The organism is Aestuariivirga sp. (assembly GCF_047600585.1).
Lineage (GTDB): Bacteria > Pseudomonadota > Alphaproteobacteria > Rhizobiales > Aestuariivirgaceae > Aestuariivirga.
The window spans coordinates 515,865-628,884 of the sequence record NZ_JASGKP010000001.1 but is presented as its reverse complement, the minus strand read 5'-3'; the positions used below and the strand labels follow the sequence as shown (position 1 = coordinate 628,884).

Annotated in this window: 110 protein-coding genes, 1 tRNA gene, 1 other RNA gene, 1 pseudogene and 1 riboswitch (2 of these 114 only partly in view); of the genes and pseudogenes, 49 read left to right on the top strand and 64 right to left on the bottom strand. The window is 63.4% G+C overall.

Annotated features, from left to right (window positions below; genetic code table 11):
• The 4 genes from gcvP to QM801_RS02855 all read right to left on the bottom strand — a co-directional run.
• Window positions 1-82, bottom strand: partial view of an aminomethyl-transferring glycine dehydrogenase gene (gene gcvP, locus QM801_RS02870; protein ID WP_415017703.1) — the 5' end (the start) only. It extends 2,822 nt beyond the left edge of the window; only the first 82 of its 2,904 coding nucleotides appear in the window; the start codon lies at window positions 80-82; its stop codon lies beyond the left edge, outside the window.
• Between the two features lie 10 nt (window positions 83-92).
• Window positions 93-461 carry a glycine cleavage system protein GcvH gene (gene gcvH, locus QM801_RS02865; protein WP_415017702.1) on the bottom strand — a complete coding sequence of 123 codons (369 nt, stop codon included), beginning with the start codon at window positions 459-461 and terminating at the stop codon, window positions 93-95.
• 11 nt (window positions 462-472) lie between these two features.
• Window positions 473-1,531, bottom strand: coding sequence for a glycine cleavage system aminomethyltransferase GcvT (gene gcvT / locus QM801_RS02860; RefSeq protein ID WP_415020883.1), 1,059 nt, complete (start codon window positions 1,529-1,531; stop codon window positions 473-475).
• A 222-nt stretch (window positions 1,532-1,753) separates the two neighbouring features.
• Window positions 1,754-1,847: riboswitch (glycine riboswitch) on the bottom strand.
• A gap of 133 nt (window positions 1,848-1,980) precedes the next feature.
• A complete protein-coding gene (locus QM801_RS02855; protein ID WP_415017701.1) occupies window positions 1,981-2,541 on the bottom strand; it encodes an outer membrane protein in 561 nt (186 codons plus the stop codon).
• A gap of 184 nt (window positions 2,542-2,725) precedes the next feature.
• On the opposite strand from QM801_RS02855, the gene QM801_RS02850 reads away from it, so the two are divergent.
• Both QM801_RS02850 and QM801_RS02845 read left to right on the top strand, forming a co-directional pair.
• Window positions 2,726-3,628 carry a DMT family transporter gene (locus tag QM801_RS02850; RefSeq protein WP_415017700.1) on the top strand — a complete coding sequence of 301 codons (903 nt, stop codon included), beginning with the start codon at window positions 2,726-2,728 and terminating at the stop codon, window positions 3,626-3,628.
• Window positions 3,625-4,146: a hypothetical protein gene (locus QM801_RS02845; RefSeq protein WP_415017699.1), complete on the top strand. Its 522-nt coding sequence runs from the start codon at window positions 3,625-3,627 to the stop codon at window positions 4,144-4,146. The genes QM801_RS02850 and QM801_RS02845 overlap by 4 nt, the downstream gene beginning before the upstream one ends.
• Here QM801_RS02845 and glmM read toward each other — a convergent pair.
• The 20 genes from glmM to QM801_RS02745 form a co-directional block, all read right to left on the bottom strand.
• The gene (glmM, locus tag QM801_RS02840; RefSeq protein WP_415017698.1) at window positions 4,124-5,470 is read right to left on the bottom strand and encodes a phosphoglucosamine mutase; all 1,347 of its coding nucleotides are present in this window, start codon (window positions 5,468-5,470) and stop codon (window positions 4,124-4,126) included. The genes QM801_RS02845 and glmM overlap by 23 nt on opposite strands.
• Before the next feature lie 152 nt (window positions 5,471-5,622).
• A complete protein-coding gene (folP, locus tag QM801_RS02835; protein ID WP_415017697.1) occupies window positions 5,623-6,669 on the bottom strand; it encodes a dihydropteroate synthase in 1,047 nt (348 codons plus the stop codon).
• Window positions 6,670-6,778: 109 nt separating this feature from the next.
• Window positions 6,779-8,695 carry an ATP-dependent zinc metalloprotease FtsH gene (gene ftsH / locus QM801_RS02830; protein WP_415017696.1) on the bottom strand — a complete coding sequence of 639 codons (1,917 nt, stop codon included), beginning with the start codon at window positions 8,693-8,695 and terminating at the stop codon, window positions 6,779-6,781.
• 120 nt (window positions 8,696-8,815) lie between these two features.
• Window positions 8,816-10,030, bottom strand: a complete 1,215-nt coding sequence (gene tilS / locus QM801_RS02825; RefSeq protein WP_415017695.1) for a tRNA lysidine(34) synthetase TilS — start codon at window positions 10,028-10,030, stop codon at window positions 8,816-8,818.
• Complete coding sequence (ybgF, locus tag QM801_RS02820) at window positions 10,017-10,988, bottom strand: tol-pal system protein YbgF (RefSeq protein WP_415017694.1); 972 nt, start codon at window positions 10,986-10,988, stop codon at window positions 10,017-10,019. The genes tilS and ybgF overlap by 14 nt, the downstream gene beginning before the upstream one ends.
• Window positions 10,989-11,077: 89 nt before the next feature.
• A complete protein-coding gene (pal, locus tag QM801_RS02815; RefSeq protein WP_415017693.1) occupies window positions 11,078-11,581 on the bottom strand; it encodes a peptidoglycan-associated lipoprotein Pal in 504 nt (167 codons plus the stop codon).
• 200 nt (window positions 11,582-11,781) lie between these two features.
• Window positions 11,782-12,309, bottom strand: a complete 528-nt coding sequence (pal, locus tag QM801_RS02810) for a peptidoglycan-associated lipoprotein Pal (RefSeq protein ID WP_415017692.1) — start codon at window positions 12,307-12,309, stop codon at window positions 11,782-11,784.
• A 115-nt stretch (window positions 12,310-12,424) separates the two neighbouring features.
• Window positions 12,425-13,756 carry a Tol-Pal system beta propeller repeat protein TolB gene (tolB, locus tag QM801_RS02805; protein WP_415017691.1) on the bottom strand — a complete coding sequence of 444 codons (1,332 nt, stop codon included), beginning with the start codon at window positions 13,754-13,756 and terminating at the stop codon, window positions 12,425-12,427.
• 19 nt (window positions 13,757-13,775) lie between these two features.
• Window positions 13,776-14,765 (bottom strand): cell envelope integrity protein TolA, encoded by a 990-nt coding sequence (gene tolA, locus QM801_RS02800; protein ID WP_415017690.1) that lies wholly within the window; start codon window positions 14,763-14,765, stop codon window positions 13,776-13,778.
• Window positions 14,762-15,223, bottom strand: coding sequence for a protein TolR (gene tolR / locus QM801_RS02795; protein WP_415017689.1), 462 nt, complete (start codon window positions 15,221-15,223; stop codon window positions 14,762-14,764). The genes tolA and tolR overlap by 4 nt, the downstream gene beginning before the upstream one ends.
• 3 nt (window positions 15,224-15,226) lie before the next feature.
• Window positions 15,227-15,934, bottom strand: coding sequence for a protein TolQ (gene tolQ / locus QM801_RS02790; protein ID WP_415017688.1), 708 nt, complete (start codon window positions 15,932-15,934; stop codon window positions 15,227-15,229).
• 226 nt (window positions 15,935-16,160) lie between these two features.
• Window positions 16,161-16,589: a tol-pal system-associated acyl-CoA thioesterase gene (gene ybgC, locus QM801_RS02785; protein WP_415017687.1), complete on the bottom strand. Its 429-nt coding sequence runs from the start codon at window positions 16,587-16,589 to the stop codon at window positions 16,161-16,163.
• Complete coding sequence (ruvB, locus tag QM801_RS02780; protein ID WP_415017686.1) at window positions 16,586-17,626, bottom strand: Holliday junction branch migration DNA helicase RuvB; 1,041 nt, start codon at window positions 17,624-17,626, stop codon at window positions 16,586-16,588. Before ruvB ends, ybgC begins: the two co-directional genes overlap by 4 nt.
• Window position 17,627: 1 nt before the next feature.
• Complete coding sequence (locus tag QM801_RS02775; protein WP_415017685.1) at window positions 17,628-18,089, bottom strand: hypothetical protein; 462 nt, start codon at window positions 18,087-18,089, stop codon at window positions 17,628-17,630.
• Window positions 18,086-18,703: a Holliday junction branch migration protein RuvA gene (gene ruvA, locus QM801_RS02770; RefSeq protein WP_415017684.1), complete on the bottom strand. Its 618-nt coding sequence runs from the start codon at window positions 18,701-18,703 to the stop codon at window positions 18,086-18,088. Before ruvA ends, QM801_RS02775 begins: the two co-directional genes overlap by 4 nt.
• A gap of 81 nt (window positions 18,704-18,784) precedes the next feature.
• Window positions 18,785-19,126, bottom strand: a complete 342-nt coding sequence (locus QM801_RS02765; protein ID WP_415017683.1) for a type II toxin-antitoxin system VapC family toxin — start codon at window positions 19,124-19,126, stop codon at window positions 18,785-18,787.
• Complete coding sequence (locus tag QM801_RS02760; protein WP_415017682.1) at window positions 19,092-19,394, bottom strand: AbrB/MazE/SpoVT family DNA-binding domain-containing protein; 303 nt, start codon at window positions 19,392-19,394, stop codon at window positions 19,092-19,094. Before QM801_RS02760 ends, QM801_RS02765 begins: the two co-directional genes overlap by 35 nt.
• A 50-nt stretch (window positions 19,395-19,444) precedes the next feature.
• Window positions 19,445-19,948 carry a crossover junction endodeoxyribonuclease RuvC gene (ruvC, locus tag QM801_RS02755; RefSeq protein WP_415017681.1) on the bottom strand — a complete coding sequence of 168 codons (504 nt, stop codon included), beginning with the start codon at window positions 19,946-19,948 and terminating at the stop codon, window positions 19,445-19,447.
• Between the two features lie 10 nt (window positions 19,949-19,958).
• On the bottom strand, window positions 19,959-20,882 hold the full coding sequence (locus tag QM801_RS02750; RefSeq protein WP_415017680.1) for an acetamidase/formamidase family protein: 924 nt from the start codon (window positions 20,880-20,882) through the stop codon (window positions 19,959-19,961).
• Window positions 20,882-21,625, bottom strand: coding sequence for a YebC/PmpR family DNA-binding transcriptional regulator (locus QM801_RS02745; protein WP_415017679.1), 744 nt, complete (start codon window positions 21,623-21,625; stop codon window positions 20,882-20,884). The genes QM801_RS02750 and QM801_RS02745 overlap by 1 nt, the downstream gene beginning before the upstream one ends.
• Window positions 21,626-21,878: 253 nt before the next feature.
• Between QM801_RS02745 and QM801_RS02740 the strand changes: the two genes are divergently transcribed.
• Together QM801_RS02740 and QM801_RS02735 are read left to right on the top strand one after the other, a co-directional pair.
• Window positions 21,879-22,100 (top strand): hypothetical protein, encoded by a 222-nt coding sequence (locus QM801_RS02740; RefSeq protein ID WP_415017678.1) that lies wholly within the window; start codon window positions 21,879-21,881, stop codon window positions 22,098-22,100.
• 74 nt (window positions 22,101-22,174) lie between these two features.
• The gene (locus tag QM801_RS02735; RefSeq protein ID WP_415017677.1) at window positions 22,175-22,858 is read left to right on the top strand and encodes a DUF1194 domain-containing protein; all 684 of its coding nucleotides are present in this window, start codon (window positions 22,175-22,177) and stop codon (window positions 22,856-22,858) included.
• Here the strand turns inward: QM801_RS02735 and QM801_RS02730 are convergent.
• The 8 genes from QM801_RS02730 to QM801_RS02695 form a co-directional block, all read right to left on the bottom strand.
• Entirely contained in the window at window positions 22,855-23,682 is an 828-nt protein-coding gene (locus QM801_RS02730; protein WP_415017676.1) for an ABC transporter permease, read from the bottom strand. The genes QM801_RS02735 and QM801_RS02730 overlap by 4 nt on opposite strands.
• 4 nt (window positions 23,683-23,686) lie before the next feature.
• Window positions 23,687-24,973 (bottom strand): ABC transporter permease, encoded by a 1,287-nt coding sequence (locus QM801_RS02725; RefSeq protein ID WP_415017675.1) that lies wholly within the window; start codon window positions 24,971-24,973, stop codon window positions 23,687-23,689.
• 109 nt (window positions 24,974-25,082) lie between these two features.
• Window positions 25,083-26,129, bottom strand: coding sequence for an ABC transporter substrate-binding protein (locus QM801_RS02720; protein ID WP_415017674.1), 1,047 nt, complete (start codon window positions 26,127-26,129; stop codon window positions 25,083-25,085).
• A gap of 303 nt (window positions 26,130-26,432) precedes the next feature.
• On the bottom strand, window positions 26,433-27,254 hold the full coding sequence (locus QM801_RS02715) for a TIGR00282 family metallophosphoesterase (RefSeq protein WP_415017673.1): 822 nt from the start codon (window positions 27,252-27,254) through the stop codon (window positions 26,433-26,435).
• Complete coding sequence (locus QM801_RS02710; protein WP_415017672.1) at window positions 27,245-27,823, bottom strand: 5-formyltetrahydrofolate cyclo-ligase; 579 nt, start codon at window positions 27,821-27,823, stop codon at window positions 27,245-27,247. Before QM801_RS02710 ends, QM801_RS02715 begins: the two co-directional genes overlap by 10 nt.
• A 58-nt stretch (window positions 27,824-27,881) precedes the next feature.
• Window positions 27,882-28,044, bottom strand: a non-coding RNA gene (gene ssrS / locus QM801_RS02705) — 6S RNA.
• Between the two features lie 50 nt (window positions 28,045-28,094).
• A complete protein-coding gene (locus tag QM801_RS02700; RefSeq protein ID WP_415017671.1) occupies window positions 28,095-30,506 on the bottom strand; it encodes a beta strand repeat-containing protein in 2,412 nt (803 codons plus the stop codon).
• A 156-nt stretch (window positions 30,507-30,662) separates the two neighbouring features.
• A complete protein-coding gene (locus QM801_RS02695; RefSeq protein WP_415017670.1) occupies window positions 30,663-31,310 on the bottom strand; it encodes a pyridoxamine 5'-phosphate oxidase family protein in 648 nt (215 codons plus the stop codon).
• 58 nt (window positions 31,311-31,368) lie between these two features.
• On the opposite strand from QM801_RS02695, the gene QM801_RS02690 reads away from it, so the two are divergent.
• The gene (locus QM801_RS02690; RefSeq protein ID WP_415017669.1) at window positions 31,369-32,832 is read left to right on the top strand and encodes a PLP-dependent aminotransferase family protein; all 1,464 of its coding nucleotides are present in this window, start codon (window positions 31,369-31,371) and stop codon (window positions 32,830-32,832) included.
• Here QM801_RS02690 and QM801_RS02685 read toward each other — a convergent pair.
• A complete protein-coding gene (locus QM801_RS02685) occupies window positions 32,801-33,475 on the bottom strand; it encodes a DUF1194 domain-containing protein (RefSeq protein WP_415017668.1) in 675 nt (224 codons plus the stop codon). The two genes, QM801_RS02690 and QM801_RS02685, sit on opposite strands and share 32 nt — an antisense overlap.
• Window positions 33,476-33,518: 43 nt before the next feature.
• Here QM801_RS02685 and QM801_RS02680 point away from each other — a divergent pair, with 43 nt between their 5' ends.
• Window positions 33,519-33,989: a copper chaperone PCu(A)C gene (locus QM801_RS02680; RefSeq protein WP_415017667.1), complete on the top strand. Its 471-nt coding sequence runs from the start codon at window positions 33,519-33,521 to the stop codon at window positions 33,987-33,989.
• Here QM801_RS02680 and QM801_RS02675 read toward each other — a convergent pair whose 3' ends face one another.
• The 3 genes and pseudogenes from QM801_RS02675 to QM801_RS02665 form a co-directional block, all read right to left on the bottom strand.
• Window positions 33,990-34,349 carry a nuclear transport factor 2 family protein gene (locus QM801_RS02675; RefSeq protein ID WP_415017666.1) on the bottom strand — a complete coding sequence of 120 codons (360 nt, stop codon included), beginning with the start codon at window positions 34,347-34,349 and terminating at the stop codon, window positions 33,990-33,992.
• Window positions 34,346-35,744: pseudogene (locus QM801_RS02670) on the bottom strand (dipeptidase). The gene QM801_RS02675 and the pseudogene QM801_RS02670 overlap by 4 nt, the downstream one beginning before the upstream one ends.
• A complete protein-coding gene (locus QM801_RS02665) occupies window positions 35,741-37,165 on the bottom strand; it encodes a M20/M25/M40 family metallo-hydrolase (RefSeq protein WP_415017665.1) in 1,425 nt (474 codons plus the stop codon). The pseudogene QM801_RS02670 and the gene QM801_RS02665 overlap by 4 nt, the downstream one beginning before the upstream one ends.
• Window positions 37,166-37,212: 47 nt before the next feature.
• Between QM801_RS02665 and QM801_RS02660 the strand changes: the two genes are divergently transcribed.
• Genes QM801_RS02660 through QM801_RS02650 form a run of 3 tightly spaced genes read left to right on the top strand, consistent with a single transcriptional unit; the run spans window position 37,213 to window position 40,534 of the window.
• Window positions 37,213-38,817, top strand: a complete 1,605-nt coding sequence (locus QM801_RS02660) for an SLC13 family permease (RefSeq protein WP_415017664.1) — start codon at window positions 37,213-37,215, stop codon at window positions 38,815-38,817.
• Window positions 38,818-38,819: 2 nt separating this feature from the next.
• Window positions 38,820-39,839 carry a universal stress protein gene (locus QM801_RS02655; protein ID WP_415017663.1) on the top strand — a complete coding sequence of 340 codons (1,020 nt, stop codon included), beginning with the start codon at window positions 38,820-38,822 and terminating at the stop codon, window positions 39,837-39,839.
• A 53-nt stretch (window positions 39,840-39,892) separates the two neighbouring features.
• Complete coding sequence (locus QM801_RS02650; RefSeq protein WP_415017662.1) at window positions 39,893-40,534, top strand: CDGSH iron-sulfur domain-containing protein; 642 nt, start codon at window positions 39,893-39,895, stop codon at window positions 40,532-40,534.
• A gap of 43 nt (window positions 40,535-40,577) precedes the next feature.
• Here QM801_RS02650 and QM801_RS02645 read toward each other — a convergent pair whose 3' ends face one another.
• The 6 genes from QM801_RS02645 to tkt form a co-directional block, all read right to left on the bottom strand.
• On the bottom strand, window positions 40,578-41,510 hold the full coding sequence (locus tag QM801_RS02645) for a tetratricopeptide repeat protein (RefSeq protein ID WP_415017661.1): 933 nt from the start codon (window positions 41,508-41,510) through the stop codon (window positions 40,578-40,580).
• Window positions 41,507-42,073, bottom strand: a complete 567-nt coding sequence (locus QM801_RS02640; protein WP_415017660.1) for a thiamine phosphate synthase — start codon at window positions 42,071-42,073, stop codon at window positions 41,507-41,509. The genes QM801_RS02645 and QM801_RS02640 overlap by 4 nt, the downstream gene beginning before the upstream one ends.
• 33 nt (window positions 42,074-42,106) lie before the next feature.
• Window positions 42,107-43,297: an MFS transporter gene (locus QM801_RS02635; protein ID WP_415017659.1), complete on the bottom strand. Its 1,191-nt coding sequence runs from the start codon at window positions 43,295-43,297 to the stop codon at window positions 42,107-42,109.
• Window positions 43,298-43,377: 80 nt separating this feature from the next.
• Complete coding sequence (locus QM801_RS02630) at window positions 43,378-44,562, bottom strand: phosphoglycerate kinase (RefSeq protein ID WP_415017658.1); 1,185 nt, start codon at window positions 44,560-44,562, stop codon at window positions 43,378-43,380.
• An 86-nt stretch (window positions 44,563-44,648) separates the two neighbouring features.
• Window positions 44,649-45,743, bottom strand: coding sequence for a calcium:proton antiporter (locus QM801_RS02625; protein ID WP_415017657.1), 1,095 nt, complete (start codon window positions 45,741-45,743; stop codon window positions 44,649-44,651).
• Between the two features lie 297 nt (window positions 45,744-46,040).
• A complete protein-coding gene (gene tkt, locus QM801_RS02620; protein ID WP_415017656.1) occupies window positions 46,041-48,011 on the bottom strand; it encodes a transketolase in 1,971 nt (656 codons plus the stop codon).
• 191 nt (window positions 48,012-48,202) lie between these two features.
• Between tkt and QM801_RS02615 the strand changes: the two genes are divergently transcribed.
• The 5 genes from QM801_RS02615 to QM801_RS02595 all read left to right on the top strand — a co-directional run bounded on the left by QM801_RS02615 (window position 48,203) and on the right by QM801_RS02595 (window position 50,760).
• On the top strand, window positions 48,203-48,490 hold the full coding sequence (locus QM801_RS02615; RefSeq protein ID WP_415017655.1) for a DUF4164 family protein: 288 nt from the start codon (window positions 48,203-48,205) through the stop codon (window positions 48,488-48,490).
• A gap of 8 nt (window positions 48,491-48,498) precedes the next feature.
• Window positions 48,499-48,843 (top strand): cell division protein ZapA, encoded by a 345-nt coding sequence (locus QM801_RS02610; RefSeq protein ID WP_415017654.1) that lies wholly within the window; start codon window positions 48,499-48,501, stop codon window positions 48,841-48,843.
• A gap of 108 nt (window positions 48,844-48,951) precedes the next feature.
• Window positions 48,952-49,269, top strand: a complete 318-nt coding sequence (locus tag QM801_RS02605; protein WP_415017653.1) for an SH3 domain-containing protein — start codon at window positions 48,952-48,954, stop codon at window positions 49,267-49,269.
• Between the two features lie 137 nt (window positions 49,270-49,406).
• Window positions 49,407-49,763, top strand: coding sequence for a cupin domain-containing protein (locus tag QM801_RS02600; protein ID WP_415017652.1), 357 nt, complete (start codon window positions 49,407-49,409; stop codon window positions 49,761-49,763).
• Window positions 49,764-49,869: 106 nt separating this feature from the next.
• Entirely contained in the window at window positions 49,870-50,760 is an 891-nt protein-coding gene (locus QM801_RS02595; RefSeq protein WP_415017651.1) for a hypothetical protein, read from the top strand.
• 48 nt (window positions 50,761-50,808) lie between these two features.
• Here QM801_RS02595 and uvrB read toward each other — a convergent pair whose 3' ends face one another.
• The 3 genes from uvrB to QM801_RS02580 form a co-directional block, all read right to left on the bottom strand.
• Complete coding sequence (gene uvrB, locus QM801_RS02590; RefSeq protein ID WP_415017650.1) at window positions 50,809-53,097, bottom strand: excinuclease ABC subunit UvrB; 2,289 nt, start codon at window positions 53,095-53,097, stop codon at window positions 50,809-50,811.
• Between the two features lie 117 nt (window positions 53,098-53,214).
• Entirely contained in the window at window positions 53,215-54,120 is a 906-nt protein-coding gene (locus QM801_RS02585; RefSeq protein WP_415017649.1) for an HNH endonuclease, read from the bottom strand.
• 59 nt (window positions 54,121-54,179) lie between these two features.
• The gene (locus QM801_RS02580; RefSeq protein WP_415017648.1) at window positions 54,180-54,674 is read right to left on the bottom strand and encodes a MarR family winged helix-turn-helix transcriptional regulator; all 495 of its coding nucleotides are present in this window, start codon (window positions 54,672-54,674) and stop codon (window positions 54,180-54,182) included.
• Window positions 54,675-54,799: 125 nt separating this feature from the next.
• Between QM801_RS02580 and QM801_RS02575 the strand changes: the two genes are divergently transcribed.
• Window positions 54,800-55,231 carry an organic hydroperoxide resistance protein gene (locus QM801_RS02575; RefSeq protein WP_415017647.1) on the top strand — a complete coding sequence of 144 codons (432 nt, stop codon included), beginning with the start codon at window positions 54,800-54,802 and terminating at the stop codon, window positions 55,229-55,231.
• Window positions 55,232-55,297: 66 nt separating this feature from the next.
• On the opposite strand, the gene QM801_RS02570 is transcribed toward QM801_RS02575, so the two are convergent.
• Window positions 55,298-56,098 carry an inositol monophosphatase family protein gene (locus tag QM801_RS02570; RefSeq protein WP_415017646.1) on the bottom strand — a complete coding sequence of 267 codons (801 nt, stop codon included), beginning with the start codon at window positions 56,096-56,098 and terminating at the stop codon, window positions 55,298-55,300.
• 108 nt (window positions 56,099-56,206) lie between these two features.
• On the opposite strand from QM801_RS02570, the gene QM801_RS02565 reads away from it, so the two are divergent.
• Window positions 56,207-56,749 (top strand): SRPBCC family protein, encoded by a 543-nt coding sequence (locus QM801_RS02565; protein ID WP_415017645.1) that lies wholly within the window; start codon window positions 56,207-56,209, stop codon window positions 56,747-56,749.
• 85 nt (window positions 56,750-56,834) lie between these two features.
• Window positions 56,835-57,755 (top strand): lysophospholipid acyltransferase family protein, encoded by a 921-nt coding sequence (locus tag QM801_RS02560; protein WP_415017644.1) that lies wholly within the window; start codon window positions 56,835-56,837, stop codon window positions 57,753-57,755.
• 1 nt (window position 57,756) lies between these two features.
• On the opposite strand, the gene QM801_RS02555 is transcribed toward QM801_RS02560, so the two are convergent.
• Window positions 57,757-58,026: a DUF2934 domain-containing protein gene (locus QM801_RS02555; protein WP_415017643.1), complete on the bottom strand. Its 270-nt coding sequence runs from the start codon at window positions 58,024-58,026 to the stop codon at window positions 57,757-57,759.
• A gap of 226 nt (window positions 58,027-58,252) precedes the next feature.
• Here QM801_RS02555 and infA point away from each other — a divergent pair, with 226 nt between their 5' ends.
• Genes infA through yacG form a run of 3 tightly spaced genes read left to right on the top strand, consistent with a single transcriptional unit; the run spans window position 58,253 to window position 59,331 of the window.
• Window positions 58,253-58,474, top strand: a complete 222-nt coding sequence (gene infA / locus QM801_RS02550; RefSeq protein WP_415017642.1) for a translation initiation factor IF-1 — start codon at window positions 58,253-58,255, stop codon at window positions 58,472-58,474.
• An 18-nt stretch (window positions 58,475-58,492) separates the two neighbouring features.
• Window positions 58,493-59,137, top strand: coding sequence for a Maf family nucleotide pyrophosphatase (locus tag QM801_RS02545; RefSeq protein ID WP_415017641.1), 645 nt, complete (start codon window positions 58,493-58,495; stop codon window positions 59,135-59,137).
• Window positions 59,137-59,331 (top strand): DNA gyrase inhibitor YacG, encoded by a 195-nt coding sequence (gene yacG, locus QM801_RS02540; protein ID WP_415017640.1) that lies wholly within the window; start codon window positions 59,137-59,139, stop codon window positions 59,329-59,331. The genes QM801_RS02545 and yacG overlap by 1 nt, the downstream gene beginning before the upstream one ends.
• On the opposite strand, the gene QM801_RS02535 is transcribed toward yacG, so the two are convergent.
• The 3 genes from QM801_RS02535 to QM801_RS02525 form a co-directional block, all read right to left on the bottom strand.
• On the bottom strand, window positions 59,310-60,725 hold the full coding sequence (locus tag QM801_RS02535) for a protein kinase domain-containing protein (protein WP_415017639.1): 1,416 nt from the start codon (window positions 60,723-60,725) through the stop codon (window positions 59,310-59,312). The two genes, yacG and QM801_RS02535, sit on opposite strands and share 22 nt — an antisense overlap.
• Before the next feature lie 3 nt (window positions 60,726-60,728).
• Window positions 60,729-61,472, bottom strand: a complete 744-nt coding sequence (locus QM801_RS02530) for a metallophosphoesterase family protein (protein WP_415017638.1) — start codon at window positions 61,470-61,472, stop codon at window positions 60,729-60,731.
• Between the two features lie 116 nt (window positions 61,473-61,588).
• Entirely contained in the window at window positions 61,589-63,535 is a 1,947-nt protein-coding gene (locus tag QM801_RS02525) for an MFS transporter (protein ID WP_415017637.1), read from the bottom strand.
• A 491-nt stretch (window positions 63,536-64,026) separates the two neighbouring features.
• Here QM801_RS02525 and QM801_RS02520 point away from each other — a divergent pair.
• The 5 genes from QM801_RS02520 (at window position 64,027) to QM801_RS02500 (ending at window position 68,544) form a co-directional block, all read left to right on the top strand.
• Window positions 64,027-64,102: transfer RNA gene (locus QM801_RS02520), tRNA-Phe, on the top strand.
• 431 nt (window positions 64,103-64,533) lie between these two features.
• On the top strand, window positions 64,534-65,298 hold the full coding sequence (locus tag QM801_RS02515; protein WP_415017636.1) for a hypothetical protein: 765 nt from the start codon (window positions 64,534-64,536) through the stop codon (window positions 65,296-65,298).
• Between the two features lie 189 nt (window positions 65,299-65,487).
• Window positions 65,488-66,414 carry a sulfotransferase gene (locus QM801_RS02510; RefSeq protein WP_415017635.1) on the top strand — a complete coding sequence of 309 codons (927 nt, stop codon included), beginning with the start codon at window positions 65,488-65,490 and terminating at the stop codon, window positions 66,412-66,414.
• A gap of 57 nt (window positions 66,415-66,471) precedes the next feature.
• A complete protein-coding gene (locus QM801_RS02505; RefSeq protein ID WP_415017634.1) occupies window positions 66,472-67,464 on the top strand; it encodes a glycosyltransferase family 2 protein in 993 nt (330 codons plus the stop codon).
• A gap of 36 nt (window positions 67,465-67,500) precedes the next feature.
• On the top strand, window positions 67,501-68,544 hold the full coding sequence (locus tag QM801_RS02500; RefSeq protein ID WP_415017633.1) for a glycosyltransferase: 1,044 nt from the start codon (window positions 67,501-67,503) through the stop codon (window positions 68,542-68,544).
• Here QM801_RS02500 and QM801_RS02495 read toward each other — a convergent pair.
• From QM801_RS02495 to QM801_RS02485, 3 genes are all read right to left on the bottom strand, one after another.
• A complete protein-coding gene (locus tag QM801_RS02495) occupies window positions 68,528-69,193 on the bottom strand; it encodes a sulfotransferase (RefSeq protein ID WP_415017632.1) in 666 nt (221 codons plus the stop codon). The genes QM801_RS02500 and QM801_RS02495 overlap by 17 nt on opposite strands.
• Window positions 69,194-69,420: 227 nt before the next feature.
• Entirely contained in the window at window positions 69,421-70,392 is a 972-nt protein-coding gene (locus QM801_RS02490; protein ID WP_415017631.1) for an NAD-dependent epimerase/dehydratase family protein, read from the bottom strand.
• Window positions 70,392-71,702, bottom strand: a complete 1,311-nt coding sequence (locus QM801_RS02485; protein WP_415017630.1) for a UDP-glucose dehydrogenase family protein — start codon at window positions 71,700-71,702, stop codon at window positions 70,392-70,394. Before QM801_RS02485 ends, QM801_RS02490 begins: the two co-directional genes overlap by 1 nt.
• Window positions 71,703-71,815: 113 nt before the next feature.
• On the opposite strand from QM801_RS02485, the gene QM801_RS02480 reads away from it, so the two are divergent.
• Window positions 71,816-73,039: a glycosyltransferase gene (locus QM801_RS02480; RefSeq protein WP_415017629.1), complete on the top strand. Its 1,224-nt coding sequence runs from the start codon at window positions 71,816-71,818 to the stop codon at window positions 73,037-73,039.
• On the opposite strand, the gene QM801_RS02475 is transcribed toward QM801_RS02480, so the two are convergent.
• Entirely contained in the window at window positions 72,951-73,685 is a 735-nt protein-coding gene (locus QM801_RS02475; protein WP_415017628.1) for a hypothetical protein, read from the bottom strand. The two genes, QM801_RS02480 and QM801_RS02475, sit on opposite strands and share 89 nt — an antisense overlap.
• Before the next feature lie 233 nt (window positions 73,686-73,918).
• Between QM801_RS02475 and QM801_RS02470 the strand changes: the two genes are divergently transcribed.
• The 5 genes from QM801_RS02470 (at window position 73,919) to QM801_RS02450 (ending at window position 79,203) form a co-directional block, all read left to right on the top strand.
• Window positions 73,919-75,316: a hypothetical protein gene (locus QM801_RS02470; RefSeq protein ID WP_415017627.1), complete on the top strand. Its 1,398-nt coding sequence runs from the start codon at window positions 73,919-73,921 to the stop codon at window positions 75,314-75,316.
• A complete protein-coding gene (locus tag QM801_RS02465; protein ID WP_415017626.1) occupies window positions 75,313-75,924 on the top strand; it encodes a hypothetical protein in 612 nt (203 codons plus the stop codon). Before QM801_RS02470 ends, QM801_RS02465 begins: the two co-directional genes overlap by 4 nt.
• A 97-nt stretch (window positions 75,925-76,021) precedes the next feature.
• Complete coding sequence (locus QM801_RS02460; RefSeq protein WP_415017625.1) at window positions 76,022-76,516, top strand: MarR family winged helix-turn-helix transcriptional regulator; 495 nt, start codon at window positions 76,022-76,024, stop codon at window positions 76,514-76,516.
• Window positions 76,513-77,670 (top strand): HlyD family secretion protein, encoded by a 1,158-nt coding sequence (locus tag QM801_RS02455; protein WP_415017624.1) that lies wholly within the window; start codon window positions 76,513-76,515, stop codon window positions 77,668-77,670. Before QM801_RS02460 ends, QM801_RS02455 begins: the two co-directional genes overlap by 4 nt.
• 12 nt (window positions 77,671-77,682) lie before the next feature.
• Window positions 77,683-79,203, top strand: a complete 1,521-nt coding sequence (locus tag QM801_RS02450; RefSeq protein ID WP_415017623.1) for a DHA2 family efflux MFS transporter permease subunit — start codon at window positions 77,683-77,685, stop codon at window positions 79,201-79,203.
• Here the strand turns inward: QM801_RS02450 and QM801_RS02445 are convergent, their stop codons facing one another.
• Window positions 79,204-81,666, bottom strand: a complete 2,463-nt coding sequence (locus QM801_RS02445; protein WP_415017622.1) for a heavy metal translocating P-type ATPase — start codon at window positions 81,664-81,666, stop codon at window positions 79,204-79,206.
• A gap of 120 nt (window positions 81,667-81,786) precedes the next feature.
• Here QM801_RS02445 and QM801_RS02440 point away from each other — a divergent pair, with 120 nt between their 5' ends.
• Window positions 81,787-81,987, top strand: coding sequence for a heavy-metal-associated domain-containing protein (locus tag QM801_RS02440; protein WP_415017621.1), 201 nt, complete (start codon window positions 81,787-81,789; stop codon window positions 81,985-81,987).
• A gap of 167 nt (window positions 81,988-82,154) precedes the next feature.
• Here the strand turns inward: QM801_RS02440 and QM801_RS02435 are convergent, their stop codons facing one another.
• Window positions 82,155-82,586 (bottom strand): RpiB/LacA/LacB family sugar-phosphate isomerase, encoded by a 432-nt coding sequence (locus QM801_RS02435; protein ID WP_415017620.1) that lies wholly within the window; start codon window positions 82,584-82,586, stop codon window positions 82,155-82,157.
• A gap of 3 nt (window positions 82,587-82,589) precedes the next feature.
• A complete protein-coding gene (locus QM801_RS02430) occupies window positions 82,590-83,360 on the bottom strand; it encodes a triose-phosphate isomerase (RefSeq protein ID WP_415017619.1) in 771 nt (256 codons plus the stop codon).
• Between the two features lie 189 nt (window positions 83,361-83,549).
• On the opposite strand from QM801_RS02430, the gene QM801_RS02425 reads away from it, so the two are divergent.
• The 9 genes from QM801_RS02425 (at window position 83,550) to QM801_RS02385 (ending at window position 94,222) form a co-directional block, all read left to right on the top strand.
• A complete protein-coding gene (locus tag QM801_RS02425; protein ID WP_415017618.1) occupies window positions 83,550-84,560 on the top strand; it encodes a sugar-binding transcriptional regulator in 1,011 nt (336 codons plus the stop codon).
• Between the two features lie 36 nt (window positions 84,561-84,596).
• Window positions 84,597-86,036 (top strand): extracellular solute-binding protein, encoded by a 1,440-nt coding sequence (locus QM801_RS02420; RefSeq protein WP_415017617.1) that lies wholly within the window; start codon window positions 84,597-84,599, stop codon window positions 86,034-86,036.
• A 100-nt stretch (window positions 86,037-86,136) separates the two neighbouring features.
• A complete protein-coding gene (locus QM801_RS02415) occupies window positions 86,137-87,060 on the top strand; it encodes a carbohydrate ABC transporter permease (protein ID WP_415017616.1) in 924 nt (307 codons plus the stop codon).
• A gap of 3 nt (window positions 87,061-87,063) precedes the next feature.
• Window positions 87,064-87,921, top strand: a complete 858-nt coding sequence (locus tag QM801_RS02410) for a carbohydrate ABC transporter permease (protein ID WP_415017615.1) — start codon at window positions 87,064-87,066, stop codon at window positions 87,919-87,921.
• On the top strand, window positions 87,918-88,988 hold the full coding sequence (locus QM801_RS02405; protein WP_415017614.1) for an ABC transporter ATP-binding protein: 1,071 nt from the start codon (window positions 87,918-87,920) through the stop codon (window positions 88,986-88,988). Before QM801_RS02410 ends, QM801_RS02405 begins: the two co-directional genes overlap by 4 nt.
• Complete coding sequence (locus tag QM801_RS02400; protein WP_415017613.1) at window positions 88,981-90,099, top strand: ABC transporter ATP-binding protein; 1,119 nt, start codon at window positions 88,981-88,983, stop codon at window positions 90,097-90,099. The genes QM801_RS02405 and QM801_RS02400 overlap by 8 nt, the downstream gene beginning before the upstream one ends.
• Complete coding sequence (locus QM801_RS02395; protein ID WP_415017612.1) at window positions 90,096-91,664, top strand: FGGY family carbohydrate kinase; 1,569 nt, start codon at window positions 90,096-90,098, stop codon at window positions 91,662-91,664. Before QM801_RS02400 ends, QM801_RS02395 begins: the two co-directional genes overlap by 4 nt.
• A 2-nt stretch (window positions 91,665-91,666) precedes the next feature.
• The gene (locus tag QM801_RS02390) at window positions 91,667-92,722 is read left to right on the top strand and encodes a 2-hydroxyacid dehydrogenase (protein ID WP_415017611.1); all 1,056 of its coding nucleotides are present in this window, start codon (window positions 91,667-91,669) and stop codon (window positions 92,720-92,722) included.
• A gap of 24 nt (window positions 92,723-92,746) precedes the next feature.
• Complete coding sequence (locus QM801_RS02385) at window positions 92,747-94,222, top strand: glycerol-3-phosphate dehydrogenase (RefSeq protein ID WP_415017610.1); 1,476 nt, start codon at window positions 92,747-92,749, stop codon at window positions 94,220-94,222.
• Here the strand turns inward: QM801_RS02385 and QM801_RS02380 are convergent, their stop codons facing one another.
• Together QM801_RS02380 and puuE are read right to left on the bottom strand one after the other, a co-directional pair.
• The gene (locus QM801_RS02380) at window positions 94,223-96,514 is read right to left on the bottom strand and encodes an NADP-dependent malic enzyme (RefSeq protein WP_415017609.1); all 2,292 of its coding nucleotides are present in this window, start codon (window positions 96,512-96,514) and stop codon (window positions 94,223-94,225) included.
• Window positions 96,515-96,555: 41 nt separating this feature from the next.
• Window positions 96,556-97,461 carry an allantoinase PuuE gene (gene puuE, locus QM801_RS02375; protein WP_415017608.1) on the bottom strand — a complete coding sequence of 302 codons (906 nt, stop codon included), beginning with the start codon at window positions 97,459-97,461 and terminating at the stop codon, window positions 96,556-96,558.
• Window positions 97,462-97,650: 189 nt separating this feature from the next.
• On the opposite strand from puuE, the gene QM801_RS02370 reads away from it, so the two are divergent.
• From QM801_RS02370 to QM801_RS02350, 5 genes are all read left to right on the top strand, one after another.
• Window positions 97,651-98,088, top strand: coding sequence for a hypothetical protein (locus QM801_RS02370; protein ID WP_415017607.1), 438 nt, complete (start codon window positions 97,651-97,653; stop codon window positions 98,086-98,088).
• Between the two features lie 192 nt (window positions 98,089-98,280).
• Complete coding sequence (locus QM801_RS02365; protein ID WP_415017606.1) at window positions 98,281-99,024, top strand: PRC-barrel domain-containing protein; 744 nt, start codon at window positions 98,281-98,283, stop codon at window positions 99,022-99,024.
• 77 nt (window positions 99,025-99,101) lie between these two features.
• Entirely contained in the window at window positions 99,102-99,470 is a 369-nt protein-coding gene (locus tag QM801_RS02360; protein WP_415017605.1) for a hypothetical protein, read from the top strand.
• Between the two features lie 131 nt (window positions 99,471-99,601).
• Window positions 99,602-101,377, top strand: coding sequence for a PAS domain S-box protein (locus QM801_RS02355; RefSeq protein ID WP_415017604.1), 1,776 nt, complete (start codon window positions 99,602-99,604; stop codon window positions 101,375-101,377).
• Window positions 101,374-101,736, top strand: coding sequence for a PRC-barrel domain-containing protein (locus QM801_RS02350; RefSeq protein WP_415017603.1), 363 nt, complete (start codon window positions 101,374-101,376; stop codon window positions 101,734-101,736). The genes QM801_RS02355 and QM801_RS02350 overlap by 4 nt, the downstream gene beginning before the upstream one ends.
• Window positions 101,737-101,809: 73 nt before the next feature.
• On the opposite strand, the gene QM801_RS02345 is transcribed toward QM801_RS02350, so the two are convergent.
• The 4 genes from QM801_RS02345 to QM801_RS02330 all read right to left on the bottom strand — a co-directional run bounded on the left by QM801_RS02345 (window position 101,810) and on the right by QM801_RS02330 (window position 103,183).
• Complete coding sequence (locus QM801_RS02345; protein WP_415017602.1) at window positions 101,810-101,998, bottom strand: DUF3008 family protein; 189 nt, start codon at window positions 101,996-101,998, stop codon at window positions 101,810-101,812.
• Between the two features lie 86 nt (window positions 101,999-102,084).
• Complete coding sequence (locus tag QM801_RS02340; protein ID WP_415017601.1) at window positions 102,085-102,243, bottom strand: DUF3309 family protein; 159 nt, start codon at window positions 102,241-102,243, stop codon at window positions 102,085-102,087.
• 92 nt (window positions 102,244-102,335) lie between these two features.
• Window positions 102,336-102,917: a sigma-70 family RNA polymerase sigma factor gene (locus tag QM801_RS02335; RefSeq protein WP_415017600.1), complete on the bottom strand. Its 582-nt coding sequence runs from the start codon at window positions 102,915-102,917 to the stop codon at window positions 102,336-102,338.
• Window positions 102,918-102,919: 2 nt separating this feature from the next.
• Window positions 102,920-103,183 carry a NepR family anti-sigma factor gene (locus tag QM801_RS02330; protein WP_415017599.1) on the bottom strand — a complete coding sequence of 88 codons (264 nt, stop codon included), beginning with the start codon at window positions 103,181-103,183 and terminating at the stop codon, window positions 102,920-102,922.
• 126 nt (window positions 103,184-103,309) lie between these two features.
• On the opposite strand from QM801_RS02330, the gene QM801_RS02325 reads away from it, so the two are divergent.
• The 3 genes from QM801_RS02325 to QM801_RS02315 all read left to right on the top strand — a co-directional run bounded on the left by QM801_RS02325 (window position 103,310) and on the right by QM801_RS02315 (window position 104,578).
• A complete protein-coding gene (locus tag QM801_RS02325; protein WP_415017598.1) occupies window positions 103,310-104,110 on the top strand; it encodes a response regulator in 801 nt (266 codons plus the stop codon).
• A gap of 71 nt (window positions 104,111-104,181) precedes the next feature.
• On the top strand, window positions 104,182-104,343 hold the full coding sequence (locus QM801_RS02320) for a hypothetical protein (RefSeq protein ID WP_415017597.1): 162 nt from the start codon (window positions 104,182-104,184) through the stop codon (window positions 104,341-104,343).
• Window positions 104,344-104,380: 37 nt separating this feature from the next.
• The gene (locus QM801_RS02315; RefSeq protein ID WP_415017596.1) at window positions 104,381-104,578 is read left to right on the top strand and encodes a CsbD family protein; all 198 of its coding nucleotides are present in this window, start codon (window positions 104,381-104,383) and stop codon (window positions 104,576-104,578) included.
• A 92-nt stretch (window positions 104,579-104,670) separates the two neighbouring features.
• On the opposite strand, the gene QM801_RS02310 is transcribed toward QM801_RS02315, so the two are convergent.
• Window positions 104,671-113,020: the 3' portion of a GH36-type glycosyl hydrolase domain-containing protein gene (locus QM801_RS02310; protein WP_415017595.1), read on the bottom strand. It continues 140 nt past the right edge of the window; the window shows 8,350 of its 8,490 coding nt (coding positions 141-8,490); its start codon lies beyond the right edge, outside the window — the gene reads right to left on this strand; its stop codon occupies window positions 104,671-104,673.

Sequence of the window (113,020 nt, the reverse complement as noted above, 5' to 3'; positions counted from 1 at the left end):
TTTCCGCCTCATCGGGGCCGATGTGGCGGCGAATGAAATTGGCGCCGGGCTCGAGGTCCTTCAGCGCAATACGCTTGTCCATGATTGCTGCCTCACTTGCCCACAAACTTGTCGTAGGCGGCGCGGTCCATCATGCCGTCGAGCTGGGCGGGATTGGCGATCTTGATCTTCATGAACCAGGCGCCGCCTTCCGGGTCGCTGTTGACCAGCGAGGGCTCGTCGGCAATCGACTTGTTCACTTCGACGATCTCGCCGTCGATGGGCGCATAGACTTCGCTTGCGGCCTTCACGCTTTCGACGACGGCGGCTTCCTTGCCCTTCTCCACCGTCTTGCCGATGGCGGGAAGATCAACGAACACCACGTCGCCCAGCTGTTCTGCGGCGTGGGTGGTGATGCCGACGGTGGCAACGCCACCCGAAACCGTGATCCATTCGTGTTCTTCGGTAAACTTGACGCTCATGGTGAACTCCTTCAGCGCTTGAAACGGTTGGGAACAAAGGGAAGCTTGACGACGCTGGCGGGGATGGCCTTGTCCCGCACAACGAGGAAGAGAGGCGTGCCGGCGGCAGAATGGGCCTTGTCGACATAACCCATGGCAACAGGCCCGTTGACCGTGGGGCCGAAGCCGCCGGAGGTGACCTTGCCGATCTCGCGGCCCGCAGCATTCTGGATGATGCTGCCCTCGCGGGCAGGCAAACGCCCGTCCGGCTTGATGCCGACACGCACGCGCTTCAGGCCCGAGGTCAGCTCATTCTTGATGCGGGTGTGGCCGGGGAAACCGCCCTCCTCCCGCCGCCGCTTGGCAATGGACCAGGTGAGGCCCGCTTCGATGGGCGACGTTGTCGTGTCGATGTCGTGGCCATAGAGGCAAAGCCCGCCTTCGAGTCGAAGCGAGTCGCGCGCGCCAAGGCCGATGGGCTTGACGCGTTCATCGGCAAGAAGCGTGGTCCACAGCTTCACCACGTCCCCCGCATCGAGCGAGAGTTCGAAGCCGTCCTCGCCCGTGTAGCCCGAGCGCGAGACATGCACGCCCTTGATCCCGGCGAGGTCGAGCAGCTGGTAGGACATGAAAGCGATATCCCGCACCGCCGGACTGAGGGAGGCGAGCACAGCCTCCGCCTCCGGCCCCTGAAGGGCCAGCAGCGCCTTGTGGTCGAGCCTCGTGAGCGTGATGCCCACTGGCAGCCGCCCCGCGATGTGGGCGAAGTCAGCTTCCTTGCAGGCGGCGTTCACGACCACATAGAGCTCGCCCGGCTTCACCGAGCGGGTGATCATGAGGTCATCGAGGATACCGCCGTCGTCGGCCAGCAGCTGCGAGTAGCGCTGCTGCTGCGGGGCGAGGCCGAGGATGTCGGCCGGCACCAGGCTTTCCATGGCCGCGGCCACCTGCTCGAAGCTGCTGCCCGTGATGAGGCACTGCCCCATGTGGGAGACATCGAACAGGCCCGCATGGTCGCGGGTCCAAGTATGTTCCGTGAGAATACCTGTGGGGTACTGGACCGGCATTTCGTAGCCGGCGAAGGGCACCATTCGGGCCTTCAGCGCAACATGCGCTTCATAGAGCGGTGTGCGCAGGGTCTTTTCGGTCAAGTCAGTCACTCCTGAACATGAGCTGCCCGGCAAGCCGGATGGCAAGCCGCGCCCCCTCTGTCAGGAACCTGAGAGTTTTCGCCTTCCCGTCACTCCGGCACGGGCTGGCTTTCTCCTTCGGTGAGCGATGCCGTGGGCACCCCTGCTCTCCAGAGTTTTGCTCTCCTCTGCGCGGTCCTTCTGCCTGAGAGTTTCCGGGGCGGTTGCTCCTTCGGCGCCGGGGTTCGGAGGCCCCGGTCTCTCCCGCGCGGGGGAGTCGTGGCCGGAGACTAGGCCTGCCCATTCGAAAGTCAAGTTGCCTCCGGAAACGCAAAACGCGCCCTGCCGGGTGGCGGGGCGCGCTCTGTTCGGACCACGCGCGATTGCGGGTCCTGGTAGCTCGTGAGGCCTCAGAAGCTGAAGCGGAGGCCCATGGTGACCTGGTGTTCCTTGCTGTCCGGACCCGAGATCATGATGTCGCGGAACCGGTAACCGGCGTCGAGGGCCAGGTTGTTGGTGAGGCTGACGGACACACCGGCGGCTGCGCCGACGGCGAGGCCGCTGTCATCCACCGCACCACCGGAACCGTCGACCCAGCCATAGCCGGCACCCACGCCCACATAAGGCGTGAACATGCTGCTGTTGGCCCAATCGAAGTAGAGGTTGCCGAGAACGGCGGTCGTCGAAATTTCAGCACCGGGGGCAACCTTGTAGTCGCCGCTCCAGTCGGCCGTCACGTCAGCACGGACGTTATCAGAGAAGCGATAGCCGATGCCGCCGCCCGCGACGAAATTGCTGTCGTCATCGCCCCCGCTCCAGTTCAGGAAGGACCAGCCTGCGTCAGCGCGCAGGTAAAGGCCCATCATGGCGGGATCGGCAGCCGGCACGCTCAGGTCGGCGGCCTTGGCGCTCATTGCAACCGGGGCAAGCATCACGCCTGCCAGCAACATTGTCTTGATGATCTTGTTCATAACAACACCTCACTCAGATCAGTCATTCGATGGTCGCAAGATGGCGTTTGAACCCGGCGCCGGTCAGGCCGAAAAAGGGCGCCAATGTGACACTCACGATTTGTGACATCTGGGCCACACGAATTCGTTCAAATCCTGCGCAATTTGTTACCGGGAATTAAGGTTAACGGCGCACATCACCATCATGCCCTATCGCATCACACTCTTTGACTGGTTCCTGCTCGCGATTCTCGTCGTGTGCTGGGGCACGTCGTTCGCGATGAGCAAGATCGCGCTCGCCCATGTCACGCCCGAGTGGATTGCAGCGACACGACTCGTGGTTGGTGCCGTGGTGCTGCTCGCCATCGCCTTTGCGCAAGGTGAAACGCCACCGCTCAACCGCACGTTCGTGAAGCAGTATCTTTGGCTCGGATTGATCGGCAACGCCGCGCCGTTCTTCCTTATCACCTGGGGCATGCAGTCGATCTCGAGCGGCGTTGCCGGCCTGCTGATGGGAACGATCCCGCTCATCATCGTCATCATGGCGCACTTCACGCTGCCGGGCGAACGCATCACCTTCTGGCGCGCTGTCGGTTTCATCCTCGGCTTCACCGGCATCGTCGTGCTCATGGGGCCGGAGAACTTGATGAACCTCAAGGCGCACGGCCACGAGCTGGTCGGCGAACTCGTCGTGGTGGTGGGCTGTCTCATGTATGGCGTGAACGCCATCAGCGTGAAGAAATTCAATCTGCCGGGCACGACCGCGGTCTCGGGCGGCGTGCTTGCGGTGGGTGCCGTGCTGGCAACGCTCGCGGCCCTTGTGCAATCACCCTTCCACGTGCTGGAAGCGCCATCCTCTGCCCTCCTCGCCATGGTGGGTCTTGGCCTCTTTCCCACAGGGCTTGCAACCGTGGTCTGGTTCAAGGCGGTGGAGCGCACCAGTCCCACCTTCACCACCATGTCGAATTATCTCGTGCCGGTTTTCGCGCTTTCCTTCGGCGCGGCCTTCCTCGGCGAGCACATCGGCTGGAACGTGCTGGTCTCGCTTCTCCTCGTGCTTGCCGGTATATTCGTGAGCCGTTTTGCTCCCCGGAAGGCTCCGCAATGAAGCACGCGCTGCTCCTCGTCCCTGCCCTGCTCTTCGCCAATGCAGCCGCCGCTGCGGAGTGCGATTTCATCCGGGCCGAGACGATCCTCGCCCAGCCGATGGAGGAAGGCACCGCCCCCGATCAGGAGTTCGAGGTGTTGGAGCAGCAGAGCGCCGAAGGCGGCTTCTGGTCGGTGATGAACGGCACCGACGGCAAACCCCAACTCATCAGCCGCAAGGATATGGGCGAGACGGGCCGCAGCGAACTCGATCTCGCGGTGGAACAGGGCGGCACCTATGTCATCCGTCAGCGGACGGTGCACTACGCCGGACCCATTGGCACCCAGGGCAGCCTCGGCATCCGCGAGGAGGCAAGCTACTTCCGCTTCTGTGACAGGCGTCTCCACTGGCCTCCGGACATTCCCCGCGACGAGACATACGACAAGGCCGCACGCGCCGCCGCAGCCCAGTTCTTCTCGGCGCCCGAAGTGGCGAAAACGCTGATTGCAGCCGGCCTCAAGCCGCCGCTTTGGAAATGACCCCACAAAGGTCGTCGACGATCGTCGCCACCAGCTTGCCGTCGTCGCCTTCGGCCATCACCCGGATCAGCGGCTCCGTGCCCGAGGGCCGGATAACCAGACGGCCCTGATTGCCGAGGCGCGCTTCCGCATCACGAATGGCGCTCTTCACCTGGCTGTCGTCCAGCGGGCTTCCGCCCTTGAACTTCACGTTCTTCAGGATCTGCGGCAGCGGCGTGAAGAGATTGCACACCTCGCTCACCGGCTTGCCGCTGCCCACCACCTCTGCCAGCACCTGCAGGGCAGCAAGAAGGCCGTCACCCGTCGTGGCGTAGTCGGAGAGAACGATGTGGCCGGACTGTTCGCCGCCCACGTTGAAACCGTGGGCGCGCATGTGCTCCACCACGTAGCGGTCGCCCACCTTGGTGCGGGCCAGCGTCAGCTTCTGCGAGTCGAGATAACGTTCGAGCCCGAGGTTCGACATGATGGTGGCCACCAGCCCGCCGCCCTTCAGCATGCCGCGCTGGGCCCAGCTCGTCGCAACGAGCGCCATGATCTGGTCGCCGTCGATCACCCTGCCCTTTTCATCGGCGATGATCACGCGGTCGGCATCACCGTCCAGCGCAATGCCGATGTCGGCGCGCAGTTCGCGGACCTTCTCGCACATCACCTCGGGATGGGTGGAGCCGCACTTCTCGTTGATGTTGGTACCGTTCGGGTCATTGCCGATCTCGATGATCTCGGCGCCCAGTTCCCACAGCGCTGTGGGCGCGGTCTTGTAGGCAGCGCCATTCGCCGTATCGATGACGATGCGCATGCCGCTCAGGTTGCCTTCACCCGGATAGGTGCGCTTGGCGAATTCGATGTAGCGGGCGCCTGCATCCTCGATGCGCTTGGCGCGGCCGATCTCGGAAGGGCCTGCGAGCGTTACCTTGCCCGGATTGTCGATCAGGTCCTCGATCTTCAGTTCCTGGTCGTCCGAGAGCTTGTAGCCATCGGGGCCGAAGATCTTGATGCCGTTGTCGGCGAAGGGGTTGTGCGAGGCGGAGATCATGACGCCCAGGTCGGCGCGCATGGAGCGCGTCAGCATGGCAACCGCCGGCGTGGGCACCGGGCCGAGCAGGAACACGTCCATGCCGGAGGCGAGAAGCCCTGCGGTCAGCGCCTGCTCGATCATGTAGCCCGACAGGCGCGTGTCCTTGCCGATCACCACGCGGTGGCGGTGGCCGCCCTTGCGGTAGATCTGGCCCACGGCCATGCCGATCTTCATCACCACGTCAGCCGACATGGAGCCGGCATTCGCCCGCCCGCGCACACCGTCCGTGCCGAAATACTTGCGTGTCATCGCGTTCCCCAGATGAACCGTCCTCTTAGCAACACAAGTTTAACGCATCGTGCGAGCAAGTGGAATCCACTTGCGAAGCGAAAGATGCGCCAAAACAAATATCTGGCGCAACTTTCCTCTCTCAAATCGTTCCGATTTGATCGTCCGTTGCGCTAGATGTCCGCTGAATCGGGGTGAATTGCGGCGGAGAACACCGCCAACGCTTCCCGGGTCGCGCGGACATCGTGGACCCGGAGGATATGCGCCCCCGCCATGGCCGATTGCAAGGCGCCGCCGACGGAACCGTAAACGCGGTTACCGGCTGTCTTTTCGCCGGTGAGCGCCCCCACGAAGCCCTTGCGGGAGAGCCCCATCATCACCGGCAGGCCGAGCCCGTGGAAGATGGTGAATCCGGCCAGCAGGTCGAGGTTCTGGCGGAAGGTCTTGCCAAAGCCGATGCCGGGATCGATCACGATCGCAGCCCGGGGAATGCCTGCGGCCTCCGCCCGCGCCACACGCTCCTCAAGCCCGTCGTAGACGTCGAGCAGCACGTCATCGTACTTCGGCTGGAGCTGCATGGTCTTGGGCTCGCCCTGGGCATGCATCAGCACCACCGGGCAGCGGGCCTCCTTCACGACGATGGCGCTCTTGGGGTCATGCCCCAGCGCCGAGACGTCATTGACGATGCGGGCCCCCGCCGCCAGTGCCCTGACCATGATGCCGGACTTCCGCGTGTCGATGGAGACGATGTGCTTCTGCGCCAGCGCCTCGATCACCGGAATCACCCGCGCCAGTTCCTCCTCGTCGGGAACGGTGTCGGAGCCGGGCCGTGTCGATTCACCGCCCACGTCGAGAATGGCCGCCCCCTCGCCTGCCAGCTGTTCGCCATGGGAAATGGCGGCCGCGGAGGACGTCAGCTTGCCGCCATCGGAGAAGCTGTCCGGCGTCACGTTGACGATGCCCATGATGCAGGGCTGCGCGAGGTCGATGCCGGCGAAGTCCGGCCGCTTCTCTGAAAGGCGCGTCAGTGCGGCGGAATCATCCACGCCGCTGATCCGCTGCATGTCACGTTCGACCACACCCCTGTCGCGAGTGATCACATCCACATGGGTGAAGCCCACATGGGCCATGCCGGCAAGCGGCAGCGCATCGCCATCGCGCACCATGCGCGCCACATCGGCGCCGAACACAAGCCCGGTCGGGCGGTAGTAGGTCTTCATGTCTTCTCCGGAAGCTCTCGTGCCAGCCCGATATAGCAGACCCCGGCGTGCTTGCGCAGGCCGGGGTCCAATTCATTTCGTCACCGGATGTCCGGTGTCCTGCGCCGTATCAGCCCTGGGGCTGCGGCTCCGGCTCGAGGCCGCCGCGGCCACCACGCTTTGCGCCGGCGCGCGGCACGCTGGTGCCGCCCTTTTCCGAACGCTTCGCCGGCTTGTCGTCACGGTCGATCGACTCGCCCTTGAGCACGCGGGCCACTTCGTCACCCGAAAGGGTTTCGTATTCGAGCAAGGCCCTGGCGAGAACGTGAAGGTCTTCACGCTTCTTCTTGAGGATGCTCTTGGCCTGGGCTTCGCCCTCGTGGATCAGGCGGCGCACTTCGTCGTCGATGATCTGCGCGGTGCCTTCCGAGACATTCTTGCTCTGGGTCACGCTGTGGCCGAGGAACACTTCCTGCTCGTTGGCGGAATAGCGCACACGGCCAAGCTTTTCCGACATGCCCCATTCGGTGATCATGGCGCGGGCCAGCTGGGTCGCCATCTGGATGTCGCCCATGGCGCCGTTGGTCACGTTCTTGTCGCCGCCGAGGATGAGCTCGGCTTCACGGCCACCGAAGAGCACCGCAAGGCGCGCCTCGCACCATTCGCGGGTGCGGCTGTGGCGGTCACCTTCCGGCAGGTTCATGGTCACGCCCAGCGCACGGCCGCGCGGGATGATCGTCACCTTGTGCAGCGGATCATACTTCACGTTGAGGCCGACGATGGCGTGGCCCGCTTCATGATAGGCAGTGTTGCGGCGTTCGTCGTCGCTCATCACCATGGACTTGCGCTCGGCGCCCATCATCACCTTGTCTTTGGCGTCTTCGAACTCGTGCTGGGTGATCATGCGCTTGTTGCGGCGGGCGGCGAGAAGCGCTGCCTCGTTGCAGAGATTGGCAAGATCGGCGCCCGAGAAGCCGGGCGTACCACGGGCGAGCGTCTTCGGATCGATGTCCGGCGCCAGCGGCTTGTCCTTCATGTGGACCTTGAGGATCTGCTCGCGGCCCTTCACGTCCGGATTGCCGACAGTGATCTGGCGGTCGAAACGGCCAGGGCGCAGCAGCGCAGGATCGAGCACGTCAGGACGGTTGGTGGCAGCGATGATGATCACGCCTTCATTGGCTTCGAAGCCGTCCATTTCGACAAGGAGCTGGTTCAGCGTCTGCTCGCGCTCGTCGTTGCCGCCGCCGAGGCCGGCGCCGCGATGACGGCCCACGGCGTCGATTTCGTCGATGAAGACGATGCACGGGGCATTCTTCTTCGCCTGTTCGAACATGTCGCGCACGCGGCTGGCACCGACGCCCACGAACATTTCAACGAAGTCGGAGCCCGAGATGGTGAAGAACGGAACGTTGGCTTCGCCGGCGATGGCGCGGGCAAGAAGCGTCTTGCCGGTGCCGGGCGGGCCCACGAGCAGCGCGCCGCGCGGAATTTTGCCGCCCAGCCGCTGGAACTTGTGCGGGTCCTTGAGGAAGTCGACGATCTCGACGACGTCGTCCTTGGCTTCATCGACGCCGGCCACGTCAGCGAAGGTCACGCGGCCCTGCTTCTCGGTGAGAAGCTTGGCCCTGCTCTTGCCGAAGCCCATGGCCTTGCCGGAGCCCGCCTGCATCTGGCGGATGAAGAACACCCACACGCCGACGATCAGCAGCATGGGCAGCCAATAGATGAGCGCGTTGGAGAGGAACGAGTCGGACTGCGGCGGACGGAACTCCGCGGCGACATTCTTTTCGCGGATCGTCTTGAGGAAGTCCTCGGAGACAGGCGCGTAAGTGGTGAGCGTACGGCCATCGGCCGTCTTCGCCACCACGTCACCGTTCATCGAAGCGGTGATGCTGCTGATCTCGCCATTGTTGATCTTGGAGAGAAAATCCGAGTAGCTGATTTCGCTGCTGTTGGCCCGCATGCTCTGGCCCTGGAAAAGGCTGAACAGCGCGAACAGGAGCAGTGCGATCACGATCCAAACGGCGAAACTGCGGAACTGGTTCACGTCGATCCTCAATTCTGGAGGCCGGCTGAGGCGGGCCTCCGAAATCCATCCCAAAAACTGAAGCCTAACATAGGTCCGGCATTTCCAGAATCCAAGCTCGGCAACACTGTAAATACGAGACTAAAGGCAAAATCGTTCACCAAGCTGGACGGCAAACCCCGGTTCCCGGTCAAAATGAGGGAAAACCAGCCGCCCTGCGGCATTTTCAAGCACGGGCAAAGCCTCCCGGATGAAGGCAGGAAGGCCTTCGGATGCAGGATGGCGGGACGCCCCGGCGGGACGCACGGCGTAGCCTTCCGGGGCTGCAATGCGGAAGCGCCCGTCCCAGAGCAGGCCGTCCGATGGAACGGGCTGAGGGCGGACGGCGATTCGTCCCGGTTCGCGGCCAACGATAACAACGGCTTTGCGGGCAGCGATCAAAGCGCCCCCCAGGCTGCGGCGAAAGCCTGAACCAGCTTCAAGGGCCTCTGCGAGGCGGGCCAGCTCCGCCCGCTCCGGTCGGCCACCACCACAGGCCGCAACGATGTGGGCAAGCACCTGCACCCTCACTTCCCGCCCGGCCGCGGCAAGCGCTGCTCGCGGAAATGTGATCCAGCCCTCGGCATGAACGGTGGCGTTGCGGGCGAGCCACTCCGCTGCCGCAGATCGGTCCGCCAGCGTCTGCACCCGCGCCGCCTCCGCTTCCCGGCCCAGCGCGGCAATGTCGATGCTGCGCAATTGGCGGCGGATGCGCACGCGCTCGAAGCGTTCGTTCTCGTTGCTGGGGTCGTCGAGCCAGCCGTGGCCTTCGCGCTTCAGCGTGGCGCGCAGGGTGCAGCGTGTGACCGACAGCAGCGGCCGCATCACGCGCACGCCGTTCCATTCCGTTTCGGGCCAGATGCCGGCAAGGCTCGCAGCACTTGCGGTGCGCTGCTTCCGCATCATTACCGTTTCGGCCTGATCGTTGAGCGTGTGGGCGGTCAGAAGCAGCGGCACACCGTTGCTTCGGCACCATGCGGTCATCAAGTCATAGCGGGCGCTGCGGGCCTTCGCCTGAATGCCGCGCGCGGGCTTCTCGCCAATCCACGTGAGAATGTGATGCGGAACCGCAAGGGCCGCACACCAGCGCGCCACCTGCTCCGCTTCGGTGCGCGATCCCTCGCGCAAGCCATGATCGACGGTGAGCGCCGTGACGCGCTTGCCCGGAAGTGCTGCCGCCATGCACAGCAAGGCCATGGAGTCGGAGCCACCCGAGACGGCGACGGCAAAGGCCGTCTCGTCCTTCAGGGCAGCAGCCAGCGAAAGCTGCGCGGTGTCAGCAGGCGTGAGTGTGTGCGGGGCTTCAGCAGCCAGCACGCTTGTATTCGGCGTCGGCGCGCTTCTTCGCTTCAACGGCGCGCGGGAACTCGGTGCCGACCGAGTTGAAGGCGGCACAGGCCTGTTCCTTCTGGCCCATCTTGTTGAGCGACATGCCGAGCTTCAGCAGGCTGTCAGGCGCGCGGCGGCTCTTGGGATAGGTCTTGTAGGCCTGCAGGAAGTTCTGCGCGGCCTGACGGGAATCGCCCTGCACGTAGAAGGTTTCGCCCAGCCAATACTGGGCACTGCCGGCCAGCGAATGGTCCGGATACTTGGCCAGGAAGCTGCGGAAGCCCGCTTCCGCTTCGCCGAACTGGCGGCGCAGCAGCGCTTCATTGGCGGTCTTGTAGAGTTCGTCAGGGCTCTCGGGCGCCTGCAGCGACACCTGCTCGATGCTGTCCTGCTGCTGAACGCCATCCTGCTGCACGGGCTGGCCTGCCTGAGCGGTCTGACCCGGTTCAGCCGCCTGACCGCCCTGGTCGGCCTGGGTTCCGTCGCCATTCTCGGGCACCAGCACCTGACCGGCAAAGGTGCCGTCGGTCGCCTCGGTTCCGGCTTTCTTGAAAGGCACCTGGCCGGGGTTCGTTTGCACCGTGCTCGTGCCATCCGAGCCAATGATCTGGGCGTTCTGCTGCTGCGGCGGCGAATCCTGGATCACCTCGATCCCGTCCGCCGACTGCTGCGCAGGCTGCGGCGGCGGAGCGGTGGCGATCTTCTTCTGCACCGGCATCTGGCCGGCAGGCGGCATCACCGCCCCGGCATTGCCCTGCTTCTGGCCAAGCTGCTGCTGCAGCTGGTTCACGGTAAAGGTCAGTTCCTCCACCTGCCCGGTGAGCTGGCGGATGCGCTCTTCCATCTGGAAGATGCGGGTGGCGATATCCTGGGCCGAGGCCGGCGCGGACGCCGGCAGAGCTGCCGACGCGAGGAGCGCGGCGACGAAGAGGCTGCGTTTCAGCATGTCAAAACCTGACGATGGAATGCGTTGTTGACTCACTCTTACGCCCAAAGACGGAAAAATTGAGGCTTTCGCCTCCTGACCGCAATTCGTTAGTTCGTACCGCCGGTGATCACGGTGACGGCGCGGCGGTTCTGCGACCAACATTCCTCAGCATCACACAGCGCCGCAGGGCGCTCCTTGCCATAGGCGATGGACGAGATGCGGCTGCCCGGCACACCCTGCTGGATCAGGAAGTTGCGGGCTGCGGTGGCGCGGCGGGCCGAAAGCGAAATATTGTATTCGCGGGTGCCGCGCTCGTCGGCGTGGCCTTCAACCTGAACGGTGACGTTCGGATACTGCAGCAGCCAGGCGGCCTGCTTGGAGAGCGTGTCCTGTGCCTCAGGGGTCAGGGTCACGGTGTCGACGATGAAGAAGACGCGGTCGCCCACATTGGTGGTGAAGTCAGCCTTGGAGCCGGGAGGCACCTGGCCCATGCCGGCGCCGCCGCCGGGTCCGGCCTCGAGGTCCGGTGTGTTCTTCTTCGAGCATGCAGCCAGCGCCAGAAAACAGGCGATCAGGGCTACAGCTTTGAAACCGGCCGATCGGTTCATCATCAATCCCACTCCTAATAGGTCCCGTCCGAGAGCCGTCCCTGGGCCCCGAAGTCTGGGTCTGTGCTCCGCCGGGCCAGCGGGGTCATACCGAACCGCCCTTTGCAGCAGGCCATTGCGCAAATTGCCACCGCACGCAAGTGTGGTGGCAACAGAGTTAACAAATTGTCGCAGGGCAAAAAACGCGCCCTCCCGGCGAAACGTCAGCTCGTCCGGGCGCCGCCGGTGATAACCGTCACAGCACGGCGATTTTGTGACCAACATTCCTCCGCGTCACACAGCGCTGCCGGGCGTTCCTTGCCGTAGGCGATGGACGAGATACGACGGCTAGCAATGCCTTCGTTTATGAGGAAATTACGTACCGCCGTCGCTCTGCGGGCCGAAAGCGACAGGTTGTATTCGCGGGTGCCGCGCTCGTCGGCATGGCCTTCGATCTGGATCTGCACATCAGGGTACTGGGACAGCCAGTTGGCCTGCTTGCGCAGCGTATCCTGCCCCTCGGCCGTCAGGGTCACCTGGTCCATCTGGAAGAACACCCGGTCACCGACCGCGGTCTGGAATTCCTGGACCGAACCCGGAGCAGCCGCACCGGCGGCCAGATCACCGCCCGCGCCGCCATTCAGGCCGGCATTCAGGCTGTTGGGGTTCTTCTTGGAGCACGCCGCCAGGGAAATGGCGCAGGTCAGCGCCAGGGCAATCCGGAAACCGGTCATTTTGGAAGTCATCATCATACGCAAGTCCACCTGGTTCGAGAGGGCCCCCCGGCCCCAAATCGTCTTGAACCCTGATATGAATTGATAACCTGAAGAACGCCTTACCGAACGTGGTTAACGGCGGATTTTGCGCTCAGTTGAGCTTGGGCGACCAGGCCGGATCGGAGGAGAACTCCGGTGTCGGCACCTGTTGCTCGTTGTAGCCGGTTACATCCACCGAGAAGAGATGCGGCCCGCCGCTCTCGCCGCCCGACTCGCGGAAGAACATGATCACGCGGCTGTTCGGCGCCCAGGTCGGACCCTCGTTGTGGAAGCCTTCGGTGAGGATGCGCTCGCCCGAACCATCCGGCTTCATCACGCCGATGGCGAACTTGCCGTTGGCGTTCTTGGTGAAGGCGATCCACTTGCCGTCCGGCGACCAGACCGGCGTCGAATAGCGGCCCTTCCCGAAGGTGATGCGCTGGGCTTCGCCGCCGCCTGCGCTCATGACGTAGATCTGCTGGTTGCCGCCGCGATCGGACTCGAAGGCGATCGAGGAACCGTCGGGCGAATAGCACGGCGCGGTGTTGATGGCGGCCACGTTGGTGATCTGCTGCAACTGCCGCGACTGCAGGTTCATCTCGAAGAGGTTGGAGTTCACGCCATCGTCCGACTGCAGCGACATGATGACGCGCACGCCATCGGGCGAGAAGCGTGGCGCGAAGCTCATGTTGGGGAAATCGCCGACGATTTCCTTCTGGTTGGTGTCGATGTTGTAGATGTAGACGCGAGGTTCGCCGGTGCCGAAGGAGAGGAAGGTCACTTCGTTGGCAGTAGGCGAGAAGCGCGGCGTCAGCAGCAGGTCGCCCTGCACCGGAAGTTCGCGGGCGTTGAAGCCGTCCTGGTCCATGATGGCGAGCTTCTTGATGCGCGCCGACTTCGGCCCCGATTCATCGATGTAGACGATGCGGGTGTCGAAATAGCCATCGAAGCCGGTGAGCGCCTCGTAGATCTGGTCGGAGATGCGGTGCGCGAGGCGGCGCGACAGCTTGGGGCCTGCCGCGAGAGACTGGCTGGCCAGCAACTGGCCCGAGTTCACGTCATAGAGCTTGAAGGAGACGCGAAGCTTGCCGCCATCCATGTAGGCCTGGCCGGTGACCAGCGCCTGGGCCTGCACCTGCCGCCACGAGGCCATGTTGGGCTGGGCCTCGAAATCGCTGATGCGCTCGATGAAGCTGTCCGGCGGCAGCGGGCTGAAATAGCCGGAGCGGCCGAGATTGTTGGCGATGACGCCGGCCACTTCGGCCGAAACATCTTCGGAGCCCGAGCCCGCGAGAAAGGGTGCAATGGCGATAGGCAGCGGATTGATCTTGCCGCCCGAGACATCGACCTCGAGCGCCATCGCGGGAGAGCGCGCAGCAAGCGCCGCGAACGGCGCTGCCCCCACGGCGGTGATCAACTTGCGTCTGTTCAGCATCATCCCCATTCACCCAATCCCAGATCCATCATGTGCCCGACATCATGTCGGGGGTAAAGTTCACGGTTATTTCGTTCCACATATCATAGCGGTCGTCCGGCAGGAAATCATAGGGCGCACACTGCATGACCGCCGACACGGCCGACTGCGCCGTGGCATTGGTCAGTGCGTCACCCCCGCCCGACAGGACGATCGGCAGTCCGTCGACGGACTTGTCCTTGCGCAGGTTGAAGCGGATCTTGACGGAAATGCTGGCCTCGCGGGCGCCCGGCGGCACCGTCCAGCATTCGCTGAGGCGGCTCCGCATGGCGTCGATCAGCGTGGCGGCGATGGCATTGTCGTCGCCCTGCTGCTCGTTCTGGCCCTGCACCGGATTGCCGTCCGTCTCGCCCGACTTCTTGGGCGCAGTCCGCTCTTCATTCTCCTTGTTCAGCATGGCGTCAAGGGCCGCCATGTCGAGCTTCTGCTTCTTCCGCTTCTCGGCTTCGGCCTTCTTCTTGGCCTCTTCGGCCTTCTTTTTCTTTTCGGCTTCGGCCTGCTTCTTTTCTTCAGCCTGCTTCTTCTTTTCTTCCTCGGCCGCCTTCTTTTCCGCGAGAGCCGCCTCTTCCGCCGCCTTCTTCTGTTCCTCGGCCTTCTGGTCCTCAAGGAGCTTCTTCAGCGGATCGGGATCAACCGGCGCATCCTCGGCCTTCTGCGGCTCGGGCTCCACCTTCTTGGGAGGTTCCGGCACAGGGTCGGGTTGTTTTTCCTTGGCGGCGAGAACTTCCTCGTCGGCGACCTTGGGCGCGGGCTGCACGTCCTTGGTGACTTCAGTCTTCTGGGCCGCAGGCTTCTCGGGCTTTGGCACGGCCTCCTTGGTCGTCGCCATCACCTTGGTCACGTCACCGATGTTCGAGATGTCGACCTGCACCGCCTGCTGCGGGTCCACCTTGAAGGCGGGCGGCGACGGCAGGCCGATCAGCACTGCCAGAAGCAGCGCGCCATGGGCAAACAGGGACGCGGTGAGGCTGCGCTTCATGGCGCGACGGGTTGCTCCTTCTGCAGCGTCACCAGTCCGATCTTCTTGTAGCCGGCAGCATTCAGCACACCCATCACTTCCATCACCGCGCCGTAGTCGGTGGAGGTGTCAGCGCGAACGAAGAGCTGTTCCTCGTTGCCGTTCTTGACCAGCGCGCCAAGCTTGGCGGCCAGCTGGTCGAGGGGAATCTGCGTCTCCTGGATGTAGACGCTGCGGTCCTTCTGCACGGTGATGTAGAGCGGCTCCTTCGGCGCATTCATGGCCTTGGCTTCGGTCTTGGGAAGCTCGACCGGAACGCCGACCGTCATCAGCGGCGCTGCCACCATGAAGACGATGAGCAGAACCAGCATCACGTCCACGAGCGGCGTGACGTTGATTTCGCTGATTGCGCCATGGCGCGAGCCGCGCCGCCCGCGCCGGGCATTCACGGCTTTCGCGCCGCCAACCGAAGCACCCATGGCTCAAGCCCTCTCGTCCAGTTGGCGCGAAATGATGGCCGAGAATTCGTCGGCAAAGTTCTCCAGCCGCGACTGCACCTTGGCCGCGTCGGCGGAGTACATATTGTAGAAGATTGTCGCCGGTATGGCGGCCACAAGGCCGATGGCCGTGGCGAAAAGGGCTTCCGCGATGCCGGGCGCCACAACCGCAAGGTTGGTCTGGCCGGAATTGGCGATGCCCTGGAACGAGGTCATGATGCCCCACACCGTGCCGAAGAGGCCGATGAAGGGCGCGGCCGAACCGATGGTGGCAAGGAAGAGGAGATTGGACTCGAGTTCCGACATCTCCTTCTGGATGGCGACATCCATCACCTTCTCGATACGCTTCTGGACGCCGGCGAAGCCCGCCCGCATGGCGGCACCCTGACTCTGCTTCCACTCCTGCATGGCGGCGAGGAAGATCGAGGCGAGGCCCGCCGTGGCACGGCCACCGAGGCCGCGATAGAGATCCTCCAGCGACTGCCCCGACCAGAACGCCTGCTCGAAGCGGTCATTCGCGGCGTGTTCGCGGCGGAAGGTGAAGAACTTGTTGAAGATGATCGCCCAGCACCAGATGGAGGCGGCAGCCAACCCCAGCATGACGAAGAACACCGGCCACGAGGCCTGCATGACGAGATGCCAGAGCGAGATTTCGGCGGACTTCGTCACCGCGGTTTGCGTAATCGTTTCCATGTAATCCGTTGCGTCCCTGTTCGGCGCGTCATTCTGGCCTGTGGACTGAAGAGGTGACACGGCACCCGCCAGCCCGAAATGTTCCGGCAGCCGAACCCGACTGCCTCAAACCGTTTAAATCTGTCGAAACTGCGGCACCATTCACAGTTCCGTTGGAGCCGCAGGGACCCCGCTCCGGTCCCGGAGTCCCCGTTATGTGCTTGAATCGGTTATGGTTAACAAAGCGTTATGACGTGGCCGAGACGATCCGGGCGGCGATCTCCGGCGGCACCCGGCGGGGCCTTCCCCGGCCGTCGATGAGCGCCACCGTCACATCTGCCGAAAACAGCGACTCATCCCCGCGCCGGACCTGCTGCATCAGCTCGAAGCGGGCGCCTGCCAATTCGCCAAGCCGGGTCTCGATCACCAGCAGGTCGTCGAAGCGGGCGGGCCTGAGGAAATCGCAGAGCATGCGGCGGACGACGAACATGATCGGATCACCTGCCCCGAACATGGCGTTCTGGTCGATCCCGGCGACGCGAAGGAAATCCGAGCGGGCCCGCTCACAGAACTTGAGATAGTTGGCGTGGTAGACGTTGCCGGAGAAATCCGTGTCCTCGTAGTAGACGCGGAGCGGCAGGCGGTGCACGCCCTTGCTGATCGTTCCTTCCGTCACTGCTCGCCCTCCAGCGGCAGCACCCCCTGGGTGATCTCCGGCCGGTTCGGCACGGCAAGGCCCAGGTGCTTGAAGGCGTGGTGGGTGAGGAGCCGCCCGCGGGGTGTGCGGTTGAGAAAACCCAGTTGCAGGAGATAGGGCTCGACCACGTCTTCGAGCGCGTCACGCCCCTCTGACAGCGAGGCGGCAATTGTGTCGATGCCCACGGGCCCGCCGCCGAAATTGAGGGCGATGCAGTTGAGATAGCGGTGGTCGAGGGCATCGAGTCCGGCGTGATCGACATCGAGCGCCCGCAGCGCCTTGTCGGCTGCGGCGGCATCCACCCTGGTCTGTCCACCCACGGCGGCGAAGTCGCGCACGCGGCGCAAGAGACGTCCGGCGATGCGGGGTGTGCCGCGCGAGCGCCGCGCGATTTCGCGCGCCCCATCCTCATTCAGCGGCAGCGAGAGAATGCGGGCGCCGCGCCGCACGATCTCGAGAAGCTCGTCCTCGCCATAGAACTCGAGGCGGACGGGAATGCCGAAACGGTCGCGCAGGGGTGTGGTGAGAAGCCCGGTCCGGGTGGTGGCCCCCACGAGCGTGAACTTCGCCAGATCGATCTTCACGCTGCGAGCCGCGGGGCCTTCACCGATGATGAGGTCGAGCTGGAAATCCTCCATCGCCGGATAGAGCACCTCTTCCACCGCCGGATTGAGCCGGTGAATCTCGTCGATGAAGAGAACGTCACGCTCCTCGAGATTGGTGAGGATGGCGGCAAGGTCGCCCGCCTTGGCGATGACGGGGCCGGAGGTGGAACGGAAATTGACGCCCATTTCGCGGGCCATGATCTGTGCAAGCGTCGTCTTGCCCAACCCCGGCGGGCCGGCGAAGAGCACGTGATCAAGCGCCTCGCCGCGGGCCTTCGCTGCCTCGATGAAGACTTTGAGGTTCGCCTTCTGCTTCGTCTGGCCGATGAACTCGTCGAGCTTCTGCGGGCGCAGGTGGGTGTCGAGCGCGTCTTCAGGCTTCTTCTCGGTGTGGAGGACGGAGCGGGTCATCTCACACCTCCTGCCACAGGCGGCGGGTGATGAACCAGCACAGAATTGCGGGCACCACATGGACCGCCAGCATGGTGGGAATGGTATCCGGCAATTCCCGCCACAGCAGCAGATTGGCGATGGCGAAGGTGACCGCCGCCACGACGATCACGAGCACCAGCGACGGCACGCCCCTCAGCCAGCCGAAGGCCGCCACGGCAAGGCCGCAGACCAGCGACTGCACGGCCATGGCCACATAGAAGACGATAAGCGCGGTCAGCGACATGAGGATCGTCAGCGGATTCTGCAGCCCCATGCCGGGCGGCATGAAGAAGGGCAGTTCGGCGTAATCGGGCAGCACCGTTTCCAGCACCAGCGCGGTGAGAAGGCCGAAGGGCGGCATCAGCACGAGGAAACACAGCACGGTGAGAACCGCACTGGAGAAGGCTCGTTTCGGCGCCACCGCTTTTTCTGCCGCATTCATCCCAGCGCCAGCTCCTTCAGCGCAAGCCGGATCAGTTTCTCCGTGGGCTGATCATCTCCCGCCTTCTTGAGCGCGGCGGAGACGGCCTGGGCGGCTTGTGTCTGCCCGTAACCCAGATTGACCAGCGCCGATACGGCATCGGTGACCGCAGACGATTTTGGCGCGGCGAGTTCTGCCGCAACCTGTGTGAGGCCGAAATCGGCAGCGGTGTAGGCCGGGGCCTTGTCCTTCAGTTCGAGCACGATGCGCTCGGCAAGCTTCTTGCCCACGCCATTGGCGCGGCCGATCATCGCCTTGTCCTGAAGCGCGATGGCAGAGGCAAGCTCGCCAGGCCCCATCACGGAAAGGATCGCAAGCGCCACGCGCGCACCCACGCCCTGCACCGTTTGAAGAAGCTTGAACCATTCCTTCTCGAGGTGGGTGGCAAAGCCCACGAGGCGGATCGAATCCTGACTCACCAGCATTTCGGTGTGAAGCTCGCAGGCCTCGCGCTCCCCCGGCAGGGCGGCGAGCGTCTTGGCCGAGCAGGAGACGAAGTAGACTACGCCGTTCACATCCACCATCACCCAGTCCGGCCCGGTGGAGTCGATGCGTCCCTTGAGTTTTCCGATCATGCACTGGCCTTCATGGATGGGTGTCCGGCGCGATCACGTTGACGCCGCTGAAATAGGACCGATAACGGGCGCTGTCTCGCGTCACGACACGATACCCGCTGACGGCTGCGTGGGCGCGATGAGAAAGTCTGCCAGCATGCGGTCCTTGAGCCCGCCGTTGCGGCGATAGGAGACGTAGGCTCGCCCCGCAGCATGTGCGGCCTCGGGCGGAATGTCTTCGTAGGCGAGGCCAAGTTCACCGAAAACCATGCGCGCGTCATCGAGCCTCACAAAGCGGCCGGAGGTCTCGGCAAAGACCACCGCGTTGATGACGACAGAGTCCGTGCGGGCGCTTGCCTCGAACCATTTCAATGACCAGCCGAAAGATGGCGACCGGGCATCGAGCAGATCAAGGACGACGTTGGAATCCAGGATCGTCGGCATCGCCGCTGTAGCCCCTCAAATCATCCAAGAATTCATCGACACTGGTGCCGAGCGGTTCCATCCGCCCATCGCGCTGCATTTGCTTCACGAGTTCCTGGGCGCGCTGGATCGCGTGCATGACCTTCTCGCCGGCGCTCTGGGCACTTACATTTTCGAGGATCACGGCCTGACCGTCCTCCCGGAATCCCACCTCGTCACCGGGCATTACACCCAGCTTGTCGCGGATGTGCTTCGGGATCGTCACCTGGCCTTTGGATGTGATACGCATGGTATTACCTGACCTCTGTCTGGTAATACTCTCACAGAAATGAGAACAAGTCAAGAACGCGCGAGAACCGCTGCCAAGCTTCGCGCCCCCCGGTGGTGGGCATGACAGAGGGCGATGGCGAGCGCGTCAGTGGAGTCGGCGGTCTTCAGCGCGGCCTTGGGCAGCAGCACCTTGACCATGTGCTTCACCTGCTGCTTCTCGGCATGGCCCGCCCCCACGACCGACTTCTTGACCGTGTTGGGCGCATATTCCGAGACGGGAATCTGGAGTGAGGCCGGGGCCAGCATCACGGCCCCCCTCGCCTGCCCCAGCTTCAGGGTGGCGCGGGCATCGGTGTTGACGAAGGTCTCCTCGATCGCGGCCTCATCTGGGGCGAAGTCGTGCAGCACACCCATCACCTGCGTGTAGATCTGGTGCAGGCGCACGGCGAGCGGTGCATCGGCCTCAGAATGAACGGCACCATCGGCCACATAGATGAGGCGCGATCCCTCCGCTTCGATGATACCCCAGCCCGTGTTGCGCAGGCCCGGATCAAGTCCGATGATTCTCACCATGCCGGCAAGTTTAGCCGCGGCGCGGGAAGCTTGCGAGAACTTGCTTGTCGAGGCGGCAGGCAACCGAGAAGGCCGGATTAAAGACATTGGCCACGTCGTAGCGCACATGCATGCCGAGAAGATGCGAGGCGCTCACCGTGTCGAGGCCGAAGTCCTGCGCCAGCCAGTCCAGCATCTCCGAGGTGGCGTGCTGCAGCGCCTGCTCCAGCGGCCGGGCATTGCCCACCGTGAAGATCGACTCCGCGTCCTCGCCGCGCGGCCAGTGCGCCGTCACGCCCTTCCGCACCGCCACGGAGAACTCCACCTCGGCGGAGGTCTCGATGCCGGTGCCGGCAATCTCGCCGTCACCCTGTGCGGCATGGGCATCACCGAGGCAGAAGAGCGCGCCTTTGACAGCAACGGGGAAGTAAGCGGTCACGCCTTCGCCGAAACGGTTATAGTCCATGTTGCCGCCATGGTGTCCGCTCGTGGCGGTGGAGATGAACTCACCGTCTGCCGGTGCCACACCGAAGCAGCCCATCATCGGCTTCAGCGGCACGGTCCAGGATTTCAACGGCGCCGTGGGGCTTTCGAGGCGCACAAGTTTCGCATTGTCCTCGATCTGCCAGAAAATCTTCTCGCGGGCTGGCATGTCACGCACGCGGGCGGGATCGACCACGTGCCAGGCAAGGCCTTGGCGGGTCCAGCCCATGCGGCGGTTCATGCGGATGCGCTTGATCGTCACCGCCAGCGTGTCGCCGGGCTCCGCCCCTTCCACGAAGAAGGGACCGGTCGTCGGATTGGTGTCACCACCGCGATGGATGTTCTCATGGTCATAGCCGTGGGCATCGACGGTGTTGGTGATCACCGTATCGCCATCGGCAATGCGCATGACCGGCTCATGAGCACCAAGCGTGGCGTGGAAGTGCCTGGGCGCGAAGCGGTGGATGCTCATCAGGCGTTCAGCTTTTCCATAACGTCGTCGGGAATGTCGGCATTGGAAAACACCACCTGCACGTCGTCGTCTTCGTCGAGGGCGTCGACAAGCTTCATCAGCGTTTCCGCCTTTTCGAAATCGAGCGGCGACATCACGTTCGGCTTCCACACGACCTTCACCGACTCCGCATCACCAAACTTTGCGGCGAGTGCGGAGGACACGTCGCCAATCGCTTCGAAAGCGCAGATGATGGTGTGCACGTCGTCGCTCGTCGCATCGTCAGCACCGGCGTCGATGGCGGCTTCGAGGATGGCATCCGCCGAGGCCTTGGCCTTCGGATAGATGATCTCGCCCACGCGGTTGAACATGAAGGCGACCGAACCGGATTCACCCATGTTGCCACCGTACTTGGTGAAGAGCGAACGCACGTTGGAGGCGGTGCGGTTGCGGTTGTCGGTGAGCGCCTCGACGATGACGGCGACACCACCCGGGCCGTAGCCCTCGTAGCGCACGTTGTCGAAGCTCTCGCCGTCGCTGCCCTGCGCCTTCTTGATGGCGCGCTCGATGTTGTCCTTGGGCATGCTCTCGGCGCGGGCGTTCTGGATGGCGAGGCGGAGACGCGCATTGGCCGAAGGATCCGGCAGGCCGGCCTTGGCGGCCACGGTGATTTCGCGCGAGAGCTTCGAGAAGATCTTGGCCCGCTGGGCGTCCTGCTTGCCCTTCCGGTGCATGATGTTCTTGAACTGTGAATGCCCTGCCATAATGTCCTCGATCGTGGGAATGGCCCACCGGATGGGGGCCGAAATCACAGGCCCTATAGCCAAGTCCCCCTGCGCCGGGCAAGCCGCCCGCTTAACCCCGCTTTAACGCTGTTCGTTCACGATGAAAGGCCTGTGAGTGTGTTTGTGGAGTTGTGTCATGGGTCTGTCGGTCAAGCCGGCTATCGAAGCGTTCTCTTTTGGCGGCGAGTCCGCCGGTATTGCAGGCGCTGTCGCCCTGAGAAAGGTCAAATCCTTGGCTGAATCGGCTCCACAAGGCAGGCTTTTCGCAGCGATTTCCACGCTGTCGGACCAGAGCGCCGCTGCGGCGGAAGCCTATGAAGCTGCAGGTCTCGCCGAACTTCACGCCGCCTCCGAACAGCATCTGGCCCGCGGCAACCGCATCTCGTCGCGCCTCCGCGAAGCCCTTGGCGCTGACGAAGTGACGCCGCTCCCGGCCTTCATCCGCAAGCGCTGACCTCAGCAACATAACCCTATCGACAGGTGCTGAACCTGGGTTAGCTTCGTCCTTCGGGATGAGAGGAGCGACCCATGCGCGGCACTTTTCTTTTGGTCCTTGCGGTGCTGCTCGCGGCACTCCTTCCCCTGCGTGCCGAGACGCGCGCGGTCGATGTGGCGCTGGTGCTGGCGATCGACATATCAGCCAGCGTGAGCGCCGATGAACACTCGCTCCAGATGGCGGGGATCGCGGCGGCGCTGCAAAGCCCCGAGGTGCGGGAAGCCATCCGGTCCGGTCCCAACCGACGCATCGCCATCGCCGTCACGCAATGGTCGGGCCTTCGCGTGCAGCGCCTCGTCATCCCCTGGACAATCGTGGAAGGTGATGACACCGCGCAGGCGCTTGCCGTGCGCCTCGTCGCGGCGCCGCGCGCCGATCCCGGTGGCGGTACATCGATTTCGCTGGCGCTGGAACATGCAGGCGGGCTGTTCGCGTCCGCACCTGCCGCCACGCGCCGCGTCATCGATCTCTCCACCGACGGCATCAACAACATCGGTCCGCCGCTCGAGCGCATCCGCAGCCAATTGAAACGGGCGGGCATCACCGTGAACGGCCTCGCCATCTCGAATGAATGGCCGCGCCTGCAGGAGTATCTCGACAGCCATGTGGTAACAGGCACGGCTGCCTTCAGCGTCACCGCCGCGGGCTTTCCGGATTTCGCGGAGGCAATGCGGATGAAGCTGCTGCGCGAGATCAGCGGACCGGGATTGAGTTAGGTTCTGATGCCGCGCAGGCGTTCGCTGCGGCGGCGCAGGAGTTCCACTGTCACCAGCATCAGGGTCGAGATGATGATCAGCACGGTCGCCGCTGCCGTGATGGTGGGCGAGATCTGCTCGCGGATGCCGGAGAACATCTGGCGCGGCAGGGTGCGCTGCTCGGGGCCCGCAATGAAGATCACCGCGATCACTTCATCGAAGGACGTGCCGAAGGCGAAGAGCGCGCCCGAGATCATGCCCGGCAGGATCAGCGGCATCACCACACGGAAGAACACCGTGGAAGGAGAAGCACCGAGGCTCTCCCCTGCCCGCATCAGCGTGCGGTCAAAGGACGAGAGCGTGGCCGTCACCGTGATCACCACGAAGGGCGTGGCAAGGGCCGTATGCGCCAGCACCAGCCCCGGCAGCGTGCCGAGCAGGTTGATCTTGGCATAGAAGAAGAACATGCCCAGCGCCGAGATGATGATCGGCACGATCATCGGCGAAATCAGCACCGCCATGATGGTGGCGCGGAACGGCAGGTTGCCGCGGGCAAGGCCCAGCGCCGCGAGTGTGCCCAACGTGGTCGAAAGGATTGTCGTGAGCACGGCGAGCACGGCGGAGAGCCACAGCGCGCTCTGCCAGCGTGGATTGAAGAAGAAGTCCTCATACCAGCGCAGCGAAAAGCCCGGCATGGGATAGCTGAAGAACATGTCGGAGTTGAACGACAAAGGCATGATCGCAAGGATGGGGGCAATCAGGAACAGCAGCACCAGCCCGACAAAAACGCGGAGCCCGTAGTAGCCGATCTTTTCCGAAGGCGTGGCGTAGGCAGGCAATGACATGGTTTCAACCCAGCTTCATGCGGTCGATGCCGATCAGCTTGTTATAGACATAGTAGAGAATGAGCGTGGCGGTGAGCAGCACCGCGCCCAATGCCGAGGCCTTGCCCCAGTTGTTCTCCTGGTTCATGGCGATGTCGATGAAGCCCGAGATCATGTTATCGGCTGGGCCGCCCACCAGCGCAGGCGTGATGTAGTAGCCGAGGCAGAGGATGAAGGTGAGCAGGCAGCCTGCGGCCACGCCCGGGAGTGTCTGCGGAATGTAGACGCGCCAGTAGGCATAGGCCGGCTTGGCGCCGAGCGAGCGCGCCGCGCGCATGTAGGTGGGCGAGATCGTCTTCATCACCGAGTAGATGGGCAGCAGCGTGAAGGGGAGCTGGATGTGCACCATGGCAAGAACGGTGGCGAAGCGCGTCTTGAAGAGCTGCGGGTCACCCTGGATGAAGCCCAGCACGTTCAGGAGCCAGGTGATGCCCGTGATGTGCAGCACCTGCGAGAACACACCGCCATCCTGCAGCAGGATCGACCACGCGGTGGTGCGCACGAGCAGCGATGTCCAGAACGGCAGCAGCACGAGGATCATCAGCAGGCTCGCGGTCTTCTGCTGCACGGTCGCGAGGAGATAGGCGACGGGGAAGCCCATGATCAGCGTGATGAGCGTCACCAGGAAGGAAATGCCGAGCGTGCGGAAGAGGATGTCGCGATAGATCTTGCGGTTGTCCTCCACGCTCACGACCTTGCCGTCGGCGGTCTGTTTGAGGTCGAGCACGTTGAGGAGATAGAACGACGTGTAGGTGGAGGTGGCGCGCTTGATCACGGCCCACGTCTCGACTTCACCCCAGACCGGGTCGATGGCGATCACGGCGTCCTTCCACGGGCCGGCTTCCACCTTGTCGAGCTTGCGGGCGGTGACGGTGACTTTCGATTTCAGCGTCGGCACTTCGTAGTTCAGGCGCTTGCCGATCTGCGCGGCGGTCTTGGCCTTCTGGGCTGCCTTCATGTCGGCGGCGAAGGCGGCGAACACGGTTTCATCCGGAAGCTCCTTGCCGTCCCAAGCGGCGATGGCCTGCACTGTCTGCGGCATTTCATTGTGAACGTCCGGGTCATAGAAGGCATTCACCAGCATCGACCCGATGGGCACGAGGAAGCTGATGATGATAAAGAGAAACAGCGGAGCGATGAGGGCGAGCGCCTTGAGTTGCGCCTGGCGCTGGGCCTGCGCCAGCTTCTGCTTGAGCGGCGTGCCATCGGCCGCGCGCATGATGGTATCGGAATTGATCGGTACGGAAGTCATCTCGTCTCTGGCGCCCCTCGCCCCTCACAGCACATCGCATATGCCGTAACGGGGCACCTTCCCCCGCAGAAGCGCGGGGGAAGGCACTGATGTTTCGCGATCGCAGTGTTTACTGCGACAGCCAGGCGTTGAAGCGTTCCTTCAGCTGGTCGCCGTTGTCGGCCCAGAACTGCGTGTCGATGTTCCACGCGGTCTTGAGATTGTCAGGAGCGGTCGGCAGCGAGGGCAGAACCTTGGGGTCGACATTCGGAATGGCGTCGGCATTGGCCGGGCCATAGGCGATGTACTTGGTCTGCTCGGCCTGCGGCTTGGCGCCCGAGGCGAAGGCGATGAAGCGGTAGGCTTCATCCATCTTCGGCGTGCCCTTGGCAATCGACCAGAGGTCCCAGTCCAGCGCCTGGTGATCCCAGACGATCTTGAACGGCTTGCCGTCCTTGTCGATCGGGGTCTGCAGACGGCCGTTCCACGCCGAGGTCATGACCACCTGGCCGTCAGCCAGAAGCTGCGGAGCCTGGGCGCCGGCTTCCCACCAGATGATGTCCTTCTTGATGGTGTCGAGCTTCTTGAAGGCGCGATCAACACCTTCCGGCGTGCCGAGCACCTTGTAGACGTCGGCGGCGGGAACGCCGTCAGCGATCAGGGCCCACTCGAGGTTCACGGTCGGGTTCTTCTGCAGGCCGCGCTTGCCGGGGAACTTGGTGGTGTCGAAGATGTCGGCCACGGTGGTCGGGCCGTCCTTCAGCTTCGAGGTGTCGTAACCGAACACCGTGCCGAACACGATGGTGGGCACCGAGCATTCCGACACGTCGGCGCCGAGCATCTTGGACTTATCGATGCCGAGCTTGGCCCAGTCGATCACTTCAAGGGCGCCTTCGGCGCAGCCCTGAAGGGCGGTCGGCGAGTCGACGTCGATCACGTCCCAGGTGATGGCCTTGGCTTCCACCATGGCCTTGATCTTGGCGACTTCGCCATTGTACTCGGCTTCGGTGATCTTGTTGCCGGCGGCGATGTACGGCTTGTAGTAGGCTTCGCGCTGCGAGTCCTGATAGGCGCCGCCCCACGACGTGATCGTGAGCTCGTCACCGGCGCGGGCAACCGCCGTGAGAGCGGATGTCGCGAGAACGCCAGCTCCGAGAACAGCCAAAATTTTCTTCATGTCATTCCTCCAAATGGGCCGGCGCACCGGCAATGAGATAAATTCATGGGGAATGAACCGGTCGCCGGGCAGCAGGACAATCGCTGCACGGGCAATGCGCAGCGGCATTCTGTCGGAGCCCGACTGGTGCGGTCACCTCCCCGATGACCCTTACGAACCGCTCTTTGTAAGCACCTGAAGCAACCCTGTGCCTGGCGCTTGTTTTGTTATGTGGGGGCCGTTCGAAGAGAGAATGATAGCAAGTGTGTGCGGCGCGTCATCCCCTTTTTTGTCGCGGGACAGACAAAATTGCCTCATATCACATCACCAAAACGGAACCTCTGCTGGTGCCAGACGTCCGCCGATGCGGATGGGCGCCACCTTGAGCGCAAGGCCCGTGGCATCATCCGTCTCCACCGCAAGGCCGCAAAGCGTGGCCTCGCCTTCTGCCGGCTTCATGCGTTCGACCGGCAGCTTGCGCAGGAAGCGCTGCAGGGGTTCGGACTTCTCCATGCCGATGACGGAGTCGTAGTCGCCGCACATGCCGGCATCGGTCTGGTAGGCGGTGCCACCTTTGAGGATGTGATGATCGGCCGTGGGCGTGTGGGTGTGGGTGCCGACGACAACGCTGACGCGGCCATCGCAGAAATGGCCCATCGCCATTTTCTCCGACGACGCCTCGCCGTGGAAATCGAGCAGGATGGCATCGCAGTCGATGCCGAGGCGGCATTGCTCGATCTCGCGCTCCACCGCGGGGAAGGGATCATCCAGCACCGGCTCGACCATCACGCGGCCCATGGCGTTGATGACGAGCACGCGCTTGCCCGTTTCCGTTTCCACAAGCGCACTGCCGCGCCCGGGGCATCCGGTGGGCCAGTTCACCGGGCGGATCAGCCGGTCCTCACGTTCGATGGTGAGAAGCAGTTCGCGCTGGTCGAAGGCATGGTTGCCGAGCGTCACCACGTCGGCGCCTGCATCGCGCAGGAGCGAATAGTGGTCGGCACTGAGGCCGAAACCGTGGGTGGCGTTTTCCCCATTCACGACAACGCAGTCGGGGCGAAACTTCGCGCGCAACTGCGGCAGGTGAAGGGCCACCGCATCCCGCCCGGATTTGCCGAGCACATCACCCAGAAAGATCAAACGCACCTGATCAGCTCTTTTTCCGTCATAACATAGTTCAGCAACTGGTCATGATGATCATGAAGCACGCTGTCAACTTCCTGCACGGCGTATGCGACACCGATCGCCACCACGGGCTTGCCGGCCCGCAGCTTCTCGAGCGTCCGGTCATAGAAGCCGCCGCCATAGCCGAGACGGTAGCCCCTGCGGTCGAAGGTGAGGAGCGGCACCAGCAGCACGTCGGGTTCAACGAGCGGTGCTTCTTCGGCAGGCCGCGGAATGTCCCACTTCCCGGGAATGGTGGGCTCGCCCGGCATCCAGCGGCGGAACTCAAGCGGCGTGCCGAGCTTGGTGACGATGGGAAGCGCCGTGGTCCAGCCCTCGCCCGCCAGCCGGCCCAGCAGCGGACGCGTATCGATCTCGCTCTGGTAGGGGTAGAAGGCGGAGACAACCGAACGTCCGGGAGATGGCGTCACCGGAAAGGGATGGGAGAGAAGGGCCGCGGAGGCGATGTCCTTGAGGCCGTCATGGGCGGCATTGCGCTTCGCCATGGCCTCGGCCCGGGCTGCTTTCTTGAGGGGAGCGAGGGGATCCATGTCCCGAACTTTAACAGGCGCGCCATCTGCCGTCGCCGCGGAAACCGACAGGATGAGTGGCGAGACCACCATGGGCCGTGGGAACGTACGATCCCGGGTCCCTACTAGCGTAGGTGGGCGCCGTGTATGCCAGGCCACGACCCGGCGCAGGGACAGCTCCCAATGGTATCGTTTATAGGCCCCAGGGAATAAAGGTTCCTTCACGCACCGGGCAGTCTCGCCGGGGATGGATGTAGGGTGTCGGGCGGCGGAAGTCCAGTTTCACGCGTCGCTACTGCAGCAGGTCCACGTCCTTCTGCTTCACCACATAGGTGGCGGTGAAGCGCACCTCATCGCCGGGGCGAAGGGTATCCCACGTGCCGTTCACCGCCGCATCGGCGGAATCGCCAAGGGGTGCAGCATCTGTGAGGAGCGTTTCCGAGCCCGGCACGGGGGCTGTGCCATAGCCATTGGCCACGTCCGCCACATTGACGTTGCTCACCGTCTGGTTGCCCGCATTCCGCACCGTATAGGTGTAGGTGACCGTGGTGCCGACCGGCACGTTGAGGGACGCGGACGGCTTTTTCACGATGGTGAGGGCGGGCGCAATGACAAGCGTCACCGCCGTCGAGCCGCTGCCCGACACTGCGGCGGAGTTGTAAGTGGTGGCGGCGGTCGCGGTGTTGTCGATGTCGCCGTCACCGCCACCGTTGGTATCGAAGTCGGCCTGGGTGACGGCATAGGTGAGCGTACAGGTCTGCGAGGCGGCAGGCGCAAGGCTGGCGATCACGTTCGTGCCGCTGCTCGGGCAGGTCACCGTGCCCTTGGGGTCGGTGACAGTGACCGACGTCAGGGTCACATTGCCGGGATTGCCGATGGTGAGCGTGTAGGTGATCACCTGCCCTGCGGCGCTCACGCTGGTGGGGCTTGCGACCTTGCCGACGCTGAGCTGTGGCGCCGCCGCCGCATTGGTGAAGACGCAGGTGATGTCGGCACCGAAGACGACACGCGCCGCCGCGATGGTGACGGCAGCACCCGTGCCCGTGGCCACCGGAGTGGGATTGCCCGTCACACCGGCATTGGCATCGGTGCAGGTGACGCCGCCTGAAACCCAGGCGAGCGAGAAGCTCTCGGTGATGCTCACCGCGGTCGAGACGGTGGTCACGTTGATGGCGGTCGGCGAGGCCGGCGTGGCCGTGCCCGCAGCAGCGGTCGTGATGGCGGCTGGCGTGCTCGCCAGATTGGTGACGGTGAAGGAGAACGGTCCACCTGCGCCGCCCGTGGTGATCTTCTGGACGCGCACCACCGGAATCTTGTTGTTGGTGAAGGTGCAGACGATGTTCGCCGTGGCCGCTGTCGCCGCCGCATTGAGGGTGAGAACATTGCCTGAAAGGGTCGCGGTGCCACCACCCGCCATGCCGGTGCAAGTGGCAGAGGCCAGCGTCCATCCCGAGGGAATGGTCTCAGTGATCGTCGTTGCCGTTGCAGCGGTGGTAAGGGTGAGCACGCTGCTGCTCGACGGATTTCCCGAGCCGGTATTGAGCGCCACGGTGCCAATCCCGTTCGTGCCTGAGAAATTGAACGAGCCTGTGCCCCCAACCGATTGTTTTACAATCTGAACCGTCGGCCGCTTGCCGTTGATGATGGCGCAGGTGATGAGCGCCCCTGCCCGTACGTTCGCAGCCGCAAGCGTGACGGCATAGCCCGAGACTGCGGCGGTGAAGCTGGCCGGATTTCCGGAGACGGCGCTGTTCGAATCCGTGCACGTGGCCGGCGTCGTGGTGATGAGCCAGCCTGCAGCACCCGTCTCGGTGATCACCGTATCTGTGTTGGTGGCCCACAGCCGCGCAAAGTTTCCGTTGACTGCCGTGCCCGCCGTCGCCGTGGTGATTGATGACGCAACCGTCTGTGCCGACCAGTTCGTGCCGTCGAAGATGTTGCCGGTGGAGAAGTTAAAGGTACCCACGCCGCCATTCGAAGTCTTCTGCAGGCGGAGTTGCGGCGAGCGCGTGTAGGTCACCGTCTCGATATAGACGAACTGCTGGGTGGGGTTTGCGGTGGTGCTGTTGGCGCCGGAGATGTGGCGGATGGTGAGGGTGCGGATCGGACCCGCGAAGGTCACGGTCACGTCGCCCGCATTGGTGGTGACGTTCTGGTTGGTGGAGAGCGCACGGCCCGTGGCGGCGTTCCACGTCACGATGGAAGAATTGACCGGCGTTCCCGAGGTGGGAAGGATCGTGGCGCCCGAGGCATCGGTTGCACGGAATTCCACGATGTCGTTGAAGGCCGCACCCGAAAGGCTGAAGGTCGGGCCGCCATCGATATCGCCCACGACCACGCTCGCGTTGTAGACCGGCTCGCTGAAATTGATCGTGGTGGTCTGGACCGAGGTCTCGTTGGCGACCGAGGCATTCATGGTGGAATTGATGTAGCCGGTGGTGCCATTCGATGAGGACGCAGGCTCAATGGCGAGCGTATTGGGCCCTGCTCCATCGTATGTGCCCGCAACACTGCCGCTGGTCGTGATGGTCAGCTGGGTGGGCGCTGTGCCGAAGGTGGCGGCATCGGTGCCGCCGGTGCGCAGGTTGGTCGCCGGACGCGTCGCCCAATCAAGTGTATCCGCCTGCGCAACGGCGCAGGACCAGAGCAACGCAAACAGACAGGCAATGACGCCAAGGGCGCCCTTTTGCAAACCGCGAGACACGACTGACCTACACACCCACAGGAACCGAGAGCCCCTGCGCACCGGCGGCGCGCAAAGGAGGGCAGCGCCTCCCCAGAGGCTCTGCCACCAGGGTGAACCCTATGATGTTATGGTAAATCCCGCCTTAATGGCCCGCCCCTGCCACGGGGGAGAAAACTACCCGAACTTGAAATTCTTCGCGTGGTCGGGCGCGGTGACGCCAGGCAGCAACCGCGGATCGTCGATGAGCGGGCCGAAGCGGTAGCCGATTGGAACGACGCCGGCCCAGATGGGCAGCGCATAGTCTTCCTCGTCATCGCCCGGCGGACCGGTGCGCACCTTGGCCGACACTTCACTCAGCTCGAGGCCGAGGATGGTCGTCGCCTTCAGTTCCTTCTGCGTCATCTTGCGCAGCATGTCCCAGCGCCCCGGCCACAGCGTATCGGTGAAGGTTTTCAGCCGCGCCTCCTTTTCGGCCACGTCTGTCACCTTGAAAGCCTTTCCGAAGGCCATCACCGAGCGGTAGTTGCAGGAATGATTGAAGGCCGAACGCGCCATCACCATGCCGTCGAAAATGGTGACGTTGACGCAGACGTCGGCATCCTCGCAGGTCTCCAGCATCCGGCTGGCGGAGGAACCATGCCAGTAGATGTGATGTCCCTCGCGCCATTGCAGGGTGGGCGTCACGACCGGCGATCCGTTGAAGACATAGCCCACCGTGCACATGGGCTGCGCATCGAGAATGGGGTGGATGGTGGCCTCGTCATAATGGGCCCGCTTGTTCATGCGTCTCACGCGGGTGCGGTCGCTGGGTGCGGAAGTCATGTCCAACTCCTTGTTGTCACTGCTCCATGCATTCTCTATGGTCTGGCGAAAAGAACCAATGGCTACAGCAAAGACCAGACCACTTATCACCAGTGCCACCCTGGAACTGGGCATCGACCGGGACGACGCGGAAGCTTTCCAGTCCCAGATCGCCCGCCAGGTGCGCGAACTCGTGCTGTCGGGGCGGCTCAAGCCCGGCGTCAAGCTGCCCTCCAGCCGGGCGCTGAGCGAGCAGCTGGGCGTGGCCCGCGCCACCGTGGTCGACGCCTATGAGCAGCTCCTTGGCGAAGGCTATCTCGAGACCCGCCTCGGCTCGGGCACAACGGTTGCGGCAGAACTGCCGGAGGCCCTGCTGTCCACCGGCAAGGGCAAGTCCACCACCACGGCCTCCGCCCCGCGCCAGAAGCGCGAACCGGCCCGCCCATTCCGCGCCGGTCTCGTGGACTGGGAGCATTTCCCGCACGACGACTGGGGCCGCATCCTCGGGCGCTACTGGCGCAACCCGCCGATCACGCTGCTCGAGCACAACGATCCCTTCGGCTGGCTGCCGCTCCGCAAGGCCATCGCCACACACCTCTTCGACTGGCGCGGCATTGCCTGCGACGCCGAACAGGTGATCATGACCGCAGGCGGCAGCGATGCCTTCGATCTCGTCCGCCGCGCCGTCTTCCAGCCGGGCGACCAGCTGTGGCTGGAGGATCCGGGCTATCCCACGGCGCGGCGCGTCTTCGGGCTGGCCGGGATCAAGGTCGAGGCGGTGGCGATCGACAGCGAAGGCCTGATGGTGAACGAGGCGAGCCAGCGCTTCCCAAAGGCGCGCGGGGCCTTCGTCACGCCGGCCCGGCAATATCCGACGGGAGTCACCATGCCGCTCTCGCGGCGGCTCGAGCTCCTCGCCTGGGCCAAGCAGGCGAATGCCATCATCATCGAGGACGACTACGACAGCGAGTACCGCTACGTGGGCCGCCCGCTCCCCGCCCTCATGAGCCTCGACCGCGATGCCCGTGTGATCTACTCCGGCACCTTCTCGAAAGTGTTCTCGCCGATCATCCGGCTTGGCTTCATCGTGGTGCCGAAGCGGCTCATCGATGTCTTCCGCCACGAGCGCACGACGTTCGGCGCGCCGCCGTCACTTCTGGTGCAGCCAGCGCTGGCGCAGTTCATGGAGGATGGCCAGTTCGCCGTTCACATCCGCCGCATGCGCCGCCTCTACTCCGCCCGCCGCGATTGCCTGATCAAGGCGCTCTCGCCCGGCGCGCCATCGCTCTTTCAGCTCGATGCACCACCCTCCGGACTGCAGCTGCTTCTGCGCTTTCCACCTTCCGCCGACGACGAGGTTCTGCATCGCGCACTCCTGGAAGAAGGCATCGAAACACAGCCGCTCTCCGAACACTATGCCGGGCGCACGCGGGAGAAGGGCCTGCTACTCAGCTTCGCAGGCTTCCGCGAAGAAGACCTGGAAAAGGCGGCGGCGCGCCTGCTCGCCGTGCTCAGGAGTCGAGCGGGCGCAGCTCGCGGATGAGCTTCTCGCGGATGGCACGGGCATAGTCGGCGAAGTCGGAGGCTGGCTCGATGAAGCTGTCCGTGCCGATGATGACGTTGTTACGGTAGTAGGCGGCGAGGTTCACGCTGTCGGCATCGATGGGAAGGCCGTTCACAACAATGCCGCTTGCCAGCGCAGTGTCGCGGGCGCGATCGAGATTGAGGCCGCCATTGTCCATGCCGTCGCCCGAGACATCGATGACGCGGCGCTCGCCGGCGAAGCTGTTAGTGTCGATGATCTCCACCCCGTGGGCGATGGCGGTGGCGATGGAGGTGGAAGACGCCATGAAGGCCCGCCGTGCCCGGCTGATGCGGAAGCCGAAGGCGCGCGCATCGCGGGCTGTGCGGAGATGGGTGAAAGGCAGGATCACCCTCGCCTCGTTGTCACCGCCCCACTGCGTGACCGCAACGGCAACACCCGTGGGGCCGATGTTGGCCAGTGCCTCCAGCACGCCGGGGTCTCGGAAGGCGGCGGCAAGGCCCTTGAGCTGCAGGTCGAACTCCGCCCGGTCCATGCTGGCGGAGGCATCGAGCGCAAGGACGAGTTCAACTGCAACGGGTTCCGGCTCCGCCCCCTGCGCCGGCGCCCCCAGCAGCAGAAGGGCAAGGAACCGCGCCGCCATGCCGCGCCACAATCTTCCCCCATTCCCTGCTAAGACCTGCGCCATGATGAACCGACGCTCTCTCCTGCTCTCCCCCGCCCTCCTGCTTGCCCTCAGCACAGGGGCTTTCGCAAGTGACATCATGGTGATGAATGCGGTGGCACCGAAATCGCTCACCGCCAACGCGCCGACGGCCGCCGTCTATCTCATGCTGATGAACCATGGTAGCGCCAGCGACACCATTACCGGCACGGCAACGCCCGTGGCCGCTCACGCCATGATGCACCAGTCGCTGGAAGAGAACGGCGTCATGAAGATGCGCGAGGTCGGAAGCTTTGAACTCAAGGCCGGCGACATGATCGCTTTCGCGCCCGGCGGCTATCACATCATGCTGACGGGGCTGAAGGCGCCGCTCAAGACCGGTGACAATTTCCCGATCACCCTCACCTTCAAGACGGCGGGCGACGTGACCGTGGACGTTAACGTGGTGGACAAGGTCGATGGCGCCATGACCCACGAGGGCATGGCGAACTGATCAGCCGAGATCGACAACATCGATGAGGGTGATGAGACCCGCCTCGTTGAAGGTCACCTTCTCGATGCCCCGCCTTTCTGTGATGGCCCCTGTCGTCTTGTTGACGGCGCGCAGGCGCCAGTGGCTTTGCGCCGTACGCGGGCCTGTCGCCTTCACTTCATCATCGAAGGCCTGATGATCGGGAGAGGCCGCGAAGTAAGCGCGGATCGAGGCGAGGATCGCTTCTCGTCCGACCACGTCACCGATTGCAGGCGAGACATACCGCGCTTCCGGTGCCAGGCATTTCGCCACGCCGTCCACATCCTGCGCGTCGAGCACCGCGTGGTAGGCCACCAGCGCTGCGGCAGGATCGAAGCTCACTTGCCCAGCTCCGCGATGATGCGCACCCAGCTCCGCATGCCGTGATGGAAGCTCGAGACGTTGTACTTCTCGTTAGGTGAATGGATGGCGTCGTCATCGAGGCCGAAACCCACCAGCACGCTGTCCATGCCGAGAATGTCCTTGAAGTAGCGGACGATGGGAATGGAGCCGCCGCCACCCATCATCACCGTCTCGCGCTTGAACTCCGCCTTGAGCGCCGCTGCCGACTTCCTGATGAAGGGGTTCTTCTCGTCGATGGTGGAGGCCGGGCTGCCGCCGCCCTTGCCCGAGAAGCTGATCTTCGCGTCACCCGTCATCTGCTTCTTGGCATAGGTCTGGAAGGCCTTGATCACCTTCTTGGGGTCCTGCTTGCCGACGAGGCGGAAGGTGAACTTGGCGTGGGCCTCCGAGGGGATCACCGTCTTGGTGCCGGCCCCAGTGTAGCCGCCCCAGATGCCGTTCACTTCGGCGGTGGGGCGCGACCAGAATCTGCTCGAGCACACTATAGCCCTTCTCGCCCGCGGCACTCTTGAGGCCGACGTCGCCAAGGAATTTCTTTTCCGAGAACTTGAGCGAGCGCCACTGCTTCTTCACGGCGGCGGGAAGTTCGGAGACACCCGTGTAGAAGCCGGGGATCGTCACTTTGCCCTTCTTGTCGTGGAGTGACGCAATCATCTTGGAGAGCGCGCGGATCGGGTTCATCGCCGGGCCGCCGAACATGCCGGAGTGCAGGTCGATGGAGGGGCCCGTCACCGTCACTTCTTCATGGGCAAGGCCGCGCAGCCTGGTGGTGATGGCGGGTGTCTTCACGTCCCACATGTTGCTGTCGCAGACGAAGGCCGCATCGCAGGAGAGTTCCTTCCTGTTGGCTTCAAGGAAGGGCACCAGCGAGGGCGAGCCGCTCTCCTCCTCGCCTTCGATCAGGAACGTGGCCTTGATGGGGAGCTTGCCGTCAGCCTTGATCATGGCGCGGGCTGCTTCCACGAAGGTCATGAGCTGGCCCTTGTCATCCGCCGTGCCGCGGCCAACGAGCTGGTCCACGCCTTTCTTGTTTGTCTTGCGCACCGGCTCGAAGGGCGGCGTGTGCCAGAGTTCGAGGGGATCGGCGGGCTGCACGTCATAGTGCCCGTAAAAGAGAACATGCGGCGTCTTCGCCGTGGCACCGGGCGGGGTGTAGTGACCGACCACCATGGGCCGCCCCGGCGTCGGGCGCACGGAGGCCTCGCAGCCGATCGCCTTCAGTTCGTTGCAGATCCACTGCGCCGCCTTCTCGCATTCGCCCGCATAGGCCGGATCCGCCGAGATCGACGGAATGCGCAGGAAGGAGAACAGCCGCTCGATGATCTGGTCCAGCGACTGATCGATGTCGGCCAGTGCTGCGTTCACATTTGTCATGCGTCGTGTTCCTTGATGATTTCACCGATGAAGCGCGCCCAGGCACGGGCGCCCTTGTGATAGCTTTCAACCTTGAAGTTCTCGTCCGGGCTGTGCAGCGCATCGTCGTCGTTGACGAAGCCGAGCATCACGCTGTCGAGTTTCAGGTGGGTGCGGAAACTCTGCACCACGGGGATTGAGCCGCCCTCGCCCGCCAGCACGGGCTCAACGCCCCACTCGGCCCCGGCCGCAGCCTTCGCCATGCCGATCCACGGGCTGTCGTAGGCGACGGCCGCAGCGCCGCTGCCGCCATGAGAGACGAAGCTTGCCTTGCAGTCGGCCGGAAGCTGCGCCTTCACGAAGGCGCGGAAGGCCTTCACGATCTTCGCGGGATTCTGCCCGGCGACGAGGCGGAAGGTGAGCTTGGCGCTCGCCTGTGAAGGCAGCACCGTCTTGCTGCCCGCCCCCGTGTAGCCACCGAGGATGCCGTTCACCTCCGCCGTTGGGCGCACCCACATCTGCTCGAGCGCCGTGAAGTCCTTTTCGCCGGCAGGCTTCTTGAGGCCGACGCCACCCAGGAATTCGCCCGCATCGAAGTTCAGCTTCTTCCAGGCCTTGCGCTGGGCGGCAGGCGGCGGCTTCACTCCGTCATAGAAGCCGGGGATCGTCACCCGGCCGTTCTTGTCGTGGATGTTGCCGAGGATGCGCGAGAGCACCTTGATGGGGTTGACGGCAGGGCCGCCGAAATAGCCGGAATGGAGGTCGATGCGCGGGCCCGTAATGATCACGTCCTCGCCCACGCAGCCGCGCAGCGAGGTGACGAGCGAGGGCGTCTTCGGGTCCCACATCCCGGTGTCGCTGATCAGCACGATATCGGCCTTCAGCAGGTCCTTGTTGGCGGCGATGAAGCGGTCGAGGTGGACGGCGTCGCCCTCCTCGTCGCCCTCGATCAGGAATGTGATGCGGAAGGGCAGCGAACCCCGCACCTTGAGCCAGGCCCGGCTGGCTTCGACAAAGGTCATCACTTGGCCCTTGTCGTCGGCGGCTCCCCGGGCAAAGATGCAGTCTCGGCCGTCTTTTCCCTTGGCGACCCGCGGCTCGAAGGGCGGGCTGGTCCAGAGGTTCAAGGGATCAGCGGGCTGAACATCATAATGGCCATAGAACAGGACGTGAGGGACGTGGGCTTTTCCGGTCAGCGCCGCGGCAGGCGGCTCATAGGACGCCAGCACGACCGGCTGCCCGGTGGTGGGGTGGAGCGTGACCGTGAGCCCCATCTCCTCGAACATGGCCTTCAGCCAGTCCGCCGTGCGGCGGCAATCGGCATGGTGGGCGGGATCCGTGCCCACGCTCGGAAAGCGCAGGAAGGCGAACAGGCGGTCCATGCTGGCGCCGAAATCGCGGTCAACCGTCGCCAGAACCTGGTCCATTGCCGTTGCTGTCATTGCGAATCCCCCGGGGTTGCGGTGAAGCTAACCCAAAGGATGGCAGCATGACAGGGCCGGATAATGCGCCAGATTTGGGACCAATGATGGGACAGGCGGCCCTCGCTGCCGAGGGGCCCAGCTTCAATCTGGCCCGGGACAGCCTGCAGGCCCACGAGCCCGTGGCGGGCCTCACCCGGGTGCGCCGCCGCGGCTATCTCCGCTACCGCAAGTTCGCCAATGCCATCGATATCGCGCTGATCTGGAAGCGCCGCTGGTTCATCGTCACGATGATCCTGGGCTTCGCGCTGATGTCTGCGCCCACACCTTCGGGCCTCACCCACGACGGCCAGATCGTGCTGGTGATGTCGCTGATGGCGACGCTGCTCTTCATCACCGAGCCGGTGCCGCTTCCATCCGTCGCACTCCTCATCGTGGTCGGCCAGGTTGTGCTGCTCGGCCTCGATTCAACCAAGGTTGCGAAGAGCCTGATGACGGATTCCGTGCTCTTCATCATGGGCTCGCTGATGCTCGCCGTGGCCGTGGTGAAGCAGAAGCTCGACAAGCGCATTGCGCTTGCCATCGTGCGCATGACGGGCACGAGTGTTTTCTGGATATCCTTCGGCATCGTGGCGGTGTGCGGCTTCCTCGCCTCCTTCATCGGCGAACACACGGTGGCGGCGATGATGCTGCCGGTGGGTGTCACGCTCATCAGCCTCACCTCGAACGAACCCAAGAAGGTGCACAACCTCGCGGCGGTGATCCTGTTCTCGATTTCCTTCGGCTGTTCCATCGCCGGCGTCACCACGCCCTCGGGCGGCGCCCGCAACGCCATCATCATCAGCTACTGGAAGGACTTCTTCTACGATCCCACCAAACCCGAAACCTGGCGCTACCTGATGGATTACATCACCTGGATCATCTACGCCTTCCCGATGTTCCTGCTCCGCCTGCCGCTCGTGAGCCTGCTTCTCATCCTCACCTTCCAGCCGGAAACGCGCGACCTCTCCCGCGCCGTCACCCGCCTACGCACCCAGGTGAAGCTGGAAGGCCCGATGAAGATGTCGGGCTGGCTCACAATCCTTGTCTTCGCCGCCGTCATCGTCGGCTGGACGATCTATTCCTCCACGCTCGGCCTCGGCATCGTCGCCATCGCCGGGGCGCTCGCCTATCTCGTGCTCGGCCTCGTGCGCTGGGAAGACATCAACAGCGGCGTCAACTGGGGCATCGTCCTTCTCTATGCGGCAGCGATTTCGCTGGGCGTGGAGATGAAGGAAACGGGCGCCGCCGAATGGCTCGCCAATGGCGCGCTTCATGTGGTGCAGGAAATCGCCGGCAACAGCACGGTGGCCTTCGAAGCGGCGATCTCGCTGATCACCGTTCTTGTCTCCAACACCATGACGGCGGGTGCCGCCGTCGCCGTGCTCTCGCCTGTCGTGCTGAAGATGTCGGTGGCCGCCCATCATGACCCGCTCATTGCCGGCTTCCTCACCGCGATCTCGTCGGCCTCCGGTTACCTGACGCCGGCCGCACAGCCCGCCTTCACCATCATCTATGCCTCGGGCTATCTGAAGAGCGCCGACTTCTTCAAGATCGGCTCGCGCATGATGCTACTCTCCTTCATCATCCTGATGGCGGTCTCAACATTCTACTGGCCGATGCTGGGAGGGTGACGATGGCGCTGTTCGACTTCTTCCGCCGCACCGACATCTCCGACCGCCAGGAAGCGGCGGTGATGAAAACGTTGCAGAGCATCCGCACGCAGCGGCGCAACCGCTTCCGCATCCTCGCCTGCATCGACGGCAGCGAGGAGGCGATGATCACCGTGCGCTTCGCCGCGAAGCTGGCGGTCAGCAATTCCTGCGACATCATCATTCTTTATGTGCGTCAGATCGACATGGGTCTGCACTCGGGCGGCCTGCAGGTGCGCCTTGCCCGCCAGAACATGATCGATGCCGGTTTCGAGCTCCCCGGCGTCTCGCATCTCAAGAAGTCGCTCCGCATCCTCAAGGAGGAAGGGATCGACGTTTCGGGCTGGAAACATGAGGGCGCCCACCAGGAAAGCTGGGGCGATGCCGCGGGCGACACCAAGGTAGAATATACCTCGCCCGAAGGCCGCAGCGTGGTGCTGAAGCTCAAGACCGCACCCGACGAGGCCGGCGGCATTCTCGATCAATACGAGCTCGGCCCCTACAACCTGATGATCCTCGGCCAGCCCTCCCACTGGCGGAGCGAGTTCCGCTCCTTCTTCGGCGCCGGCGTGACCCAGACCGTCACCACCATGGCGCCCTGCTCCGTTCTCGTGGCCCGCAACAGCTTCGACCGCAAAGGCTTCTTCATCTGCACCGACGGTTCGTCGCGCTCTCTGCAGGCGGTGCGCCGCTCCGCCGTGCTGGCAACGATGATGGGCGAACCCGTGACGCTCTTCTCGGTCGCCCCCGATGCGGAAGCGCTGCCCGCCGCCGAAGAAGCGGTGAGCAACGCGAGGGCCCTGCTCAAGGCGATGAAGATCGAGGTTGCCGACACCAAGACAGCGGTCGGCGACGTGATCGAGGAAATCGTCGAGCGCGGCTCGCTCTACCGCATGATCGTCGTCACCGATGAGGGCCGCAGCCGGATCGAGCGTCTGTTGAAGGGTTCGCGCGCCTCCGACGTTGTCCGCTACGCCCGCACCAGCGTGCTTGACGTCCGCTGAGCAATCGCGCGTTATACAACCTCCGGAAACAAGACCAGCGAGGAGCCGCGCCGATGCCAGCCGAAATCGTGAAGGGCAAGACAGTCACCATTCAGTTTGATGGTGCAAAATGCATCCATTCGCGCGGCTGCGTGCTGGGCTATCCGAATGTCTACGTCCCCAACGTCAAGGGCGAGTGGATCCATCCCGATGCCGCCTCTGCCGAGGAGGTGATGCACACGGCGTTGAACTGTCCTTCGGGCGCCATCCGCGTGAGCTACAACGACGGCTCCGAAACCTCCGACAAGCCGCCCGTCGTCAACACGGTACGGGTGCGCGAAAACGGGCCGCTGGCAATCGAAGCTGAACTCTCGGTGCGCGGCGAGAAGCAGGCCACGCCCCGTGCCACGCTCTGCCGTTGCGGCCAATCGAAGAACAAGCCCTGGTGCGACGGCGCACACGCTGCTGCGGGCTTCACTGCCACCGGCGAACCGGCCACGCGGGAGTTCACCGCGCTCGAGGTGCGGAACGGCCCCGTGAATGTCCAGCCCTCGCCCAACGGGCCGCTGCTGGTCTCCGGCAATCTCGAAATCGTGAGCGGCACGGGACGGACCACCGACAAGGTGACGAAGGTGGCGCTCTGCCGCTGTGGCCACTCCAAGAACAAGCCCTATTGCGACGGCAGCCACAAGGCGGCGGGCTTCACCGCGGATTGAGCGCAACTCTTCGCAAGTAGATTCCACTTGCTCGCACGATGCGTTAATCGAAGTCTGGCACCGGCTTCGCCACGAAGTCGGCCGCGCGCTTTTCCGCGTCCTTGCGCTGTTCCTTGGTCAAGGTCGCCATGAACTCATCGAGGGTGGAGTCGGAGCGTCCGCCCTTTTCGGCGAGCAGGTTCCACATGGCCCCCTCCACCGGATCGGCCTTCACGCCCACACCCGCCGCATACATGCGGGCGAGGCGGTTCTGCGCCACGGGGTGGCCGTGCTCTGCGGCAAAGCGCAGCCAGCGTGCCCCGATATCCATGTTCTGCTCGACGCCTTCGCCCCGCAGCACCATGACGCCATATTCGAGTGCTGCCTCCGGCATGCCCTTGAGCGCCGCCTTGGAGAACCATTCCGCGGCCGCCACGGGATAGCGCACACCGCCCTTGCCGTCGAGGTAGACGAGGCCGAGATTGTACTGGGCATTGGGGTTGCCGGCGGCCGCCGCCTTGCCGAACCATTCGATCGCCTTGGGCCAGTCGGGATCGGCACCATAGGCGCCGGAATAGATGAGGCCGAGATTGTATTGCGCCTTGGTGTTGCCGTTGCCGGCGGCCTTCGCCAGCCACTCGGCGGACGCAGCCGGATCGGTCGTGCCCGTAGTCTCGTCGATGAGCAGCATGGCGTAGTTGAACTGCGCCTCGGCATCGCCCGCTTCCGCCGCCTTGGCGAACCACTTGCGCGCCTCGTCCGAGGATTGCTCCGTACCCTGACCATTGCGGTAGAGATTGCCGAGCATCGTCATGGCGCGCACGTCGCCCCCGTCCGCCAGCGGCTTCACCGCGGCGAAGGCCTCCTTGTACTGCTTGGCCTCGACAAGGGCGGTCACCTCCGCGACCGTGGCCGCGTGGGCGGCAGGCACGGCAACCGCAAGGCTCAGCGCCACGGCCAGACCGCGCAGCATCGAAGCCGGAACGCCTCGGCTCATGCCATGGCCTTGCTCAGGCTCGCGATCACGCGCGCTGCATCTTCCGGGCTCGTCCACATGCCGTCCATGGGGCGGATAAAGTCGGGCTTCTGCGGCAGAAGTGCGGCAAGGTCAGCGGCATCGACGGGATCGAAAGCCACTGCCGGAACCTCGAAGATATCCTGCCACCAGCCGATCAGCGGTTCGCCGTGGGCCTGCGAGGCCTGCGCGAAGGCGACGTAGTCTGCCCCCGCTTCCGCCGCTTCCATGGCGATGTGGCGGGAGGTAGCGGCGAAGACGCCGATGCTCTCGGCCTTGAGGGTGGCCCGGAGCGATTTCACCGGCTGGGCCCGGGCGATGTGGATGCCGTCGGCCTTCAGGTAATGCACCTGGCGCGGCTCGCAATCGCGGATGATCACGGCAAGCCCCAGCGCCTGAAGGGCGGCAACGGTGGGCGCGGCGATCTTCTCGCCCACAAGGACGGAGGCGCAGTCGCCCGCCTTCACGGCGGCGGCGGCGCAGGAGAGAAGAAGGTCGTCCGCGATCTCGGCGGGGGCGGCAAGGAAAAGACGGGGTGTGCTCATGGCCCCGCCTCTATCACCGCCGATACGGCCTTGTCACCTCGTGCGCGGCAGCAGGAAGGCCAGGAGCCCGAGGGCCGGCAGGAAGGAGCAGACCCGGAAGACGAAGTCGATGCTGGTGTGGTCGGCCACAACGCCGAGGACCGCCGCGCCAAGCCCGGCAAGCCCGAAGGCGAGGCCGAAGAACAGGCCGGAGATCATCCCCACCCGGCCGGGCACCAGTTCCTGGGCATAGACGACCATGGCCGAGAAGGCCGACGAGATGATGAAGCCGATGGGCACGGTGAGCGCCACCGTCCACGCAAGGTTGGTGTAGGGCAAGGCCAGCGTGAAGGGCAGCGCGCCCAGGATCGACATCCAGATCACCGCCTTGGTGCCGATCTTGTCGCCGATGGGGCCGCCCATGAAGGTGCCCACCGCCATGGCGCCGAAGAGGATGAAGAGATAGAGCTGCGCATCCTGCGGCGTCACCTTGAAGTGGTCGATCAGGTAGAAGCTGTAGAAGCTGTGCAGGCTCGAGGTGTAGACGAACTTCGAGAACATCAGCGCCAGCAGCGTGAGCAGCGCACCGATGACCTGCCCCTTGCCCAGCGAATGGGTGGCGACCTTCGACGTAGCCTTGCGGGCATGGTCCCGCAGCCAGCCCGCGTACCAGCGGCCGACGAAGCTCAGGAGCAGGAAGGCGGTAAAGGCAAATACGGCGAACCACGAGATTGCCTCCTGCCCGCGCGGCAAAACGATGAGGGCCGCGAGCAAGGGCCCGATCGCCGTGCCGACATTGCCGCCCACCTGGAAGGTGGATTGCGCGAAGCCGAAGCGTCCGCCGGCGGAGAGGCGGGCCACGCGCGAGGCATCCGGATGGAAGATCGAGGAGCCGATGCCGATCATGCTCGCCGCAATGAGGATGGCAGGATAGGAATGGGCGTGCGCCAGGAGCAGCAGGCCCGACAGCGTGCAGAGCGGCGCCACCGGCAGCGAATAGGGCAAGGGATACTTGTCGGTGAAGATGCCGAAGATTGGCTGCAGGATCGAGGCCGTGACCTGGAACACCAGCGTGATCAGGCCCACCTGCGCGAAGGTCAGCGCATAGTTGTCACGAAGCAGCGGATAGACCGAGAGCAGCACCGCCTGCATGGTGTCGTTGATGCCGTGGCAGATGGCGACGGCAAACAGCACCGTGAACACGGTGCCTTGCGTGGCAGATGATGGTGCGGTTGTCGCGGTCATGAGGGCCGCGTGTTTGGCGGAGGCGGGGGCGCCGGGCAAGCCGCCTTTTCGCAAGGCAGCCATTCCCCGGCGCTTCCGGATCAGACCTCGAGGGCTTTCACGCCCGGCAGTTCCTTGCCTTCCAGCCATTCGAGGAAGGCACCACCTGCCGTTGAAATGTAGGTGAAGTCATCCGCCGCACCGGCATGGTTGAGGGCAGACACCGTATCGCCGCCGCCCGCCACGGTGACGAGCTTGCCCGCCTTGGTAAGCGCCGCCGCATATTGCGCGACGGCATTGGTGGCGGTGTCGAAGGGGGCGATCTCGAAGGCACCCATGGGGCCGTTCCACACCACCGTCTTGGCGTTGTCGAAGCAGGCCTTCACCTTGGCGATGGACTTGGGGCCGACGTCGAGGATCATCTCGTCTGCGGCAACGTCGTTGAGGCCGACGGTGCGCGAGGCGGCTCCCGCCTTGAACTCCTTCGCCACCACCGCATCGTCGGGCAGGAGCAGCGTGCAGTTCTTCGCCTTTGCCTTCTCGAGGATCTCCTTGGCGGTGGGGATGAGATCATGCTCGCAGAGCGACTTGCCGACGTTCACGCCCTGCGCGGCGAGGAAGGTGTTGGCCATGCCGCCGCCGATGACGATGGTGTTGGCGATGCCGGAGAGATTGCCGAGGAGTTCGAGCTTGCTCGACACCTTGGCGCCGCCCACCACGGCGACGAGCGGACGCGTGGGCTTTTCAAGCGCGGCCTGCAGGGCCTTGAGTTCCGCTTCCATGGCGCGGCCCGCATAGGCGGGGATCACGCGCGCAATGCCCTCGGTCGAGGAGTGCGCCCGGTGCGCGGCGGAGAAGGCATCGTTGACGAAGATATCGCCGAGGCCTCCCAGCATCTTGGCAAAGCCCGCATCGTTCTTTTCTTCACCGCCGTGGTAGCGGGTGTTTTCCATCAGCGTCACCGTGCCGGGCTTGGCGTCAACGGCGGGCGCGCTCTGCCAGTCGGTGAAGACGAAGGCCACGGGCTTGCCCAGCGCCTTCTCCAGCGCAGGCGCCACGGGCTTCAGCGACATCTCGGGCACCACCTTGCCCTTGGGCCGGTCGAAGTGCGCGAGAATGATGACGGCGGCGCCCTTCTGCAGCAGTTCCTTGAGGGTCGGCACCACGCGGTCGATGCGGGTGGTGTCGGTGACGACGCCGTCCTTGATCGGCACGTTGAGGTCGAGGCGGATCACCACCTTCTTGTTGGCGACGTTGACATCATCAAGGGTGCGGAAGGCCGGCATTGTCATTCTCCATCGGATTTGAGTGAGGGGCGTACCTCAGCGGCGGGGCGAATTCAATGCGTCAGAAAGCCGGGCAGAAGGGCAGCTCAGGGCACCGCCGAAATCAGCAGGAACATGGCGAAGATCGAGAGGTGCACCGCGCCCGAGAGGATGTTGGTGCGGCCGTTGCTGAGGGTGACGGCGCTGACGAACAGGGCCAGCACCAGCAGCACCGTCTGGCTCGCGGAAATGCCCAGCACGATCTTGTAGCCGCCGAGCAGGTCGGCCAGCGCCACGGCGGGAATGGTGAGGCCGATGGTGGCAAGGCCGGAACCCAGCGCCAGGTTCACGCTCACCTGCAGGCGGTTGGCGACGGCGGCGCGCACCGCGGCGATGCCCTCTGGCAGCAGCACCATGCCGGCGATGATCACGCCGGTGAAGCTCAGGGGCAGCCCTGCCCCGGTGATCGCCTTGGCGAGCACGGGCGAGAGAGACTTGGCGAGCAGGATCACCGCCAGGAGCGCAAGGCACAGCATCACGCCGCTCGTGGCGAAGGTGCGGTTGGTGGGAAGCGCCGCATCGGTGACGCCCGCCTCCTCCCCTTCCGGCAGGAAGTAGTCGCGGTGGCGCACCGTCTGCACGAAGAGGAACATGCAATAGAGATAGAGCGAAGTCATCGCCACCATGAAGAGCTGCACGTCGCTGAAGGTGGGGCCATGGGTGGCGAGTGTGAAGTTGGGAAGGATGAGCGTGATCACCGCGAGAACGGACAGCACGGAAAGCGCCGTCGAGGTGCCGCGGATGCGGATCGTCTGTTCGAAATGGCGGCGGCTGCCGAGCAGCAGGCTCAGGCCCACGATCGCCGTGGTGATGATCATGATGCCGGAATAGACGGTGTCGCGGGCGATGGTTTCGCCCCCCGGCCCCGCTCCCACCATCAGAGAAAGAATGAGCCCCACCTCCAGCACGGTGACGGCCAGCGCCAGCACGATCGAGCCCTGCGGCTCGCCCACCCGCGCAGCGATGATCTCGGCGTGATGCACGGCGGCGAAGACGGAGCCGCCCAGCAGCACCGCCACGAGGATGGCGATGGCCGCATGGGCATCGGGCGAAAAGCCGAGCGCCACCGCTCCCACCGCCGCAACGCCGGCGACGGGAAGGACGAGCGTCCACAGGGCATTTTCGATCCGGTGCGCGGCCATAAGTGTTCCTTCTTAAGCTACGGAATCACTGTAGGGACGGAGCACCGGGGCGTCCAGTGTTGCGGCACACCGCCGTCATCCGCGAGCCGGGATCCAGCTTGGTGGATCACTGCAACAAACGAAGAAGCTGGGCCCCCGCCTTCGCGGGGGTGACGACTTAAAAAATTGCACGTCACCCCACCACCGTCATTCCGGACGCGCGCCTTGATCGAGCGAACGCGAGATGTCGCGCGCGAGCCGGAATCCAGCTTCGGATGTCGAGAAAGCGGAAAGCTGGGCCCCCTCCTTCGTGCGGACCTATTTCCCCGTCGCAGCCTTCACTACCGCCTTGGCGGTGATGCCGAACTTCTCGTAGAGCTGCTCGGCCGGGCCCGAGGCGCCGAAGCCGGTCATGCCGATGAACTTTCCCTCGGTGCCGATGAAGCGGTCCCAGCCCATGCGCAGGCCTGCCTCGACGGCGACCCTGATCTTCTCCGTGCCCAGCACCTTGGCCTTGTAGGCCTTGGACTGCTTCTCGAAGAGTTCCATCGACGGCACCGAGACGACACGGGTGGGCACGCCCTTCTTGTCGAGCATGGCCTTCGCGGCGATGGCGATTTCCACTTCCGAACCTGAAGCGAAAATCACCGCCTTGGCCTTCTTCTTCGACTCGGCGATTTCGTAGGCGCCCTGGGCCGAGAGGTTCTTCGCAGAATAGGACAAGCGCGCCGGCAGCAGCTTCTGGCGGGTCAGCACCAGCGTCGAAGGCGTGGTCTTGCTTTCAAGCGCAATCTGCCAGCATTCGGCCGCTTCCACCGCATCGCAGGGACGCAGCACCTGATGGTTCGGAATGGCGCGGCATGCGGCCAGATGTTCGACCGGCTGGTGCGTCGGACCATCTTCGCCGAGGCCGATCGAGTCATGCGTCATCACGAAGATCGAGCGGATGCCCATCAGCGAGGCGAGACGCATGGAGGGGCGGCAATAGTCGGTGAAGCAGAAGAAGGTGCCGCCATAGGGAATGACGCCGCCATGCAGCGCCAGGCCGTTCATGGCCGCCGCCATGCCGTGTTCGCGAATGCCGTAGTGCACGTAGCGGCCGGCATAGTTCGAGGCCGAGAACACCGCCATGTCCTTCGACCTGGTGTTGTTGGAGCCGGTGAGGTCGGCCGAGCCGCCCATCGTCTCGGGCACGCAGGCATTGATCACGTCGAGGGCGTTCTGCGAGGAATTGCGGGTGGCGATGTGGGGCGGCTTCTTGGCCAGCTCCTTCTTGTAATCGGCCATCACCTTCTCGAAATTGTCCGGCAGCTTGCCGGCCATGATGCGAGTGAACCACGCCTTGCTGGGCGAAGAGGCGAGACGGCCTTCCCACGCCGTGCGCTCGGCCTTGCCGCGGGTGCCGGCTTCACGCCAGGCATTGAGAATGTGATCCGGAATCTCGAAGGGCGGCCAGGGCCAGTCCAGCTCCTTGCGGGTGAGCGCGATCTCGGCATCACCCAGCGGCGCGCCATGGGCCTGGTAGCTGTCCTTCTTGTTGGGCGAGCCCCAGCCGATCACCGTCTTGGCGGCGATCAGCACGGGCTGCTCGGAGAGCTGTGCGGTAGCCAGCGCCACCGAGATGGCGGTGTGGTCGTGGCCGTCGCAGCGCAGAACCTTCCAGCCCGAGGCTTCGAAACGCTTCACCTGATCGGTCGAGTCGGCCATGGAGATGCGGCCGTCGATGGAGATGTTGTTGTCGTCCCAGATGACGATGAGGTTCTTGAGCTTCAGGTGCCCGGCGAGGCCGATCGCTTCCTGGCTGATTCCCTCCATCAGGCAGCCGTCGCCTGCCAGCACGTAGGTCTTGTGGTTGACGAGGTCATTGCCGAACTGGGCATTGAGGTGGCGCTCGGCCATGGCGAAGCCCACGGCGTTGGAAATGCCCTGCCCCAGGGGGCCGGTCGTGGTCTCGATGCCCTCGGCGTGGCCATATTCCGGGTGGCCCGCCGTCTTGGCCCCCAACTGCCTGAATTTCTTGATATCTTCGATAGTCATGTCCTTGTAGCCGGTGAGGTACAGAAGGGCATACTGGAGGATCGAGGCATGGCCGGCGGAGAGGATGAAGCGGTCCCGGTCGGGCCAGTGGGGGGCGGACGAATCAAACTTCAGGAACTTCGTGAACAGGACCGCGGCCACGTCGGCCATGCCCATGGGCGCCCCGGGATGGCCGGAATTGGCCTTCTGCACGGCATCCATGGACAGGGCGCGGATGGCATTGGCCATGGTGCGGGGCGTGACATCGGTCATGGGAATCGGCCTTTCTGGCGGGAGTTTCAATGGGATCGGACTTCTGATAACAGCCGGGTAAACCCTGTCAATGCGGGGTGGTAGCACTGTTTGCGGGCGATTGCTTCCCTTGGCCGGCAGCTTTAAGGTGCAACGAATTGTGAGTGCTTGAGAATCTCCGGTTACTGCTCTAGTGGGGTGTCAGGACGGATATGGCAGAATCAACGAAATTCGAAGCATCGCTTCAGCGGTTTGAAAAGGCGCTGAAGCTTGTCGAGGCTTCCCTTGCACGCAAGCAGGCTGAAAACGCCCGCTTGAAGACGCTCGAGATCGAGAAGGCAACGCTCGAGTCGGACCGCCAGCGCATGGACCGGGAACTGGCCCAGGTGCGCGTTAAGGCCCAGGAACTCGTGGACACTTCCAAGCAGGCTGTGGGCAAGATCGATAGCGCCATGTCGCGCATCCGGTCGGTGCTGCACTCGAACAGCGGCGGGCAATAGGAGTGGTCATGGCCAACGTCGTCGTCAATATCGCCGGTCGCCCCTACACCATGCAGTGCCCCGATGGTGAGGAAGACCATCTCAAGGACCTCGCCAAGCTGCTCGACACCGAAGTCGGCCGCATCCGCCAGAGCGTGGGCGCCATCGGCGACATCCGCCAGCTGGTGATGGCGGGCCTCATGGTGGCTGACCGCCTCTCGGAAGCGACCCGCAAGCTCGAGGACATGCAGGACCAGCTCGACGGCCTGCGCATCAGCCGCGACCAGGCCCTGCAGCAGATCAAGCAGCAGGACGAGAACTTCGCCAAGGCGCTGGAAATCGCCGCCCAGAAGCTTGAGGAAATGGCGCAGTAGCACCCGCCTCCCCTTCTCCTTCCTGATGAACGCCAGACAACCGCCGCTTCAGACGGGGTTCAGCCGCTGGCCGCTAGAACGCCTCGCATCATCACGAGGACACACCCCATGACCCGCATCACCACCACCGCCCTTGCCGCCGCTGCTGCCATTGCCGCCTTCGCCGCCATGGCGCCGGCCCAGGCGCAGTATTGCGAAGGCACCGTGCACGGCCTTTCGAAGTACTACAATCCGGAGACGGGCGCCGGCTTCCTCGCCGTTCGCGCCAAGCCGCGCGCCTCGTCCTATCAGAAGGGCGAACTGTTCAACGGCGACAAGGTCGAAATCTTCACGCGGAGCGGCAACTGGTACCGCATCGCCCCCGTTGACGGCGGACCGGAAGGCTGGGCCCACGCCCGCTGGATCTGGAACGACTGCAATTATTGAGATCGCTCGGGACGGACAGAGCGCAAGCGAAGGCAGGGCAGCCGGGAACGGCTGTCCTGTCTTCGGCCATTGTTCTGGCGGCTTGTGAAGCGGGCGGAAGCGCGCCAAGAAGGCGGGGACAAGCAACAGGACGCCCCATGATCGACCTCACCTGCATTCCCGCCCTCGCCACCCTCGACCTCGGCCCCTTCGAGGACAAGCCCACATCGTTTGAAGGCAACCAGAAGGAAGCTGCCGTCTCGCTGTGGACGTCCGCCGACGGGCGCGTCGACATCGGTGTCTGGGAATGCACGCCGGGCCGCTTCACTGCCGACCGCACGCTGTCGTCAGAGTTCTGCCACTTCATAGCGGGCGAAATCGAGATGACCCACACGGACGGCCGCAAGGAACGCCTCGGCCCCGGCGACGCCATCAGCCTGCCGCTCGGCTGGAAAGGCGAATGGCGGGTAATCAAGCAGGTCAGGAAGCTCTACATCATTACGAAGAAGGATTGAGACGTCCCACGTCCATCCATAGGCGCAATACCGTTGTTGTCTCTTGCGTTGACAATCCGTCAATTGCGTTCCCTAGTGAAGCAACTCGGAAAGAGGAGCACGCGCCATGGAAGGAACGCTCGACATTCAATTCAGAGAAGGCCTGACGACCGAGCAGCGGAATGTGGCAGAAGCCTCCGTGCGCGCCATGTTGGCCAGGCACACAGCGGAGGGAGCAGCAGCAAGCCTCCGCCGCCAGCAGAAAGACGAATTCCGCCAGCGGGTCGTCGACAGGCTGGGTAAGCTCATTCTCGAAGATCCCGCCGTCGCAGCGACACTGACGGCAGCAACCCAATCGAGGCTCCGTTCAGAAGCGCTGTCGCTCGACGGCGTACCGGTGCAGATGGAATCACGACTGGCGCTTCCTCCTGCAGGCCCGACGCCATTTACCTTGGCGATACCAATCGAACCACCTTTCGATTACACATGGCAGTACCGTCTTCCTAACAGCGGCCCGCCTCACCAGAGCATTGCCGACGTCGACGGAAATTTGATCCTGAACGCCATGTCGGACCACATCGTCGGCGGTGTCGATACATTCGTGAATGTCCATTGTGGCGTAGGGTGCTCGTTCAAACTCTCTCATACCGCCAGCGTGAAGCTGAATGCCGACATGGACTTCCGTTACAAGTTCCTTGTCGATTGCACGGGGATCGGCGGATACGCTTCTGTGGACGGAGGCGTGGACGCGGCGCTGATGAGAGGTTCTGAGGCCATTATGATTGCAACAGCGCCCGTCTACCATCGCCGCATTAGCGGTTACGAAGACGCGCAAATGGATGTACCCTTTGCGCCCCTGCACTATCCCAATGGTATCGCTTCGCAGGTCGAACCAGGGACCTATGCTTTCAATCTCGGCATCTGGGCCGTGTCGGACTATGGCAACGGTGTCGGCCAGTCAGCCGCGCAATCGTCATGCCAAGCGCGGGTGCGCAAGATGCTCATTGTGGCAGTTTGATTGCTCGCCCGCCCACCACGACGCAAGCCCTACGGCCGGACGCCGCCACTACCGCTTCGGCCCGCGATAGGTGCGTGTGCCGGGCTTGCCGCCTTTCGAGCCTGCCTTGCGGTCGCCGGGCTTTCCCGCCGTCGGCCATGATGCCGTCGCCGGCTTGATGCGGGAACTGCCCTCGCCTGCCGACGGATCGCGCGACATCGGATCATCCAGCACCGCAAGCTCCAGCGCCTTCAGACGCTTCACCTCGTCGCGGAGACGGGCTGCCTCTTCGAACTCCAGGTTGGCGGCAGCGTCGCGCATGCGCTTCTCCATGTCCGCCAGCACCTTCTCGAGATTGTGGCCCATGAGCGGACCGTCGTCCTCGGCAAGCCCTGCATCCACCTGCACGTGATCCTGCTCGTAGACACTCTTCAGGATGTCCGAGATGTTCTTCTTGATCGACTGCGGCGTGATGCCATTCGCCGTGTTGTAGGCTTCCTGCTTCTCGCGGCGGCGGTTGGTCTCGGCCATGGCGCGCTCCATCGAGCCGGTGATCGAGTCCGCATACATGATCACCCGGCCATCGACGTTGCGCGCGGCGCGGCCGATGGTCTGGATCAATGAGGTTTCGCTGCGCAGGAAGCCTTCCTTGTCGGCATCGAGAATGGCAACGAGCGCGCACTCCGGAATGTCGAGGCCTTCGCGCAAGAGGTTGATGCCAACCAGCACGTCGAAGGCACCGAGGCGGAGATCGCGCAGGATCTCGATGCGCTCCAGGGTCTCGATGTCGGAATGCATGTAGCGCACCCGCACCCCCTGCTCGTGCATGTATTCGGTCAGGTCTTCCGCCATGCGCTTGGTGAGCGTGGTCACCAGCACGCGATAGCCCTGCTTCGCCACCTCCTTGCATTCGGCGATGACATCGTCGACCTGCGTCTTGGTGGGGCGGATGGTGACCGGCGGGTCGATGAGGCCGGTGGGTCGGATCACCTGCTCGGCAAAGACACCACCCGACTGCTTCAGTTCCCACGGGCCGGGCGTGGCCGAGACATAGATGGTCTGCGGGCGCATCGCGTCCCATTCCTCGAAGCGGAGCGGACGGTTGTCGATGCAGCTCGGCAGGCGGAAGCCATATTCGGCCAGCGTCGCCTTGCGATTGTAGTCGCCGCGGAACATGCCGCCGATCTGCGGCACGGTGACGTGGCTTTCGTCAATGAAGACGAGGCAATTGTCCGGCAGGTATTCGAACAGCGTGGGGGGCGGCTCGCCCGGTTGGCGTCCGGTGAGATAGCGCGAATAGTTCTCGATGCCGGCGCAGGAGCCTGTCGCCATCATCATCTCCAGGTCGAACATGGTGCGCTGCTCGAGGCGCTGCGCCTCGAGAATGCGACCCGCCGCGTTGAACTCGGCGAGGCGCTGGCGCAGATCTTCCTTGATGCGGGTGGCGGCCTGCTCCAGCGTGGGCTTGGGCGTGACGTAGTGCGAGTTGGAGTAGACCTTCACCGACTCGAGTTCCGCCCGCTTCTGCCCGGTGAGCGGATCGAATTCGGTGATCGCCTCCACCTCGTCGCCGAAAAGCGACACGCGCCAGGCGCGATCCTCGAGATGCGACGGGAAAAGCTCGATGGTATCGCCGCGCACCCGGAAGGTGCCGCGCACGAAGTTCTGGTCATTGCGCTTGTAGTGCAGCGCCACGAGATCGGCGAGCAGCTGACGCTGCGGGAAGCGCGCGCCCTTCTTGATCTCGAAGGTCATCGCCGAATAGGTCTCGACGTCGCCGATGCCGTAGATGCACGACACCGACGCCACCACGATCACATCGTCACGCTCAAGCAGCGCGCGCGTGGCCGAATGGCGCATGCGGTCGATCTGTTCGTTGATCGAGCTTTCCTTCTCGATGTAGGTGTCGCTGCGCGGCACATAGGCTTCCGGCGTGTAGTAGTCGTAGTAGGAGACGAAATACTCCACCGCGTTGTTGGGGAAGAACTGCTGGAACTCGCCGTAGAGCTGTGCGGCCAGCGTCTTGTTGTGGGCAAGGATCAGGGCCGGGCGCTGGGTGCGGGCGATCACCTGCGCCATGGTGTAGGTCTTGCCCGAGCCGGTGACGCCGAGCAGCACCTGGTCGCGCTCGTTGGCATTGGCGCCCTGGACGAGTTCCGCAATGGCGGTGGGCTGGTCGCCCTTGGGCTCATACTCGGAGACGAGTTCGAAACGCCGCCCGCCCTCGGATTTCTCCGGCTTCGGCGGCTTGTGCGGCGTGAACATGGGGAGTGGCACGAAATCCGGGCGCAGGCTCTCAAGCCCCGCGCGCACGCTCGCCGGCAATTCCGGAACGCCGTCCAACCGGGCCTGCGGCATCTCCGCAAACCCACCCTCTTGTCGTGAATGACCCATGGATACGGATATAGGGCCTTCACCCCGGGAGTGAAAGGGCGGGTGCTGACACCTGCTGACAGGATGTGTCAGGAATTGTCATCAGGCCTTGAATTTATTGGTTCTATGCCATTCCAGGTAGATGGGGTGGGGACGCAAAGTCTCGTTTGAAGGGACCTTGGCCTTTCTATCCCGGTTTAACAGATGAGACACATCGTTGTTCATTTGTCGGGATAAGAGAATCGTGAGGTCATCTGTCAGCGACAGCAGCCCACGATCAAACATCCAGTGCATGGTGCCCGACAAAGCAATGCCATTTCGGATCCAGTCATTGCCGCCGTCTTCGACAGGACGAATGTGGGCGGCCTCAACTTCTGGCCGACCCCGACCATTCAAAAGCCTGAGGCCGGTAAAGGCACAGGTGCGGTCGTACGCCACGCGCACGTTCTGCCTGAACTTGATGTCGCGCCACGCCTTCCGGGACAGCAGTTCGACGATCGGCCGATCGTACTCTTCATCGAGAATGGCAGGTTGCTGTCGCTCTCCCATGCCTTCGATATCGAGTTCAGGACTTGGCAAGTCTGGAGCATTCCGATCAGGCCAAGCCTCGGGTGTGGTCAATCCAGCTCTCACGATTGCGGCAAACTCAGCGTCTTCCAGCATTCGTACAGCCTGAACCATCATGCCGCGACTGATACGGCCATCGCCCAAGACAAGCCGCTTCTCGAAGCCACCACTCTCCTTGTATTCAACCGCACGGTCAAAATCGATGTACTGCTCCAAGTACGCATAGTGCAGTTCGGGGTTCTTGGGGTCCGGCGAGACCGACTTCACTTTCGCAATACCGGTGTAGTAGCGGCCTTCGTGACCAGCCCGCGGACCATAGTAGACAATCCAATCACCAACAGTCTTTATGACTCGGGACAAATACATCTGCGGGAAGTGATACCACTCACCTTCCCGATCATCGTAAGCGCTCCCGGGCTTATGATAGAAGACAGCCTTCACACAATGCTTCCCGCCATTTTCCAATTCTTCACAGGAAGAAGCGGGAAGTTCAAGCGGTCTCAGATGTCTACAACCCCACTCTCCTCCAGCTTCTCTCGCAGCGTGTGCAACTGGTCGCGAAGCGCGCCCAGCTCAGAAAGGCTGAGGCCGGAGGCGGAGAGGATGCAGCCCGGGATTGATTCCGCCTTGCGCCGCAGGGCCTTGCCCTTGGCCGTGAGGTGAACCAGCACCTGGCGCTCATCCTCCGCACTGCGGGTGCGGCTGAGGAGGCCCGCCGCCTCCATGCGCTTGAGCAGCGGCGTGAGGGTGTTCGATTCGAGGCCGATCTGGCTGCCGATCTGGCCCACGCCACGGCCCTCCTCTTCCCACAAGGCTATCAGCACGAGATATTGCGGATAGGTGAGGCCGAGCGGCTCCAGCAGCGGCTGGTAGACCCGGTTCATGGCATTGTTGGCCGCATAGAGGCTGAAGCACAGCATGGCATCGATGGCGGGCATGCCGCCCGCTCCGGCCTTCGGTCTGGACTTGTTCTGGCTTGTTCTTGTCTGGGGCATGGCACCCTCCGTCCTGCCCAATTTAAATCGCGCACGATCTTTCCACAAGGGCTTGACAGGCACGGGTGCCGCCAATATATATCGCGCACGATATAAACGTACACGATCATAAACGGAGAAAGCAGATGAGCACCAAGATCCTCTACACCATCGCAGCGACGGCAACGGGCGGCGGCCGCAACGGCAGCGTCAAGACCGAAGACGGGTCCTTTGACCTCACCATGGCAACGCCGAAGGAACTCGGCGGTTCCGGCAACGGCAAGAACCCGGAACAGCTTTTCGCCGCCGGCTATGCCGCCTGCTATCTCGGCGCCATGCGCTTCGCCGTGTCGCAGGACAAGAGCCTCGCCACCATCCCGGAAAACGCCACGGTGCGCGCCTCAGTCGGGATTGGCCCGCGCAGCGACAAGGGCTTCGGCCTTGCCGTGAAGCTGGAAGTGCATTTCCCCGGCGTAAGCAAGGTTGATGCGGAACGCGTCGCCGCTGCCGGCCACGAAATCTGCCCCTATTCGCACGCCACGCGCGGCAACATCACCGTCGACACCGTCGTCGTCTGATCACACGCACGCAAACGAAAGGGCCCGCCTCTCCGCGAGACGGGCCCTCTTTCATTCTGAACGGGTTCAGATCTTCTCGGCTTCGGCCAGCGCCTTCTTCATCTCGGGCAGCAGATCGGCATTGGCGGCAACATAGCCGTTGGTATGCAGCGGATCGCCCTCGCCCTTGAGCGGTGCCACGAAGCCGCCGGACTCGCGCACGAAGAGAAGGCCCGCTGCCATGTCCCAGGCATTGAGGCCATCGCACCAGGCTGCATCAAGGCGGCCGCAAGCGACCCACGCGAGTTCCAGCGCCGTCGACCCCAGCACGCGGATGCCCGTGGTGCGGGCCTGCAGCACCGCCACCTGATTGCGGTGAAGCACATGCATCTTGGGCTGGCCCATATGCGGAATGTTGGTGGAGATCAGCGCATCCTGCAACGTGCGGCGCGAGGAGACGCGCATGCGCTTGTTGTTGATGAAGGCGCCCTGCCCCTTCTCGCTGTGGAAGAGTTCATCCGTGACCGGATTGTAGGTGACGCCGGCCACGATCTCGCCCTTGCGCTCCAGCGCCACGGTGAGCGCGAAGTAGGGCAGCGCATGCATGAAGTTCGAAGTGCCGTCGATCGGATCGATGATGAAGCGGTGGTCCGGGTCCTGGCCCTTGGAACCGCCTTCCTCCTCGCCGAGGAAGCCGTAGGTCGGCCGCGCCTTCGACAGTTCCTCGCGCAGCACGCGCTCGCACTTCTTGTCGGAGGCGGTGACGAAATCGCCCGGCCCCTTCTGCGACACCTGCAGGCTTGCCACCTCGCCATAGTCCCGCTGCACGCCCCGGGCGGCCTTGCGCACGGCGTTGATCATGACGGTCATTACGGGTGAACTGGACACTGATTGAAATCCTTTGCCGAAAGAGCTTGTTGCCTGGGGCCGCCGATAGCAAGATGGGGCGGTGAAGGCTAGTGCCCCCGTTCACAGGGCTGCCGCACGGAGGACGCAATGCGCAAGGTGCTGCTCGGCATATTCTACGGCCTCCTCGGCCTGTTCCTCATCGCCGTGGCCGGCGGTTATGCCCTGCCCGGCAAGGCCCACGTGGAACGCTCCGCCAGCATCAATGCCCCCGCCGACAAAATTTACGGCATTGTCGCCGATCTCCAGCGCAACAAGGAATGGTCGCCCTGGACCGCCATGGACCCCGCCATTGAGCTGAGTTACTCCGGTCCCAACAATGGTGCTGCGGGGGTGGGCCAGAAGATGTCCTGGGTCTCCAAGAACCCGCAGGTCGGCACGGGCTCGCAGGAAGTGACGGAACTTGTGCCGAACGAGCGGATGGTCTCGGCGCTGGAATTCAGCGGCACCAAGGCAACCGCCACTTTTGCCCTGCAGCCCAATGGCACCGCCACCAAGGTGGTCTGGTCCTTCGATGCCACCCTGAGCGGCGTTGCGGAGCGCTGGTTCGGCCTGCTCTTCGACCGCCTCATCGGCCCTGACCTCGAGAAGGGCCTCGTTAACCTCAAGACTCTCGCGGAAGCCCAGGGCTGAGGGCCAGCGCAGAACTGTCATCCCTCTGTCACGGCGCTTTGACACAAGGGCGCGACCCGCACCGTGTGAAGGAGCCCCGAGACTCATGCCGCCCGCCATGGACGCCGCAGCCGAACTTCCCGTCATCGATTTCGATTTCAGCCTGACGGAGAAAATCCGCTTCAGTTATTCGCGCCCTGAAGACCCGGTTCTGAAAAAGGCGATCATCTGCGGCATCGAGAAACTCTCGGGCCAGGGCTTCTTCAAGCGCCGCTATCTCGAATGGTCCAGCCGCGGCCACACCAGCGAGAACATATTCGCCGCCGGCATCCGCCTGCTCGGGGTGCGCCTGCGCTTCGATGAAGCAGCGCTCGCTGCCGTGCCTCAGCGCGGGCCGTTGCTCGTCGTTGCCAATCATCCCTTCGGCGTGGCGGATGGCCTCGCTCTCGGCGATCTCGTGACGCGCGTGCGTCCCGATACCCGGATCATGACCCACAGCCTGCTCTGCCAGCCGCCGGAAGCGCAGCGCTTCCTTCTGCCGGTCGATTTCGGCAAGACCAATGAAGCGCGCCAGCGCTCGGCCCGCACCCGCATGGAAGCGGTGCAATGGCTCAAGGACGGTCACTGCGTGGCGCTCTTCCCGGCGGGCGGCGTGGCCACGCGCCAGTCACCCACCAAGGGGCCGGCGCTCGATCTGCCGTGGCACACCTTCGTGGCGAAGCTTGCAGCAGTGGCGGGCGTGCAGGTGCTGCCGCTGTTCTTCCACGGCCAGAACTCCACGCTCTTCCACCTCGCCAGCCACACGGCCTATCCGCTGCGTGTCGCCCTGCTTTTCCGTGAAACGCTGCGGCAGCTGGGCGAGACGATCGAGGTTGAAGTGGGAACGGCCATTCCGGGCAGCAGCCTGCCTCAGACACAAGGCAAGGAAGCGGTTGCAAGTGCCCTCCGAGCCATCACTTTCGGCCTCGACAGGACGGGCGCATCATCGCCCGCCGTGTTCAACTGGCCGAAGCACGTGGGATCGTGACTTAAGCCTTCTTCGGCGCTGCCTTCTTCGCCGGCGCCTTCTTCCCGGGAGCGGCCTTCACGGCTGCCTTCCTGGCAGCCGGCGTCTTCACCGGAGCCGGCGCTTCGACAACCGGCGTGACATCGGGAATGGACACGGCGGAAACGCGCTCAAGGGCGCGCTGCCAGTGGATCTCGGCGCGGCCTTCCGGGCGGCCTTCTTCAATCCAGAATTGATAGGCAAGAGCGCGAACCTGCTCTTCCTGAGAGGTCTTCGGTGCATGTGCCGGCATGGATGGTGCTCCGTGGGTGTGTCAGCAAGCGCAATACAATCGCGGACCACATAGCACAGGCCGATGTTGCACTGCAACATAATCTCGGAGTGTGGCAGCGAGGCGAAGGAAGACCGGGCACGACAGCCGACGAACCCTTGAAAATCACCCCCGAAAGGTTCATTGCTGCCCCCGCCCCACGGTCCGCCGCTGCAGACCCGGGCAAGGCCAAGCCCAAGGAGATTGAATGGCTAAGGAAGAACTGCTCGAATTCGAGGGCACGGTGTCGGAACTGCTGCCCAACGCGACCTTCCGCGTGAAACTGGACCACAATTCCCACGAGATCATCGCCCACACCTCCGGCAAGATGCGCAAGAACCGCATCCGCGTGCTGGCCGGCGACCGGGTCATGGTGGAAATGACGCCCTATGACCTGACCAAGGGTCGCATCAACTACCGCTTCAAGTAACCGGCGGAGCACACGACCATGGCCGAGGAGAAGCCGAAAAGCCGACTGGTACTGGCCAGCGCTTCGCCACGCCGTCTCTCGCTCCTCGAGCGTGTCGGCATCGCGCCCGACCTGCTCTGCCCTGCAGACATCGACGAGACCCCGGAACGCTTCGAAACTCCCCGCCGCCTCGCCATCCGCCTGGCGCAGGAGAAGGCCAAGGCGGTCGTCAACCTGCCGCTGGTCAAGGACCAGGGCCCCAATGTTTTCATTCTCGCCGCCGACACTGTCGTCGGCCTCGGCCGCCGCTCGGTGCCGAAAGCTGAAACCGAACAGGATGTGAAGGCTGCCCTCGCCCTCCTCTCCGGCCGTTCGCACTGGGTGTATTCGGCCGTCTGCCTGATCGACCCCAAGGGCCGCCTCAGCTACCGCTGCTCGGAAACCAAGGTACGCTTCAAGCGCCTCTCGCGCGAAGACATCGTGGCCTATGTGGCGAGCGGCGAATGGCGCGGCAAGGCCGGAGGCTATGCCATCCAGGGCCGGGCCGAATCCTTCGTGCGCATGCTCTCGGGCTCGCACTCCGGCGTGGTCGGCCTGCCGCTTTATGAAACGGTGCATCTCCTCGAAGGCGCGGGCTTCCCCGTCTTCAACACGCTGATGCACAAGCCGTCCCTGCTGGTGTGATGGCCGAGCCGGTTCACCTCCGGCCCCGGCGGCCCTGCCCCATCTGCAAGAAACCCTCGACGCAGAAGTTTCATCCTTTCTGCTCGAAGCGCTGCGCCGAAATCGATCTCGGCCGATGGCTGGGCGGCAACTACGCCATTCCTGCCGTGGAGAACGAGGAACCGGACGAGGATCAGCCGCCCGAGGCGTCCTGATCCTTGCGGTCGCGCACCACGGTCACGGTGCATGGCGCTTCCGAAGCCACCCGCGCCGAGACGCTGCCCAGCAGCTTGCGCATGGTGGAGTTGTCGCGCGCCCCCATCACGATGTGATCGACGGTGTTCTCGCGGGCATATTCGAGAATTGCCTCGGCAGGGTCTGTCGCCTCCAGCACGTGGAAGCTCACCTGCGCCTGCGGCACTTCAAGCGGGCGGGCCCAGTCCTTCAACTGCACGATGCGCGAGATGTGCTTGTTGTTGCCCTCTTCATCCAGCGTTGAATCAAGCGCCAGCCGCTTCAGCCTGAGCACATTGAGACAGGCGACGCGCACTTCCTTCGAACGTTCGACGATCCGCATCACCGTCTGCCGCACCTGTTCCGAAAGTTCAGGCGACATGGTGGCAAGGTCGATCGCAACCGCAATGATCGGCGCCTGCGCCAGACCCTCGCTCGCATCCTTCGGATGATCGATCAGGCTTTCGAAGGGTTCCGACTTGCGCTTGAGGCGGACGAAGAAACCGTCGGGCCGCTCCTTGTGGGCGCGCTTCGTCAGCTTCACTTCCGACGGATTGTTGAGATCGAAGAGCAATTGCTGCGCATTGGGGTAACGGCGCGAGGCATTCACCTCGAGGCAGCGGAGAATGACCTCCTGCAGCCAGAGCGGAATGTCGCGGTTCAGCATGCGGGGCGGCGGCGGGTCCCACCAGAGGCGGCGCTTCAGGCCCTTGAGGCGCGGCGGATCGCCGAAGGGCCGCTCTCCCGTTGCGAAGAAATAGAGAAGCGCCCCCAGCGCAAAGAAGTCGGAGCGGAAATCATGGCGCTGCCCGAGGATCTGTTCCGGCGCCATGTAGGGCGCAGTGCCATAGGGCAGCCGGAATTCCTCCGCCACCAGGTCCGGCAGGTCGAGATGGCGTGACAGGCCGAAGTCGACGAGCACGGCCTCGCCTGTGGACCGCATCATGATGTTGGAGGGCTTGATGTCGAGGTGGACGACACGCTGGTGGTGCAGCGCATCGAGCGCCACCGCCACCTTGCGCCCGATCTCCACCACCTCCTGCACGGGAAGCGGCAGGCTCGTCAGCTTGGGCAGCAGCGATTCCCCGTCGATCTTCTCCATCACGATGAAGGGCTGCACGGCAAAGTCGCCATTTGCGATGAAGCGCGGCACATGCGGGCCCTTGAGGCGCGGCATGATCATCTGCTCCATCTCGAAGCCCACGATGGTGGCCGGGTCTTCGCCTTCGGCCAGCACCGGTACTTTCATCAGCAGCACTTCCGAGGAATGTTCCGGCGTCACCTGCCAGAGCTGGGCCATGCCGCCCGTGTGCAAGAGCTGCTTGAGCACGAAGCCGCCGAAGGTCATGCCCGCTTCGAGTTTTGCCTTCGCCATCCCTCAGCGCCCCCTCAACAGCCGCAGCGCCAGGCTTTCCGGCAATCCTTCCTCGAGCACCCGTTGCGAGACACTCTCCACATCATAAGGCACGCGCTGGTAAGTGAGCGCGCGCGTCGCCTCGTTGAAGATGGCGAAGGAAGCAGCCGGATTGCCGTCGCGCGGCTGGCCCACGGAGCCCAGCACAGCGAGCCACTGGCGGTGAGCCGACAGCGGAATGGTGATGTCAGTTGCGGGCGTGTGGGCCGTGACCCTGCCGCCGGCCTGCGTGGTGCAATAGAGGGCGGGCATGTGCACATGGCCGCAGAAGGTGACATTGGCCTTCACCGCGGCGAGGCTTCGCCCCGCCATTTCGGCGTCAGTCACATAGTTCCAGGCGGACGGATTGGAACCGTCGGCATGGACGAAGAGATGGGTGCCGTCACTCACCTCGTAAGGCAGCGACTTGAGAAAAGCGACCGAACCTTCGGAGAGATGGCGGCGGGTCCAGTCCATGGCGGCGGCGGCAGTGGAGTTCATGCCATAGTCGGCCTTGAAGGTTGCCGCATCGTGATTGCCGAGAACCGCAATCGCCCCCTTTTCGATCATCGGGCGGACGCGCTGCACCACCGCTTCCGGGTCAGGGCCATAGCCCACGAAGTCGCCGAGGAAGGCCACGCGGTCCACCCCTTGCGCCGCAATGGCCTCAAGGCAGGCGTCCAGTGCCGGAAGATTGGCATGGATATCGGACAGCAGCGCCAGTTTCATTCACGATCCCTTTGCGGAAATCTTGTGCTGCCCTGCCCGCAAACTCAAGCGTCCGCAAAACGAGGGCGGCTGCAACTTTCGTTACAGCCGCCCGCAGTGCGTGTCGTTGATCAGGATCAGCCGTGGATGTCGCGATCCTTGGTTTCCGGGATGAAGATCGCACCGATGACGAGCGTCATCGCCGCGATGATGATCGGATACCAGAGACCGGAGTAGATATCACCCGTAGCCGCCACGATGGCGAAGGCCGTGGTGGGGAGGAAGCCACCGAACCAGCCGTTGCCGATGTGATAGGGCAGCGACATGGAGGAGTAGCGGATGCGGGTCGGGAAGAGTTCGACCAGCATGGCGGCGATCGGGCCGTACACCATCGTCACGTAGATGACGAGGATGGTGAGAAGCACGATCAGCATGCCCGTGTTGACCTGGGCCGGATCGGCCTTGGCGGGATAGCCCGCAGCCTTGAGCGCGCCGGAGAGCGTGCCGGCAAAGCCGTCGTTCAGGGCAGCCGCCGGGCCACCGGTCTTCACCGCCGCGTCAACGATCTTGCCAAGCTCGGCCGTCTTGTCGGCGGCGTTCTTGTAAGCATCGCCGTTCATGGCGGCCGTGATGGCGGCGGTCAGCGTCTTGGCCTTGGCAGGGTCTTCGTTGGGGCGCACATCCTTCAGGCCGGCCGCCGTCACGATTTCGGTGATGGCGGTGTCAGCCGTCTGCGCCGCAGCGAGGATGCCCGCTTCGCCGGCAGCCTTGAGCGTGGCCGTCAGTTCCTCGGCCTTGGCCTTGGTGTCGGCAGCAACCTGGGCAGCTGCGAGCGACGGCACGACCGTGTCGCCGATCTTGACCGTGGCCTTGCCCGATTCACCCGCGGCATTCGAGTACGGGATGCCAGCCTTCACAAGCGCGCTCTTGGCGATATCGCAGGCGCTGGTGAACTTCGACGTACCGACCGGGTTGAACTGGAACGAGCAGTCCTTCGGATCGGCGGTCACGACCACGGGCGACTTGGCGGACGCTTCATAGAGTGCCGGGTTGCCGTAGAAGGTGATCGCCTTGAAGATCGGGAAGTAGGTCACGATGGCGAGCAGGCAGCCCAGCATGATGATCCACTTGCGGCCGATCTTGTCCGAGAGCCAGCCGAAGAAGATGAAGAACGGCGTGCCGATGGCAAGCGAGCCCGCGATCAGCAGGTTTGCCGTGACAGGATCGATCTTCAGGGTCTGCGTCAGGAAGAACAGGGCATAGAACTGGCCCGTGTACCAGACGACGGCCTGACCGGCGGTGAGGCCGAGCAGCGCGAGGATGACGACCTTGAGGTTGGCCCAGTTGCCGAAGGATTCCGTGAGCGGGGCCTTGGAGGTCTTGCCCTCGGCCTTCATCTTCTGGAACACCGGCGATTCATTCAGCTTCAAGCGGATCCACACCGAGATGGCGAGCAGCACGGCGGAAAGCAGGAAGGGAATGCGCCAGCCCCAGCTATCGAACTGGGTGGGAGCGCCCGGCGCATCCGAAATCGGAGCGGAGAGCCAGGTGCGGCAGGCGAGAATGACGAGCAGCGACAGGAAGAGACCGAGCGTTGCCGTGGTCTGGATCCAGCTGGTGTAGAGGCCGCGCTTGCCGTGCGGCGCGTGCTCGGCCACGTAAGTGGCGGCACCGCCGTATTCGCCGCCGAGGGCAAGGCCCTGCAGCAGGCGGAGCAGAACGAGGATCACCGGGGCTGCCATGCCGATCGTGGCATAGCTGGGCAGAAGGCCCACGCCGAAGGTGGAGATACCCATGATCAGGATGGTGATGAGGAAGGTGTATTTGCGGCCGACGAGATCGCCCAGCCGTCCGAAGACGATGGCGCCGAAGGGGCGCACCGCGAAGCCCGCCGCGAAGGCCGCGAGCGCGAAGATGAAGCCTGCGGTTTCATTCACGCCCGAGAAGAACTGTTTGGAGATGATGGCCGCGAGCGACCCGTAGAGATAGAAGTCATACCACTCGAAGACCGTTCCGAGTGAGGATGCGAAGACGACCGTTGTCTTGCTGCGGTCGAGATCGCCAGCAGTAGCGGCGTTTGCCATGGGTTTCCTCTTGCTTTCCCTCGTGAGCAATTTCTTTTTCTGAGACAAGACGCGATCCGGAACAGGGATTCCTCCGGACCCATTTCAAGTCTTAACCCGGCGTTAAACCCGTGAATGATGCGCGGGAAAATCCGACTTTCGTCAGAGCGCGGATGATCGAAGCCGCTTTGCAGCGCACAAGAATGAACGCATTCCGGCGTTCAAGTTCTTGTCTTTCCTGCTCTCGTGAATCTGTTGCGCTGCACAGTGTGACGACGCGTGAGGGGCGAAGTTATCCTAAAGTTTTTTGCGCGGCCGTGTGTCTCTGGAGCCGCCCTTCGCGCCCTGCGGGAAACCGGGGACGGTGCCCGGAGCCCGGAAAAGCGCCGGGCCGGCGGCAGATTCGCCATTCCACACGGGCAGATAAGGGAGAAACAAGAGATGCTGGACAAGTCCGCCAAGCTTGCCTATACGCGGCCCGTTCCGGTGCGAACCCCGCACCCGCAACCGATGCCCAGGTAGCTCAGTTGGTAGAGCAGCGGATTGAAAATCCGCGTGTCGCTGGTTCGATTCCGGCCCTGGGCACCACTCAACTCAGCAATTTCAGTTGCTTTTCGTTCGTCGCTCTTTTGCTGGAGTGACCTTGTGTTTGTTACATGTTGTTACAGCAACTCGCCACCATACGGCGCGAGAACAGACAGATTGGCTACAGCAGTCGGGAGCAGTCGCACAATTCCGCGTTTGGCGCAGAGACCATTCGACCAAAGGGCCGGGATCGCTACACCAGTCAATAGAATACGAACGTGACGGCAAGCTGCTCAAGCGCTCACTGATGCAGCAGAACCGCAAAGCCCCCTCCTCGCCACGCTGCGGCGCCTTGTTGGGGGAATGCGCCAGGGATATGATGGCATTCGACAAACACCCGGGGAGCCGTTCAAATCCGCTTGTCTTTGTTGCGACGGAGCAACTAAGTAGCGTCGAAATTCCAGCAAAACAGCAACAGGATTTTAGGTGAAATCATGAAGTTCGGGGTCGTTTACGCCTGTTCCGATGTGCGCTGGTTTGAGGAAACTGTCCTCTCGGCCATGAGCGTGGCCCATTTCATGCCGCGTCTGGCACGGGAGTTCTACGCACCCGAGGAACTGATCAACAACGTTTCCATTCCGCCCAATGCTTTCACCAAGGTTGTCGCACTGAAGTCGGTGAAAGTCGCCCATCGGCCCCGTTTCGAAGCGCTTATGATGACTGGTCTCGATGTCGCCCTGTTTCTGGATGGTGACACCATGCTGACCGAGCCCATTCCTGAAGTATTTGGTATTCTGGAACACTTTGATATCGGGCTGACCATCGCACCGCAATTGCATGCACAAAGCGCCATTGAAAAGGGATTGCACGAGGTGTTGCCGAAGGTCTCACTCGCGCTGCCTGAATACAACAGCGGCTTCTTCCTGGCACGGGTGGACGACAGGTTCCGCGCTTTCACCAAGAACTGGCTCGGACTGTTCGAGAGGTCGCTTGCGCATGGCATTGCACTAGATCAGCCATCCCTCCGAATTGCGGTGGCAACAAGCGACCTCCGGGTCGCGGTGCTGCCGAACAATTACAATTTCCGCGCCAACACGCTGCAATCCGTCGTCGGCAAAGTCAAAGTCCTGCACGCGCACGCCAACCTTCCCGAAATCGCCAAATCCATCAACCAGAAACACGGCTTCCGTTGTTATCAGCCGTCAGACGAGCTCGTATATGGTTTTCGGCCAAAGGCATTCCAGAAAAGAGATGGCTGAGCCCTAGCCCCGGCAGGGCTGGCTTGGCTCAAAGCACCGCAGGCCATTGGTCTGCAGCGTCTTACTGGTGCAGTCGACACGGTCGTAACGTGGGCAAATTGACCATCTTAGAAGGGGTTTGCGAAGGCGGAGGCGCAAACGCGTTACGGCAGGGAGCGTCGTAGCTTTTAACACTGTAAAAACAATAAGATGATGATTCAATTGCGGATTGAAAATCCGCGTGTCGCTGGTTCGATTCCGGCCCTGGGCACCATTCAATGCATCGGTGAATCTCTCCGTAGACCTTGCAAGGTCAAAGCACATTTGCGCTTTATCTTGCGCCTGTTATGTAGGCGGCGATCACTGGGGAGTGAAAGTATGGAAAATTCTGCGCAGCATGAGCTGCACGACCGTGGTGTCCACAAGCATCCAAACTGGTTGAAGGTTCTGCGGCCGTTTCTGAAATTTTCTCAACATGTCATCACAGCAGGAAGAACCACGCGAAAACCAAAGATTTTCTTTATTGGGTTTAACAAGTGTGGCACCAAAACTCTCCATCACTTCTTTCGCAGGAATGGCTATCTATCGGTACATTCCCGAAGCTGGGCCGCCAAGAAGACTCATGGGCGTAGTGCCGCGCAGATAATGAAAACAAACATGGAATCAGGCGCCCCGATCCTGCGAGGTCTCGGCGCCTATGAAGTTTTTTCCGACATGATAGCCATATCAGATACTGAGATCATTGAGGCCAATGGCTATTTTCGCGAACTTCACAAAGAATATCCTGAAGCCTATTTCGTCTTCAATGACCGTCCCTTGGACAAATGGGTCCGGTCCCGCCTCAATCACGAAGGCGGCAAGCATGGCAGTTTTGTGGAAACATTCCAAAAAGCCTTGTCCATGTCGCGCGATGAGGTTGAAGCATACTGGAGGAAGCTGTATTCAGACCACAAGTCGCAGGTCATCGAATACTTCGGAAATCACCCACGCTTTATGGTTTTCAACATCGAGGCTGATCCTCCCGACAAGCTGGTATCATTCCTTGCGGATGACTTTCGACTGGATATCTCCGAGTGGTCCCACAGGGGAAGCGCTAGGGAACGCAAAGAGAAACAAGATGCCAAGAGAAAGCGTTGACCAGAAATCTTGCGTGACTATCGGGCCTGAAGCAGGCGCGAATGAAAATGTAAGAAAATGAACGACCTTCAGCTCGTCAAAGGCACTGTTGGCGATCCTTCGCAACCTACCGTTTACGCGATAATGCGCGACGAAATGTTCTTCCTGCCGTCGTTCTTTGCACATTACAGAAAACTCGGGTTCAAGCAGTTCGTCATTCTCAATGACCGATCGGTCGACGGATCATCGGAGTTTCTGGAAGCCCAGCCTGATTGCGCAATTCTAAAGTCCTCTTACACATTCTCCGATGTCGTGGATGGCCATAAGGTTCATCAAGCCTGGAAGAACTGGATTCCAGAGCGCTTCTTGCAGAACAGTTGGGGAGTGTGCGTGGATGCTGACGAATTCCTCTTCCTTCCGCCGCAGTTCCAGTCGGTTCAGGCCTTTTGCAACGCTTTGGACAGCATGAAGGCGACAGCGGTGGGTGCCTTGATGATCGACTTCTATCCGGAAACAGTTTTCGACCTCGACCGCGTCTGGAAGCCAGGGTCGCTTGAAGAGTTGCTGGCGGCCTATCCACACTACGATCGTGGCCCCTACATCACATGGAAAAAGGGCTCGCTGCGTCCGAAGGTGCTCTCAGGCGGCGTCAGGGAGCGCCTTCTGCGAAAATACAATGTCAACAAGAAGCAATCCAACACCGGACTGAAAGGACTGTTGCGCCGTCTGAAAGCCGGGTTTTCCACGACCAATCAGGTCGGATCGATCCACAAGGTCCCCTTTGTACGCTGGAAGCCCGGACTGGCATATCTGCACTCGCACACCCTGAATGCCGCTCCCGATGGCGGGACAATCCTGCCTATGATTCATTTCAAGTTTACTTCGGCCTTCAAGCAGAAGCTGGACGTTGCCACACGCGTAACGAAGTTGGCGGAACGGGCTTTTGCCTACAACTCATACGATATCGTCCTCGAAAGAATGAAGGCTGACGGAGGAAGTTTCGTATCCCCTTCAACGTTGTCGTTCACCAGCCCTGCTGCTCTCTTCGAGCTTTCAAGGATAGTGGATTGACGAGGTGGCAGTTTTGATCATCCGGAGTTCTCTCTGATGCGCGTCAGTCTTGTCATGGTCACGGGTGGCGCCGGCGGCCTGCAGCAGAGCATCGTGCCTTACGCGGTCGCACTCCGGGAGTTTGGGCACGATGTGCAATTGATCATGAATGCAGCTTCGCCGCTCCTGGCTGAAGTGAGGTCGCGCGGTTTTTCGCCCGATCTCGTGCGAGGCATGCGCCGCAGGCCAATGACCTCTTTTTTTGGCGTATGGCGCAGTCTCCGGGCCTTTGCGCCGGATGTGATCATTGGCTTTGCGAGCAAGGGGTATCCTGTCGCAAAGGCGGCGGCACGAAAAGGCATCCCTGTCGTCAGCCGTCTCGGCAGCATGGACAACAAGAAAATAGATGCGCTTCTGGGAGCAAGTGCCATTCTGGCAACATCAAACGAAATGCGTGAACGCGTGATCAGCCGGGGCCAGCCGGCAAGCCGCGTGCGCGTTGTGCCCAACTTCCTCATCGATGAACTTCAGCCGCGTCCACAAGCGGAACCCAATCGCTTGCGAATGGGCTCAATGGGGCGCTTTGTTCCCCGCAAGGGTTTCGATGCGCTTCTCTCCGCCGCAAGAATACTGAAGGACCGCGGTCACGAGTTCGACTTGAGCATCGCCGGAGCAGGCACCGAAGGCGAAGCATTGCGGGACTTGGCAAGACGGCTGGATATTCAGGTGGACTGGCCGGGCTGGGTGCATGGTGCGGACAAGACCGCGTTCCTGAACAGCTTGGACATCTTTGTATGCCCGTCGCGCGAGGAACCGTTTGGCCAGATCTATCTGGACGCCATGCGCTTCCACCTTCCGGTGGTCACCACCGACACGGTGGGCGCGCGCGCCATCTTCACGCCGGGCAAGGACTGCAGAATGTGCAAGCCAGATGATCCCCAGGCGCTGGCAGATGAAATTTCCTTACTGTTGAATGACCGCTCACTGCGGCGTGAAATCGGTGACGCAGGTGCCGCAAATTTCGCAAGTACCTTCCAAATGAGGGGTGCTGGCCGCACTCTGTGCGAGACACTTGAGGAACTGGTCAAACATCCGTCGTGAGATCAGATCCCAGGAACCGGCGTTTTATGGCCCTGTAGGTTTTTTTCAGCGGTTTCTCGGAGGACACGGGCTTCCGATGCGGAAACTGCACGACGCGTTTGAGATCGGTGAATTCCGATAGCCGTTCGCCCTTGTCCTGATCCAACAGGTTGAAACTCAGAAGTCGCCCTGCCGGAATCGTTTGCATGACTGCTTGCTCGTGCTGGCGGTATGCGTCGATGAAGAGATCCCTGTCCTTACGGGTGATCAGTCTGTAAGGGTCCAGTCGCAAATGCTTGCGATAGTGAATCCACTCATATGCGCTGATCCTGCGCGCGAGCCAGTCTATTTGCCAGTGGCGAGCAAGAGATTCCCACCACGCCTCGGGATCGCGACGGATCAAGATGAAGCGTGCGTCATCCCTTCGCCGCAGGATTTCCTCGTAAAGTCCGGCCCAAGGCGCATCGCTATGGCCATCGTAGGTGTCGATGACTGGCGTGAGAATGTCGACGATGCGCTCGTTGTCATCAATCACCGGGCGAATTTCGGTGACATAGTTCTTTCCGCCGACCCGTTTTGGATAATGCAGTGCCTTGATTCCAGCCTCCAGGAACCAAGCATGCACGCTACTCGTGCCGGACTTATGGAGTGAGACACAGAAGTACTTCACGAAACCGCGCGCTTAACTACGAGGGCTTTTTTTATCCGTTGATAAGCAACAACGCAACAGCTTGCACGTCAAAATTGATCAGCAACTCACATGGCTTTTATGGGTTAGCGCGGTTTGGTTGCAGACGCCATCGGCTTCAGCCCGATATGGTGCGCGCGAACGCCCTTCCGGCGCCGATTTCGGCACGGTCAATCCGTGATGCGCAACCCAGACGGTCGGGATCCAGGTCAAACCCGGTAGTAGTCCCTGTACCACTCCACAAATTCCTTGACGCCTTGCGCCAGCGGCGTCGACGGCACATAGCCGGTCAATTGCTTCAGCAGATCCGGCGCCGCATAGGTCACCGGCACATCGCCCGGCTGCATGGGCATGTCCTGCCGGATCGCGCTGCGGCCGACGGCCTGTTCGATCGTCGAAATGAAATCGTTGAGCCCGACGGGTTGGCCACCGCCGATGTTCACAATGCGGAACGGCGCCTGCGAGACCTTCGGGGGAGCAAGCGGCGCAAGCCGGATGATGGCTTCCACCAGATCGGTCACGCAGGTGAAATCGCGGCGCATGTTGCCTGCACCATAAACCTCGATCGGTTCGCCGGCGAGGATGTTGCGGGTGAACTTGAAGATGGCCATGTCCGGCCTGCCCCATGTGCCGTAAACCGTGAAGAAGCGGAAGGCTGTGGTCGGAACATCATGCAGATGAGCATATGAATGCGCGATCGCTTCCATGCCCTTCTTGGTGGCCGCATAGAGACTGAGCGGCTCGTCAGCCCGGTCGGACTCCGAAAACGGGATCTTCGGATTGGCACCGTAGATCGAACTGGTGGATGCGATCATCAAATGGCGCGGCCTGATCTGGCGCGCCAGTTCCATCACACGCCATGAACCGATGATGTTGCTGTCGATGTAGGCCTTGGGATTTTCGAGGCTGTAGCGCACACCCGGCTGGGCCGCCAGGTGGATGATGAGGTCCGGCGGAAAGCGCTCCACCGCGGCCTCCAGCGCCCCCTCGTCCTCAAGCCGCGCTTCTGCAAACGAGAAGCCGTTGTGTGTGCGCAGTCCCGCGAGCCGGGCCCGCTTCAGTTCCGGATCGTAATAGCTCGTCATCGCATCAAAGCCGATGACCGTGTGTCCCTCTTTCAGCATCCGGCGGGAGAGGTGATAACCGATGAAACCGCAACTGCCGGTGATGAGGACATTCATCAGACCGACCTCCGCCCCACACTGTGATAGGCAAAACCATGGCGCTCCACGTCGCGGGAAGCGTAGATGTTGCGCAGGTCGACAAGTACGGGCGCCGACATGACCTTCTTCAGCCGCGGGAAATCCAGCGCCCGGAAGGCATCCCATTCCGTCACGATGACAAGTGCATCCACCCCGGCCGCCGCGTCATAGACGTCCGTGGCGAAGGTCACGCCGTCGATCATCTGCCTTGCGCTGTCCACCCCCTCAGGATCGTAGGCGCGCACCGCGGCACCCTGATCCTGGAGGAAGCGGATGATGTCGAGCGCAGGCGCGTCGCGCATGTCATCTGTGTTCGGCTTGAAGGTGAGACCGAGAATGCCGATCGTGCGGCCGCGCAAGTTTCCGCCAACAGCCAGTTGCACGCGCCGTGCAATGGTGCGCTTGCGCTGGGCATTCACGGCATGGGTCGTTTCGACGAGCCGGAGCGGCGTGCCGTAATCCTGCCCCGTCTTCATCAGCGCCAGCGTGTCCTTTGGAAAACACGACCCACCGAAACCGGGGCCAGCATGCAGGAACTTCGAGCCGATACGGTTATCGAGGCCCATGCCGCGCGCCACATCCTGAACATCACCACCCACCGCTTCGCAGAGATCCGCGATCTCGTTGATGAAGGTGATCTTCATGGCAAGGAAGGCATTGGAAGCGTACTTGATCAGCTCGGCGCTGCGGCGGGTGGTGAAGAACAGCGGTGGCTGGTTCAGGGAAAGCGGGCGATAGGCCTCGCTCATCACCTCGCGCGCACGCTCGTCCTCGAGCCCGATGACGATACGGTCTGGCCGCTTGAAGTCATTGATCGCGGAGCCTTCACGAAGGAACTCGGGATTGGACACCACCGCAACTTCGGCCTTGGGATTGGCTTCCCGCAGGATGCGCTCCACCTCGTCACCGGTGCCCACCGGCACGGTGGACTTGGTTGCGACCACCGTGAAGCCGTCGATCGCGTCAGCGAGTTCACGGGCTACGGCATAGACGTAAGACAGGTCGGCATGGCCGTCCCCCCGGCGCGAGGGTGTGCCGACTGCGATGAGCACGAGATCGGCTCCGGAGACGGCAGGTTTGAGTTCCGTGGAGAAACTCAAACGTCCCGCCGCCCGGTTGCTGCTCACAAGAGTGTCGAGGCCGGGCTCATAAATGGGAATTTGGTTCTGGTTGAGCGCCTCGATCTTCCTGGCGTCCTGATCGACGCACGTGACCGTGTGCCCGAAATCGGCAAAACAGGCTCCAGACACGAGCCCGACATAACCGGAACCAACAACTGCAATCCGCACATTTCCTCCAAGCAAAGACTCGCCCGTTTCGCCGGGGGAATAGAGGAAATATCCTTTGGGGTCCAGCCAAGGCGGTTTGACGGCTGGCGGCATTGGCCTGTACACCGAGGCCGATGAGTTTTCCGTCTTCAGTCACCAGCGCGCTCGATCTCGCCATCCTCGTGCATGATCTTTCGGCGACGGGTGTTGCCGGCAATGCCATCAGGATCGCTGCCGGCATGGCTGCGCGAGGGCTCTCCGTCGAACTTTGGGTGGTCCGCGACGGGGGCGCGTTCCGAAGCAGAGTGCCGCAGAATGTTGCAGTGCGGATCATCGGGAGCGGCACCCGGCTCCACATACGGCGGCTGGAAGTGCTGTACGCCATCCCCGCCATTGCCCGCGAGATCACGACCCGGCAACCGCGCGTCATTCTCTCTGCCGGCAATCACTTTCATTGGGCTGCAGGGCCAGCTTATGCCAAGGCGGGACGACCCTCCGGCACCCGCCTGATGGGGCGCGCCAGCAATGCCCCGCCGGTTGGGCACTGGCCGGTGTTCGGCCACTTGGCCAGGCGCTGGGATGCGATGAAATACAAGGAGATGCAAACCGTTATTGCAGTGTCCCATGAACTCGCAGCCATGCTGACAGACGAATTGCGGCTGACACCCACCAAGATCGTCACCATTCCGAACGGCGTGAACATCGCCGACCTCGAGCGGCAAGGCACACTACCACTCGATGATCCATGGTATGCGGACGGTGCGCCGCCTGTCATCCTGGGCGTGGGCAGGCTGTCGCGACAGAAGAATTTCCCGCTCTTGATAGAGGCCTTTGCCCTTTTGAGGCGGGAGCGCGCCGCCCGGTTGCTGATCCTCGGCGATGGCCCGGTCCGGACCCGCGAGTCCCTGCTGCGACTGGCGGCGAAGCTGGGCGTCGCCGCAGACGTTCGCCTCGCAGGCTTTGAACCCCACCCCATGCGCCACTTTGCACGGGCAGGAATGTTCGTCCTGTCGTCCCTCTGGGAAGGCGCCAGCAACGTGGTGCTGGAAGCCATGGCCTGCGGCTGTCCCGTCGTCGCGGTCGATTGCCCCACGGGCGTGAAGGAGCAGCTTGGTAACGGGTCGGTGGGACCCATCGTTCCACAGAACGACGCACCTGCCCTCGCCCGCGCCATGGCCGAGCGTTTGGCCGCGCCACGAAACAGTGAAGCATTGCGGTCCCAGGCCAGGCAGTTTGACGCCGATAAAATGCTTGACGCCTATGCCTTGCTCATCGGGGCGCAGGTGGGACCGGGGGATGGCCGTATTTCTGAAAGCGGCGAATTCGGGCCATCACGGGCATCAGCAGGAGATGTGTGAGTTTGCGTTTCCACGCCTTGGGTGAATGCAAGGCATTGATGTGAAGTATGACAGGGAGCGGTCCCTTGTTCGGCCAGATGGGTATTCGCCGGGTGTTGTACTCGGGCGCGAAGGCATAGAACCTCGCATCGCTGGTCCACAGGGCCTCACGGAAGGGGATCTGGTCACGCGTGAAACCGCCTTCGTTGTAAAGCGTGATCCAGCTCCGGAAAAGCCGTTCCGTAGCGTCGCTCTTGCGGTAAAGAAGGACGCCGCAATTGATTTGCGGAAAGGCCTGGGGAATATCGATCTTGTACTTGTTCAGGCGGCGCGGCGAGGTGCGGTAGCGCACGTGCGTTCCCGCGATATCGTAGTTTTCAAGCAGCCGGAAAAGGTCGTGAAGGTCTCCGGTCACGCGCACATCTGAATCGAGATAGAGCGTCCGTGAAAACGGGGAACGGCCAACGTACTCGTGTTTGCGGCGGCTCTCGCCGGCGTGAATCCTGCCAACAAAATGGAAGAGCGGATCGACGTCCTGCTGGTCGGTGAAAATGCCGATCTTGAGCCAGGGGTTGCTCTGCACGACGGAACGCGCCGCATCGGTCGCGGACTGCGTCCAGTGCGCGCCGGTGACAACAAACAGTACGCCGGAGGAGTTTTCGAACATCTGGAGAGGGGTGGCCTTGTTATCGGCCCGTCTGTAGCCTGTCCCCCCGAGCGCAGGCAAGCCGCTTGCCCCGCCGTTCCGCAATACGCAATATTCCCACACCCCGAGAGGCATTTGTCCTTCGCAAGCCCCGCAGATATGGTACAGCCGCCCCGGCCCGTCATTCCATGCACACTCCCCTCCAAGCCAGCCGCACGCTCCTCAGCACCCTCCGCGCCGCGGGAGTGGAATTCGTGCATTGGAAGAGCAACCATCACCTGGCCGAGGCGCTGGCGGGTGAGACTGATCTCGATCTGCTGGTGAGGGCCGCGGATATCTCCCGCTTCCGGCAGGCTGCGGTCAGTGCAGGCGCCATCCGTATCCTAAGCCAGAGTTGGGCAAGCTATCCCGGCGTGGAAGACTGGCTGGTTCATGACGATGCCACAGGCCGCTTCCTGCACCTCCATGTCCACACGCAACTCGTCACCGGCCTCAAGAGGGTGAAGCATCTCATCTTGCCCTGGACAGACGCCGTCCTGGCCCATCGGCGAAACGATCCCGTATCGGATTGGCCCATTCCCCAGGCTGAAATTGAACTCCTCGTTCTTCTCGTTCGCATCTGGGCAAAGATGCCGCCCCTCCGCCGGCTCTGGCGGCCTTCCGTTCCACGCCACATCATGGCCGAACTCAGGAGGCTCGAAAGTGAGGCCGACGCCGGAAAGCTCGGTGAAGCGGCCAAGACATTGGGCCTCAGCCTCGAGTCCCTTCCGCCCTATGCCGATGAGCCCACCGTCATCGCGGCAGCAAGGACGCTCTACGAACAGGTCGCCCGGTACCGGCGCATGTCCTGGCCGGCGGCACTGGGAAGATCTGCAATCGAAGGCCTGAAGCTCACAGCCCGAAAGGTCTGGTCGAAGAAGATCGGTCCCCTGCGGTACCGCAAGACCATAGCCGGACCCGGCGCCATGATCGCCCTGATCGGCAGCGACGGTTCGGGCAAGTCCACCCAGTCGGCCCGGCTGATCAAGTGGCTGCATTACAAGCTCGATGCACACCTCATCTACATGGGCTCGGGCGAAGGCCGGACGGGCCTCGCCAACGGCTTGCGGAAACTCCTGTCCAGCACCTGGAAGAAAAGCCGGCGCAAGGCCTCAACGGGTGCACCCGGAACAACCGCCAAGCGCTCTTTGGCGACCAGACTCTGGAGGCTCTTCGATCTCCTGCTGCTGAGACGAAAGCTCCGCCTTCTCCGCAAGGCCCGGGAGATGGCCAACAAGGGCAGCATCATGCTGCTGGACCGCTACCCCCAGAACCAGGTCGCCGGAATCAATGATGGTCCGCGGCAATCGGAAGGACGCGGCTTCGCCTGGGCCGCCGCCATGGAGCAGCGACTGCTGGCAGAGGCTGCAACACTCGGCCCCGATCTCCTGATCAAGCTGCACATCTCGCCGGATGTCGCCAGTGCCCGCAAGCCCGATCACGATCGCAGCATGATCGAACGCAAATGTGCCGTCGTCGATGCGCTTGTGTTTTCCCGCGCTCAGACTGTCGTCCTGGATGCCGAAGCCCCGGTCGATGAAGTGACACTGGCCGCCAAGGCAGCCATTTGGTCGTTCATCTTGGCAACGCGCGCGCAGGCGGCCTCATCATGATCATCGAACTTGCCGGCCTGCCCGGCGCAGGCAAAACGACCCTTCGCAAGGCGCTGAAGTATCCTGCGGGCGGCAAGGGATCCGTCTCCCTGCTGCAATTGAGGGCCGACGGCGCTTTTCGCCGGGCAGCCCGCAGTCTCCTGTGCCTGGCTGCGTCGGCCCGTCCCTTGCGCATCAACCGCTTCACGCGCGCCTTTAACGCAGCCGTTCTCCTGCGCCACTATCAGACGGGTACAGGCGTAATCGTTCTCGACCAGGGGATGGTGCAGAAAGTGTGGTCTCTGCTGGCCGACGCAGACGCCTATCAGGCCGAAGCTCTCGATCGTCTCCTGTCGGATCTTGTGCCGTTTGCGCCTGATCATCTGGTGTGGCTTGAAACACCACTCGACATGGCAGTGACCCGGATGGGCAAACGCCCCGACGGCAACAGCCGCTATGACAATTTGCCCGAAGACGATGCGCGCAGGCTGCTTACAGGGCGAGCAGACCTCCTGCGGACGATTGCAGAAACCTATGCCGCAAAGGCGGGCCTGTCCCTCTTCATCCTCGACGGAACTGCGGACGTCCACACCAATGCCGCTGAACTGGATCGCCTGATCTCCGGTTAACCCGCCCCTCACCATGCTGTGCGGCGGGTTGAAGAAATCCGCCAACGCAACTTTTCGTATCTTGTCATAATTATATACAGTGTATATTATATGCCCCATGAGCAAGATCCCCAGCAAGTCCGATCCACGCCGCGAGGCGGCGCTGCGCATCGTCGAAACTTCCCGCCTGCTCCGCAGCCTGGTGGAGCATCGCCTGCGCCCCTTCGGCATGTCGCGGGTGCAGTTCGCCTGCCTCAGCAAGCTGGAGTTGAATGACGGCCTGGTTCAGACCGAACTCGCTGAAATGCTGGAAGTTCAGCCCATTGCCATGGTCCGCCTTGCCGACCAGCTGGCGGCCGATGGCATGATCGTCCGCCGCCCGGACCCCGAGGACCGCCGCTGCAACCGCCTGCACATCACGGCGAAGGGCCGTGAAACCATCGCCCGCATGGCCGACTTCAAGGACCAGCTGGGCGCCGAGGTTTTCCGCGGCATCGCCAAGGACGACGTGGATCAGCTGCTCAATACCCTCAACACCCTGCACGGCAACGTGAAGGCGATCCTCCTCGAGGAAGCCAGCGTTGCCCGGACGAAGAAAGCCGTGAACCAATGAGTGAAGACGCCCCCCTCCCCGCGACCCCGTCACCCGCCGCCGAGGCAGCCCCGCCGCAAGCTGCCGCTCCGGCCAAGCCGAAGCGCCGCAGCCTGTTGCGCCTTGTGCTCCTCGTCGGCATTCCCGCCATTGCCGCCATCGGCGGCACCGAGATTTATCTGAACGGCGGCCGCTACATTTCCACCGACAACGCCTATGTCGGCGCCCAGAAGGTGCTGATCACGCCGGAGGTGAGCGGCACGGTCGAAAGCATCGCGGTGAAGGAAGGCCAGGCCCTGAAGGCAGGCGACGTGCTCTTCACCATCGACCGCAAGCCCTATGAGATCGCGCTCTCACAAGCCCAGGCGGCCCTCGCCAAGGCCGAGAACGACTACAACACCTACAAGACGCGCGCCCAGGCGCTGAAGGCGCAGCTTGCCCTCTCGCAGGACACGCTCACCCTCCGCCAGGATGAGCTCGACCGCAAGTCGGCGCTCCTCAAGAACAAGGTGACCTCCGTCACCGATGTCGAAGCAAACCGCATCGCCGTGCAGCAGGCCCATGCTTCGCTCGAGGCGCTGCAGCAGCAATCACAGGAAACCCTGGCCCAGCTGGGCGGCAAGGACGATGCACCGCTCTCTGACTTCGCACCGTGGCAGGCCGCACAGGCCGCCGTGGCCCAGGCTCAGTGGAACATCGACCACACCGTGCTGAAGGCCCCGCTCGATGGCATCGCCACGCAGGTGACGAACATCCAGTTGGGCCGTTATCTGCCCGCCGGCACCACCGTCTTTGCCGTGGTGGCCGAAAAGGGCCTGTGGGTTGATGCCAACCCCAAGGAAACCGACATCACCTATCTGCAGGCAGGCCAGCCCGCCACCGTCACGGTCGATGCCTTCCCCAACCGAGCCATCAAGGCTCATGTGGAAGCAATCAGCCCGGGAACGGGTGCGCAGTTCTCGCTCATCCCCGCACAGAATGCCGCCGGCAACTGGGTGAAGGTGGTGCAGCGCGTGCCCGTGCGCATCGTCTTCGATGAAGACCTGCCGCAGGGCGTGCTTCGTGCCGGCATGAGCGCCGATGTCGAGATCGACACCGGCCGCGAGCGCTCGCTCTCCACCATGCTCGGCCTCACCGCCAACGCCAGCCCGGATCCGCTGCGCAAGCAGCCGTAAGGACACGCCGCCATGACCATGGCCATGACAGCAGCGAAGCCCGAGACTGAGGGGCATCGCGGACTGATTACAGTCTGCGTGATGCTGGCCACCATCATGCAGGCACTCGACACCACGATTGCCAACGTGGCGCTGCCCTACATGCAGGGCTCGCTTTCGGTCACCTTCGATCAGGTGGCCTGGGTGCTGACCTCCTACATCGTCGCCGCCGCAATCATGACGGCCCCTGTCGGCTGGCTTGCGGTGCGCTTCGGCCGTAAATACATTTTCATCATCTGCACGGTGGGCTTCACCGTCGCCTCGCTGCTCTGCGGTGTCGCCCAGGGCATCACCGACATGGTGCTCTACCGCATGCTGCAGGGCGTCTTCGGCGCCGGCCTCGTGCCGCTCTCGCAGGCCGTGATGATGGACATCTTCCCGCCGGAAAAACGCGGCCAGGCCATGGCGATCTGGGGCATGGGCGTCATGCTCGGGCCGATCATGGGCCCCACCCTCGGCGGCTATCTCACCGAATATTATTCCTGGCGCTGGGTCTTCCTCATCAACCTGCCCTTCGGCATCGCGACCGTGGTCGGCCTCATGGCCTTCATGCCCAACACCAAGCCGCACGAGATGCGCTTCGACTGGTTCGGCTTCTTCATGCTGAGCCTGTTCATCGGGTCGTTGCAGCTCATGCTCGACCGCGGCGAAACACTGGGCTGGTTCGAAAGCTCCGAGATCATCATCGAAGCCCTCGTCGCCGTGGCCGCGGCCTACCTTTTCGTCGCGCACACGCTGACCTCAGACAAGCCCTTCGTGCCGCCCGCCATCTTCAGGGACTGGAACTTCACGCTCGGCGTCTTCTTCATGTTCATCGTCGGCGTGCTGATCCTGGCCACCGTCGCCCTGCTCACGCCTTTCCTGCAGAGCGTCATGGGTTATCCCGTGCTGTCGGCAGGCTTCCTGCTCGGCACCCGCGGTGTCGGCACCATGGTCGCCATGATGGTGGTGGGCCGCCTCCTCTCCTATGTGGATGCCCGCATCCTCATTTCGATCGGGCTTCTCCTCTCCATGCTGTCGCTGTGGATCATGTCGGGCATCAGCCCGGACATCTCGCAGTTCACCATCATCTGGACGAGCGTCGTGCAGGGTGTCGGCATGGGCCTCATCTTCGTGCCGCTCAATACGGTGGCCTTCGCCACGCTGCCCGCCATCTACCGCACCGAGGGCGCCTCCATGTGGACACTGATCCGCAACCTCGGCAGTTCGATCGGCGTCTCGATCGTGATCGCGCAACTCACCAGCGGCACGACCATGATGCATGCCCGACTGGCGGAATACATCACGCCCTTCAACCTCGGCTACCAGCTCATGCCCAAGGGCCTGATCGATCCCGCGACGGACCAGGGCCGCGCCATGCTCGACAACATGGTGACCGGGCAGGCGCTCACCATCTCCTACCAGAACGACTTCCTGCTGATGACGCTGATGAGCCTCGTCTGCCTGCCGCTCGTCCTGCTCTTCCGCAACAGCGCCACCACGCCGCCGCGCTGATCAGCCGGCGAAGCGGCGCAGGCGCAGCGCATTGGCCAGCACGAAGATGCTCGACATGGCCATGGCGCCCGCCGCCAGCATGGGCGAGAGCAGCGTGCCGGTGAAGGGATAGAGCACGCCCGCCGCCACAGGGATCAGCACCACGTTGTAGGCAAAGGCCCAGAACAGGTTCTGGCGGATGTTGCGGATCACCGCCTGCGAGAGGTGGATGGCCTTGAGCACACCCTTCAGGTCGCCCGACATCAGCACGACATCGGCGCTTTCGATGGCCACATCCGTACCCGTGCCGATGGCGATGCCGACGTCCGCCGCAGCAAGGGCCGGAGCATCGTTGATGCCGTCGCCCACGAAGGCCAGCGCCCTGGTATCCTGCCGGAGGCGCGCCACCACGTCGGCCTTGCCGCCCGGCAGCACCTCGGCCACCACCTCGTCGATCCCGAGCGAGGCACCGATGGCTTCGGCGGTGCGGCGGTTGTCGCCCGTCACCATCACCACCCGAAGTCCCGCTTCTTTCAGGGCGGCGATCACGGCGGCGGATTCAGGCTTCACCGGATCGGAGACGGCAATCGCCGCCGCCAGCTTTCCGCCAATGGCGGCATAAAGCGGCGTCTTGCCCGCCTCGCACAGATGCTGGGCTGCATCCGCCAGCGGCGTCACATCGATGCCGCGCTTCGTCATGAAGCGCTCCGCCCCCACCAGAATCTCGCTGCCGTTCACCTGCGCGGCAGCCCCATAGCCCGGCACGGCTTCGAACCCGGAAGCCTCGGTGACGGCAATGCCCTCCGCTGTGGCCGCTGAGACAATGGCTTTTGCGATCGGATGCTCGGACTGCGCCTCGACAGCAGCGACCGCAGCAAGAACGGCCTCACGCGTGAAGCCCGGCGCCAGCGCAAGGTCGGTCAGCACCGGATGCCCCATGGTCAGCGTACCCGTCTTGTCAAAGGCGATGACACCCGTCGACTTCAGCGTCTGCAGCGCTTCCCCCTTGCGGAAGAGCACCCCGAGTTCGGCCGCACGCCCCGTCCCCACCATGATGGACGTCGGCGTCGCAAGCCCCATGGCGCAGGGGCAGGCAATGATCAGCACGGCCACCGCGTTGACGAGTCCAAAGGTGAGCGGAGGTGCAGGCCCGAAGATCAGCCACGCAAAGAAGGTGATGACCGCCGCAGTGACGACCGCCGGCACGAACCACGCCGTCACCTCATCGACGATGGCCTGGATCGGCAGCTTGGAGCCCTGTGCCGTTTCCACCATCCGGATGATCTGCGCCAGCACCGTGTCGGCGCCGACCTTGGTGGCGCGATAGGTGAAGCTGCCCGTGGTGTTGAGCGTGCCGCCCACAACGGCACTTCCCACATCCTTCGACACCGGCACGGGCTCACCCGTCACCATCGCCTCATCGACATAGGAGGAACCGGCCACCACGGTGCCATCGACAGGCAGACGCTCGCCCGGGCGCACCTGAATGAGATCGCCGACGCGCACGTCCTCAAGCGGCAGATCGGCCACAGCGCCGTCGCGCTCCACCCGCGCCGTCTTGGCCTGAAGGCCGACGAGCCGCGAGATCGCCTCACTGGTCCGGCCCTTGGCGCGGGCTTCGAGATAACGGCCGAAGAGGATCAGGGTCACGATCACGGCGGCCGCCTCGAAATAGACATTGGCCGTGCCCTCGGGCAGCAGACCCGGCGCGAAGGTCGCAACGGTGGAATAGATCCACGCCGCACTCGCCCCCAGCACGACCAGCGAATTCATGTCGGGCGAGAGACGCCACAGGGCGGGCAGGCCCTTCCTGTAGAAGCGCAGGCCGGGCCCGAAGAGCACAAGCGTCGCCAGCACGAAATAGAGCGGATAGACCCAGCCACGCGCACTGCCGTGCAGCACGTGATGCCAGGCGGGAATGATGTGCGAGCCCATCTCCATGACGAAGAGCGGCACGGTGAGCGCAGCAGCGATGAGAAGATCGCGGCGCAGCACGCGGCGCTCCTCCTCCTTCGCGGCCTGTACGGTTTCCGCCGCGGCTTTGGAGAGTTCGAGCCGGCGGGGCTCGTAGCCCGCCTTGCGGATGGCGGCTTCAATGGCGGAGAGTTCCACCACGCCGGGAAGAAGGTTCACCGTTGCCTTCTCGCTCGCCAGATTGACCGAGGCGGAGACGACACCCGGAACGCCGGCCACCGCCTTCTCCACCCGCCGCACGCAGGAGGCGCAGGTCATGCCTTCGACACCGATGTCGATGCTGCGGTTGGCGACGTGATAGCCGGCTTTCTCGATGGCCGAGAGGATGGGTGCCGCTTCGGGTTTCGCGATGAAGTCGATGTCCACCCGTTCGGTTGCAAGATTGGCCACGGCGCGGGAAACGCCCGGCACCGCCGCCACGGCCTTCTCCACCAGGCGCACGCAGGACGCGCAGGTCATGCCCTCCACGGGAATGCTGAGATGGCTGAGGCTGGTTTCGGAGGCGTTCATGGGCGTACCCCTGCCAATGTAAGGCCTGGGCGCAAAATCCCCAAGGGCCGCGGCATGACGGCCCCTTTTCCGGGGGCGCGGCAGCCCCTATCTAGAAAGGCTCGCCGGAGAGGTTGCATCATGCTGAAGCTCAACGTGCCCGATATGTCGTGCGGACATTGCGTGGGCACCATCACCAAGGCCATCAAGGCGCTTGATCCGGCTGCCGAGGTGAAGACGGACCTCGCGGCGAAGACCGTGACGGTGGAGAGCACCGCGCCCAAGGACAAGATCGCCCACGCCGTGGATGACGCCGGCTACCCCAACACGGTGGCGGGGTGAGCGCGGTCTGATTGTCGTCACCCCCGCGAAGGCGGGGGCCCAGCTTCTTTCCGCGCACCAGTGATCCACCAAAGCTGGCTTCCGGCTCGCGCGCGACATCTCGCTATCGCTCGATCAAGGCGCGCGTCCGGAATGACGTTTGAAGAAAGCGGGGTTTGCCCCCGCCCTCACGCCTCCAGCTTGTTGATCGCTTCCACGTTGGCGCCGGAGGGGCCCTTGGGGTCAAAGGTCGAGGCCAGCCACTTGTCAGCGATGTCCTTCGCCAATTCCGCCCCGATCACACGCGCGCCCATGGTGATGATCTGGGCGTTGTTCGAGGTCGCGGCCTTGCCGGCGGAATAGGTGTCGTGGGTAAGGGCCGCACGGATGCCCGGCACCTTGTTGGCCGAGATGCACACCCCGATCCCCGTGCCGCAGCAGAGAATGGCGCGGTCGAATTCCCCCGCCTTCACGCGTTTCGCCACGCCCGCGGCGAGGTCGGCATAGAAGCCGCCGGCACTCAGGTTCGTGACTTCGTGTTCGCCCTTCCCCTTCAAGTGGGCCACAAGGGCATCAACAAGCGGATTGCCAGCGCTGTCGCCGGCGAGCGCGATCTTCATGGTTCAAGCCTCCAATGAGCGGGTAACGGATTCGATGATGCCGAGATAGCCGGTGGCATCCCAGGCGGAGCGGCCGATGAACAGGCCATCGATGTTGTCGCGGCCGGCAAGCGCCACGCAGTTCTGCGGATTGACGCTGCCGCCATAAAGAATTGGCAGCGGCTCGCCCACGATCTCGGCGGTGAGCGCCTTGAGACGGCGGTGCTGGTCAGCGGCGAAATCCGGGTCCGCCGGAATGCCGCCCTCGCCGATCGACCACACGGGCTCATAGGCGATCACCACATTGCCCTTGGCCTGCTTGCCCACATGCTTGAGGGCGTATCGTGTCTGCTTGGCGAGCACATCGGCGGTGGCGCCGGTTTCATATTCGCTGCGCGTGTCACCGATGCAGACGAGCGCCGTGAGGCCGTGGGTGAGGCAGGCCTTCACCTTGAGGCCCACCGCCTCATCCGTTTCGTTGAAGAAGGTGCGCCGTTCGCTGTGGCCGAGTTCCACGAGCACCGCGCCGCAATCCTTGACCATGAGCGGCGAGACTTCACCCGTCCACGCGCCCTTGTCGTCCCAGTGCATGTTCTGGGCACCGACCTTCACGCGTGTGCCTTTGAGAAGCTGCGCAACTTCCGCGATGTAGGGGAACGGCGGAATGATGAAGGGCTGTGCCGCGGTGGTGTTGGCGAAGGGCGAGGCCTTGAGCGTTTCGGCATAGGCCACCGCATCCGCCCGCAACTTGTTCATCTTCCAGCTTGTACCGATCCACGGAACCTTGCGCGCCACGTCTCACTCTCTCCCATTCACCGGTGCGGAAAACATTTTCCCTCGCACCAAAACAACATTCGCGCCGCAAACACAATGGGCAGCGAGCCCACAAGCGTGCAGCGCAGCAACGAATTCATTTGACAGGAAAGCTAGTCTGAAAAATATTGCACGACAAGAAAAATAATTCAAAGTCCAATGGGAGCGCGTGTGAACCACTTTCCGTCAGCCGTTCAGGTCGACGAGGAGGCCGCCCTGGCCGCCCGTGCCGCGTGGCTGCATTTCGCCGGCGGCAAGACGCAGGGCGAAGTGGCGGAAATCCTGGGCGTGCAGAGCACGAAGGCGCACCGGCTCATTGCCCGCGCCCGCAATGAAGGCCTGATCCGCGTTTTCGTTGAAGGCCCCATCGCCGGTTGCATCGAACTGGAAGAGCGCCTCAAGGCCATGCACGGCCTTGTCCATTGCGAGGTGGTGCCGAACATCGACGATGGCCCCCTGCCCCTGCGCACGCTTGGCATGGCGGGTGCCCGATACATCCGCAATCTCATCGAAAGCCGCCGCTATCCCTCGATCGGCTTTGGCCATGGCCGCACGCTCGCCGCCGCCATCGACCTGATGGCGAGTGTCGACGGCAAGGACACCAAGTTCGTCTCGCTCTTGGGCGGCCTGACACAGCGCTTCGCCGCCAGCCCCTTCGACGTGATCCACAAGCTCGCGGAGCGCACGGGCTCGGAAGCCTACGTCATGCCGGTTCCCTTCTTCGCCAACACAGCGCGAGACCGGCAGGTGCTCGAATCGCAGTACGGCGTCTCCGACGTGATCGCCATGGCCCGCAAGGCCGACCTCTACATCGCCGGTATCGGCGAAGTGACCCGCGCCAGCTTCATCGCATCCGCCGGCATGCTCGACGAAGAAGACGTGGACGAGGTGATGAAGACCGGCGCCGTCGCCGAAATCCTCGGCCACTTCTTCGCCACTGACGGCTCGCATCTGCCCAACAGCGTCACCGACCGCGCGCTGGCACCCCGCATTTCCGAACTCAAGGCCCACAACATCGTCGGTGTTGCGGGTGGAACGAGCAAGACCCAGGCCATCCGCTCCATCCTGCTGAGTGGCCTGCTCTACGGCCTGATTACCGACGAGGCGACAGCCCGCCGCCTCGTTGCATCCAAACCGGGTCAACCGCCCGGCAAGAAGAACGGGAAGACCGCACCGGGCTAACCGTAAGCAACCAGTACATCAACGGAGGATCTGAGTATGTACGATAAGGAAAAAGGACTGTTCGAAGCCTTCGTGGCCGGCAAGATGAGCCGCCGCGAACTTCTGCAGGCAACCGGCAAGCTGGGCCTCTCGGCCTCCGCCGCCGGCCTGCTCGTCAACCAGGCGCAGACGAAGGCACTTGCCGCCGACTTCGACTGGATGAAGTTCAAGGGCACCAAGCTCAAGCTGTTGCTCAACAAGCATCCCTACGCCGACGCCATGATCGCCAACATCGAATCCTTCAAGTCGATGACCGGCATGGACGTGGCCTATGACATCTTCCCGGAAGACGTCTACTTCGACAAGGTGACGGCGGCCCTCTCCTCCGGCTCGGGCGAATACGATGCCTTCATGACCGGCGCCTACATGACCTGGACCTACGGCCCCGCTGGCTGGATCGACGACCTCAACGAGTACATCAAGGATCCCGCCAAGACGAACCCCAACTACAACTGGGAAGACGTTCTGCCGGGCCTGCGCGCCTCCACCTCGTGGAACGGCGTGCCGGGCGGCGAACTGGGCTCCTCCGACGCCAAGCAGTGGTGCACGCCTTGGGGCTATGAGCTCAACAACCTCTCCTACAACAAGAAGATGTTCGAGAAGGTGGGCGTGGAGCCGCCGAAGAACCTGGATGAACTGGTGGCAACCTCCGCCAAGCTCACCAAGGACCTGGGCGGACCCTACGGCATCGGCGTGCGCGGCTCGCGCTCCTGGGCCACGATCCATCCCGGCTTCCTCTCGGGCTATGCCAACTTCGGTGAAAAGGACTTCAACGTCACCGACGGCAAGCTGAAGGCCGCGATGAACTCCGCCGGCTCCAAGGACTACCACAAGAAGTGGGTGCAGATGATCCAGGAATCCGGTCCGAAGGACTGGGCCAACTACACCTGGTATCAGGTCGGCACCGACCTCGGTGCGGGCGCCTCCGCCATGATCTTCGACGCCGACATCCTCGGCTACTTCATGAACGGCGGCGACAACAAGGAGAAGGGCAACCTGGGCTATGCGCCGTTCGCGGCCAACCCGGCAGCCAAGGCTCCGACGCCGAACGTGTGGATCTGGTCGCTCGCCATGGCCTCGGCCGGCAAGCAGAAGGACGCCACCTGGTACTTCCTGCAGTGGGCAACCTCCGTCGAGCACGACCTCTTCGGCGCCCGCAAGATGGACTTCGTCAACCCGGTCCGCGCCTCCGTCTGGAAGGACGAGGAATTCCGCAACCGCATCGACAAGTCCTATCCGGGCTACCTGAACCAGCACGACACCTCGGCCCCGGGCGCGAAGATCTACTTCACCGCCCAGCCGCTGTTCTTCGACCTCACCACGCTGTGGGCCGAAAACCTCCAGAAGATGGTCGCCAAGGAAATCCCGGTCGATGAGGGCCTGGACAAGATGGCTGCCGAAATGGATGCCAAGCTGGCTGAAGCCGGTCTGGGCTGATCCAGCCTGAGGTTGCGGGGCCGCTTTCCTCCCTGGGGCGGCCCCGCTTCCGTCTGATTTGCTCTTTTCATCCCGAACCGCGACGGACAAGATTGGGTTCATGACACACACCGCCATGACCGGCAGCCCTGCGAAGCAAAGCCGCTTCCGCCGCAAGGCCCTGCCCTATCTCCTGAGCCTGCCGGCACTCCTCATGTGCATCGGCATCCTCATTCCCTTCTTCACCGCGGTCTATTATTCGCTGCTGCGTTACCGGCTGAACCTGCCCGCCATGAAGGGCTTCATCTGGTTCCAGAACTATCTCAACTTCTTCACCGATCCGAAATTCTGGAACACCCTGAAGATCTCGCTGGTCTATGCCGGCCTTACCGTCGTTCTCGAACTGCTGCTGGGCCTCGCGATTGCGATCCTGTTGCAGAAGCGCACCCGCCTCAACAATTTCCTCTCGATCCTGCTTCTCCTTCCGCTGATGACGGCGCCCGCCTTGGCAGCCCTGATGTGGAAGCTGATGACCAATCCCAACTTCGGCATCCTCAGCTATCTCGTCTCGCTCATCGGCTTCCCCGACATGAAGTGGGGCTCGGACCCTGCGACGGCCCTCTTCACCGTCACGCTGGTCGACGTCTGGGTCTACACGCCCTTCATGATGATCCTGCTGCTCGCGGGCCTGCGCTCGCTGCCGCCCGCACCCTTCGAGGCGGCGGCGCTGGACGGCGTGCCCCGCAGCTTCGTCTTCTTCCGCATCACGCTGCCCATGCTGATGCCCTACATCCTCACGGCCACGCTCTTCCGCCTGCTCGACTCGATCCAGCAGTTCGACATCATCTACGCGATGACGCAAGGAGGGCCGGGCGATAAGCTGCTCGTCTTCCAGGTGCAGGCCTATCTCGACTTCTTCCAGGCGACGAATGTCGGCCGCTCCGCCGCGCTGATGATCATCCTCTGGGCCATCACCTATGCCCTCTCCAACGTCTTCATCAAGCAGTGGCTGAAGCTGCGCGAAAAAGCCCACGGAGCCGCCTGAGCCATGGACCACACCTCAACCCTCGAAAAGATCATCCGCGGCGTGCTCATCACGCTGGTCGTCATCTTCTTCATGTTCCCGATCGTCTGGATCTTCCTCATGTCGTTCCAGACCAACGAGTCGATCCTGCGCATTCCGCCCTCAGTGGTGTTCACGCCGACCTTCGACAACTACATCGCGCTGGTGACGGGCGAGATGCGCACCGCGGCGGGCAGCCTGCAGCTCGACTTCATGCGCAACCTGTGGAACTCGGTTCTGCTGTCCGCCGTCTCCGTGGTGATCTCGCTCATCCTCGGCGTGCCTGCGGCCTATGCCTTCGCCCGCTTCAAGTTCCGGCTGGGTGAGGATATCGCCTTCACGCTCCTCTCCTTCCGCTTTGCCCCGCCGCTTCTCGTGCTGCTGCCGCTGTCGCTCTATTTCAAGACGCTCGGCCTCACCAACACCTACGTGGGTCTCATCTGGGTCTATCAGCTGATCTGCCTGCCGCTCATCCTCTGGATCGTGCGCGGCTACTTCGAGGACCTCTCGCCCGACATCGAACACGCCCACCGCATCGCGGGCTACACCTGGTTCCAGACCTTCCGGAAGATCGCCATTCCGCTGGCGCTGCCCGGCATCGCGGCGGCGGGCCTCCTCGCCTTCATCTTCGCCTGGAACAACTTCGTCTTCGCCCTCGTGCTGGCTTCGGCCGACAAGCAACCCGTGACCGTGGGCGCGCTCGCCTTCGTCACCGCCTCCGGCATCCAGTATGGCCAGATCGCCGCGGCCATCATCTTCTCAATCGTTCCCACCTTCGTGCTTGCCATGTTCGCCCAGCGTTATCTCGTGGAAGGCCTGTCTCTCGGAGCCGTCAAAGGATGAGTCAGCTCTCCCTCAAATCGCTGTCGAAATCCTTCGGCGCCTTCAAGGTCTTCGAGAACCTCGAGCTCGATGCCGAGACGGGCGAGATCGTGGTGATCTTCGGCGGCTCCGGCACCGGCAAGACCATCCTGCTCCGCCTCATCGCGGGGGTGGAGGAACCGACCGCCGGCAGCATCCTGATCAACGGCGAGGATGCCGCCGACATCGCGCCGGAACACCGCAACGTCGGCATGGCCTTCCAGAACTTCGCCCTCTTCCCGCACATGTCGGCGGCGGAGAACATCGCCAGCCCCTTGCGCGCCGCGAAGGCAACAGAGGACAAGGTGGCGGCGGGTGTCGCCCGCGCCGCCAAGCTCCTCAAGATCGACCATGTGCTGGGCCATGCGCCCCGCGAATTGTCGAACGGCCAGAAGCAGCGCACCGCGCTCGCCCGCGCGCTCGCCGCCGAGCCCCGCATTCTCCTGCTCGACGATCCGCTGCGGAACGTCGATGCCAAGCTCCGCTTCGAGATGCGCCTCGAACTGCCACGCCTTCTCCGCCAGTCCGGCGCCACGGTTCTCTACGTGACACAGGACTACAAGGAAGCGATGGCGCTCGCCGACCGCATCGCCGTGCTGGCGGGCGGCAGGTTCGTGCAGATCGCCACGCCGGAAGACATTTATCTCCGGCCCGCAACCCTCGGGGTGGCGCGCCTCTTCGGCGATCCCTCTATCAACACGCTGGAGACCACGATTTCTGCTGATGGCACCGCGGTCACGATTGCCGGAAAGCCCATCGCCATCCCCGCCGGATACAAGGCCCATGCAGGAAAGCCCGTGACCTTCGGCGTGCGGCCCGAAGCCGTGTCGCTGGGTAAGTCTGGCCTTGCCGCCACCGTGATGGCCGTCACACCGCTCAACGAGCGCGTCGTGCTGCTGCTGCAGGCGGAAGGCGGCTGGGAACTGCTCGCTTCACTTCCCTCTTCCGCACCCTCCATCCCCGAATCCGGCAGCAGCGTCAGTATCAGCTTTGCCGCCGAGGGCACCCATCTCTTCGACACGGCGACAGGAGACCGTCTCCATGGCTGAACTCGTCCTCAACGGGGTGGACAAGATCTACCGCGGCAAGAAGAAGGCCGTTCACGCCGTGAAGAGCCTGAGCCTCACCGTGAAATCGGGCGAGATCGTCGCCCTGCTCGGCTCCTCCGGCTGCGGCAAGACCTCGACGCTCCGCATGATCGCGGGCTTCGAGGATGTGACGAACGGCACCATCACGCTCGGCGGCAAGCCCATCCACCTGCTGCCGCCCTCCCAGCGCGGTGTCGCCATGGCCTTCGAGGCCTATTCGCTCTATCCGCCGCTCACCATAGGCGACAACATCGCCTTCGCGCTGAAGGCCGCCAAGATGCCCGCCAGCGAACAGCAGGCGCGCGTCAAGGCCATGGCCGAGATGCTGGAGATCGAGGGCATCCTCAACAAATATCCGAGCAGCGTCTCGGGCGGGCAGCAGCAGCGCGCCAGCCTGGGCCGCGCCCTCGTACGCCAGGCGGGGCTTTATCTTCTGGACGAGCCCATGGGCCAGCTCGAGCCGCAGCTCCGCGCCGTGCTGCGTGGCCGCATCAAGCACTATCTGCGCGAACACAACTGCACCACCATCCTCGTCACCCATGACCAGACGGAAGCGAACGCCCTGGCCGATCGCATCGCGGTGATGGAAGGCGGCGTGCTCCAGCAATATGCAACACCAGCTGAACTCAAGGCGAAGCCCGCCAACCTCTTCACCGGAACCTTCATCGGCGAGCCGCCCATGAACGTCTTCGATGCGTCCGTGGCAGCGGATGCAAAGACGGTCACCTTCACCACCGATGGCGGCGCAAAGCTCGCCTTCGCCGCATCCGAGTTTTCCGGAAATCTGCTGAAGCTGCTTTCGGCACGGAACCGCATCACGCTCGGCATCCGCCCCTATGCGCTCCACGTCGGCGATGGACCCATCACCGGCAAGGTGATCTCCTGCCAGTGGCTGGGCGACCAGACCCATGTGGCCGTCGATGTGGGCGGGCGCACCATCGTCTCGGTGGCGCACGAGCGCATCTCGCGCAAGCCCGGCAGCGATCTCGCCCTCAACGTCGACGCAGCGAACCTGCACATCTTCGACAGCGAAAGCCAAACGGCCATTGCCCATGGAGGCGCGCTCGCATGAAGGACGCGGTTCTGATCGGCATCGATGCCGGCACCTCCGTCATCAAGTCGGTGGCCTTCTCGGCCGACGGCACGCAGCTTGCCGCCGCCGCGATACCCAACTCCTACGTCACGCTGCCCGATGGCGGCGCCGAACAGGACATGGCCCGCACCTGGACCGATGCCGCCAAGACGCTGAAGCAGCTGACCGAGGTCATTCCGAACCTCGCCCAACGTCTCGTCGCCATTTCGGTGACGGGCCAGGGCGACGGCATCTGGATGATCGACAAGGCGGGCACGCCCGTGGCGCCCGCCTGGCTCTGGCTCGATGCCCGCGCCATCCGGGAAGTCGATGAATTCACCGCGACCGGGGATTATGCGTCGCACTACAACCGGACGGGAACAGGCGTGAATGTCTGCCAGATGAGCGTCCAGCTCACCTGGATGCGCCGCCACCGTCCGGAGGTGCTGGAGAAGGCCACGCACTGCTTCCACTGCAAGGACTGGATCTATTTCAACCTCACCGGCGACCGGGTCACCGATCCCTCCGAGGGCAACTTCACCTTCGGCAACTATGCGACGCGCCAATACCACCTCGACATCATGGACAGCCTCGGCTCCGGCGCCCTCAAGCGCCTCGTGACGCCGATGGTGGACGGCACCCGCGAGAATGGCGTGCTCACGGCGGAAGCCGCGGCACAAACGGGCTTGAAGGCCGGCACACCCATCTGCCTCGGCTATGTTGATGTGCTCTGCACCGGGCTGGGCGGCGGCCTTTATGATCCCACCGGCCAGTCCGGCTGCACCATCGTCGGCTCCACCGGTATGCACATGCGCCTGCAGACGGATGTCAGCAAGGTGAAGCTCAACAGCGAGAAGTCCGGCTACACCATGGTCTTCCCCGCCCCCGGCATGGTGGCGCAGATCCAGTCCAACATGGCCTCTACTCTCAACATCGACTGGCTGCTCGACATGGGCCGCGGCCTGCTCAGGGAGCACGGCATCGAGAAAAGCCGGGGCGACATGCTGCAGGGCATGGACGACAAGCTGCTCGCCCGGGCCCCTGCCGCCGTTCTCTATCACCCCTACATCTCGAAGGCAGGCGAGCGCGGCCCCTTCATGGAGCCCACGGCGCGCGCCATGTTCAACGGCCTCGACACCGGCACCGACTATTTCGGCATGATGCGGGGGGTCTTCGAAGGGCTCGGCCATGCCGCCCGCGATTGCTACTCGGCCATGGGGCCCATCCCCGCCGAGGTCCGGATCACCGGCGGTGCGGCGCGCTCCAAGGCGCTCAGGGCCATCCTCGCCAGCATCCTCAAGGCCCGCATCCGCAGCGTCACCCGCGAGGAAGCGGGTGCGGCGGGCGCCGCCATGATCGCTGCCGTGCAGCAGAAACTCTATCCCGACATGACCGCTTGCGCGGCGCAATGGGTTGAGCCACATCTCACCGCGATAACCGAACCCGAGGCCCAGTGGGTGAAGACCTACGACGCCGCCTATGACGCCTTTGTCGAAGCCCGCAAGGTCATGCGCCCCGTCTGGCGCGGACTGGCCGAGGCCCGCCGCATGGGCACCGAAAGCTGACGATGACCAAGACTTCCCCCCGCAAGATTGCCGTGATCGGCGACCGCTTTATGCTCTCCTCCATGTTCGAGGAGGCGCTGCGCGAACGCTGCAAGCTTGTCGATATTGCCATCACCACCCATGACTTCCCCTGGCCGGACCAGCCCATGGAACACGGCTATGCCGTGCAGGGCATGGACGGCCTCAAGGAATACATGGGCTCCGCCGATGAAGTGGTGGAACTGACAGGCGATGCGGAGGTGCTGGTCACCCACCTCGCCCCCCTCTCCGCTTCCATCATGGAGCGCCTGCCCGCCCTCAAGCTGGTCGCCGTGTCACGCGGCGGGCCCGTCAACATCGACATGAAGGCGGCACGCGAGCGCGGCATCACCGTGGTCAACACGCCCGGCCGCAATGCCTCCGCCGTGGCCGAGTTTACGATCGGCGCCATCCTCGCCGAAACCCGCAACATCACCCGCGGCCACGATGGCCTGCGCAAGGGCGAATACCGCGGCGAACTCTACCGCGCCGATGTGACCGGCCGCGAACTTTCCGAAATGACCGTGGGCCTCGTGGGCTACGGCGAGGTGGGCCGCCGCGTGGTCAAGTATCTCAAGGCCTTCGGCTGCCGCATCCTCGTTTGCGATCCCTACGTCCAACTCTCTGCCGACGATCTGAACGACGGGGTGATCCAGTGTTCCTTCGATCGCATACTGGAAGAGTCGGATGTTCTGTCGCTGCACCCCCGCGTGACGCCGGAAACCACCCGGATGATGAATGCAGAGACGCTCCGCCGCATGAAGAAGGATGCCACCCTGGTCAACACCGCCCGCGGGCCGCTCATGGATTATGACGCGCTCTATGCGGTGATGAAGGAGGGCCACCTCCGCGGCGCCATGCTGGAAACCTTCTCGGTGGAGCCGGTGCCGCCCGATTGGCCGCTGCTGCAGTTGCCCAATGTGACACTGACGCCGCATATTGCCGGTGCATCGGTAAAGACGGTGCGCTATGCGGCGGGTCTGGCGGCCGAGGAAGTGCGCCGCTATTTCGCCGGTGAGGGCCCGCTCAACCGGTGTTGACGACGTGGTGATGAAGGGGTTTCGATGAAGGACCTGGGGAAAGTCGATGTGGTGGTGGTGGGTGGCGGCATCAACGGCGCCGGCATCGCCCGCGACGCCGCAGGCCGCGGCCTTTCCGTCATCCTCTGCGAAAAGGGCGATCTCGCCGAAGGCACCTCGTCGCGCTCCGGCAAGCTCATCCACGGCGGCCTCCGCTATCTCGAGTACTATGAATTCCGCCTTGTCCGCGAAGCCCTGATCGAGCGCGAGGTGCTGCTCCGCGCCGCCCCGCACATCGTTTGGCCCATGCGCTTCGTGTTGCCCCATTCACCGGAACAGCGCCCGGCCTGGCTCGTCCGCCTCGGTCTCTTCCTCTACGATCATCTGGGGGGCCGCGAGCAGCTTCCGGGCTGCCGCCGCATCGACCTCCGCCGTGATCCCGAGGGTAAGGCAATCAAGGACGACTACACCCTCGCCTTCGAATACTCCGACTGCTGGGTGGACGATGCCCGCCTCGTGGTGCTGAATGCGCTCGATGCCGCCGCCAAGGGTGCCCGCGTCATGACCCGTACCGCCGCCACCTCGGCCCGCCGCGCCGATGGCCAGTGGGAAGTGGAGTTCACCAGCACCTCCGGGGAGAAATCCAGGGCCACCGCCCGCGCCCTCGTCAACGCCGCTGGCCCCTGGGTCGAGAATGTCATCAACGGTGTGGTCGGTTCCAACTCCGCCCGCCGCGTGCGCCTCGTGAAGGGCAGCCACATCATCGTGAAGAAATTCTGGGATGGCCCCAACGCCTATCTGTTCCAGAACCACGACAAGCGCGTGATCTTCGTGAACCCCTACGAGGGTGACAAGGCGCTGATCGGAACGACCGACATTCCCTATGAGGGGAAGGCCGAGGACGTGGCCATCAGCGAAGACGAAATCTCCTATCTTCTCAAGGCGGTAAACCGCTATTCGAAGACGCAGCTTGAACGCGCTGATGTGCTCAAGTCCTTCTCCGGCGTGCGCCCGCTCTACGACGACAATGCTGCCAACCCCTCCGCCGTCACGCGTGACTACGTGTTCGATGTCGAAGGCGCACCACCCCTGCTCTCGGTCTTCGGCGGCAAGATCACCACCTACCGCAAGCTCGCCGAACACGCCCTGCAGAAGTTGCGCCCCACCTTCCCCGAGATGGGTGGCGACTGGACGGCGAAGGCTGCCCTGCCCGGCGGGGACATGCCCGGTGGTTTCGATGGCTACCTCAAGGATCTCACCGGCAAATACCCGTGGCTTCCCGCCGATGTGGCGCGTCACTACGCGCGTCTCTACGGCTCGCTCACTTCGAAGATCCTGAATGGTGCCACGTCACTTGCCGACCTTGGCGAGCACCTGGGCAGCACGCTTTATGCCGCCGAGGTCGATTATCTCCGCGCCAACGAATGGGCGATGAGCAGCGACGACATTCTCCTCCGCCGCACCAAGTCCTACCTGCACATGACGGACGCGGAACAGAAGAAGCTCGACGCACTCTTCTGATTACTGCCCTCGTTCCAGCGCCAGCGCTTCCGTCACCGCAATGGCCGACATGTTGACCACGCCGCGCGAGGTGACGGAGGGCGTGAGGATGTGCGCCGGCTTTGCCGTGCCGAGCAGTATGGGCCCCACCGGCAGCGAGTCACCGAACACCTTCACGATCTGGTAGGCCACGTTGGCGGACGCGAGGTCCGGCATCACCAGCAGGTTGGCGTCGCCCTTCAGCGTCGAGGACGGAAGCTTGCGCTGGCGGATGCCGGCGATCAGCGCCGTATCGGCCTGCATCTCGCCATCGATCTCGAGCTGCGGCGCCCGCTGCCGCACGATGTGGAGCGCCGCCCGCATCTTGGTGGTGGAAGCGGTGTCGAAATCACCGAAGTCAGAGTGGGAGACCAGCGCCACGCGCGGCTCGAGGCCGAAGCGCATCATGTGGTCGGCACACATCAGCACGTTGTCGGCAATGGCGGCGGGCGTGGGGTCGGCCTGCACATGCGTATCATTGAGGAAGACGATGCCGCGCGAGGTGATCATCAGGCTCATGGCGGCAAGTTCGTTGACGCCGGGTGCCAGTCCGATGATGTCGCGGATATGGCGGAGCTTGGAGCGATAGCGCCCTTCCAGCCCGCAGATCATTGCATCCGCCTCGCCGCGATGCACGGCAAGCGCCGCGATCACCGTCGTCGAGTTGCGCACCAGCGAGCGCGCCGCATCGGGCGTGACACCCTTGCGGCCCGCCACCTCCACCAGCGTCGCAACGTAGTCGCGATAGCGCGGATCATCCTCGGGGTTGATGTTCTCAACATCGATGCCAAGCCGAAGCGACAGGCCATATCGCTTGATGCGGGATTCGATCACTGCCGGACGGCCGATGAGAATGGGCTTGGCGATCCCCTCCTCGATCAGCACCTGCGAGGCGCGGAGCACACGCTCGTCCTCGCCATCGGCATAGATCACCCGGCGCGGCGCCTTCTTCGCCTCGGCGAAGATGTTGCGCATGATGAAGCCGGAGCGGAAGACATAGCGTTGCAGCTTGTCGGCATAGGCCTCGAAATCCGCGATGGGCCGCGTGGCCACACCGCTCTCCATCGCGGCGCGGGCCACAGCGGGCGCCACCCGCAGGATGAGCCGCGGATCGAAGGGCGATGGAATGAGCGAGTCCTTGCCGAACAACCGCGTCTCTCCCCCGGAAGCCTTCGCCACGATGTCGGAGGGCGTGTCACGCGCAAGTTCAGCGATGGCCTGCACGGCGGCGCGCTTCATCTCTTCATTGATGGTGGTGGCGCCCACATCCAGCGCACCGCGGAAGATGTAAGGGAAGCAGAGGACGTTGTTCACCTGGTTGGGGTAGTCAGAGCGCCCGGTGCAGATCATCACGTCCGGGCGTGTTTCCAGCGCCTCCTCCGGCATGATCTCGGGGTGCGGGTTGGCAAGCGCCAGCACCAGCGGCTGCTTCGCCATTGACTTGAGGAACTCCGGCTTCAGCACGCCGCCCGCCGACAACCCGAGGAACACATCCGTATCGACGATGATCTCGCCCAGCGTGCGGGCCTTGGTCTTCTGTGCGAAGGCCGCCTTCCACTTGTCCATGAGCGCGGTGCGGCCCTCATAGACCACGCCCTCAAGGTCGCTCACCCAGATGTTCTCGCGCTTTGCGCCGAGGCTCACCAACTGATTGAGGCACGCGAGTGCCGCAGCACCCGCACCCGAGGCCACGATCTTCACCTTGGCAATGTCCTTGCCGGCGAGCTTCAGCGCATTGGTGACGGCAGCGCCCACGATCACTGCCGTGCCGTGCTGGTCGTCATGGAAGACCGGAATCGACATGCGCTCGCGCAGGCGCTCTTCCAGCTCGAAACATTCCGGCGCCTTGATGTCCTCGAGGTTGATGCCACCGAAAGTCGGCTCCAACGCCGCGATCGTCTCCACCATGGCGCTCACGTCGGTCTGGGCGATCTCGATATCGAAGACATCGATGTCGGCGAACTTCTTGAAGAGCACCGCCTTCCCTTCCATCACCGGCTTGGCGGCGAGCGGACCGATATTGCCGAGGCCCAGCACCGCCGTGCCGTTGGAGATGACGCCCACCAGATTGCCGCGCGCCGTGTAGCGCGAGACGGTGGCGGGATCGGCATGGATCGCTTCCGAGACGGCAGCCACGCCCGGCGAATAGGCCAGCGCCAGGTCGCGCTGGTTGCCGAGCGGCTTCGTGGCCCGCACCTCCAGTTTCCCGGGCCGTGCGCCCTCGTGATAAATCAGCGAACCGCTTTTGAGGTCGGTGGAGAGTTTCGACGACATGATGTGCTGGGCCTTTCGGGATTGGACAGCGGTGAGGAGCGTCAGGCGAAGTTCGCGTGCCAGTGGCGGGCGATGTCGATACGGCGCGGGATCCACACCTTCTCCTTCGACATCACGTAGTCGATGAAGCGGGCGAGGCCGACGGCGCGCCCCGGCCTTCCGACGAGGCGGCAGTGCAGGCCAACCGACATCATCTTGGGCGAGCCGCGGCGGCCTTCTTCATAGAGACAGTCGAAGCTGTCCTTCAGGTACTGGTAGAAGTGCTCGCCGGTGTTGAAGCCCTGCGGTGTGGCGAAGCGCATGTCGTTGGCATCAAGCGTGTAGGGAATGATGAGATGTTTTCCGCCATTCGCCTTCTTCAGCCAGTATGGCAGGTCATCAGCGTAATCGTCTGATGAATAGAGGAAATTCCCCTCCTCCATGACCAGCTTCGTGGTGTTCATGGAGCACCGTCCGGTATACCAGCCGAGCGGCCTTTCGCCTGTCACCTCGGTATGGATGCGGATCGCCTCGGCAATCTGCTGGCGCTCCGTCTCTTCGCTCATGTCCTTGTGCTCCACCCACTTGAGGCCGTGGCTGGCGATCTCCCAGTCTGCTTCCTTCATCGCCTGCACCTGATCGGGGGAGCGCATCAGCGCGGTGGCGACACCATAGATCGTGACCGGCAACTTGCGCTCGGTGAACATGCGCCACAACCGCCAGAACCCGGCGCGGGCGCCATACTCGTAGATCGACTCCATGTTCCAGTGACGCTGCCCCGGCCAGGGTGCCGCCCCCACGATCTCCGAGAGGAAGGCTTCCGAGGCCGCATCGCCGTGGAGGATGTTGTTCTCGCCGCCCTCTTCATAGTTGAGCACGAACTGCACCGCCACGTGCGCGCCACCCGGCCACTTCGGATCGGGAATGGCCCGGCCATATCCCTTCATGTCGCGCGCATAGGTCACCACGAGTCGTCCTCCACCTGAAAATCAGTAATCCCCATCTCATGATAGCCCATCCGGCGGGCGGGCAAAAGCCATGGGAGAATTCGTCCGGAACATTCAGCGAAGGCACTCGTTTATCCCACGTAGGCCGATTGCAGTCGGCATGCGCCCATCTTCCGCACAGACCGTCAGCAGCGTTTCAGGAGGTACATCATGTGCGACTACAGTTTGGAATCTCTGGTAAGCCGTGAAGCCCAGGTTGGTGACGTGATCGTCAGCTGCAGCTTCAGGACCACGACCACCCGCGGCTTCTGCTCGCCGGGCGAGCCCGAAGTCGCCGTCTGCCTTCGTCCCGGTACGGAGCTTGCCTTCGAGACCCCGGTGCAGACATCCGGCATCTGGGGTTATGTCGAGCAGGCGCTGAGTGCAGAGTCCCGCCTCGCACGCTTCCGCCAGATCGACATGGACAAGCCCGGCACCCATCATGACGCGCTGGAACTTGCCGACGGGCGCATCTTCAAGGTCAACGCACTCCGCGAAGGCCAGCGCGCCACCGTGCTGCAGCTTCCGAAAGACAGCGAAGGCACGGAACATCATCACCACAACACCGTTGTTGCAGCCGAGCCGGCGCGCGAAACCGCGCTGACTTAGAGGCAACAAAAGAGCGCGCCGTCCGCCGTCCCTGCCCGGGCGGCGCGCCATCGATTATTCCGCGCGCACAGGCTGCCGCGGACTGCCTTTCCTTGCGGCCACCGCGCGGCGGCTGGAGGGGGTGAACAGTTCCACCGGAACCGTTCAGAGCATGCCGCGTTATTTCAACAGCAACTCCAAAGGAGAACGACCATGCAACGCATTCTTTGTTCGACCGCCGTCCTCGCCCTTCTGATGGGCGCAGGCAACGCTCTCGCCCAGACGCAGAACAACACCCAGGGCACGGGTGACGGCACCACCCCGAACGCCGTGGTGGATTGCTCCGTCGCTGCCAACGCCGACAAGGCCGAGTGCAAGAACAAGTCGATGAACCAGTCTCAGACTGACCAGAACAACCAGAACAACGGCACCGCCACCACCAATGGCGACAACGCCCAGAACAACGACACTGGCACAACGACTGGAACCACACAGCCGTCGACCGACCAGAACAACGCCGCCACCACGCCCGCCGCACCCGCCACCAATGACAGCGCCGCCAACACTGCCGGCGTTCCTGCCGGCACGCAGTTCCTGGCCTCGCAGTTCATCGGCCGTACTGTCTACAGCTCTGCCAACGAGAACGTCGGCGAGATCAATGACCTCGTCATGAACAAGGATCTCGACACCGTTGTCGCCATCATCGGCGTGGGTGGTTTCCTCGGCATCGGTGAAAAGGACGTCGCCATTCCGGTGGAGCAGATCACCATCACCACCGAAACGGCGAACAACACGATGACGGGCACGGGCACCGCGAGCACCGATGACAACACCACCACCGGCTCGACGACCGCTGCCGGGGCCCCCGGCACGGCCACTCCGAAGCTTGTCATCGCCATGACGCGCGAGCAGCTGGAGTCCGCTCCGGCCTTCGACCGCACGGCGCTGGCGCGCTAAGCGAAACAGGCAGCATTCACCGGCGGGGAAGCAATTGCTTCCCCGTCTGATTTCACCAGCGAAGACAGGAGCTCAACATGAAAAGCCTGATGATAACGGCGCTTGCCACGTCCTTTGCCGTGGGGTCCATGCTGCCGATGACAGCACCCGTCGCCGAAGCCAAGACCAAGGTGAACGTGGACGTCTACCTCGGCGTTCCGCATTACCGCTATCGCCCCGGCCCGGACTATGTCTTCCGGCGCGGCCATGGCTGGTATCTGCCGGAGCGCATGCAACGCTATCGTATCAGTTGCGGTGAGGCCAAGTGGGAAGTGCGCTCGCGCGGTTACCGCAACGTTGCAACCATTGAATGCAACGGACCGGTCTACACCTTCCGCGCCCTGCGCGGCGGCCAGCGCACCACTGTGTACGTCAATGCAAGATCCGGCGCAGTGTGGAGATCGTAGCGAAACCAACGCCAATACATGTGACAAACCCGCCCGGAATGCCGTGACCCGGCGTTCCGGGCCTTGTCATCTGGAATGGTTCGGCCATATCAAGGTTGCATGACAGCAGAGATCACGGGATGGAGTTCGTGATGGCGGGACAGCCGCAGAGTGATCCGTGGAGAGACGCAAGCACGCTCGCATTCGACACGGTTCAACTGGCGGCTTGGCATCTCGACTTCAAGACCAACATCTTCACGTGTTCCGACCAGTGCCTCAGCCTCTTCGGGTTGCAGCGCCATTCCTTCGATGGTACCTGGGCTTCGGTGGAGCGCTGCGTCCACGCCGCTGATCTTGAGGGCTGGCAGAAAAGCCTGCGGGTCACGCCCAACATCAACGGCATGAAGGCGGAAGCGGAGTTCCGTGTGCTCTCCCCCCATGGCGATCTGCGCTGGCTCCTCTCCCGCGCCAACAACCTGGGCGAGACCTGCCACGGCATCCTGCTCGACGTCACTTCGCGCAAGGCGTCTGACGAAGCAGTCGCCATTTTGGCGTCGCTCGTCACCAACTCCGAGGATGCAATTTTCACGACCACGCTCGCCGGCACGGTCACGAGCTGGAACCGCGGCGCGCAGACGCTCTTCGGCCATGCCGCGGAACAGATCATCGGCCAGCCTGTCCTTCGCCTCGTGCCGCCGCAACACTCAAGCGAGCAGATCTCCGCCCTCGAAGCCATCATGCGCGGCGAAGCGATCCGGCCCTACGACACACGCCGCCTGAACCGGAACGGCGAGGAGATCCACGTCTCGCTCTCCATGTCGCCCATCCTCAATGCCAAGGGCCAGGTCATCGGTGCCTCAACCATCGCGCGCGACATCACCGAGCGCCGCCGCCAGACGGAAGCCCTGCGCCAGAACGAAGCGCGCCTCCGCCTTGCGCTCCGCAGCGCCCGTGCCGGCGCCTGGGATCTCGACATCGCGCGGGAGGAACTGCACTGGTCGCAGGAAATGTTCCTGCTCTACGGCGTCGATCCTGCCAACGGCGTGCCGCCACGCGAAGTGCGCGACAGCATGATCGATCCGGCGCACCGGCAGCGGGTCAAGACCGAATACCGCAAGGCGCTGGATGCCGGTGGCACCTTCACGCTCGAGTTTCCCATTCACCGCAAGGATGGCTCGATGATCTGGACCGCTGTGATCGGCGATGTCCTGAAGGACGAGACGGGCCACGCCGTGAGCGCGCGCGGCATCGACCAGGACATCACCGAGCGCAAGACCTGGGAGAAGCGGCAGAACACGCTTCTTGCCGAGCTGTCGCACCGGGTGAAGAACATGCTGGCCATCATCCAGTCCATGACCCGCCAGACCCTGCGCTCACACCGCAAGCCAGAGGACTTCATCGAGGTCTTCGAGGGCCGGGTCCAGAGCCTTGCCCTGTCTCACAGCCTTCTCACCGACGGCGACTGGCGGGGGGCACCCATCACGGAGATCTTCCGGCATCAGCTCGCTGGCATGCTGGAGGAACCCATGGAAGAACGCTTCAGCCTCTCGGGCCCGGACGTGCTGCTTCCCGCCGATGCCGCCACCCAGTTTGGCCTGGTGCTGCACGAACTCGGCGTGAATGCCGTGCGTCATGGCGCTCTGTCCGTGCCGCAGGGCCACGTCTCCGTGGACTGGAGTGCGGAAGGCAACACCCTGCGCATCACCTGGCGCGAACGGGGCGGCCCTGCGATTGCGTCGCGTCCCGCCTACAGCGGCTTCGGCACGGCACTCATCGAGTTCGAGCGCCAGCAATGTCCGCTGGCGCTTCGGCCGCGATGGCCTCGTCTGCAGCTTCGAGATCACCCTCTGAGCCGGAACATCATCCGCACGGCGGCGTTTTGCTTGCGAGGCGCAATCACGCGCTCGATATCAAGGAGACAAACATGATGGCCACCGCTCATCCGAACCATGCGTGGGTTTCCAGCGAAGACGTGGAAGGCACCAACGTCTACGACACCTCCGGCCACAAGATCGGCGAAGTCGATCATCTCATGATCGACAAGCTGTCCGGCCGCGTGCACTACGCCGTCATCAGCTTCGGCGGCTTCCTGTCGCTCGGTCATAGCCACTATCCCCTGCCATGGGATGCTCTCAGCTTTGACAAGAAGCTCGATGGTTTCCGAACCACCGTGACGGAACAGCAGCTCCGCGACTCTCCGGACTTCAGCGATGACTCCTGGCAGAGCCGTGATTGGGAACGCAACATCCACGATCATTATCAGGTGCCGCCCTACTGGGGCGTCTGACGCACGGTTCCCAGGCAAAAATGAGGGGAGAGGTTTTCGCCTCTCCCCTTTCCATTTCAAATCCCGGCAGCGGCTAACTCCGGTCCGCATGCTCGGGAAGCGACTTGCGCTTGGTCTCGGCAAACTCTTCCAGTTCCTGGATGGTCATGGAATCATACATGCCGCGGGCAGCGCCCTTCAACTCACTTACCGGCGTCTCGCCGCGCTTGGCGGCAAGGGCGGCACCGGCCGCCTTCTGCTGGGCTTTCGACTTTGCAGGCATGGGCAATCTCCTTTCGAAAAGTGCCGTCCTCAAAGGGGACGTGAAGGTGAAACGCTGCCTCACGGGCAGCGTTCCTCCTGAACGGATCAGAACCGTCCGGTCAGGGCGAGGATGAGAATAATCAGCAGCAGAAGCCCAAGTCCGCCCGACGGGCCATAGCCCCACGACCTGCTGTAGTTCCACGTCGGCAAAGCGCCGATGACAATCAGGATGAGCAGGATGATGAGAATGGTACTAATGGTCATAGGGGGTTCCCTCCGTTTGAATCGGCAATTTGAAATGCCGCGAGGAAGGAAAAGGTTCCCTGCATGGAACCCGAGCCGGCACGGTGCCCTGCTCAGGAGTCGCCGTCGTCGCCGGACTTGGGCAGGTTTTCGGCATCCATGCCGAGCAGTGATGCGAGCCGCACACGCGCGCGGTTCACGCGGCTTTTCACCGTGCCTACCGCCACCTGTGTGATCTCAGCCACTTCCTGGTAGGAGAAGCCGGATGCGCCCACGAGAATGATCGCTTCACGCTGGTCGTCCGGCAGTTGCAGCATCGCCTGGCGAAGGTCCGCCATGTCGAGATGCGCCTCCTGCCCGGCCGGCGTCGGAAGCTGGTTGATCAGTTCCCCATCCACATCCTCCACCTCGCGCTTGCGTTTGCGCTTGCGCAGCTGGCTGAAATACTCGTTGCGCAGGATGGTGAAGAGCCAGGCCTTCATGTTCGTGCCTGGCTGGAAATCGGCCTGGTGGTGCCAGGCCTTCATCAGCGTTTCCTGCACCAGGTCGTCGGCGTAGTCGGACTTGGAAGCAAGCGACAACGCGAAGGCCCTGAGCCTCGGAATGACGGAGATCATGTGTTCGCGGAAGGCATCCTGCTGCGGGGTGGTGGCCGCAACATCACCTCCCGAACGCTTCGCATTCGGATCGGCCAATGTCACTCCTCACTCTTCTTGTCGAGTTTGCGCAGGAGTTCGAGAAAACGGTCGGGGACAGGCTGCTTGGCAACGTCCTCGTAATAGTCCTTCAGACGCCGCCCGATCATGTCGAAAATCTGGGGGTCCTGCGGCGTTCGGGATGGTTCTTGCAACTTTTGTCGTCCCTTGGCTTTCTTGCCCTTGTCCTCGTCCGAAATTGCCATCGTCTGTATGTCCCAGCCTTCGCCTGTGCGCTTCCACCCAATAGCGGCAAGCGACAGCAAGATTAATAATGTCCGCCCTGCCGGAATGTTCCAGCGGGTTGACACTTTTTTGTGGCAGGATGGAACCCGGGGCCGTTTTCGGCGTTTGGGGTGAACGCGGAAATTGTCCGACGGAAGGGAGCACATATGGGTCTGTCAGCGCGCGTGGCGCCATTCTTGCCACAACTTCGCAGGTTTTCCAGAGCCTTAACCGGCAGCCAGCAATCAGGCGATGCCTATGTCGCCGCCGTGCTTGAGGCGGTGGTCGAGGAGCCTTCGAGCCTGGAAATACATCCCGAAACGCGCATTGCGCTGTACCGGCTGTTCTGCCGCTGGTGGGAGTCGATTGCCATCAACCTGAAATCCCCTCCGCCGTCGGGCGATCCGGCCTGGATCGCCATGGCGCAGAAGCGCCTGGCCAGTCTGCCGCCCTTGGCCCGCGAAGCCATGCTGCTCCGCACGGTCGAAGGTTTTACGCCGGAAGAAGTGTCGGTCATTCTTGACCGCGACCTTGATGAGGTAAAGATGCTGATTGAAGAAGCGGCTGACGCCATCACCGAACAGATGGCGACAAACGTCATGATCATCGAGGACGAACCGGTGATCGCACTCGACCTGCGCGAGATCGTGGAAAGCCTCGGCCACACGGTTACGGGTGTTGCCCGCACCCATCGCCAGGCAGTTGATCTGGTGAAGCAGAAGAAGCCCGGCCTCGTCCTCGCCGACATTCAACTGGCAGACGGAAGCTCGGGCATCGACGCCGTGAACCAGATCCTCTCGACCTTCGAGGTACCAGTGATCTTCATCACCGCCTTCCCCGAACGCCTCCTCACCGGTGAGCGGCCGGAGCCGGCCTTCCTGATCACCAAGCCCTTCTCGCCGGAAATGGTGAAAGCCGTGATCAGCCAGGCGCTGTTCTTCGACACGAAGGCCCGCGCCGCCGCCTGACGGAATTGCACTGTTTGTCCGGAACCGGACGCTCATCACAAGCGTTTTGAGAGTCTGAAAAGGAGAAACATATGGTGCGATTCTTTGCGCTTTCGACACTCGCTGCTGCAACGCTGATGCTTCCGCAGGCAGGGCTGGCCGGATCCTTTTCGAGTTCCGCGCTGCTTGCCGGTGGCATCAGTGTCTTCGGACTGATGGTTGCGCTCTGCAGCGGCAATCTCGAGCAGCAGTGAAGACTGAAATCCCGTGTTTCAAAGGAAAGGACAGATCATGAACTGGAACAACGTTGAAGGTAATTGGAAAGAGTTCAAGGGCCGCGTGAAGCAGCAGTGGGGCAAGCTCACTGATGACGATCTGACACGGATCGAAGGCAAGCGCGATGAACTCGAGGGCATCCTGCAGCAGCGCTACGGCTATGCGCAGGATCAGACCCGCAACGAAATCGACACGTGGCTTGGCCGCATGTAGATGCCTGACCTGTACTATCCCTCCCCCAACTTGAAAGGCTGAAGCAACCCTTCAGCCTTTTTTCTTTGTCTGGATCTAAGTGTTAAGAGAGCTCACCGCAAAGGCAGCGTGATCTCGCCGCCGTCCCGCAGCGTCACCCGCCAGCCGCCGCCATCCACGGCCTCAACGCGTGCATCGGTGGGAGCAGCTGCATCGCGGGCAAGGCGGAAGGTGTAGGTGTGCCCGTCATGCTGCAGCGTGACCGTGAAGCCCGGCCATGACGCCGGAACACAGGGCACGGTCCGCACCACATGACCCTGCTCCCAGGTGATGCCGAGAATGGCCTCAAGCCCTGCACGATAGAGCCAGCCCGCGGCACCCGTGTACCAGGTCCAGCCCGCGCGTCCCACGTGCGGCGGCACGGAATAGATGTCGGCAGCCACCACATAGGGCTCCGCCTTGTAGCGGTCCGCCTCGTCCACCGTGCGGGCATGGTTCACCGGATTGAGGATCGAGAACAGCTGGAAGGCGCGCTCCGCTTCGCCAAGCTGCGCATGGGCGAAGACCGACCAGATGGCGCCGTGACTGTATTGCCCGCCATTTTCGCGCAGGCCCGGCGGATAGGAGCGCACATAGCCCGGATCAGGCTGTGACACATCGAAGGGCGGCGTGAAGAGAAGTGCCAGGCTGTCGTCCGTTTTCACGAGCTGCGACCACGCACTCTCGAGCGCGGCCCGTGCCCGCTCCGGCGGCGCCACGCCCGACAGCACCGCCCAGGATTGGGCAATGGCATCGATGCGGCATTCCGCATTGTCCTTGGAGCCGAGCGGCGATCCGTCATCGAAGAAGGCGCGGCGATACCATGCGCCATCCCAGGCGTGTTCTTCCAGCGCGGCCGTGAGCGACGTCACGGCCTTCTGCCACGCCTCCACCCGTTCGCTGTCACCACGCGCTTCTGAAAGGGCGGTGAAGCGCGTCAGCGTCGCGATGATGAACCACGCGAGCCAGACGCTCTCGCCCTTCCCCTTCTCGCCGACGCGGTTGAAGCCGTCGTTCCAGTCGCCCGTGCCCATGAGCGGCAATCCATGGGCACCACGCGTCAGGCTGCGCATCAGCCCGCGGCAGCAGTGTTCGTAGAGGGTCGCTTTCTCATCGGAGACCACCGGCGGATAGAAGGCATCGTGTTCATGTTCTTCGAGCTTCCGCCCTTCGATGAACGTCACCTCTTCATCGAGAATGGCGCTGTCACCGGTCACCGAGATATAGTGCAGCGTGCAATAAGAGAGCCATACAGGATCATCGGAAATGCGCGTGCGCGTGCCCGTGCCGGTGCCCGGTAGCCACCAGTGCTGCACGTCGCCTTCCGGAAACTGTCGCGACGCCGCCTTGAGAATATGGGCACGTGCAATGGCGGGCTGCGCCACCGCCAGAGCCATGGTGTCCTGCAACTGGTCGCGGAAGCCGAACGCACCGCTCGCCTGATAGGCACCGGCCCGTCCCCACATGCGGCAGGAGAGCGCCTGATAGAGCAACCAGCCGTTCAGCATCACGTTGGTGGCGGCGTCCGGTGTCTCCACCTGCACCTTGCCCACCGTCTCGCGCCAGAAGCTGCGGACCTCGGCCAGAAGGGCATCAATGTCTGCCGCACGGTATTGCGCCACGGCTCCGCGTGCCGCCATCGCGGTCTCACCTGCGCCAAGCACCACCGTCACTTCGGCCGGTGCCGCCGCACTCACCGCCACGGTCTGTTGCAGGGCAAAGCACGGATCGAGGCCTGCCCCCGTCTTGCCGTTGAGCCCCTGTGCCGAGAGCAACGCCGCTGGCGTGTCGAGGCGTCCATAGGCGCCGAGGAAGGCGCGGCGGTCTGCCGACATCGTGCCTTGTCGTCCCATCATGTCGGCAAAGACCGTGCGCGCCGCCGAATCCTGAGACCACGGATTGCGCGCCATCAACGCGCCTGTCTCGGCATCAACTTCCGTCACCACGTGAAAGGCGGACGTGCTGCGCGAAGGCCCAAGCACGAGATCGGCAAAGGCCGTCACGGCAAAGCTCCGTGATTGCGAAGACGACGAGCGAATGCGCAGGCGCGAGATCTTCGCCGCGCCGTTCACCGGCACGAAGATGCAGAGTTCGAGCGACACATCGCCGACCACTGCTTCATGGATGGTGTAGCCGAAGCCATGGCGGGTGCGGAATGTGCCGCGCGCCAGGCCCTTGGGCAGCACGCAGGGACTCATCACCTGCCCGTTCGAAAGGTCCTTCACGTAGAACACTTCGCCCGGCGGATCGCTCACCGGATCGTTCGACCATGGCGTGATCTGGAACTCGCGGCTGTTCCCGAACCACGTATATCCGCCGCCCTCGGCAGAGCATTGCGTCCCGAAGTCCGCATTGGCGATGACGTTGATCCACGGCGCGGGCAGCGGCTGTTCCGCCTGATGGAGGATCACATATTCATTCGTGCGCGGATCAAATCCGCCGAAGCCATTGAAGAACAGGAGATCGGGCGGAGTGACCGCAGATTCCGCGCCTTTCCCGGCCGCGGCGGGCAAGGCGGTGAGGGAGGCAGGCGGCTGGGCACCGGGGGCAATCTGCATGCGCGCCACCTGACGGGCCAGGTTTCCGGCGCGGGCATGCAGCGTGACGCGTGCCACCGCCGGCAGCATGGCCAGCGTGTCCGGCGGCAGCAGATCAGCCCTGACGGCAAAGACCTGGCTTGTCGCGTCGCCGCCCCCGGCCGCGGATTGTGATTTCCGTACGAGATCCTCGATTGCGCCCTGCAGGTCCTGAATGTAGGACGAGCTCTTCTCGTTGAGAATGACGAGATCGACGGCCATGCGCTTCGCCGCCCAGTAGCCCGCCGCCTTCAGCACCTGTCGAATGATGTCGATGTCTTCCAGCGCATCGATGCGCACCAGCAGGATGGGCCGCGTGCCCGAAATCCCCGCCGCCCACAGCTTGGTCTGGTCACGCATCTGCTGCACCAGCGTCTGCGGCGAAGGCCGCGCCGCAGGAGAGGCATAGACGATGAGATTGGACAGCTTGCGGAAGACTTCCGCCTCCGGCCCCTCGATCGCAAAGTGGCGGAGCTGCACGCGCGCATGCGTCCAGGCCAGAACGCCGGCGCGCTCGAAGGCCTGCTGCTGGCGGTGCATGTCGACGAGGTTGAGAACGCTCTCGCGGCTCTCACCCACCAGCGTCCACAGGGTCCAGCAGGCCTGGTGCCCCGGCTCAACTCGCATGCGATGGCGGAGCGCGAAGACGGGATCAAGCACCGTGCCTTGCGTTCCCGAAAGCTTGCTCTTCGGTTTCAGCGCGTCGGCGGTGGCCAGCGTGTTGCCGCGCCCCAGGAACGCCGCCCGTGAGGTCTCGAATTCCATGCTGCGCGAGCCCCGCCCCACCGGCAGCAGGAACTGCGCCACCCAGATCTCGGGATCATTGGTCTCGCGCCTCCGCCGCATGGCGATGAGGGCACCCAGTTCCGCATCGAATTCCGTCTGGATGAACATCTTGGAAAAGGCGGGATGCGCCATATCAGCCGCCGCCTGCGCCAGCGCCAGCTCGGCATAGGTGGTGATCTCGATCACGCGCGAGCCCGGGGATGTGTTGGTCACGCTGATGCGCCGCGCCTCGGCATCGCTCTCGGTCGAGACGACGCATTCCATCAGCGTGGCGAAGTCACCATCCTGCCGCCGGATCGTTACCTTGTGCTCGGCAAGCTCCGCTTCATAGGATGACGGCTCGCGGATGCGCGGCGAATAGCCCGCGGGCCACTGTTCACCCGTCCGCACATCGCGGAGAAACACGAACTGCCCCCAGGGATCGAGAACCGCATCCTCGCGCCAGCGCATCACCGAAAGCCCGCGCCACGAGAGCGAACCCGTTCCGGTGGCGGTCACCATGGCGGTCATCTGGCCGTTGGAGAGGAACTGCACATCCAGGCTTCCGCCACCGCGCGGGTCCACGGGCTTTGGTGCCGCTGCGGCAAGTTCGGTCCGGATGTCGGCAGGCGTATTGGCTATACCGGCCAACGTCAGCGGAACCTCGTCGGGCGCGCGCTCCTGCAACAGCAGTTCTGCCGCCCGCACGATGCTTTCTTCATGGAAGGCGGTGCGGATGACATTGCCGCTCACCGCATTGAGGATCGCCGTGATGGTCATGCCCTGATGGTGGGCGAAATAGGCCTTCACCACCGCATGGCGCTGCCCTTCGCGCAGGCGCGACGGCGTATAGTCGATTGATTCCACGAAGCCGTAGTTGCCCCGCGCCCCCACGGCTTCCAGCGCGCGATAGTTGGCCGCCGCTTCCACCGGCATCACCATGGCGGCAAGGCCCGTGGCATAGGGCGCCACCACGACATTGGCCGCAAGGCCGCGCTTCAGGCCAAGCCCGGGCACGCCGAAGTTCGAATACTGATAGGTGAGGTTGCGGTCACGCGCGCTGAAGGCGGATTCCGAAATGCCCCAGGGCACGCCCACCTGCGCGCCATAGGAGATCTGCCGCTTCACCACGAGGCGGATCGTCTGGTCGATCAGGCTGCCGGACGGCGGGCTCAGCACCAGCGCCGGCATCAGGTATTCGAACATGGAGCCGGACCAGGAGAGCAGCGCCGCCCGTCCCTCTACCTCGGTCACGGTGCGGCCAAGGCGGAACCAGTGGCGCGCCGGCAGGTCGCCCTTGGCGATGGCGAGGAAGCTGGCGAGAGCCGCTTCGGAAGCCAGCAGATCGTAGCAACTTTCATCGAGGGCGGCTTCCGTCACGCGATAGCCGATGGCCATCAGGTTGCGCCGCGGATCGGAGAGGAAATCGAACTTCATGGCCAGCGCCAGCGCCGCCGTCTCGTCCGCCAGTTGGAGAAGCTGATCGCGCAGGTGCGCGGCATGGCCTTCCTCCACCGTCGCATCGAGGAACTGCTGTTCCACCGCCTCGCGCAGCGCCTGCGCCCAATAGCGGATGGTGGCGGCCTGCGCCGAGGGATCGTCGCGCACAAGGGCCACGACCCCATCGGCAATGCCGCCGGCCTGCACGGCAAGGCCGATCAGCCGCGCCGCCAGCAGCTCGGGTGCCTCCTGTGCCGCCTTCACCGCCGCACCGAAGGCCGCGAGCTTCTGCTCCACATCCTTGAGCCGCCCCTTCAGGTCGCGGTTGCCCTTGCCCTGCCCCGCCATCTCTTCGGTAAGGATGGCGAGCACGTCGGTGATCCCGTCGAGGCGGGAGGCCGAGGCCACGGGATGGCGGGCCCAGATCCGGCAGAAGTTGGAGACCGCGATGAGATGACCCGCGAGATTGCCGCTGTCGACCGAGGAGACATAGCGCGGCTCCAGCGGCGCCAGCGTCGTCGTCGCATACCAGTTGAGGAGATGGCCGTTCACCTTCTCCATCTTGTGCAGGGTGGTCACCGTCTGGGCGATGCGGTTCGCCGCCTGCGCCAGGCTGATCCAGCCGAACTCGCGCGCACTCGCCACCGAGAGAAGATAAAGCCCGATGTTGGTGGGCGATGTCCGGTGGGCCACCACCGGTGCGGGGTCTTCCTGGAAGTTGTCGGGCGGCAGGAAATTGTCTTCGGCACCCACGAAGGCGTCGAAGAAGCGCCACGTCCGCCGCGCCGTCGTGCGCAGCGTCATGCGGTCTTCAGGTGCCGCGGCAAGTTCATCCCGCAACGCCTCGTGCTTGCTCATGAAATAGGCGAAGACAGGCGCCAGCAGCCAGACCAGGCCGAAGCCCGCCGCGGTGAGGCTGATGCTCCCGCCGCGCACGCCGGCAATCACAAGCGCAAGCAGCCCCACCACCACGCTCGCCCACATCAGGATGATGGTGCCGGGCAGCGTGCGCGCGCTGTTGGCCTGCGCCTGCGCCGCCGTCGTCCATTCCAGCATGTGACGCCGGCTGACGGCGAGGCGATAGAGCGTGCGCAGGATGGCATCGGCGTTGAGCATCGCCTGATGGGCCAGAAGCACGATGTTGCTGGCGGTGGTCAGCACCGCCTGCGCCACATCTTGCAAGATCACCCGCGCCTGGCTGGCCAGCGTCACCGGCACGCGCCGGAGGGACGAGCCGCCGAACAACGGCAGGAACACAGGGATGAAGGCCGTGAGCAGCACGAAGGAGGTCCACACCGCCGGTCGCTTGTCCGGCAGCAGCAGCCAACCGATGAAGAGCGCCAGTAGCATCATGGCTGGCAGCAGCGAACGGCGGAGATTGTCGATCATCTTCCAGCGCCCCAGCGCCGAAGGCCCGCGCGGTGCGCCCGTCCGCCGTCCGAAGATCCACGGCAGAAGCTGCCAGTCACCCCGCGTCCAGCGGTGCTGCCGCGAAGCATGCACGGCATAGCGCTCGGGGTAGGCTTCCACCACTTCGACGTCGGTGACGAGTGCAGCCCGGGCGAAATTGCCTTCGAAGAGATCATGGCTGAGGATGCTGTTCTCGGGGATGCGCCCCGCCATCACCTTCTCGAAGATGTCGACGTCATAGATGCCCTTGCCCGCGAACGAGCCTTCGCCGAACAGGTCCTGGTACACATCCGAGACGGCAAACACGTATGGGTCGATGCCGCGATGGCTGGAATAGAGCCGCTGGAACAGCGAACCGGCATGGCCAACGGGCAGCGAGGGCGTGATGCGGGGCTGCAGGATGCCATAGCCGGTGGTGACGCGGCCCTGCGCCTCGTCCACATGCGGCTGGTTCAGCGGGTGGGCGATCTTGCCCACCATGCGCCGCACCGCGTCGCGCGGCAGCTGGGTGTCGGCATCGAGCGTCAGCACATAGCGCACATGCGCGGGCAGCCGCCCGCCGATCACCATGAAGCTCGTATCCACCGCGCCACGCAGCAGGCGGTTCAGTTCATGCAGCTTGCCGCGCTTCCGCTCCCAGCCCATCCACACGCCTTCGCTGGCGTTCCACTGGCGGCCGCGGTGCAGAAGCAGAAACCGCTCGCCCCCGTGCAGGGCATTGAGCGCCGCGATCCGGTCGAGCGCAGCGGAGAGCAGCACCTCGTCGTCTTCCGCCGTCTCTGCCGATGCATCCTTCCAGTCACTGGCGAGTGCGAAGAACACATCGCCCCGCGGATTTGCGAGATAATGCACCTCAAGCTGGCCGCACAGCTCCTCGACCGCATCATGGGAGAGAAGCAGTGCGGGAATGACCACCAGCGTGCGCATCTCGGGCGTGGGCCCCTCCGGCAGTTCCAGCCCCGGCAGAACCACGGGCCGCAGCAGTTGCGTCACTGTGTAGTTCACCATGGCAATCGCGGCTTCGAGCGCGATGAAGAAGCCGAGAAGGCCCAGCCCCAGCAGCAGCGGCCAGGCAATGCCGTGGTGCATCAGCGGTGAAAGGCCGAACCACAGGATGACGAGGGCAAAAAGCGTGGCGAGGCCGAGATAGCCCGGCAGCCCCGCACCGCGGATGACACCTGCGATCCTCTTGTTCCACGGCGGGCGATAGCCGATCCGCGTTTCGATGGCGCGGCGGCCTGGGCCCACGATGTAGTAGCCCGCACTGGCCGCAGCAGCGGGCGCATCGGCGGGTGGCGACTTCGCGGCCTCGATCACGCGGGCGGTGATCTCCAGTTCATCGCCGTTGGCGTGGCGGGCCAGATCCTCGATGCCGTTGCGGTAGGCATTGCGCGTCTGGAAATCCATGTCGGCATACTGGCTCGAGGTGCGCAGCAGGCGGTCGACAAGGCTCACCTGATCGAACCAGTCTTCCCAGTGATAGTCGGCAATGAAGCGCAGGCTGGTGATCAGGTTCTGCATGGTGACAGCCGCCGTCGCCTGGCGGTGGTGCTCCGCCGTCACGGCGCTGTCGAAGTCGTGGCCGAGCGCCTGCACCCTGCCCCGCAGCCAGTTGATGAAGCCGGGGTCGGCGGCTTCCTGGTCGCGGAGACGGCGGATCACCTGCACCGCGAAGGACAATTGTTCCGCCGGGCCATAGGTGCCCGCATCGAAGATGGCGGAAAAGCCCGCAATGCTGTTGCTGCCGTCGAGGAGCGAGTCCACCCGCGCATCGGCAAGCTCGCGCATGTCCATCAGCGCCACGGTCTGGGCCGAGATGCGCCGCAGGTTTTCGATCAGCACCAGCCGCAGGCTGATGGCGGCGGCCCACAATTCGCCGATCGTGAGCGGTCGCACATTCTGGTAGGCGTTGATGAATTCGATGAACTGGCTCGCATCGAAACGGCTGTCGGTGTGGGCGATGAACGCCCAGGCAATGCCGAAAATCTGCGGATGCCCGGCCAGAGGCCCGGCGGCGATCTTGGGCAACTGCTTGTAATAGGTGCTCGGCAGGTCATCCAGCGCCTGGCGGATATGCTCTTCGATCAGATAGTAATTGTCGATCAGCCATTCGGCTTCCGGCGTGACGGTCTGGCCCGCGGCAGAAGCATCCGACAGCCGCTTGCAGCAGCGCAGCAGAACCTTGCCGTTGTCATGGGTGCGATCGACCACGGTGACGACGGAACGCGGCTCG

Bases quoted from the DNA above. Each gene is read 5' to 3' on its own strand.
- QM801_RS02440 (WP_415017621.1), top strand. From the start codon at position 81,787: ATGCTGAAGCTCAACGTGCCCGATATGTCGTGCGGACATTGCGTGGGC.
- QM801_RS02645 (WP_415017661.1), bottom strand. From the start codon at position 41,510: ATGAGCCGAGGCGTTCCGGCTTCGATGCTGCGCGGTCTGGCCGTGGCG.
- QM801_RS02565 (WP_415017645.1), top strand. From the start codon at position 56,207: ATGCGCAAGGTGCTGCTCGGCATATTCTACGGCCTCCTCGGCCTGTTC.
- QM801_RS02680 (WP_415017667.1), top strand. From the start codon at position 33,519: ATGATGAACCGACGCTCTCTCCTGCTCTCCCCCGCCCTCCTGCTTGCC.
- QM801_RS02490 (WP_415017631.1), bottom strand. From the start codon at position 70,392: ATGAATGTCCTCATCACCGGCAGTTGCGGTTTCATCGGTTATCACCTC.
- QM801_RS02435 (WP_415017620.1), bottom strand. From the start codon at position 82,586: ATGAAGATCGCGCTCGCCGGCGACAGCGCTGGCAATCCGCTTGTTGAT.
- QM801_RS02475 (WP_415017628.1), bottom strand. From the start codon at position 73,685: ATGTTCGAAAACTCCTCCGGCGTACTGTTTGTTGTCACCGGCGCGCAC.
- QM801_RS02345 (WP_415017602.1), bottom strand. From the start codon at position 101,998: ATGCCTGCAAAGTCGAAAGCCCAGCAGAAGGCGGCCGGTGCCGCCCTT.
- QM801_RS02760 (WP_415017682.1), bottom strand. From the start codon at position 19,394: ATGCGTATCACATCCAAAGGCCAGGTGACGATCCCGAAGCACATCCGC.
- pal (WP_415017692.1), bottom strand. From the start codon at position 12,309: ATGATGATGACTTCCAAAATGACCGGTTTCCGGATTGCCCTGGCGCTG.
- QM801_RS02730 (WP_415017676.1), bottom strand. From the start codon at position 23,682: ATGTCATTGCCTGCCTACGCCACGCCTTCGGAAAAGATCGGCTACTAC.
- QM801_RS02415 (WP_415017616.1), top strand. From the start codon at position 86,137: ATGACACACACCGCCATGACCGGCAGCCCTGCGAAGCAAAGCCGCTTC.
- QM801_RS02480 (WP_415017629.1), top strand. From the start codon at position 71,816: ATGAGTTTTCCGTCTTCAGTCACCAGCGCGCTCGATCTCGCCATCCTC.
- QM801_RS02370 (WP_415017607.1), top strand. From the start codon at position 97,651: ATGTGCGACTACAGTTTGGAATCTCTGGTAAGCCGTGAAGCCCAGGTT.
- QM801_RS02545 (WP_415017641.1), top strand. From the start codon at position 58,493: ATGGCCGAGGAGAAGCCGAAAAGCCGACTGGTACTGGCCAGCGCTTCG.
- gcvT (WP_415020883.1), bottom strand. From the start codon at position 1,531: ATGGTGCCCTTCGCCGGCTACGAAATGCCGGTCCAGTACCCCACAGGT.
- tolB (WP_415017691.1), bottom strand. From the start codon at position 13,756: ATGGGGATGATGCTGAACAGACGCAAGTTGATCACCGCCGTGGGGGCA.
- QM801_RS02605 (WP_415017653.1), top strand. From the start codon at position 48,952: ATGACCCGCATCACCACCACCGCCCTTGCCGCCGCTGCTGCCATTGCC.
- QM801_RS02410 (WP_415017615.1), top strand. From the start codon at position 87,064: ATGGACCACACCTCAACCCTCGAAAAGATCATCCGCGGCGTGCTCATC.
- infA (WP_415017642.1), top strand. From the start codon at position 58,253: ATGGCTAAGGAAGAACTGCTCGAATTCGAGGGCACGGTGTCGGAACTG.
- QM801_RS02710 (WP_415017672.1), bottom strand. From the start codon at position 27,823: ATGGATCCCCTCGCTCCCCTCAAGAAAGCAGCCCGGGCCGAGGCCATG.
- QM801_RS02505 (WP_415017634.1), top strand. From the start codon at position 66,472: ATGAACGACCTTCAGCTCGTCAAAGGCACTGTTGGCGATCCTTCGCAA.
- folP (WP_415017697.1), bottom strand. From the start codon at position 6,669: ATGAAGACCTACTACCGCCCGACCGGGCTTGTGTTCGGCGCCGATGTG.
- QM801_RS02360 (WP_415017605.1), top strand. From the start codon at position 99,102: ATGAAAAGCCTGATGATAACGGCGCTTGCCACGTCCTTTGCCGTGGGG.
- QM801_RS02380 (WP_415017609.1), bottom strand. From the start codon at position 96,514: ATGTCGTCGAAACTCTCCACCGACCTCAAAAGCGGTTCGCTGATTTAT.
- QM801_RS02535 (WP_415017639.1), bottom strand. From the start codon at position 60,725: ATGGCGAAGGCAAAACTCGAAGCGGGCATGACCTTCGGCGGCTTCGTG.
- ybgF (WP_415017694.1), bottom strand. From the start codon at position 10,988: ATGCTGAAACGCAGCCTCTTCGTCGCCGCGCTCCTCGCGTCGGCAGCT.
- yacG (WP_415017640.1), top strand. From the start codon at position 59,137: ATGGCCGAGCCGGTTCACCTCCGGCCCCGGCGGCCCTGCCCCATCTGC.
- QM801_RS02725 (WP_415017675.1), bottom strand. From the start codon at position 24,973: ATGACTTCCGTACCGATCAATTCCGATACCATCATGCGCGCGGCCGAT.
- glmM (WP_415017698.1), bottom strand. From the start codon at position 5,470: ATGACACGCAAGTATTTCGGCACGGACGGTGTGCGCGGGCGGGCGAAT.
- tolA (WP_415017690.1), bottom strand. From the start codon at position 14,765: ATGAAGCGCAGCCTCACCGCGTCCCTGTTTGCCCATGGCGCGCTGCTT.
- QM801_RS02460 (WP_415017625.1), top strand. From the start codon at position 76,022: ATGAGCAAGATCCCCAGCAAGTCCGATCCACGCCGCGAGGCGGCGCTG.
- QM801_RS02420 (WP_415017617.1), top strand. From the start codon at position 84,597: ATGTACGATAAGGAAAAAGGACTGTTCGAAGCCTTCGTGGCCGGCAAG.
- ruvC (WP_415017681.1), bottom strand. From the start codon at position 19,948: ATGGTGAGAATCATCGGACTTGATCCGGGCCTGCGCAACACGGGCTGG.
- QM801_RS02580 (WP_415017648.1), bottom strand. From the start codon at position 54,674: ATGCCCCAGACAAGAACAAGCCAGAACAAGTCCAGACCGAAGGCCGGA.
- QM801_RS02450 (WP_415017623.1), top strand. From the start codon at position 77,683: ATGACCATGGCCATGACAGCAGCGAAGCCCGAGACTGAGGGGCATCGC.
- QM801_RS02315 (WP_415017596.1), top strand. From the start codon at position 104,381: ATGAACTGGAACAACGTTGAAGGTAATTGGAAAGAGTTCAAGGGCCGC.
- pal (WP_415017693.1), bottom strand. From the start codon at position 11,581: ATGATGAACCGATCGGCCGGTTTCAAAGCTGTAGCCCTGATCGCCTGT.
- uvrB (WP_415017650.1), bottom strand. From the start codon at position 53,097: ATGCCGCAGGCCCGGTTGGACGGCGTTCCGGAATTGCCGGCGAGCGTG.
- QM801_RS02765 (WP_415017683.1), bottom strand. From the start codon at position 19,126: ATGCCGACGATCCTGGATTCCAACGTCGTCCTTGATCTGCTCGATGCC.
- QM801_RS02400 (WP_415017613.1), top strand. From the start codon at position 88,981: ATGGCTGAACTCGTCCTCAACGGGGTGGACAAGATCTACCGCGGCAAG.
- QM801_RS02855 (WP_415017701.1), bottom strand. From the start codon at position 2,541: ATGAACAAGATCATCAAGACAATGTTGCTGGCAGGCGTGATGCTTGCC.
- QM801_RS02350 (WP_415017603.1), top strand. From the start codon at position 101,374: ATGATGGCCACCGCTCATCCGAACCATGCGTGGGTTTCCAGCGAAGAC.
- QM801_RS02455 (WP_415017624.1), top strand. From the start codon at position 76,513: ATGAGTGAAGACGCCCCCCTCCCCGCGACCCCGTCACCCGCCGCCGAG.
- QM801_RS02640 (WP_415017660.1), bottom strand. From the start codon at position 42,073: ATGAGCACACCCCGTCTTTTCCTTGCCGCCCCCGCCGAGATCGCGGAC.
- QM801_RS02320 (WP_415017597.1), top strand. From the start codon at position 104,182: ATGGTGCGATTCTTTGCGCTTTCGACACTCGCTGCTGCAACGCTGATG.
- QM801_RS02685 (WP_415017668.1), bottom strand. From the start codon at position 33,475: ATGGCGGCGCGGTTCCTTGCCCTTCTGCTGCTGGGGGCGCCGGCGCAG.
- tolQ (WP_415017688.1), bottom strand. From the start codon at position 15,934: ATGGAAACGATTACGCAAACCGCGGTGACGAAGTCCGCCGAAATCTCG.
- QM801_RS02720 (WP_415017674.1), bottom strand. From the start codon at position 26,129: ATGAAGAAAATTTTGGCTGTTCTCGGAGCTGGCGTTCTCGCGACATCC.
- QM801_RS02340 (WP_415017601.1), bottom strand. From the start codon at position 102,243: ATGACCATTAGTACCATTCTCATCATCCTGCTCATCCTGATTGTCATC.
- QM801_RS02735 (WP_415017677.1), top strand. From the start codon at position 22,175: ATGCGCGGCACTTTTCTTTTGGTCCTTGCGGTGCTGCTCGCGGCACTC.
- QM801_RS02555 (WP_415017643.1), bottom strand. From the start codon at position 58,026: ATGCCGGCACATGCACCGAAGACCTCTCAGGAAGAGCAGGTTCGCGCT.
- QM801_RS02385 (WP_415017610.1), top strand. From the start codon at position 92,747: ATGAAGGACCTGGGGAAAGTCGATGTGGTGGTGGTGGGTGGCGGCATC.
- QM801_RS02390 (WP_415017611.1), top strand. From the start codon at position 91,667: ATGACCAAGACTTCCCCCCGCAAGATTGCCGTGATCGGCGACCGCTTT.
- tolR (WP_415017689.1), bottom strand. From the start codon at position 15,223: ATGGGTGCTTCGGTTGGCGGCGCGAAAGCCGTGAATGCCCGGCGCGGG.
- QM801_RS02650 (WP_415017662.1), top strand. From the start codon at position 39,893: ATGCCAGCCGAAATCGTGAAGGGCAAGACAGTCACCATTCAGTTTGAT.
- QM801_RS02600 (WP_415017652.1), top strand. From the start codon at position 49,407: ATGATCGACCTCACCTGCATTCCCGCCCTCGCCACCCTCGACCTCGGC.
- QM801_RS02775 (WP_415017685.1), bottom strand. From the start codon at position 18,089: ATGAATGCGGCAGAAAAAGCGGTGGCGCCGAAACGAGCCTTCTCCAGT.
- QM801_RS02630 (WP_415017658.1), bottom strand. From the start codon at position 44,562: ATGCCGGCCTTCCGCACCCTTGATGATGTCAACGTCGCCAACAAGAAG.
- QM801_RS02745 (WP_415017679.1), bottom strand. From the start codon at position 21,625: ATGGCAGGGCATTCACAGTTCAAGAACATCATGCACCGGAAGGGCAAG.
- QM801_RS02595 (WP_415017651.1), top strand. From the start codon at position 49,870: ATGGAAGGAACGCTCGACATTCAATTCAGAGAAGGCCTGACGACCGAG.
- tkt (WP_415017656.1), bottom strand. From the start codon at position 48,011: ATGACCGATGTCACGCCCCGCACCATGGCCAATGCCATCCGCGCCCTG.
- QM801_RS02530 (WP_415017638.1), bottom strand. From the start codon at position 61,472: ATGAAACTGGCGCTGCTGTCCGATATCCATGCCAATCTTCCGGCACTG.
- QM801_RS02665 (WP_415017665.1), bottom strand. From the start codon at position 37,165: ATGACAGCAACGGCAATGGACCAGGTTCTGGCGACGGTTGACCGCGAT.
- QM801_RS02395 (WP_415017612.1), top strand. From the start codon at position 90,096: ATGAAGGACGCGGTTCTGATCGGCATCGATGCCGGCACCTCCGTCATC.
- QM801_RS02850 (WP_415017700.1), top strand. From the start codon at position 2,726: ATGCCCTATCGCATCACACTCTTTGACTGGTTCCTGCTCGCGATTCTC.
- QM801_RS02325 (WP_415017598.1), top strand. From the start codon at position 103,310: ATGGGTCTGTCAGCGCGCGTGGCGCCATTCTTGCCACAACTTCGCAGG.
- QM801_RS02355 (WP_415017604.1), top strand. From the start codon at position 99,602: ATGGCGGGACAGCCGCAGAGTGATCCGTGGAGAGACGCAAGCACGCTC.
- gcvH (WP_415017702.1), bottom strand. From the start codon at position 461: ATGAGCGTCAAGTTTACCGAAGAACACGAATGGATCACGGTTTCGGGT.
- QM801_RS02500 (WP_415017633.1), top strand. From the start codon at position 67,501: ATGCGCGTCAGTCTTGTCATGGTCACGGGTGGCGCCGGCGGCCTGCAG.
- QM801_RS02845 (WP_415017699.1), top strand. From the start codon at position 3,625: ATGAAGCACGCGCTGCTCCTCGTCCCTGCCCTGCTCTTCGCCAATGCA.
- QM801_RS02690 (WP_415017669.1), top strand. From the start codon at position 31,369: ATGGCTACAGCAAAGACCAGACCACTTATCACCAGTGCCACCCTGGAA.
- QM801_RS02575 (WP_415017647.1), top strand. From the start codon at position 54,800: ATGAGCACCAAGATCCTCTACACCATCGCAGCGACGGCAACGGGCGGC.
- QM801_RS02660 (WP_415017664.1), top strand. From the start codon at position 37,213: ATGACAGGGCCGGATAATGCGCCAGATTTGGGACCAATGATGGGACAG.
- QM801_RS02515 (WP_415017636.1), top strand. From the start codon at position 64,534: ATGAAGTTCGGGGTCGTTTACGCCTGTTCCGATGTGCGCTGGTTTGAG.
- QM801_RS02615 (WP_415017655.1), top strand. From the start codon at position 48,203: ATGGCAGAATCAACGAAATTCGAAGCATCGCTTCAGCGGTTTGAAAAG.
- ruvA (WP_415017684.1), bottom strand. From the start codon at position 18,703: ATGATCGGAAAACTCAAGGGACGCATCGACTCCACCGGGCCGGACTGG.
- QM801_RS02750 (WP_415017680.1), bottom strand. From the start codon at position 20,882: ATGAGCATCCACCGCTTCGCGCCCAGGCACTTCCACGCCACGCTTGGT.
- ruvB (WP_415017686.1), bottom strand. From the start codon at position 17,626: ATGACCCGCTCCGTCCTCCACACCGAGAAGAAGCCTGAAGACGCGCTC.
- QM801_RS02635 (WP_415017659.1), bottom strand. From the start codon at position 43,297: ATGACCGCGACAACCGCACCATCATCTGCCACGCAAGGCACCGTGTTC.
- QM801_RS02625 (WP_415017657.1), bottom strand. From the start codon at position 45,743: ATGGCCGCGCACCGGATCGAAAATGCCCTGTGGACGCTCGTCCTTCCC.
- QM801_RS02655 (WP_415017663.1), top strand. From the start codon at position 38,820: ATGGCGCTGTTCGACTTCTTCCGCCGCACCGACATCTCCGACCGCCAG.
- QM801_RS02405 (WP_415017614.1), top strand. From the start codon at position 87,918: ATGAGTCAGCTCTCCCTCAAATCGCTGTCGAAATCCTTCGGCGCCTTC.
- QM801_RS02510 (WP_415017635.1), top strand. From the start codon at position 65,488: ATGATGATTCAATTGCGGATTGAAAATCCGCGTGTCGCTGGTTCGATT.
- QM801_RS02365 (WP_415017606.1), top strand. From the start codon at position 98,281: ATGCAACGCATTCTTTGTTCGACCGCCGTCCTCGCCCTTCTGATGGGC.
- QM801_RS02445 (WP_415017622.1), bottom strand. From the start codon at position 81,666: ATGAACGCCTCCGAAACCAGCCTCAGCCATCTCAGCATTCCCGTGGAG.
- QM801_RS02525 (WP_415017637.1), bottom strand. From the start codon at position 63,535: ATGGCAAACGCCGCTACTGCTGGCGATCTCGACCGCAGCAAGACAACG.
- QM801_RS02465 (WP_415017626.1), top strand. From the start codon at position 75,313: ATGATCATCGAACTTGCCGGCCTGCCCGGCGCAGGCAAAACGACCCTT.
- QM801_RS02610 (WP_415017654.1), top strand. From the start codon at position 48,499: ATGGCCAACGTCGTCGTCAATATCGCCGGTCGCCCCTACACCATGCAG.
- QM801_RS02695 (WP_415017670.1), bottom strand. From the start codon at position 31,310: ATGACTTCCGCACCCAGCGACCGCACCCGCGTGAGACGCATGAACAAG.
- QM801_RS02560 (WP_415017644.1), top strand. From the start codon at position 56,835: ATGCCGCCCGCCATGGACGCCGCAGCCGAACTTCCCGTCATCGATTTC.